At 45.5% G+C, this 115343-nt stretch carries 119 protein-coding genes, 1 other RNA gene and 4 pseudogenes (2 of these 124 running past the window's edge); 95 read left to right on the top strand and 29 right to left on the bottom strand.

From position 1 onward, the window contains the following. Both AC4E8B_RS15120 and AC4E8B_RS15115 read left to right on the top strand, forming a co-directional pair. Positions 1-344 carry the 3' portion of an aliphatic sulfonate ABC transporter substrate-binding protein gene (locus AC4E8B_RS15120; protein WP_490214191.1) on the top strand. Its footprint begins 652 nt before the window's first position, so the window shows 344 of its 996 coding nt (coding positions 653-996); its start codon lies off the left edge, out of view; its stop codon occupies positions 342-344. Between the two features lie 481 nt (positions 345-825). Next, positions 826-1833, top strand: coding sequence for a YeiH family protein (locus tag AC4E8B_RS15115; RefSeq protein ID WP_490214190.1), 1008 nt, complete (start codon positions 826-828; stop codon positions 1831-1833). A gap of 123 nt (positions 1834-1956) precedes the next feature. Here AC4E8B_RS15115 and AC4E8B_RS15110 read toward each other — a convergent pair whose 3' ends face one another. Continuing rightward, positions 1957-2565: a methyltransferase domain-containing protein gene (locus AC4E8B_RS15110; RefSeq protein ID WP_490214189.1), complete on the bottom strand. Its 609-nt coding sequence runs from the start codon at positions 2563-2565 to the stop codon at positions 1957-1959. 124 nt (positions 2566-2689) lie between these two features. Between AC4E8B_RS15110 and AC4E8B_RS15105 the strand changes: the two genes are divergently transcribed. The 11 genes from AC4E8B_RS15105 to AC4E8B_RS15055 all read left to right on the top strand — a co-directional run bounded on the left by AC4E8B_RS15105 (position 2690) and on the right by AC4E8B_RS15055 (position 13141). After that, positions 2690-3499, top strand: coding sequence for an MBL fold metallo-hydrolase (locus AC4E8B_RS15105; RefSeq protein ID WP_490214188.1), 810 nt, complete (start codon positions 2690-2692; stop codon positions 3497-3499). A gap of 27 nt (positions 3500-3526) precedes the next feature. Further along, positions 3527-4126, top strand: coding sequence for a sporulation-specific diadenylate cyclase CdaS (gene cdaS / locus AC4E8B_RS15100; RefSeq protein ID WP_490214187.1), 600 nt, complete (start codon positions 3527-3529; stop codon positions 4124-4126). A gap of 155 nt (positions 4127-4281) precedes the next feature. After that, positions 4282-5145, top strand: coding sequence for a manganese catalase (locus tag AC4E8B_RS15095; RefSeq protein WP_490214186.1), 864 nt, complete (start codon positions 4282-4284; stop codon positions 5143-5145). 481 nt (positions 5146-5626) lie between these two features. Next, positions 5627-6295 carry an SOS response-associated peptidase gene (locus AC4E8B_RS15090; protein ID WP_490214185.1) on the top strand — a complete coding sequence of 223 codons (669 nt, stop codon included), beginning with the start codon at positions 5627-5629 and terminating at the stop codon, positions 6293-6295. A gap of 40 nt (positions 6296-6335) precedes the next feature. After that, a complete protein-coding gene (locus AC4E8B_RS15085; RefSeq protein ID WP_490214184.1) occupies positions 6336-6800 on the top strand; it encodes an STAS domain-containing protein in 465 nt (154 codons plus the stop codon). Beyond that, the gene (locus AC4E8B_RS15080) at positions 6787-7158 is read left to right on the top strand and encodes a nuclear transport factor 2 family protein (protein ID WP_490214183.1); all 372 of its coding nucleotides are present in this window, start codon (positions 6787-6789) and stop codon (positions 7156-7158) included. The genes AC4E8B_RS15085 and AC4E8B_RS15080 overlap by 14 nt, the downstream gene beginning before the upstream one ends. A 173-nt stretch (positions 7159-7331) precedes the next feature. Beyond that, positions 7332-8843, top strand: coding sequence for a gluzincin family metallopeptidase (locus AC4E8B_RS15075; protein ID WP_490219707.1), 1512 nt, complete (start codon positions 7332-7334; stop codon positions 8841-8843). An 83-nt stretch (positions 8844-8926) separates the two neighbouring features. Then, the gene (locus AC4E8B_RS15070; RefSeq protein WP_490214182.1) at positions 8927-10642 is read left to right on the top strand and encodes an ABC transporter ATP-binding protein; all 1716 of its coding nucleotides are present in this window, start codon (positions 8927-8929) and stop codon (positions 10640-10642) included. Positions 10643-10887: 245 nt separating this feature from the next. Then, a complete protein-coding gene (locus tag AC4E8B_RS15065) occupies positions 10888-11763 on the top strand; it encodes a carbon-nitrogen hydrolase family protein (protein ID WP_490214181.1) in 876 nt (291 codons plus the stop codon). A gap of 4 nt (positions 11764-11767) precedes the next feature. Beyond that, complete coding sequence (locus AC4E8B_RS15060) at positions 11768-12448, top strand: GNAT family N-acetyltransferase (RefSeq protein WP_490214180.1); 681 nt, start codon at positions 11768-11770, stop codon at positions 12446-12448. Between the two features lie 21 nt (positions 12449-12469). Further along, positions 12470-13141 (top strand): GNAT family N-acetyltransferase, encoded by a 672-nt coding sequence (locus AC4E8B_RS15055; RefSeq protein WP_490214179.1) that lies wholly within the window; start codon positions 12470-12472, stop codon positions 13139-13141. 159 nt (positions 13142-13300) lie between these two features. Here AC4E8B_RS15055 and AC4E8B_RS15050 read toward each other — a convergent pair whose 3' ends face one another. Both AC4E8B_RS15050 and AC4E8B_RS15045 read right to left on the bottom strand, forming a co-directional pair. Beyond that, positions 13301-13435, bottom strand: a complete 135-nt coding sequence (locus AC4E8B_RS15050) for a hypothetical protein (RefSeq protein WP_257991470.1) — start codon at positions 13433-13435, stop codon at positions 13301-13303. Between the two features lie 16 nt (positions 13436-13451). After that, complete coding sequence (locus AC4E8B_RS15045; RefSeq protein WP_490214178.1) at positions 13452-13613, bottom strand: hypothetical protein; 162 nt, start codon at positions 13611-13613, stop codon at positions 13452-13454. A 189-nt stretch (positions 13614-13802) separates the two neighbouring features. Between AC4E8B_RS15045 and AC4E8B_RS15040 the strand changes: the two genes are divergently transcribed. Continuing rightward, a complete protein-coding gene (locus AC4E8B_RS15040) occupies positions 13803-14126 on the top strand; it encodes a MerR family transcriptional regulator (protein ID WP_490214177.1) in 324 nt (107 codons plus the stop codon). Between the two features lie 197 nt (positions 14127-14323). On the opposite strand, the gene AC4E8B_RS15035 is transcribed toward AC4E8B_RS15040, so the two are convergent. Then, a complete protein-coding gene (locus AC4E8B_RS15035) occupies positions 14324-14629 on the bottom strand; it encodes an antibiotic biosynthesis monooxygenase family protein (protein ID WP_490219704.1) in 306 nt (101 codons plus the stop codon). 157 nt (positions 14630-14786) lie between these two features. Between AC4E8B_RS15035 and AC4E8B_RS15030 the strand changes: the two genes are divergently transcribed. The 3 genes from AC4E8B_RS15030 (at position 14787) to AC4E8B_RS15020 (ending at position 17635) form a co-directional block, all read left to right on the top strand. Beyond that, positions 14787-15665 (top strand): MurR/RpiR family transcriptional regulator, encoded by an 879-nt coding sequence (locus AC4E8B_RS15030; RefSeq protein WP_490214176.1) that lies wholly within the window; start codon positions 14787-14789, stop codon positions 15663-15665. Between the two features lie 125 nt (positions 15666-15790). Further along, positions 15791-16723, top strand: coding sequence for an MBL fold metallo-hydrolase (locus AC4E8B_RS15025; protein ID WP_490214175.1), 933 nt, complete (start codon positions 15791-15793; stop codon positions 16721-16723). A 180-nt stretch (positions 16724-16903) separates the two neighbouring features. After that, a complete protein-coding gene (locus AC4E8B_RS15020; RefSeq protein WP_490214174.1) occupies positions 16904-17635 on the top strand; it encodes a Cof-type HAD-IIB family hydrolase in 732 nt (243 codons plus the stop codon). 102 nt (positions 17636-17737) lie between these two features. Here the strand turns inward: AC4E8B_RS15020 and AC4E8B_RS15015 are convergent, their stop codons facing one another. The 3 genes from AC4E8B_RS15015 to fdhD are packed head-to-tail and all read right to left on the bottom strand — an operon-like array spanning position 17738 to position 20029. Next, positions 17738-18187, bottom strand: coding sequence for an OsmC family protein (locus AC4E8B_RS15015; protein ID WP_490214173.1), 450 nt, complete (start codon positions 18185-18187; stop codon positions 17738-17740). A gap of 32 nt (positions 18188-18219) precedes the next feature. Continuing rightward, the gene (gene moaA / locus AC4E8B_RS15010) at positions 18220-19233 is read right to left on the bottom strand and encodes a GTP 3',8-cyclase MoaA (protein WP_490214172.1); all 1014 of its coding nucleotides are present in this window, start codon (positions 19231-19233) and stop codon (positions 18220-18222) included. A gap of 13 nt (positions 19234-19246) precedes the next feature. Next, entirely contained in the window at positions 19247-20029 is a 783-nt protein-coding gene (fdhD, locus tag AC4E8B_RS15005) for a formate dehydrogenase accessory sulfurtransferase FdhD (protein ID WP_490214171.1), read from the bottom strand. 208 nt (positions 20030-20237) lie between these two features. Between fdhD and AC4E8B_RS15000 the strand changes: the two genes are divergently transcribed. Beyond that, positions 20238-21497 carry an L-lactate MFS transporter gene (locus AC4E8B_RS15000; protein WP_490214170.1) on the top strand — a complete coding sequence of 420 codons (1260 nt, stop codon included), beginning with the start codon at positions 20238-20240 and terminating at the stop codon, positions 21495-21497. Between the two features lie 346 nt (positions 21498-21843). On the opposite strand, the gene AC4E8B_RS14995 is transcribed toward AC4E8B_RS15000, so the two are convergent. Continuing rightward, positions 21844-22974 carry an amidohydrolase gene (locus AC4E8B_RS14995; RefSeq protein ID WP_490214169.1) on the bottom strand — a complete coding sequence of 377 codons (1131 nt, stop codon included), beginning with the start codon at positions 22972-22974 and terminating at the stop codon, positions 21844-21846. 183 nt (positions 22975-23157) lie between these two features. On the opposite strand from AC4E8B_RS14995, the gene AC4E8B_RS14990 reads away from it, so the two are divergent. From AC4E8B_RS14990 to AC4E8B_RS14875, 24 genes are all read left to right on the top strand, one after another. After that, on the top strand, positions 23158-23604 hold the full coding sequence (locus AC4E8B_RS14990; protein WP_490214168.1) for an Lrp/AsnC family transcriptional regulator: 447 nt from the start codon (positions 23158-23160) through the stop codon (positions 23602-23604). A 27-nt stretch (positions 23605-23631) separates the two neighbouring features. Continuing rightward, on the top strand, positions 23632-24693 hold the full coding sequence (locus AC4E8B_RS14985) for a M42 family metallopeptidase (protein ID WP_490214167.1): 1062 nt from the start codon (positions 23632-23634) through the stop codon (positions 24691-24693). Between the two features lie 86 nt (positions 24694-24779). Continuing rightward, a complete protein-coding gene (locus tag AC4E8B_RS14980; RefSeq protein WP_490214166.1) occupies positions 24780-25628 on the top strand; it encodes a M55 family metallopeptidase in 849 nt (282 codons plus the stop codon). Between the two features lie 49 nt (positions 25629-25677). Continuing rightward, the gene (locus AC4E8B_RS14975) at positions 25678-26604 is read left to right on the top strand and encodes an ABC transporter permease (protein WP_490214165.1); all 927 of its coding nucleotides are present in this window, start codon (positions 25678-25680) and stop codon (positions 26602-26604) included. Between the two features lie 2 nt (positions 26605-26606). Next, positions 26607-27551, top strand: coding sequence for an ABC transporter permease (locus AC4E8B_RS14970; protein WP_490214164.1), 945 nt, complete (start codon positions 26607-26609; stop codon positions 27549-27551). Between the two features lie 12 nt (positions 27552-27563). Continuing rightward, positions 27564-28577, top strand: a complete 1014-nt coding sequence (locus tag AC4E8B_RS14965) for an ABC transporter ATP-binding protein (RefSeq protein WP_490214163.1) — start codon at positions 27564-27566, stop codon at positions 28575-28577. A gap of 1 nt (position 28578) precedes the next feature. Beyond that, positions 28579-29535, top strand: coding sequence for an ABC transporter ATP-binding protein (locus tag AC4E8B_RS14960; RefSeq protein WP_490214162.1), 957 nt, complete (start codon positions 28579-28581; stop codon positions 29533-29535). A gap of 66 nt (positions 29536-29601) precedes the next feature. Then, positions 29602-31221, top strand: a complete 1620-nt coding sequence (locus AC4E8B_RS14955) for a peptide ABC transporter substrate-binding protein (protein WP_490214161.1) — start codon at positions 29602-29604, stop codon at positions 31219-31221. A gap of 72 nt (positions 31222-31293) precedes the next feature. Then, a complete protein-coding gene (locus AC4E8B_RS14950; protein ID WP_490214160.1) occupies positions 31294-31662 on the top strand; it encodes a DUF3899 domain-containing protein in 369 nt (122 codons plus the stop codon). A gap of 140 nt (positions 31663-31802) precedes the next feature. Next, the gene (locus AC4E8B_RS14945) at positions 31803-32558 is read left to right on the top strand and encodes a sulfite exporter TauE/SafE family protein (RefSeq protein WP_490214159.1); all 756 of its coding nucleotides are present in this window, start codon (positions 31803-31805) and stop codon (positions 32556-32558) included. A gap of 348 nt (positions 32559-32906) precedes the next feature. Beyond that, entirely contained in the window at positions 32907-33815 is a 909-nt protein-coding gene (gene murQ, locus AC4E8B_RS14940; protein WP_490214158.1) for an N-acetylmuramic acid 6-phosphate etherase, read from the top strand. A gap of 217 nt (positions 33816-34032) precedes the next feature. Then, positions 34033-35394 carry a PTS transporter subunit EIIC gene (locus AC4E8B_RS14935; RefSeq protein ID WP_490214157.1) on the top strand — a complete coding sequence of 454 codons (1362 nt, stop codon included), beginning with the start codon at positions 34033-34035 and terminating at the stop codon, positions 35392-35394. Continuing rightward, positions 35391-36404: a MupG family TIM beta-alpha barrel fold protein gene (locus tag AC4E8B_RS14930; protein WP_490214156.1), complete on the top strand. Its 1014-nt coding sequence runs from the start codon at positions 35391-35393 to the stop codon at positions 36402-36404. The genes AC4E8B_RS14935 and AC4E8B_RS14930 overlap by 4 nt, the downstream gene beginning before the upstream one ends. Positions 36405-36631: 227 nt before the next feature. After that, the gene (locus tag AC4E8B_RS14925) at positions 36632-36922 is read left to right on the top strand and encodes a putative quinol monooxygenase (RefSeq protein WP_490214155.1); all 291 of its coding nucleotides are present in this window, start codon (positions 36632-36634) and stop codon (positions 36920-36922) included. 27 nt (positions 36923-36949) lie between these two features. Then, positions 36950-38071, top strand: coding sequence for an NADH-dependent flavin oxidoreductase (locus AC4E8B_RS14920; RefSeq protein WP_490214154.1), 1122 nt, complete (start codon positions 36950-36952; stop codon positions 38069-38071). A gap of 23 nt (positions 38072-38094) precedes the next feature. Then, positions 38095-38391 carry an iron-sulfur cluster assembly accessory protein gene (locus AC4E8B_RS14915; protein WP_490219702.1) on the top strand — a complete coding sequence of 99 codons (297 nt, stop codon included), beginning with the start codon at positions 38095-38097 and terminating at the stop codon, positions 38389-38391. Between the two features lie 207 nt (positions 38392-38598). Beyond that, on the top strand, positions 38599-39510 hold the full coding sequence (locus AC4E8B_RS14910) for an AEC family transporter (protein ID WP_490214153.1): 912 nt from the start codon (positions 38599-38601) through the stop codon (positions 39508-39510). Positions 39511-39646: 136 nt separating this feature from the next. Next, positions 39647-40672 (top strand): ATP-grasp domain-containing protein, encoded by a 1026-nt coding sequence (locus AC4E8B_RS14905; RefSeq protein ID WP_490214152.1) that lies wholly within the window; start codon positions 39647-39649, stop codon positions 40670-40672. Positions 40673-40777: 105 nt separating this feature from the next. Next, positions 40778-41122 (top strand): metal-sensitive transcriptional regulator, encoded by a 345-nt coding sequence (locus AC4E8B_RS14900; RefSeq protein ID WP_490214151.1) that lies wholly within the window; start codon positions 40778-40780, stop codon positions 41120-41122. A gap of 14 nt (positions 41123-41136) precedes the next feature. Next, complete coding sequence (gene copZ, locus AC4E8B_RS14895) at positions 41137-41343, top strand: copper chaperone CopZ (RefSeq protein WP_490214150.1); 207 nt, start codon at positions 41137-41139, stop codon at positions 41341-41343. Positions 41344-41428: 85 nt separating this feature from the next. Next, entirely contained in the window at positions 41429-43843 is a 2415-nt protein-coding gene (locus AC4E8B_RS14890; protein ID WP_490214149.1) for a heavy metal translocating P-type ATPase, read from the top strand. Positions 43844-43854: 11 nt separating this feature from the next. Continuing rightward, positions 43855-43977 carry a hypothetical protein gene (locus AC4E8B_RS14885; protein ID WP_490214148.1) on the top strand — a complete coding sequence of 41 codons (123 nt, stop codon included), beginning with the start codon at positions 43855-43857 and terminating at the stop codon, positions 43975-43977. Between the two features lie 159 nt (positions 43978-44136). Beyond that, positions 44137-45393: a M20/M25/M40 family metallo-hydrolase gene (locus AC4E8B_RS14880; protein ID WP_490214147.1), complete on the top strand. Its 1257-nt coding sequence runs from the start codon at positions 44137-44139 to the stop codon at positions 45391-45393. Further along, positions 45390-47189 (top strand): S9 family peptidase, encoded by a 1800-nt coding sequence (locus AC4E8B_RS14875; protein ID WP_490214146.1) that lies wholly within the window; start codon positions 45390-45392, stop codon positions 47187-47189. Before AC4E8B_RS14880 ends, AC4E8B_RS14875 begins: the two co-directional genes overlap by 4 nt. Here AC4E8B_RS14875 and AC4E8B_RS14870 read toward each other — a convergent pair. After that, positions 47186-47463: pseudogene (locus AC4E8B_RS14870) on the bottom strand (hypothetical protein). The gene AC4E8B_RS14875 and the pseudogene AC4E8B_RS14870 overlap by 4 nt on opposite strands. An 86-nt stretch (positions 47464-47549) precedes the next feature. Between AC4E8B_RS14870 and AC4E8B_RS14865 the strand changes: the two are divergent. The 3 genes from AC4E8B_RS14865 (at position 47550) to arfA (ending at position 50162) form a co-directional block, all read left to right on the top strand. Continuing rightward, positions 47550-48110 (top strand): glycerol-3-phosphate acyltransferase, encoded by a 561-nt coding sequence (locus tag AC4E8B_RS14865; RefSeq protein ID WP_490214145.1) that lies wholly within the window; start codon positions 47550-47552, stop codon positions 48108-48110. A gap of 85 nt (positions 48111-48195) precedes the next feature. Continuing rightward, a non-coding RNA gene (gene ssrS, locus AC4E8B_RS14860) (6S RNA) lies at positions 48196-48392 on the top strand. A gap of 249 nt (positions 48393-48641) precedes the next feature. Further along, entirely contained in the window at positions 48642-50162 is a 1521-nt protein-coding gene (gene arfA / locus AC4E8B_RS14855) for an arabinosylfuranosidase ArfA (RefSeq protein ID WP_490214144.1), read from the top strand. A gap of 216 nt (positions 50163-50378) precedes the next feature. Here arfA and AC4E8B_RS14850 read toward each other — a convergent pair whose 3' ends face one another. Continuing rightward, positions 50379-50660, bottom strand: coding sequence for a hypothetical protein (locus AC4E8B_RS14850; RefSeq protein WP_490214143.1), 282 nt, complete (start codon positions 50658-50660; stop codon positions 50379-50381). A gap of 98 nt (positions 50661-50758) precedes the next feature. Continuing rightward, positions 50759-51715 carry a D-2-hydroxyacid dehydrogenase gene (locus AC4E8B_RS14845; RefSeq protein ID WP_490214142.1) on the bottom strand — a complete coding sequence of 319 codons (957 nt, stop codon included), beginning with the start codon at positions 51713-51715 and terminating at the stop codon, positions 50759-50761. A 348-nt stretch (positions 51716-52063) separates the two neighbouring features. Here AC4E8B_RS14845 and AC4E8B_RS14840 point away from each other — a divergent pair, with 348 nt between their 5' ends. From AC4E8B_RS14840 to AC4E8B_RS14810, 7 genes and pseudogenes are all read left to right on the top strand, one after another. Continuing rightward, entirely contained in the window at positions 52064-53593 is a 1530-nt protein-coding gene (locus AC4E8B_RS14840; protein ID WP_490214141.1) for a carboxypeptidase M32, read from the top strand. A 64-nt stretch (positions 53594-53657) separates the two neighbouring features. Next, on the top strand, positions 53658-54026 hold the full coding sequence (locus AC4E8B_RS14835) for a DMT family transporter (protein ID WP_490214140.1): 369 nt from the start codon (positions 53658-53660) through the stop codon (positions 54024-54026). Between the two features lie 284 nt (positions 54027-54310). Next, positions 54311-54838: a competence protein ComK gene (locus AC4E8B_RS14830; protein WP_490214139.1), complete on the top strand. Its 528-nt coding sequence runs from the start codon at positions 54311-54313 to the stop codon at positions 54836-54838. Between the two features lie 87 nt (positions 54839-54925). Beyond that, positions 54926-55816: an SAM hydrolase/SAM-dependent halogenase family protein gene (locus AC4E8B_RS14825; protein ID WP_490214138.1), complete on the top strand. Its 891-nt coding sequence runs from the start codon at positions 54926-54928 to the stop codon at positions 55814-55816. A 1054-nt stretch (positions 55817-56870) separates the two neighbouring features. Further along, positions 56871-58172 carry a coiled-coil domain-containing protein gene (locus AC4E8B_RS14820; protein ID WP_490214137.1) on the top strand — a complete coding sequence of 434 codons (1302 nt, stop codon included), beginning with the start codon at positions 56871-56873 and terminating at the stop codon, positions 58170-58172. Between the two features lie 240 nt (positions 58173-58412). Beyond that, a pseudogene (locus tag AC4E8B_RS14815) lies at positions 58413-59168 on the top strand (HAMP domain-containing protein); the annotation flags it as partial. Continuing rightward, on the top strand, positions 59154-60110 hold the full coding sequence (locus AC4E8B_RS14810; RefSeq protein ID WP_490219700.1) for a methyl-accepting chemotaxis protein: 957 nt from the start codon (positions 59154-59156) through the stop codon (positions 60108-60110). The pseudogene AC4E8B_RS14815 and the gene AC4E8B_RS14810, both read left to right, overlap by 15 nt. 131 nt (positions 60111-60241) lie before the next feature. On the opposite strand, the gene AC4E8B_RS14805 is transcribed toward AC4E8B_RS14810, so the two are convergent. Further along, entirely contained in the window at positions 60242-60562 is a 321-nt protein-coding gene (locus AC4E8B_RS14805) for a hypothetical protein (protein WP_490214136.1), read from the bottom strand. Positions 60563-60723: 161 nt separating this feature from the next. Between AC4E8B_RS14805 and AC4E8B_RS14800 the strand changes: the two genes are divergently transcribed. The 7 genes from AC4E8B_RS14800 (at position 60724) to AC4E8B_RS14770 (ending at position 68142) form a co-directional block, all read left to right on the top strand. After that, positions 60724-61959 carry a hemolysin family protein gene (locus AC4E8B_RS14800; RefSeq protein ID WP_490214135.1) on the top strand — a complete coding sequence of 412 codons (1236 nt, stop codon included), beginning with the start codon at positions 60724-60726 and terminating at the stop codon, positions 61957-61959. A 168-nt stretch (positions 61960-62127) separates the two neighbouring features. After that, positions 62128-62910, top strand: coding sequence for a helix-turn-helix domain-containing protein (locus AC4E8B_RS14795; protein ID WP_490214134.1), 783 nt, complete (start codon positions 62128-62130; stop codon positions 62908-62910). A 136-nt stretch (positions 62911-63046) separates the two neighbouring features. Then, positions 63047-63406 (top strand): VOC family protein, encoded by a 360-nt coding sequence (locus AC4E8B_RS14790; RefSeq protein WP_490214133.1) that lies wholly within the window; start codon positions 63047-63049, stop codon positions 63404-63406. An 84-nt stretch (positions 63407-63490) separates the two neighbouring features. Continuing rightward, positions 63491-64963: an esterase/lipase family protein gene (locus AC4E8B_RS14785; protein ID WP_490214132.1), complete on the top strand. Its 1473-nt coding sequence runs from the start codon at positions 63491-63493 to the stop codon at positions 64961-64963. Between the two features lie 168 nt (positions 64964-65131). Beyond that, entirely contained in the window at positions 65132-66178 is a 1047-nt protein-coding gene (locus AC4E8B_RS14780) for an ArsR/SmtB family transcription factor (RefSeq protein WP_490214131.1), read from the top strand. Next, a complete protein-coding gene (locus tag AC4E8B_RS14775; RefSeq protein ID WP_490214130.1) occupies positions 66178-67419 on the top strand; it encodes an MFS transporter in 1242 nt (413 codons plus the stop codon). The genes AC4E8B_RS14780 and AC4E8B_RS14775 overlap by 1 nt, the downstream gene beginning before the upstream one ends. 228 nt (positions 67420-67647) lie before the next feature. Further along, a complete protein-coding gene (locus tag AC4E8B_RS14770; protein ID WP_490214129.1) occupies positions 67648-68142 on the top strand; it encodes a GNAT family N-acetyltransferase in 495 nt (164 codons plus the stop codon). Between the two features lie 80 nt (positions 68143-68222). Here the strand turns inward: AC4E8B_RS14770 and AC4E8B_RS14765 are convergent, their stop codons facing one another. Continuing rightward, the gene (locus AC4E8B_RS14765; RefSeq protein ID WP_490214128.1) at positions 68223-68894 is read right to left on the bottom strand and encodes a hypothetical protein; all 672 of its coding nucleotides are present in this window, start codon (positions 68892-68894) and stop codon (positions 68223-68225) included. A gap of 29 nt (positions 68895-68923) precedes the next feature. Next, positions 68924-69388: an Hsp20/alpha crystallin family protein gene (locus AC4E8B_RS14760; RefSeq protein WP_490214127.1), complete on the bottom strand. Its 465-nt coding sequence runs from the start codon at positions 69386-69388 to the stop codon at positions 68924-68926. A gap of 185 nt (positions 69389-69573) precedes the next feature. Here AC4E8B_RS14760 and AC4E8B_RS14755 point away from each other — a divergent pair, with 185 nt between their 5' ends. The 5 genes and pseudogenes from AC4E8B_RS14755 to AC4E8B_RS14735 all read left to right on the top strand — a co-directional run bounded on the left by AC4E8B_RS14755 (position 69574) and on the right by AC4E8B_RS14735 (position 75089). After that, positions 69574-71049 (top strand): spore germination protein, encoded by a 1476-nt coding sequence (locus AC4E8B_RS14755; protein ID WP_490214126.1) that lies wholly within the window; start codon positions 69574-69576, stop codon positions 71047-71049. Positions 71050-71055: 6 nt separating this feature from the next. Next, positions 71056-72245: pseudogene (locus AC4E8B_RS14750) on the top strand (Ger(x)C family spore germination protein). Between the two features lie 15 nt (positions 72246-72260). Next, entirely contained in the window at positions 72261-73355 is a 1095-nt protein-coding gene (locus AC4E8B_RS14745) for a GerAB/ArcD/ProY family transporter (RefSeq protein WP_490214125.1), read from the top strand. A 52-nt stretch (positions 73356-73407) separates the two neighbouring features. Next, the gene (locus AC4E8B_RS14740; RefSeq protein WP_490214124.1) at positions 73408-73908 is read left to right on the top strand and encodes a GNAT family N-acetyltransferase; all 501 of its coding nucleotides are present in this window, start codon (positions 73408-73410) and stop codon (positions 73906-73908) included. A 113-nt stretch (positions 73909-74021) separates the two neighbouring features. Further along, entirely contained in the window at positions 74022-75089 is a 1068-nt protein-coding gene (locus AC4E8B_RS14735; RefSeq protein WP_490214123.1) for a hypothetical protein, read from the top strand. Between the two features lie 27 nt (positions 75090-75116). Here the strand turns inward: AC4E8B_RS14735 and AC4E8B_RS14730 are convergent, their stop codons facing one another. Both AC4E8B_RS14730 and AC4E8B_RS14725 read right to left on the bottom strand, forming a co-directional pair. Beyond that, entirely contained in the window at positions 75117-75350 is a 234-nt protein-coding gene (locus AC4E8B_RS14730) for a hypothetical protein (protein ID WP_022544026.1), read from the bottom strand. Positions 75351-75362: 12 nt separating this feature from the next. After that, a complete protein-coding gene (locus AC4E8B_RS14725; protein WP_490214122.1) occupies positions 75363-75614 on the bottom strand; it encodes a hypothetical protein in 252 nt (83 codons plus the stop codon). A gap of 88 nt (positions 75615-75702) precedes the next feature. On the opposite strand from AC4E8B_RS14725, the gene AC4E8B_RS14720 reads away from it, so the two are divergent. The 6 genes from AC4E8B_RS14720 (at position 75703) to sigH (ending at position 80981) form a co-directional block, all read left to right on the top strand. Further along, positions 75703-75930: a hypothetical protein gene (locus AC4E8B_RS14720; protein ID WP_490214121.1), complete on the top strand. Its 228-nt coding sequence runs from the start codon at positions 75703-75705 to the stop codon at positions 75928-75930. A 163-nt stretch (positions 75931-76093) separates the two neighbouring features. Then, a complete protein-coding gene (locus AC4E8B_RS14715) occupies positions 76094-76612 on the top strand; it encodes a nitroreductase family protein (protein WP_490214120.1) in 519 nt (172 codons plus the stop codon). A gap of 183 nt (positions 76613-76795) precedes the next feature. Beyond that, complete coding sequence (modB, locus tag AC4E8B_RS14710; RefSeq protein ID WP_490214119.1) at positions 76796-77452, top strand: molybdate ABC transporter permease subunit; 657 nt, start codon at positions 76796-76798, stop codon at positions 77450-77452. Positions 77453-77556: 104 nt separating this feature from the next. Then, entirely contained in the window at positions 77557-79146 is a 1590-nt protein-coding gene (locus AC4E8B_RS14705) for a M2 family metallopeptidase (RefSeq protein WP_490214118.1), read from the top strand. Next, positions 79061-80074 carry a PhzF family phenazine biosynthesis protein gene (locus AC4E8B_RS14700; RefSeq protein ID WP_490214117.1) on the top strand — a complete coding sequence of 338 codons (1014 nt, stop codon included), beginning with the start codon at positions 79061-79063 and terminating at the stop codon, positions 80072-80074. The genes AC4E8B_RS14705 and AC4E8B_RS14700 overlap by 86 nt, the downstream gene beginning before the upstream one ends. Positions 80075-80357: 283 nt before the next feature. Continuing rightward, positions 80358-80981 (top strand): RNA polymerase sporulation sigma factor SigH, encoded by a 624-nt coding sequence (gene sigH / locus AC4E8B_RS14695; protein WP_490219697.1) that lies wholly within the window; start codon positions 80358-80360, stop codon positions 80979-80981. Positions 80982-81119: 138 nt separating this feature from the next. Here the strand turns inward: sigH and AC4E8B_RS14690 are convergent, their stop codons facing one another. Then, on the bottom strand, positions 81120-81575 hold the full coding sequence (locus AC4E8B_RS14690; RefSeq protein ID WP_490214116.1) for a YflT domain-containing protein: 456 nt from the start codon (positions 81573-81575) through the stop codon (positions 81120-81122). A 231-nt stretch (positions 81576-81806) separates the two neighbouring features. On the opposite strand from AC4E8B_RS14690, the gene AC4E8B_RS14685 reads away from it, so the two are divergent. Next, entirely contained in the window at positions 81807-82628 is an 822-nt protein-coding gene (locus AC4E8B_RS14685) for an STAS domain-containing protein (RefSeq protein ID WP_490214115.1), read from the top strand. Between the two features lie 36 nt (positions 82629-82664). On the opposite strand, the gene AC4E8B_RS14680 is transcribed toward AC4E8B_RS14685, so the two are convergent. After that, complete coding sequence (locus AC4E8B_RS14680; protein ID WP_490214114.1) at positions 82665-83255, bottom strand: helix-turn-helix domain-containing protein; 591 nt, start codon at positions 83253-83255, stop codon at positions 82665-82667. 215 nt (positions 83256-83470) lie between these two features. On the opposite strand from AC4E8B_RS14680, the gene AC4E8B_RS14675 reads away from it, so the two are divergent. Both AC4E8B_RS14675 and AC4E8B_RS14670 read left to right on the top strand, forming a co-directional pair. Beyond that, positions 83471-84580, top strand: coding sequence for an AI-2E family transporter (locus AC4E8B_RS14675; RefSeq protein WP_490214113.1), 1110 nt, complete (start codon positions 83471-83473; stop codon positions 84578-84580). A gap of 64 nt (positions 84581-84644) precedes the next feature. Continuing rightward, positions 84645-84806 (top strand): hypothetical protein, encoded by a 162-nt coding sequence (locus tag AC4E8B_RS14670; protein WP_257991409.1) that lies wholly within the window; start codon positions 84645-84647, stop codon positions 84804-84806. A gap of 151 nt (positions 84807-84957) precedes the next feature. On the opposite strand, the gene AC4E8B_RS14665 is transcribed toward AC4E8B_RS14670, so the two are convergent. Then, entirely contained in the window at positions 84958-86118 is a 1161-nt protein-coding gene (locus tag AC4E8B_RS14665; protein ID WP_490214112.1) for an ATP-binding protein, read from the bottom strand. Positions 86119-86530: 412 nt separating this feature from the next. Between AC4E8B_RS14665 and AC4E8B_RS14660 the strand changes: the two genes are divergently transcribed. From AC4E8B_RS14660 to AC4E8B_RS14630, 7 genes are all read left to right on the top strand, one after another. Next, positions 86531-87439 carry an ABC transporter ATP-binding protein gene (locus tag AC4E8B_RS14660; protein ID WP_490214111.1) on the top strand — a complete coding sequence of 303 codons (909 nt, stop codon included), beginning with the start codon at positions 86531-86533 and terminating at the stop codon, positions 87437-87439. Continuing rightward, positions 87432-88385, top strand: a complete 954-nt coding sequence (locus tag AC4E8B_RS14655) for an ABC transporter permease (RefSeq protein ID WP_490214110.1) — start codon at positions 87432-87434, stop codon at positions 88383-88385. Before AC4E8B_RS14660 ends, AC4E8B_RS14655 begins: the two co-directional genes overlap by 8 nt. Positions 88386-88627: 242 nt before the next feature. Next, on the top strand, positions 88628-89080 hold the full coding sequence (locus AC4E8B_RS14650; protein WP_490214109.1) for an HIT family protein: 453 nt from the start codon (positions 88628-88630) through the stop codon (positions 89078-89080). Continuing rightward, the gene (locus tag AC4E8B_RS14645) at positions 89073-89882 is read left to right on the top strand and encodes a PP2C family serine/threonine-protein phosphatase (RefSeq protein ID WP_490214108.1); all 810 of its coding nucleotides are present in this window, start codon (positions 89073-89075) and stop codon (positions 89880-89882) included. The genes AC4E8B_RS14650 and AC4E8B_RS14645 overlap by 8 nt, the downstream gene beginning before the upstream one ends. Positions 89883-89922: 40 nt before the next feature. Next, a complete protein-coding gene (locus AC4E8B_RS14640) occupies positions 89923-90330 on the top strand; it encodes a hypothetical protein (protein ID WP_490214107.1) in 408 nt (135 codons plus the stop codon). 149 nt (positions 90331-90479) lie between these two features. After that, a complete protein-coding gene (locus tag AC4E8B_RS14635; protein ID WP_490214106.1) occupies positions 90480-92657 on the top strand; it encodes a malate synthase G in 2178 nt (725 codons plus the stop codon). A 245-nt stretch (positions 92658-92902) separates the two neighbouring features. Beyond that, on the top strand, positions 92903-93493 hold the full coding sequence (locus AC4E8B_RS14630) for a hypothetical protein (protein WP_490214105.1): 591 nt from the start codon (positions 92903-92905) through the stop codon (positions 93491-93493). Between the two features lie 40 nt (positions 93494-93533). Here AC4E8B_RS14630 and AC4E8B_RS14625 read toward each other — a convergent pair whose 3' ends face one another. Beyond that, complete coding sequence (locus tag AC4E8B_RS14625) at positions 93534-93908, bottom strand: nucleotide excision repair endonuclease (RefSeq protein WP_009793222.1); 375 nt, start codon at positions 93906-93908, stop codon at positions 93534-93536. Between the two features lie 509 nt (positions 93909-94417). Between AC4E8B_RS14625 and AC4E8B_RS14620 the strand changes: the two genes are divergently transcribed. Then, positions 94418-94561, top strand: a complete 144-nt coding sequence (locus AC4E8B_RS14620) for a hypothetical protein (RefSeq protein WP_490214104.1) — start codon at positions 94418-94420, stop codon at positions 94559-94561. A gap of 68 nt (positions 94562-94629) precedes the next feature. On the opposite strand, the gene AC4E8B_RS14615 is transcribed toward AC4E8B_RS14620, so the two are convergent. Together AC4E8B_RS14615 and AC4E8B_RS14610 are read right to left on the bottom strand one after the other, a co-directional pair. After that, complete coding sequence (locus AC4E8B_RS14615; RefSeq protein ID WP_490214103.1) at positions 94630-95121, bottom strand: GNAT family N-acetyltransferase; 492 nt, start codon at positions 95119-95121, stop codon at positions 94630-94632. 158 nt (positions 95122-95279) lie between these two features. After that, positions 95280-95438, bottom strand: a pseudogene (locus AC4E8B_RS14610) (YozQ family protein); the annotation flags it as partial. Between the two features lie 125 nt (positions 95439-95563). Between AC4E8B_RS14610 and AC4E8B_RS14605 the strand changes: the two are divergent. Next, entirely contained in the window at positions 95564-95704 is a 141-nt protein-coding gene (locus AC4E8B_RS14605) for a hypothetical protein (protein WP_490214102.1), read from the top strand. Positions 95705-96410: 706 nt separating this feature from the next. Here the strand turns inward: AC4E8B_RS14605 and AC4E8B_RS14600 are convergent. Both AC4E8B_RS14600 and AC4E8B_RS14595 read right to left on the bottom strand, forming a co-directional pair. Next, the gene (locus AC4E8B_RS14600; protein WP_490214101.1) at positions 96411-97289 is read right to left on the bottom strand and encodes a PIG-L deacetylase family protein; all 879 of its coding nucleotides are present in this window, start codon (positions 97287-97289) and stop codon (positions 96411-96413) included. A gap of 159 nt (positions 97290-97448) precedes the next feature. Beyond that, positions 97449-97628, bottom strand: coding sequence for a DUF8096 family protein (locus tag AC4E8B_RS14595; RefSeq protein ID WP_490214100.1), 180 nt, complete (start codon positions 97626-97628; stop codon positions 97449-97451). A 342-nt stretch (positions 97629-97970) separates the two neighbouring features. On the opposite strand from AC4E8B_RS14595, the gene AC4E8B_RS14590 reads away from it, so the two are divergent. From AC4E8B_RS14590 to AC4E8B_RS14580, 3 genes are read left to right on the top strand one after another with little or no spacing between them, the layout of a single operon-like run. After that, positions 97971-98756, top strand: coding sequence for an ABC transporter ATP-binding protein (locus tag AC4E8B_RS14590; RefSeq protein ID WP_490214099.1), 786 nt, complete (start codon positions 97971-97973; stop codon positions 98754-98756). Between the two features lie 30 nt (positions 98757-98786). After that, positions 98787-99746 carry an ABC transporter substrate-binding protein gene (locus AC4E8B_RS14585; RefSeq protein ID WP_490214098.1) on the top strand — a complete coding sequence of 320 codons (960 nt, stop codon included), beginning with the start codon at positions 98787-98789 and terminating at the stop codon, positions 99744-99746. 2 nt (positions 99747-99748) lie between these two features. Then, positions 99749-100513 (top strand): ABC transporter permease, encoded by a 765-nt coding sequence (locus tag AC4E8B_RS14580; protein ID WP_490214097.1) that lies wholly within the window; start codon positions 99749-99751, stop codon positions 100511-100513. A gap of 46 nt (positions 100514-100559) precedes the next feature. On the opposite strand, the gene AC4E8B_RS14575 is transcribed toward AC4E8B_RS14580, so the two are convergent. After that, positions 100560-101000 (bottom strand): winged helix-turn-helix transcriptional regulator, encoded by a 441-nt coding sequence (locus AC4E8B_RS14575; protein ID WP_490214096.1) that lies wholly within the window; start codon positions 100998-101000, stop codon positions 100560-100562. Between the two features lie 131 nt (positions 101001-101131). Between AC4E8B_RS14575 and AC4E8B_RS14570 the strand changes: the two genes are divergently transcribed. Together AC4E8B_RS14570 and AC4E8B_RS14565 are read left to right on the top strand one after the other, a co-directional pair. After that, on the top strand, positions 101132-101656 hold the full coding sequence (locus AC4E8B_RS14570; RefSeq protein WP_490214095.1) for a DUF4242 domain-containing protein: 525 nt from the start codon (positions 101132-101134) through the stop codon (positions 101654-101656). Positions 101657-101737: 81 nt separating this feature from the next. Then, complete coding sequence (locus AC4E8B_RS14565; protein WP_490214094.1) at positions 101738-102787, top strand: acyl-CoA dehydrogenase family protein; 1050 nt, start codon at positions 101738-101740, stop codon at positions 102785-102787. A 127-nt stretch (positions 102788-102914) separates the two neighbouring features. Here the strand turns inward: AC4E8B_RS14565 and AC4E8B_RS14560 are convergent, their stop codons facing one another. Then, on the bottom strand, positions 102915-103289 hold the full coding sequence (locus AC4E8B_RS14560) for a hypothetical protein (RefSeq protein WP_490214093.1): 375 nt from the start codon (positions 103287-103289) through the stop codon (positions 102915-102917). Positions 103290-103423: 134 nt separating this feature from the next. Between AC4E8B_RS14560 and AC4E8B_RS14555 the strand changes: the two genes are divergently transcribed. Continuing rightward, entirely contained in the window at positions 103424-104239 is an 816-nt protein-coding gene (locus AC4E8B_RS14555) for a metallophosphoesterase (RefSeq protein WP_490214092.1), read from the top strand. 400 nt (positions 104240-104639) lie between these two features. On the opposite strand, the gene AC4E8B_RS14550 is transcribed toward AC4E8B_RS14555, so the two are convergent. Then, a complete protein-coding gene (locus AC4E8B_RS14550) occupies positions 104640-105455 on the bottom strand; it encodes a helix-turn-helix domain-containing protein (RefSeq protein WP_490214091.1) in 816 nt (271 codons plus the stop codon). Positions 105456-105590: 135 nt separating this feature from the next. On the opposite strand from AC4E8B_RS14550, the gene AC4E8B_RS14545 reads away from it, so the two are divergent. The 5 genes from AC4E8B_RS14545 (at position 105591) to AC4E8B_RS14525 (ending at position 110803) form a co-directional block, all read left to right on the top strand. After that, on the top strand, positions 105591-106358 hold the full coding sequence (locus AC4E8B_RS14545) for a sugar phosphate isomerase/epimerase family protein (protein WP_490214090.1): 768 nt from the start codon (positions 105591-105593) through the stop codon (positions 106356-106358). A gap of 5 nt (positions 106359-106363) precedes the next feature. Next, positions 106364-107407 (top strand): Gfo/Idh/MocA family protein, encoded by a 1044-nt coding sequence (locus AC4E8B_RS14540; protein WP_490214089.1) that lies wholly within the window; start codon positions 106364-106366, stop codon positions 107405-107407. After that, positions 107404-108372: a sugar phosphate isomerase/epimerase family protein gene (locus tag AC4E8B_RS14535; RefSeq protein ID WP_490214088.1), complete on the top strand. Its 969-nt coding sequence runs from the start codon at positions 107404-107406 to the stop codon at positions 108370-108372. The genes AC4E8B_RS14540 and AC4E8B_RS14535 overlap by 4 nt, the downstream gene beginning before the upstream one ends. Before the next feature lie 456 nt (positions 108373-108828). Next, positions 108829-109491, top strand: coding sequence for a DNA-binding response regulator (locus AC4E8B_RS14530; RefSeq protein WP_490214087.1), 663 nt, complete (start codon positions 108829-108831; stop codon positions 109489-109491). A gap of 406 nt (positions 109492-109897) precedes the next feature. Further along, positions 109898-110803: an ROK family protein gene (locus tag AC4E8B_RS14525; RefSeq protein ID WP_490214086.1), complete on the top strand. Its 906-nt coding sequence runs from the start codon at positions 109898-109900 to the stop codon at positions 110801-110803. A gap of 431 nt (positions 110804-111234) precedes the next feature. Here AC4E8B_RS14525 and AC4E8B_RS14520 read toward each other — a convergent pair whose 3' ends face one another. Next, positions 111235-111450, bottom strand: a complete 216-nt coding sequence (locus AC4E8B_RS14520; RefSeq protein WP_490214085.1) for a hypothetical protein — start codon at positions 111448-111450, stop codon at positions 111235-111237. A gap of 141 nt (positions 111451-111591) precedes the next feature. Further along, positions 111592-113292 carry a transglutaminase domain-containing protein gene (locus AC4E8B_RS14515; RefSeq protein WP_490214084.1) on the bottom strand — a complete coding sequence of 567 codons (1701 nt, stop codon included), beginning with the start codon at positions 113290-113292 and terminating at the stop codon, positions 111592-111594. Positions 113293-113525: 233 nt separating this feature from the next. Between AC4E8B_RS14515 and AC4E8B_RS14510 the strand changes: the two genes are divergently transcribed. Both AC4E8B_RS14510 and AC4E8B_RS14505 read left to right on the top strand, forming a co-directional pair. Continuing rightward, positions 113526-114992: an aldehyde dehydrogenase family protein gene (locus AC4E8B_RS14510; RefSeq protein WP_490214083.1), complete on the top strand. Its 1467-nt coding sequence runs from the start codon at positions 113526-113528 to the stop codon at positions 114990-114992. 108 nt (positions 114993-115100) lie between these two features. Further along, positions 115101-115343: the start of an MFS transporter gene (locus tag AC4E8B_RS14505; protein WP_490219695.1), read on the top strand. It continues 942 nt past the right edge of the window; only the first 243 of its 1185 coding nucleotides appear in the window; its start codon is at positions 115101-115103; its stop codon lies off the right edge, out of view.

The raw sequence follows: 115343 nt of genomic DNA, 5'->3' as shown, positions 1-115343 counted from the left end.
CTTTCGGCGAAACCCTGCCTGCGTCTGTCATGGTAACATCAGGAAAAGCTGTTAAAGACAATCCTGAAGTTATCCAAAAGATTGTCGAAGCCCACAAGGATGCTGTGAAATTTATTACAGAAAATCCTGACCAGGCAAAAGAAATCACCATCAAGGATATCAAAGAAGTGACAGGCCAGGAGCTGGAAAAGTCAGTTGTAGACAGAGCCTGGGAACGCATCGGCTTTACTTATGAAGTGGATGAAGAGACAGTCCAGGCATTTGCCGACTCTTCTTATGCCTTGAAATTCCTGAAAGAAAAACCTGACTTCTCTGACTTTATTGACAAGGAATTTATTAACTAGAAAAGCGGAAAAGCCTTGTTCAGCCCCGACAAGCATAAGACGAGCAGGCCGGAAGGTTGTTTTTTAACCTTCTGGACTGATTGGCTTATGACTCGAGGGGCTAGGCTTTGGAGCTGGACAGATAGAAAAGCGGAAGCGGCTTGCCCAGAGCCGACAAGCATAAGACGCGCCGGAAATAAAGGCGTTCTTTGCCTTTAATTCCGGAGTGGCTTATGACTCGAGGACTAGCCGCTGGAGCTGGACAGATAGAAAAGCGGAAAAGCCTTCCTTAGTTCAAGGAACAATAACTGTACTTTTTGGTTAAAGAAGCATCAGGTTTACGGCCTGATGCTTTTTGTGTGTGAATATTCCTGCTATTCCTGCAGATGTTACTAAAAGGTCTTTTATGTTAAGATTATTTGTGGATTTTAACAAAATAAGAGAAGAGCAGTTTTATAGAAGCTATAAATTTGCCTTATCATCAGGGAGTAGTGAGAGAAAGATGGAACGGCTACAGCAAGCGGCCGCCAGGATTCCTAAATGGCTGCCGGGAGTCATTTTGGCTATTGTGATTGCATTGGCGGCAAAATTTCTGGGCGGCGTTTTCCCATTGGTCGGCGGAATATTATTTGCCATCCTGATAGGGGCTGCAATCCGCAACACAGCGGGCATACCCCCGGTTTTTGAACCAGGGCTTACACTGACGGTTAAAAGGCTTCTCAAAGCCGCAGTCGTATTGCTTGGAGCCGGGCTTAATATTTTTGATATCTTCGAAATAGGGAGACAGTCCCTGCTCATTATTTTTGTATCTGTATGCTCAGGCATACTTCTTACACTTTGGTTCGGGCATTTCCTGAAGCTTGGAAAAACCTTATCTCTTTTGATCGGGGTGGGGACGAGCATTTGCGGGGCAACAGCAATATCAGCTGTTAAAGGTCTTCTTGGGGCAAAAGATGATGAAACGGCCTACGCCATCTCGACCATTGTTTTTTTTAACCTGATTGCCTTTTTTCTATATCCAATCATCGGCCATATATTCCATATGAACGACCAGGCTTTCGGCATATGGGCAGGTACGGCAGTGCACGATACCTCCTCTGCGATTGCTGTCGGCTATGTTTATGGAAATGAAGCAGGAGAAGTTGCGACTACGGTCAAGCTGGGAAGGACAATATTCCTTCTGCCGCTGATACTCATCCTTCCTATGCTGATGGGGTCTGCAGATAAAAGCAATCGGGCCGGTTCTTTCAAAAAAGCCTTTCCCTGGTTCATCGTCTGGTTTCTGGCTGTCAGCATTCTCAATTCATTCGGATTTTTTCCAGCAGCAGTCCAAGATTTGCTGAGCAGCATTTCAAAGTTTGTCATCATTATGGTCATGGGTGCTGTCGGCCTGCAGACAGACCTCAAACAGTTTGCCAAACTCGGCGTATCGCCGCTGCTTACAGGACTATTTGCATCGGCTGCGGTATCGCTCATCAGCTTTGGGCTGGTCTATTGGCTGATTCTGTGATACTAAATATTAGCATACTGAAAAAATGGAGCCCTTCACTGAAGGAGCTCCATTTTTTCAGTATGCTTATTCTTGCCATCGAAGTTCTATAAGCGCAGCCATGGCTATTGATCTCAGCCGTTTTTATTGCCTGCCTTTTTTTGCAGTCACACAGACAGCCAGTACAGGCTGTACATCCTTAAAGGATGCCTGTATTTCTTCATAGCCTGCAGAGGCAAGATCTGCTTCAATGATTTTTGCCAGATTCTTTGTAATAAGGCTGTCAGCATCTTTCTCGCGCGGCTGCACAGTTATGGCAATTTCTCCGCCAGCCTCAGTAATTTCATAAAGCATGCCCAGGGTTTCTCTTGGTTTTGTCCAGAGAGGATAATTGTTTATTGAGATAATTTTATGATACGTGCCCAGGTTTGATGCAAGGGTGTGTATATCTCCTGTAAACAGCCTGACCCTTCCTGCTTCTATCCCTTCTTTATTCCTTTTTTCGGCAGATGCTGCCATGTCCGGCGAGAGATCAGCTCCATCAATATACACACAGCGGCATCGGTTCATTATATATTTTATGCAGTAGCCGGGGCCGTATCCGACTTCCAGGATGCGGTCCTTATTTTTAATATCAAGCTTCTTGACCGTCCAGCTGTTGATGGTCCGGTTTTCGCTGTACATAATTTTGCCTGCCAGCTTGCCAAGCATCCCCTTTGGGTTTTCAAATTGTCTTGCGAGTATTTTGAACATGGGGGTTCACCTCTAGAAAGAATATTTATATATAAACCACATCCAGCTTGCTGTTAAACCTTTCTATCGAAAAAAATAAAAAAAACGGGGATAGTAAGAATAACTCTTCAGTAGGAGGCACGAAATGGAACAGCATAAAACATATGTCGAGAGACATCGCATTGCAGAAAATGTATACGTGTATAGAACGGCGATTGCGAATATCGCTTTTATAACCGGGCTGGGTCCCAAAGGGAAAGATTGGATTCTTGTAGATGCAGGCATACCTTTATCCGGCAGATTTATCATCAGGTTTGCTGAGAAGATGTTCGGAAAAGAATCCAAGCCTCTTGCCGTCATGATGACACATGCACATTTTGACCATATTGGCGGGCTGAAGGCGGTACTTTCTAAATGGGATGTTCCCGTCTACGCACATAGAGCTGAGCTTCCTTATCTGACAGGAAAAGAAACATATCCGCCTGCAGATCCTGCTGTCGGGAGAGGGCTGATGGCCCTGATATCACCGTTGTATCCCAGGAGGCCGATCGATATCGGGGAGAACGCAAAGGAGCTCCCTGAGGATGCTTCCCTGCCCGGTCTCCCGGGATGGAGGTGGATACATACCCCGGGCCATACTCCGGGGCATGTATCTTTTTATAGAGATGACGACGGTGTTCTGCTTGCAGGCGATGCTTTTATTACCGTAAAGCAGGAGTCACTGGTGGCTGTAATGAGCCAGGCTAAGGAAATACATGGGCCGCCGGCTTATTTTACGCCTGATTGGGACACTGCGGGGCAATCGATACGCAAGCTTGCTGCCCTTAATCCAAAAGCGGCATTAACGGGGCATGGGCAGGCATTTTATGGACAAGAGCTCGCGGAAGGCCTGGAAAAGCTGATAAAAGGGCATGAAACGTTTGTGGTGCCCAAGCAGGGGAAATATGTTCATTAACAAATAACCGTTAAAAGGGTGGATGGCGTGAAATATAGCGAAAAGCATTATAGGAGTGACCTGGCCCGCTATTTCCGCGATATAGAAGGGCAGCTGGATACGGCCGAGACTGCGATGAGAGAGCTGGACTGCTGTGTACTGACAGAGTTTGAAAAGCTGCAAAAGCTCGTATCAGATGCCCAGAATCTGGCTTCAACCTATTATCTCCAAACCTTCCTCTCTCCGTTCAGCAAAGAATATGCCAGCATTTCGCTTGCTGCCCAAAGACTATCAGAAAAAAGGCACGGAGCCCTTATCGTCATACAGCGGGAAGAATCTCTGGCAGCCTTCCTTCATAATGGCATCCCGGTTACGGCAAACGTTAGCCCGATATTAATTGAAACTATATTTTATCCGGGCAACCCGCTTCATGACGGAGGAATGCTGATCGAAAAAGATAAAATTATTTCAGCAGGCAACATCCTCCCGGTGGCAGATACGGAGCTTCAGGGCAGAAAAATCGGAACGAGGCACCGTGCTGCAATGGGGCTGTCGGCCCAGACAGACGCACTGGTCATTGTCGTCTCTGAAGAAACCGGCCGGATCTCCTTCTCGGTGAAAGGGAAATTATACAGCGTAAAGAACTGATTCCAATAGGGGTCAGTTTTTTTGTCCGCCCATTTTAATGGGTAATGACCATTGTACGTGCAATATTAGCTGATTATTCCATAAATATATAAGGGCTGATATCACGGAATAGAAAAATTCCTGATATAGACAGAGGGAAAATGAGGAGGGAATGTATGTTTTATCACATAAAAGAGCTTCAGTATGAGGCAAAGCCGGATCGTCCGGATCCTATTTTCGCCAAAAAGCTTCAGGAAATCCTGGGCGGCCAGTTCGGCGAAATTTCGGTTGCGCTCCAATATTTGTTCCAGGGATGGAATACCAGAGGGAATGGGAAATATAAGGATTTGCTTATGGACACAGGAACGGAAGAACTGGCACATATTGAAATGCTTGCGACAATGATTGCCCGCCTGCTTGACAATGCCCCTGTGGGGGATCTGGAAGATGCTGCCAAGGATCCGATTATCGGGGCGATCCTCGGCGGGATGAATCCTCAGCATGCCATTGTATCAGGGCTTGGGGCTATGCCGGCTGACAGTGTAGGCAACCGCTGGACAGCAAAATATATTGCAGCAAGCGGAAATCTTCTGGCCGATTTCAGGGCGAACCTGAACGCGGAATCACAGGGCAGGCTCCAGGCTGTAAGGCTGTATGAGACGACAAATGACAGAGGCGTGAAGGATATGCTGTCATTCCTCATAGCAAGGGATACCATGCATCAGAACCAATGGATAGCGGCTATCAAGGAATTGGAAGCAGCAGAAGGCGGGATCGTAGTCCCGGTTTCTTTTCCAAAAGAATTGGAAAAACGCCAGGTCAGCTATACGCTGTTTAATTTCTCCCAAGGAAACCAGAGCGCTGAAGGGCGCTGGGCACAGGGCGTCAGCATGGACTGCCAGGGAACTTTTAATTATGTGGAACATCCGCAGCCGTTCGGGAAAGCGCCTAAGCTAAAGCCTGCGCCTCCATATATATATGACACACCGCCGGCTGCCATTAAAGCCAATCCAGCCAACATCCCTCCTAGTATGTGCTGAAAAGCGCTGGAGATTATATAAGAAGAAGGTATGGACTGATAAAAGCCCCAAAGGCTCATAAATAGATGATTCCCTTCTTTGGAAGCAGCCTGCTGGCTTCCAAAGGAGGTGCTGCATATCACCAGCGGCTATGGAAGAGCTGGCTATCCATCAAGTCTGCCGGAATGGCTGCTCGCCATAGAATTTGGATAAACGAAATTATTCTTGCAGATAAACAAAATATTAGGAATTTCATCCTTATTTCTGGTTAAATAGAAGTAAGGATATCATTGTTTTTGCGCAGCAGTAAAAATGTGCATATAAACCAGACAACCTGTCTATACGGACAAAGCATACGAGCATATGATACAGTAACCACTAACCACTAGTACCCATTAACACCTTCCTTTTCAGCGGAGGATCTTCCTCCGCTGCTTTTTGCTTATCCTTAAGAAGTTAATCTGATCAGAATGAAATCTAGACAGAAAGCGGGATGGTCTGTTTGTGCGGAAGGTTTACATTAACAGAAGGCATACATGAGCTTCAGTCGCAATTTAATTTTTCCTTTGGAGAAGAAACGCCGCCAAGATACAATATTGCGCCAAGCCAGGAAATTCTTGCAGTTGGTTTTGGGAAAGGCGGAAGGACAGGTGCGAAACTGAGGTGGGGCTTTATTCCATTCTGGGCGAAAGATCCGAAAATCGGCTACAAAATGATCAATGCCCGTTCAGAAGGGATCGAAAGCAAACCAAGCTTCAGGCATGCATTCAGGCAAAGGCGCTGTCTGATCCTGGCTGATGGATTTTATGAATGGAAGAAAACGGCCGGCGGAAAGCAGCCATACCGTTTTATCATGAAAGAGGACAAGCCTTTTGCCTTTGCCGGACTGTGGGAAAAGTGGGAAGGACCGGAAGCTCCGATTTTTTCCTGTACGATCATTACCACTGAACCTAATAGCGTGACAGAAAAAGTTCATGACCGGATGCCCGTTATACTGAAAAGCAGGGACTATGATACATGGCTGAATCCCAGTGAAAAGGATACAGGGAAACTTAAAGAACTGCTGGTTCCTTATCCAGCTGATGAAATGGAGGCCTATCCAGTATCAACGCTTGTAAATTCACCCAAAAATGAGCTGGCTGAGCTGATTTCGCCGCTCAACAGTCTATAAGACCGTAAAAAATAAACAGAGGATTGGTGAAGAGTAAACAATGACGAAAGAATACATACAAATGCTGGAAGAAAAGGTGAGGGAATATGAAGAAGTAATCTCGCTGATGTCAGCTCCAATCATACCATCCATCATTCCCAGTACGATCCTTGTCCCGATAACCGGCCTGCTGGTTGCTGAAAGGTTTGAGAAAATCCGCGGAAAAATCATGCAGTATATACAGAAAAACGAAGTGGAAGCCGCTATTATCGATTTCACGGATATTACCATCGACCGGATCGAGCAGATGGGTCTTTCCGAGCTGGGAATTGAAATAGATCAGCTGACCAAATCAGTGCGCCTAATGGGGGTTGAACCTTATTTTGTCGGACTTTCGCCTATTCTGATCCGCGAAATTGTTCTGACGGGAATCAATCTCCAGGCAGAAACCTTTTCTGATTTCCAGGCAGCTCTGAAATACCTTATGAAAAAAAAGGGGCTTTCTTTCTCGAATGCTGAAAAATGAAAAGAATGGAGCAGTGTGCATGGCTGAAGTGGAGCAATTAGCGGAAAGGCAGCTTGATGCCTATAATCGCCAGAATCTTGAAGAATTCCTGGAAGTGTACAGCGAAGATGTTGAAATTCACAGCTTTCCTTCCCAGGAACTGCTTTATACAGGAAAAGATGAAATGAGGAAAGTGTATAAAAGGTTGTTTGACAGCAATCCCAGCCAGAAAGCAGTCCTTTTGTCCAGAATGGTAAAAGGCAGCATCTGCATCGATCATGAAAAAGTATTGGGCAGGGCGAGCGGAGAAGAATCCGAAGCGATTGCCATGTATGAGGCTGAAGGCGACAGGATCAAAAGGGTATGGTTTGTGCTATGATAATTTTCAAAAGCGCGGCGTGGGCACCTACGCCGCTTTTCCTGTAAAAAAGCCCTGAAAAAGCTAAGGCTGCAAAAATCCTCCTTGCTGGCAGAATATTCTTTTTATATAATAGATTCTATGTATTTCGATTATAGAAATAAAATGAAAATGGGGGAATCATCTTGGGGCATATGGAGAAAGTTGAGAAACTATACAGTGAAGTACATGAAGCGCAGACACAGTATGGTCGCCTGCTTTGGACACAATATACAGCCGGATATGATTTCGGCCTGAAAGACCAGTATAAAAAGATAACCAGTCTGCTGAAGAATGAGAAAAGCTTTGAATTAGTGAGGGAAGCGCTGGAAATAGAGCAGGATTCCCTGAACAAAAGGAAGCTGCAGCTTGTTTTCAATCAGTTCAGGCCCTACCATTTGTCACAGTCGCTGAATGAGCTGGACGAGGAGATCCAAGGAAAAGTAAATGACCTGTCCAGGCTTCTGAACCAGTTTCGCTACACTTTCCAGGGCAAAGAGGTTTCCTCTGTTGAACTTGGCCAGGTGATGAGCAGGGATGAAGATAAGAACAGGAGGAAGGAGGCCTTCTTTGCCAAAAATCAGATTAACCGGCCTATGATAGATGCGGGCTTCCTCGATCTTATCAGGCTGAGGAAATCTTATGCCAAAGAATATGGCTCAGCCAATTACATCGCTCATCAGCTGGAAATGAATGAATTAGATGAAGACCTCTTCAGCCATTGGCTCCCTGAGCTTCATCAGGCCCTGCCTGCCATGGAAAAGGCGAGGAGCGGGTTTGCGGAGCAATTCCTGCATGAAGACCGCATCATGCCATGGGATGAGCAGTATATTGATGCAAAGATTGCCCCCTTGCTGAATCAAGAAGTAGATATGTCGAATTACTTTGGGAACATCAATAAGCTTTTTTCCCTTTTCGGCTTTGATATAAGCGGCTATAATATTACCTATGATATTTTTCCGAGAAAGAACAAATCGGAATGGGGCTATAATTTCCCGATTGAAACAGCAAAGGATTCACGGATACTGGCCAATGTGAAAAATAAATTCCATGAGTACGGGGTGCTTCTGCATGAAACTGGCCATGCCGTCCATTCATTTCTGCTCGATCCTGATGAATTAATATTAAATACAGGCGTGAGCGGTATCATCAGTGAAGGCATCGCGAACCTGTTTCAAGGATTCCTTTACAGCCCGCAGTTTTCCGAAAGCTTCTTCAGCGGCTCTGCAGAAGCATCAGGACAATTCTCAAAGCTGAAGGAATACCGGAAGACAAACTCGCTGCGCGCCATCAGCCGGATCTTTTTTGACCACAGCTTTTACCTTAATGAAGCATCTTCGCTGGAAGACGTGTATCAGCTTTATTGGAAGAACCACAGGGAAGTGCTGCAGGAGGAGCCGTTTGGAGAAGAGCCTCCTTGGGCTTTTACCATCCACTACACGACACATCCGATTTATCTCCATAATTACTTTATGGGTGATGTGACAGGCGAAATGCTTAAGCAGGTTTTTGAGAAAAAACGCGGAGCGGGCCTGCTCGAGGAGCCTGAGGCTTTCGGCAGCTTCCTTTTGGAGGAAGTCATCAGGCTATCAGGCAGCCTGAAATTCGGGGAACTGTTCAAAAAGATAAGCGGGGAAGAATTCTCACTGAAATTCATGCGCCCATAGGAGCAATTATGATGCTGTGCAGCCTGCTATGCCTGCTCTGCAGCTGTGTTTGAAGATGCACCGTGAAAAGGAGAAAGAGAAAGATGCTAAAGCGCTTTTTTGCATATTATATACCTCATAAAAAATTGTTTACACTGGATTTCAGCTCAGCAGTCATAGTAGCCCTGCTGGAACTCGCTTTCCCTCTTGCTGTCCAATGGTTTATTGATAAGCTCCTGCCAAGCGGCAATTGGTCCATGATCGTATCAGTCAGTGCAGGGCTGCTTGCTTTATATATAGCAAGCACTTTTCTGCAGTATATTGTCAACTACTGGGGCCATAAGCTGGGCATCAACATTGAAACAGATATGCGCCATCAGCTGTTCACCCATGTCCAAAGGCAGTCTTTCCGCTTTTTTGATAATACCAAAACAGGGCATATCATGAGCCGGATAACCAATGACCTATTTGATATCGGCGAGCTGGCCCATCATGGGCCGGAAGACCTGTTCATTGCCATCATGACCTTTGTCGGCGCCTTCTGGATCATGCTGACCATCAATGTGAAGCTTGCTTTGGTCACGATTTTGATCGTTCCATTCCTTGTCTGGCTGATCACTTTCTGCAATATCAGGATGAACAGAGCCTGGAAGCAGATGTACAGCGATATAGCAGATGTTAATGCACGGGTAGAGGACAGTGTGTCCGGTGTCCGCGTTGTCCAGTCATTCACTAATGAAGAATTTGAAATCTCCCGTTTCTCCGTTAACAACCGGAAATTCCGGAAAGCAAAGCTAGCGGCATATAAGATCATGTCCTACAGCTCATCCGGCATTTATATGATGACAAGGATGATGGTGCTCATCGTCCTTGTACTCGGGGCATGGCTGAGCTACACCGGCAAGCTTTCCTACGGCGAGCTCGTCGGATTCGTTCTTTATGTGAATGTCCTTTTCAAGCCGATTGATAAAATCAGTGCACTGATGGAGCTCTATCCGAAAGGAATGGCAGGATTCAAGCGGTTCATGGAACTCCTGGATACAGAGCCGGAAATCAAGGATGCAGCTGACGCCATTGAAGTAGCTTCCCTTAAAGGGAATATCGCACTGGAAGATGTATCTTTCAGCTATGACAATTCCAAACAGGTGCTTAAAGATATCGACCTTACCATTAGAGCAGGGGAGACGGTGGCTTTTGTCGGTCCTTCAGGTGCAGGGAAAACCACTATTTGCTCGCTGATTCCGCGATTTTATGATGTGAATGGGGGAAGGATCACCATTGACGGTATGGATATCCGGGATATGACCCAATCTTCATTGCGGAAGCAGATCGGGATCGTCCAGCAGGATGTATTCCTCTTCACCGGGACTTTAAGGGAGAATATCGCTTATGGAATGCTCGATGCATCTGAGGAGCAGATCCGTTCAGCTGCCAAGCAGGCCCACCTGGAAGGTTTCATCCAGTCCCTGCCTGACGGCTACGAAACCCAGATCGGCGAAAGGGGACTCAAATTGTCAGGAGGGCAAAAGCAAAGGATTGCGATTGCCAGGATGTTCCTGAAAAATCCTCCGATCCTGATTTTGGATGAAGCTACATCAGCCCTTGATACGGAAACAGAAATGATCATCCAAAAAGCCCTCACAGAGCTTGCTCAAAATCGGACGACGCTTGTCATCGCCCACCGTCTGGCGACCATCCGCAATGCAGACAGGATCGTGGTTGTGACAGAGGACGGTATTGCAGAGCAGGGAGGGCATGATGAACTGCTTGCGAAAGGCGGTATTTTCGCCGGCCTCCATCAGGTCCAGTACCAGCAGTAAAGGAATTTTCATTGAAAAGAAGCAGCCGGGTTCATAGCCGGCTGCTTCTATTATGTTTTCTATGAAATCTGTGCTTTCCTTCTGCAGCAGTCCAGATTCCCTTGACCGGTGCTGAAGAAGGATAGTTACACGGAAGTAACCAACTTACTTCAAAGTGAGTACTTGTTAAAAAGCAAAAAATATTCCATAATCAGAATGATAGTTCATCAAGAGCTGGCCCATCAATATTTAGGGGGTTTTTTTTTATGAAATTAAGAGTTTCTGCAGTACAATACCATTTGCATACTATTCGTTCATTCCAGGACTTTGCTGACCAGTGTGAACATTATATAAAAACAGCACAGGAATATGGATCAGAGTTCGTCCTGTTTCCAGAGTTTTTCACAACGCAGCTTCTGTCAATCGGAAGTGAGCAGGGAACAAGGCTGACCATTAATGAGCTGCCAGGGTTCACGGACCAATACAGGGAGCTGTTCTCCCGTTTTGCAATCCAGTCAGGCATGCATATTATCGGAGGCACCCATGTTGTCAGCCGCAATGGAAAATTATACAATGTTGCCCATCTGTTCTATCCGGACGGCAGGATAGGGGAGCAGGCCAAGCTTCATATCACACCGACAGAGGTGCATGAATGGAATATGTCCCAGGGAGATGGCCTCAGTGTCTTTGATACAGACAAAGGCCGCATCGCTGTTCTCACCTGCTATGATATTGAATTCCCTGAAATCGTCAGGATGGCGAAAGCAAGAGGGGCTGATGTGATTTTCTGTCCTTCCTGCACAGATGACCGTCATGGCTTCCACCGTGTCCGTTATACCAGCCATGCAAGAGCAATTGAAAACCAGGTATATGTGGTTGTGACAGGCACAGTCGGTTCTTTGCCTACAGTTGACTTCATGCGTGCCAACTTCGGGCAGGCCGCAGTCCTGACGCCTAATGATATTCCGTTTCCGCCAAAGGGCATCATGACTGAAGGAGAGCTTAATAATGATATGATCGTTACTGCCGACCTTGACCTGAGCCTGCTGTATGAAGTGAGGGAAAGAGGTTCAGTGACGACCTGGCGCGACAGGCGGAATGATCTGTATACAGACTGGGAAAATACCGGAATAGAAGGCTGAGTAAATGGGATATGAAAGCTTTTTCTATGTATATGATGGAATAAAAACGCTCCCGGCGGCAGTCAGGAATTATGGGAGAGAAGATTTTTCAGAACTGATCAGCATCCAGTCAGAATGCTTTCCGCCGCCTTTTCCTGAAGAGCTTTGGTGGAACAGGGAACAGCTGGAAAACCATGTTTCCCTCTTTCCGGAAGGTGCGCTGTGCATAGAGGTTGATGGTGAGCTTGCCGGCTCATTGACAGGACTGCTTGTTCAGTTCGACCCCGCTTCACCCGCTCACACATGGGAGGAAGTGACAGATGGAGGCTATATCCGGAAGCATGATCCCGCCGGCAATACTTTATATATTGTCGATATCAGCATCCGGCCGAAATACCGTAAGCTGGGCCTGGGAAAGCTTCTAATGCAGGCTATGTACCAGACCGTCATCAGTCTCGGGCTGGACCGGCTGCTTGGGGGAGGGCGCATGCCTGGCTACCATAAGCATGCAGCCCGAATGACCCCTGAAGAATATGTCCGGAAGGTAACAGAAGGAGAATTGAAGGACCCGGTCCTCTCCTTTCTGCTGGGATGCGGCCGGGTCCCGCTCACCATCGCAGCAGGTTATCTGGAGGACGAAGAGTCATTGAATTATGCCTGCCTGATGGAATGGAAAAACCCCTTCAGACAGGCAGAAGGCAAGTAGATCATTTCGGGAGTGTGTCAGATGGAGTATATTCGCATTACAAGCATTGAGGATCCATTATTCGTAAAACTGCATGATTTAATGAAGGACGTTTTCCCTCCTGAAGAGGTGCTGGAATTTGAACTGTGGAAAGAACCGCTTGAGGATCCCGGCATCAGGGTATTTATTGCCCTTGAGGACGGCGAAGCGGCAGGAGCAACAGAATACCGCTATTATCCTGACTGGAATATCGCGATGACGGATTTCACCATCATCGGGAAACCAGGCCAGAGCATCGGCCGTTTTCTTGCTGTTAACAGGCAGAAGGATCTCGAAAAGCTTGCAAAGGAAAATGGCAAGGAGCTTTATGGGATGTTTGCAGAAATTTATGATCCTTACCAGGCCGGAAGCCATGAGTTTGGCGGGGTGAAGGCAATGAATCCGTTCGTGCGCAGGGAAGTGCTTTCTCATCTTGGCTACAGGTGCCTCAATTTTGAATATGTTCATCCATCATGGAAGAATGACGGTGAAGCTGTAAAAGGACTTGATCTGTGCTTCATGCCTTCAAACGATGAAACACAAGAGATACCTGCAGCCCTCACTGCCGGGTTTCTTGAAACCTATTACAGTGTCCTCTCCAACAAGCCTGCAGAATGGCTGGCAATGGTCGAAGGACTGAAGAAAAAAGAAGCCATCGAACTGCTTCCATTGTAAATAATAACAAAAGCCCGCTGCTGCGGGCTTTTATTTGGTGTAAGACTGGTACAGGTGACAGGCACCTATACCAGTCCTATACCACTCCGGTAAGTTTCAGCTTGAATCATGCAGGATAAACTATTTCAGTAATAATCTTTAATCTAACCCCAAGGCTTCTCAGCTGTTCTGAGCCATTCTGAGCAATTCGTGGGCGCGGTCTCCCGCAAGTTCTGCGAGCACTTCCCAAATTTCATCCCGGAGCAGGTCAAGTTCAATGATTTTCTTTGCAAGTTCTGCTGCTTCTCTCTCCACCAGTTTCCCCTCCGAGTCAGTTTTTGTTAGAATCCTTTTCTCTCTGCAGCTTTTTATACTCTCCTTCGAGTTCTGTCAGTGTCAGTGATTTTACATAAGAATCGAGCAAACCGCCTTTAACGAGCAACTGAATGAAGTAATTCTTCTTTTTCTCAACTGCTTCGCGAAGAAATGGCACCGGCCCTCATCCTTTCCTTTGTTTTTATGTAGTATAGAAAAAAACAGGGAAAATTTCTTCTGCCTTGTAAGAAAATCTACCTGGTTTTTAACAAATGGGTTTATTTGTGTTAGATTTTCTTACATAACTCTGTATAAATTTGTTTCTGCTTATATAATGGAAGAAAGATAAAGGCATCGGGGTGAGTGTATGAAAGAAGAGCCTTCGTACAAAAACAGAAAAGTCATTTCAATTGGGGTGGTCAGCGAGTTGACGGGACTGAGTGAAAGGCAGATCAGATATTATGAAGAAAGAAGACTCATTTTTCCTGAAAGAACTGAAAAGGGGAGCCGGAAATACTCATTCACGGATGTTGAACAGCTCATCGATATTGCCAACAAAAGGGAGGAAGGGGTCAGAACGGATGAAATCAGGAGCGATTACCTAAAAAAGAAAAACGGCACAGATGAGAAACTCCGGGAGCAGATGCTGAAAGGGCAGATCAATGCCCGCTTTGGAATCCGCAAAAAATAACAGGAGAGTGCACTGCTGTATATATATTTCTCCGTCTTTGAAAGTTATACTGGCTTAATACATTGTAAAAGATAATAAAGAAGTTCTCCTTTTTGGGGGAACTCTTTCATTCTTTAATGAATTAAAAGATCATGGAAATGCCTGTGCCCCGCTCAAAGCTGGAGCGGGGGCACAGGGCATTTAAAGGCCTATTAATGCTAGTCTCCAACAACCTCGAATTGCGTTACCTTCGGGATAACCGCTGCAAGTTCCTGGTCGGGGTATTTCTTTTCAAGTTCATGAATTTCCTTGAATTGTGCGCTTTTGACCCAGCTTAAGTAGCTTTCCTTCGTATCCCATTCCATATGGACGGTAATGTCCCCTGGGCGTTTGCTGTTCTGGAGCAGAAGGAATTTTTTGAAGCCTTCCGACTGATCGACTTTCCGGGATCTCTTATGGTAGATTTCTATTACCTCTGCGGCCTTTTCAGCCGGAACGGAAAAGGTTGAATGGACAATATACATATCAAGCACTCCAAATTTTTTTTCTATCATAACATGGCCGTTTTCTGATTACAATGAAGCAATTCAGCATTTTTTCCTTTTATAATACTCAAAAATGATAGATCAGGGAAAAGGCGTTATAATATAGATAATAAATTTAACGCAAGTGAGGTATTCCATGTCTTTTATTAATGGCGGTCTGGTCATGCTTTCCGAAATGCTCGGAAATCTGCCTCCTTCAGAGAGAAAAATTGCGTCCTTCATCCTGGAAAATCCCAAGGAAGCGATAGCATTGACAGCCAGTGAGCTGGGCAAGCGGAGCTCTACAAGCAGTGCGGCCGTCATCAGGCTCTGCAAGTCCCTTGGACTGAAAGGCTACCAGGAATTGAAGCTGAGGATTGCCGGAGATCTGCAGAAAACCGACCATCCCGGCTTCCGTGATATTGAGCCGAATGAATCACAGCATTCAATCATTGAGAAAATGTCCAGCAACAGCATCCAGACAATCAGGGAAACTGCCGACCTGCTCAGCACAGAAGAGCTTTCAAAAGCTGTCGAGGCCATCCGGAAGGCGGAGACTGTCCATTTCTTTGGCGTAGGTGCCTCCAGCATCATTGCCCAGGATGCCCAGCAGAAATTCCTCCGCATCAACAAGCATGCTACAGCCTTCTCTGATATCCATATGACTGCCACAATGGTCGCGAATGTTAAGCCGGATGATGTGGTGTTCGGGATATCTTTCTCAGGCAAGACGTTTGAGGTCGCAAAAATCCTTGAGCTTGCCAACAAGCGGGGCGCAGTTACAATTTCACTTACAAAGTACGGAAGCTCTCTTGTCTCAGATCAAGCTGGCATCAGGCTGTTTACATCTTCAACAAAAGAGCCTACCTTCAGGAGCGGTGCGACTTCCTCGCGGATCGCACAGCTGCATGTCATTGATATTCTCTTTATGTGCGCTGCTTCCCGCCAATATGATGAAAGCGTTGCTTACCTGGACGAAACCAGGAGTGCCATTGATTTTCTGCGGGAGAATGTGAAGTCCAAACCTTCGAAATAGATGGGACCGGGTAAACTGCCCGGTCTTTTGGTTTTGCAGTAAAGTGCAATTCTTTGCCGCTTTCCTCCCGCGCTAGTAAAATAAAATCATAAATGCCATTAAAGGCGGTTAAGGAAGGTAATGGGATGAAAGGCTCCAGATACGAAAATTATGATGGTGTGAAAAATGAGCATGGATTCAGGGATATGCTGCGCTGGTCGCGGGAAAGGCGGCGGAACAAGAAAGATTTGACGGTGCAGATTCCCCAGGCTGAAGAGAAGGAAGCAGAGAGGCTTAAGGCAAACCGCGGGTCCTTGTCTGTGACATGGATCGGCCATTCGACCTTTCTCATACAGATGGGTGGAGTGAATATGATTACCGATCCTGTCTGGGCCATGAGGATGGGGGCCCAAAGAAGGCAGACGGAGCCGGGTCTGCCCATTTCTTCGCTGCCTGCCATTGATCTGGTCCTGATATCGCATGGCCACTATGATCACCTTGATTTCCCTACTATTAAAAAGCTTCCAGGAAATCCGGCTTTCTATGTGCCTGCAGGCCTGAAGGGGGCTTTCACCAGGCGGGGCTATACGAATGTCCATGAGGCAGACTGGTGGGACAGCTTTGAAGCGGGCACTCTCAAGCTTACCTTTGTCCCGGCACAGCATTGGACAAGGCGGGGCCTGAATGACACCAACACTTCCCATTGGGGAGGCTGGATCATAGAGCATCCTGAAGGAGAACAATCGGTATATTTTGCAGGTGATACCGGCTATTTCAGGGGATTTAAGGATATAGCGGAAAAGCATAAGCTTGATATTGTCCTGATGCCAATAGGTGCCTATGAACCGGAATGGTTTATGTCTGTATCACATATTAACCCGGAGGATGCTGTAAAAGCTTTCCTTGAGCTGAAGGGACAGCGGTTCATCCCTATGCATTATGGTGCATACCGCCTTGCAGATGATACAGGGCCCGAAGCATTGGGGAGGCTTGTAAAAGAATGGGAAAGGCTCCGCCTGCCTCAGGAACAGCTTAAGGTGCTGAAGATCGGCGGAACATTCTGGCCGGGGCAAATGTAAAGTTTATGCTAAGATTGGCCGGGGAAACTTCTTCACGGTGCAGATATTATATAGGATTAAGAAGGGCAGTGAAGTCTATCATTGGATAGATATGCCGTTCTTTTATTATAATAATATAGATATAATTAGAGAGAGGACTGAGCCGCGTTGCCAAACAGAGTAGAAAGTCCAGAGATTAAAATGATTGCTTTGGATATGGACGGAACATTACTGAATCAAAAAGGTGAAGTGTCAGATGAAAACCGAAAAGCTGTAAAGGAAGCCATCGAGGCAGGGATTAATGTTGTTCTGAGTACGGGAAGGACAAGGCTTACCTGCGGGGATCACGCTGATTCACTTGAGCTTGACTCTTATCTGGTTACCATTAACGGCGGGGAGATCTGGGGGCCTGACGGCAGCCTGGTGGAAAGGAATCCGGTATCCACCGAACTGATCAGCTGGATGTGGGATTTGTCTAAAGAGCATAATGCCGGCTTCTGGGCTGTTAACAGCGAGAAGGTATACCGGGACGAGATGCCGGAGGATCTGCTTTCAAGTGAGTGGCTGAAATTCGGTTTTAACATCGAGGATGATATGGCCAGGGAGACGGTTCTGAAGACATTGGCAGAAAGGGGAGAGCTGGAAATAACGAACAGTGCCCTCACCAATATTGAAGTCAATGCGCTTGGAGTCAATAAGGCAAATGGAATCAGGAGGGTCTGCGAACTTCTTGGCATCTCTATGGATCAGGTGATGGCTGTCGGGGACAGCCTGAATGATATTTCAATGATCAGAGAGTGCGGCTGGGGTGTGGCAATGGGGAATGCCCAGGAAACAGTCAAGGAAGCTGCAGATGCAGTGACCACAGCGAATACGGAAGATGGAGTGGCGGAAGCCATCAGGAAATTTGCCCTGAAAAAGCAGCTGAGTTAAGGTCTGTTGAAGATTGGGGCAGCATGTAAAAATGCCCGGGAATTTGAGGTGTCCCCATTATGTTCAGGGGGCAAGCTCATCTTCCCGGGCATTTTTTTATCTTTAATATGCTCTTCTTATATCCGCATCAAGCGCTATTTCAACATTTCCTTTTACAGCCCTTGAAATCATGCAGGAATCTTCCGCTTTTTGGGCAAGCCGTCCGGCAAGCTGAAGGTCACGGTCTGACGCGTCTGATTTCAAAATAATATGGGGGCGGTGGATGATTTTTTTATAAGTTATGACCCCGTTAGCAACATCGACAATCCCTGTCGATTCTATCGTTAAATCCTCTTTTTCAAGCCTGCTTCTCTCCATCATGGCAGCCAGAGTTATAATATAGCATGTTGCAGCGGCAGCGAGGAGCATTTCATCTGGATTAGTGCCGACGCCAGGCCCGTCCATTTCCGGCGGAATGGATATTATAGTTGAGAGCCCCTTTGTTTCGAGTGTTCCTGAATCATTGCGCAATCCTGGCCAGTGGGCTTTTAGTTCAAAACGGTGTTCTGCCATTGGGCATCCTCCTGACAATAAAAGAGACCAGATCAGCCTCCGATATGGGACATTTCAACTTTTTTCCGGGGAGTTTGGCTGCTTTTCAGCTCATCCCTCGTCTCAGAATACCGGTCATCCCTGGCACTCCATATGCCGGTGATGATGCTTTCAAGTTCATCATCGGTTTTTCCGGCGCGGAGCGGCTCTTTGAGGTTATGCCCGGCAGAAGAAAACAGGCATGTATACAGTTTGCCTTCAGCAGAAAGACGGGCTCTGTTGCATGATGAGCAAAAGGCGTCAGTGACGGAAGAGATGATCCCGAATTCAGCTTCCGAGCCTTCATATACATATCTTTTTGCAACTTCCCCTGGATAGTTCGGCGGGGCAGGCTGGAAGGGAAGGACTTCGGCTATATCGCGGAGGATGTCCTTTTTTGTATAAACTGTATCCATATTCCATTGGTTTGTGTTCCCGACATCCATAAATTCAATGAATCTAAGGGCATGCCCTTTTTCCTTAAAGAATTTGGCCATCGGGATGACATCCTTGTCATTGACGCCTTTCTGGACAACCATGTTGATTTTTACTTTCAAGCCGGCATCAGCTGCTGCGTCAATTCCTTTCAGCACTTGCTCTGTCCTGATTCCGCGCCCGTTTATCTTTCCGAACAGATCATCATCGAGAGAATCGAGGCTTATGGAAACCCTGCGCAGTCCTGCAGACTTCAGTTCTTTTGCATAGCGGGGGAGCAGGATTCCGTTGGTGGTCATGGCAATATCATCAATCCCTGGGATGCTGGACAATTTTTCGACAAGCAGGGGGAGATCTTTCCGCATCAAAGGCTCACCCCCGGTGAGCCTGAATTTCTTTATTCCGAAGGCTTTTGCAAAAACGGATGCCAGCTTCTCGATTTCCTCAAACGAAAGGAGCTGGTCCTTTGGCATGAAAGCATAGCCGGGTCCGAAAATTTCTGCCGGCATGCAGTAGGTGCAGCGCAGATTGCACTTGTCGGTAACGGAGATGCGCAGATCCCGCAGATTTCTGTCTAGTTTATCTTTGAGCATGGGACGGCCTCCTTTATTCTGTAATCCGTTCCGGGCAGGAGTATATATTAAAGGAATTTCCCCTGATAAATCCGGCGGCAGTTATATTCAGATCTTCCGCAAGATCGATCGCAAGGCCGGTAGGGGCGGACTTGGACAATAAGATGCCGACCCCGATCTTGGCGGCCTTCAGCAGCACTTCCGAGGAAATCCTGCCGCTGAACGCAATCGCTTTATCCCGGACAGGTATTTTATTCATTATACAGTATCCCAGAATTTTATCTAAAGCATTATGCCTGCCAATATCTGTACGGCTGATGATCATCCTGCCGCCCTGAAATAAAGCGGCATTATGGACACCGCCGGTCTGCCGGAAGTCAACACTGGCTTCCTGCAGCTGCTTCATTGCTGACAGGCATTCTTTGGCTGTCAAAGATGCAGTTGAGGTGGAGGTCTTGGCCGTCTTCACATCACTGAGGAGATAAAACTGGCGGCTTTTGCCGCAGCAGGAGCCGATGAATCTTTTGGAATGGGCCGGCTTTAAGGCAGGAGTGTACCTGCTTACCTCGGCATAAGCGAAGCCCTTGCTGCTGTCTACCTGGAGATTTGTCAGCTCTGAGCTGCTGCGGATGACTCCTTCGGAAGCAAGGAATCCGACCGCCAGCTCTTCCAGTCCGTCCGGGGAACAAACCAATGTGGCGAATTCTTCGCCATTTACAAAGATGGTAAGGGGAAATTCTTCTGCTATCAGGTCTTCTGCTTCTTTAAAACTTCCTTCCTGGAATTGAATAATTTTTCTTTCTTTGCTGATATTCATTCTTTTTCACCCGTTCTCTTGAATTACCACAAATATAAGCATATATAAGAAAGAAAGCAAGAATTTAAGCTGAGTTATTCAATGCCTTGCCCATTACATAAAATCCATCTGAATATTTTGATTATTATGTTTAACGGGAAGCTTTTAAGGGAATATAGCAGTGCTTGTTCTTGAAAGGGTTTTCTAATTAGAGGAGGGAGATGAAGTGATGGGAAAAACCAAAAACAGGTGGCTGATCGCGGCCTCGGCAGTGGGAATCCATATATCGATCGGATCGGTATATGCGTGGAGTGTGTTCACAAAGCCGATTGTCAGCAAATTTGGCTGGGATTTGACAGAGGTCAGCTTTACATTCAGTCTGGCAATTTTATTCCTGGGCCTTTCAGCTGCATTCCTGGGGCATTTTGTTGAAAAATATGGTCCGCGCAAAGCGGGGGTATTGGCTGCGGTTTTTTTTGGAGCAGGAATAACAGGTTCAGGACTTGCCATTCAAATGGAATCTTTAATGCTATTATACATCTTTTATGGAGTACTTGGAGGCATCGGGCTTGGGGTAGGCTATATCGCTCCTGTGTCAACTCTCGTAAAGTGGTTCCCTGACCGCCGCGGACTTGCGACCGGGCTTGCCATCATGGGATTTGGATTTGCCGCCCTTATCAGCAGCCCGATCATGCAGAGCCTCATCAATTCCGTGGGGATTGCAAGCACCTTCTATATCCTTGGGACCGCCTACTTTATCATTATGATTGCTGCCTCTCTCTATTTGGCTCCTCCCAAAGAAGGCTGGGTGCCGAAAGGGTTTGAAGGAAAAGGGGATGGCAAGGGTGAGGGCAGGGCAGATTTATCGCAGCTCACTGCCAATGAAGCGGTGAAAACGAAAAGATTCTACTTTCTCTGGATCATGCTTTTCATCAATGTCACCTGCGGCATAGCCATCATCTCGGCTGCTTCTCCTCTCGCGCAGGAAAGCATCGGCATTACTGCCGCGGCGGCGGCAGCTCTTGTCGGTGTGCTTGGCGCGTTTAATGGATTCGGGAGGATCGGGTGGGCATCAATCTCTGACTATATCGGCAGGCCGAATACCTATACACTCTTTTTTCTGATCCAGATCATTGCTTTTCCACTTGTCACCATGGTGGATAATCCGCTGCTGTTTCAGATCATCCTTGCCATCATCTACACCTGCTACGGCGGAGGCTTTGCGTCCATACCGGCTTACATCGGGGATCTGTTTGGGACAAAACAGCTTGGCGCCATCCACGGATATATTTTAACAGCGTGGGCTGCTGCCGGCCTGGCCGGACCGATGTTCGCTTCATGGGTAAGGGAAACGACAGGGAGCTATTCTCAAAGCCTCTATGTTTTCACAGGACTCTTCGCCGTTGCGCTAACCGTTTCATTATTGATCCGCCTTGATATTAAAAGAATCAGAGAAGAGAAAGCAAATAAAAAGTCAGTAGCCGTCTAGTTATTAAAGCGCCGTTTAACGGATGCCGGACTGGCCGCCATAACAGTGAATCGCTGTGTATGGCGGCTATTTGACGTTTGCCGGAGATAGAAATAGTGAGATCTTCCACGAGGGGATATAACCCTTTTTGCCAGCAGATTCATCTGGAGTTAAACGATTTTAAATCAGCAAAAAAGCCGATGAATTTTACTCATCGGCTTAAAAAATGCAGGAAAGCGGGAGAACTGGCTCTAGATCGCTCCGAACCAATTCACCGGAGAGATTTCTGAACTGGAAGTTATCTTTTGTCAAAGCCGGCCAAACTTTTTACAGCACAACTGCCGGCAAAGAAGACTAACCGCCTGGTTCAGACTTTTTCCCCATTGATATAAGTTTCCTCCACGGCGGAACGCAAATCAAACGGATCACCGCTCCAGATGACAAAGTCAGCGTCCTTGCCAGGCTCGAGCGATCCGACGCGGTCCTCGACCCCGAGATGCCTTGCTGCATTGATCGTGATCGCTTCTAGTGCCTGTTCTTCACTCAGGCCGTTTTTGACAGCCAAAATCGCGCTGGTCATCAGGTGCTCGATCCCGACGACAGGATGGTCAGTGGTAAGGGAAAAAGCTATTCCCTCTTTTGCAAGGGCAGGAAGTGTATGCCATCCTTTATCCGAAAGCTCTACTTTCGAACGGGAAGACATGGTTGGCCCAACAGAAACCCTGACTTCATGCTTGGCAATGAATGGAGCAATCAGATGGCCTTCTGTGCAATGCTCGATCGTCAGGTCAAATCCGAACTCTCTTTTCAGCCTTAAGATGGTGATGATGTCATCGGCACGGTGCGCATGTACCCGGAGGGGAATTTCTTTATTCAGCACCTTTGCGATGTTTTCAAGTTCGAGCTTCCGGTCTGCTTTTCCGGCTTTGCGGTTTTCAATGTAGCTTTGCGCCTCAATGAATTTCTCGCGGAGAATCGCAGCTACACCCATCCTGGTAGTCGGCATGATGCCTTTCCCGCCATGAAATCTCTTCGGATTTTCTCCGGTTGCCGCTTTCAGGCCGGAAGGGTTTCTAATGACCATTTCATCGATGATTTGTCCGGCCGTTTTAAGGACAATCATCTCGCCGCCGATCACATTGGCGCTGCCAGGCATAACCTGGACGGTTGTAATCCCAAAGCGCCTCGCATCTTCAAATCCTTTCTCCATTGGATTGATCCCGTCAATGGCCCTTACCTGGGCAGTGGCGGCTGCGCTGGTTTCATTGAAATCCTGCCCTTCTTTCCCTACTCCTTCTTCATGCACACCAAGGTGGGTATGTACGTCGATCAAACCAGGCGTGACGATTTTGCCGGCTGCGTCGATGACAGTATATTCTTCCCCGGCTTCGATATTTTCTCCTAATCTATGGATTTTTCCATCCTGAATAAGAAGACTGGCATTCTCATATTTCTTCCCTGTTCCATCGAAAATTTTTGCGTTTGTAATCGCTAACATGATTTTTTCGCTCCTTTTTTAATAAAAATTGTTGATTTCTGAAAATTCTTTTTCTATAATTACCCTTAATTCCTTTTTTCGATAATAAAATATTTTTTAAATATTGTAAACAGTACTTGTTTTGAATTTATGGTTCCTTTTTTGTTACTTAAATCAAAAACTCATACCGAAAGGAGGTAATTTATGAAATACGAAATTGATGAGCTGGACAGAGGGATCATCAAGCTGCTCTCCAAAGACGGAAGGATGTCATTTACGGAGATTGCAGGCAAAATGAATGTTACTGAAAAAACAGTCAGGCTCCGCTACAAGAATTTGATAGACAATCACATCCTAGAAGTGGTCGGGGTTGTGAATCCCATTGCCCTTGGCTTAAAGGCAGGCGCCATCATCCAGCTGAAGGTAAGGCCGCAAAGTATACATAAAGTGATTGATGAATTGAAAACATTCCGGGAAATCAGGTATGTCACCTTAACATCCGGACAATATTCGCTTCTTGTCCAAATTGCGGTGCCCAGCCAGGATGAAATCACTGACCTGCTCCTCCGGCTGAACAGCCTTGAGGATATTACCGAAGTGAACAGCATCGTCCAGCTTGAAGTGTTCAAGAACACCTTTGAGTTCATTTAAAAACCAATTAGTTAAAGGAGAGATCATATGCTGGAGATTTTGGAGAAATTGACGTCCTTATCCGGTCCATGCGGGTACGAGCATTCTGTGTCCTATTTTTTAAAAGAATACCTTGAGGATAAAACGGATTCTGTCATCATTGACCCGATCGGCAATGTGATTGCCAGGAAAAAAGGGAATAAACCAGGCCCGGCGGTTCTGCTGACAGCACATATCGATGAAGTCGGCTTCATCGTCAAAAAAATTGAACAAAACGGCCTGCTCCGGTTCGAAAAGCTTGGCGGCAATGACGACCGCATCCTGCTGGCCCAGCCTGTCAGGGTGATGGGCAGCAAAGGGGAAGTGAGCGGTGTGATCGGCACGATTTCTGCCCACTATGCGAAATTTGATGACCCTGGGAAGGTAAGGAAGCATACGCAGATGTACATTGACATCGGTGCTTCATCCCCGGAGGAAGCAGACGGAATGGGAGTCGGAATCGGCACGCCGGTAACCTGGGGAACAGAATTCCAGGTATTCGGGCCGGAAAAGAAGCAGCGGGTCCGCTCCAAGGCGCTGGATGACAGGGCAGGCTGCGCTGTATTGCTGGAATCGCTGGAGGAAGTCAAGGATGGTTCCTTCGCCGGAGAACTGATTTTCCTTTTTGCAGTACAAGAGGAAGTCGGGCTCAGAGGGGCAAAGACAGCCTCTGAACATCTCCATGCTGATGCTGCGATTGCCGTCGACACGACTGCCGTCAGCGATACACCGGAAGAAACAATGGACGGAAGCCTCGGACTTGGCAGGGGAACTGGCATTAAAGTGATGGATTTCAGCCTTATTGTACATAAAACGGTGAAAGACCTGCTTGTCAAGCTTGCCGAAGATAGCGGGATCCCGTACCAGCTTGAAGTGTTCCCGGGGATCGGGACTGATGGGGGAGCGGTCAATTATGCCAATAAGGGAATTCCGACTGGCGTCCTTTCCATTCCATCCCGCTATGCACATTCACCTGTTGAAGTTGCCGACATCGGCGATTTGATTGCAACAAAAGATCTTGTCACAGCATTTATCAGGAATCTGGCAGAAGATCAGACCTTCCCTTTTTAAGAGGGAAGGCTGACTTACACAAAATCCAGCTTAAAAAGACTGAAAAATTAAAATAATGAATGATTATTCATTTAGGAGGATATATAATGAAAATCTTTATTTCGGCAGACATGGAAGGCATCTCAGGAGTAGCGACAAACCAGCAGCTAAAAACAAACTCAGAATACCAGCGGTTTAGGAAGCTGATGACAGCCGATGTAAATGCTGCAATTGAAGGAGCCTTCAACGGAGGGGCAGACGAAGTGGTCGTTGCAGACGGCCATGGCAATATGTCTAATATCATCATTGAAGAAATGGATCCCCGTGCCCGCCTTGTGTCCGGGAACAACCGGGTCATGTGCCAGCTGGAAGGGCTGGATGAATCATTCAGCGGGATCATGTTCGTCGGCCACCATGGCAGAGAAGGCGGTTCAGATCTGACTGTCATTTCCCACACGCTTGCCGGCATTTGCGTGAACGAAATGAAAATCAATGGAAAGATTGTCGGCGAGACAGAAATGAACGCCATGGTGGCAGGTGCATTCGGCGTTCCTGCAATCTTAGTTTCCGGTGATGATGCTTATGTAAAAGAAGTGCAGGAAACACTCCCGCATGTAGAAGGGGCCGTGACGAAGAGGGCCGTTGACAGGTTCGCGGCCGAACTGATCCACCCTGAAAAAGCAAGAGAAGAAATCAGGGCCAAGGCTGAGGCAGCCGTCAAAAAGGCGAAGGATCAGCAGGCTGTCAAAACGGAAGGGCCGGTTACATTTGAAATCGAAATGAAGGGGCCGCAGCAGGCAAAAATGACAACGACCCTCCCGACAGTTGAATTGATAGGGCCAAAGAGAATCAAGTTTACTTGCGATGATATGGTCACTGCCTATAAGCATATGTGGGGCTGCGTCATCATTGCGATGACTGCTACCAATGGAGTTCTGGGCCAGGTGAACGCATAAAAAAGAAAAAGGAGCTCTACTGCTCCTTCAATGCTGTGGAGGTGAGCAAATGTACATAGTCAAACGATTTCTCATCATGATCTTAACCATTTGGGTAATCGCTACATTAACATTCGTCATAATGAAATTTATACCGGGAGATCCATTTGCTTCAGACGGCGATGTGCTGCCTGAGGAAGTTCTCCAGAATATCAGGGCCAAATACAATTTGGATGAACCGCTGCCTGTACAATATGCGCTGTTCATGAAAAATCTTGCGGTAGGTGACCTTGGGCCGTCCATCCAGTCGGAAACGAGGAGCGTCAATTCAATCATCGCAGAAGGAGCGCCGGCTTCTGCACTCCTGGGTATCCAGTCCATCACGATCGCTTTGATATTCGGGCTTTCGCTGGGGATCATAGCGGCACTGAATCATAACAGGTTCATTGATTATGCGAGCATGATGGTTGCCATCATCGGCATCTCTGTCCCAAGCTTCATCCTGGCGCCGCTTTTGATTAAATATTTTGCGGTGGACTGGAGGCTGCTGCCTGTTGCTTCATGGGGAACATGGCAGCATACGATCCTCCCGTCACTCGCCCTGGCTGCGACTCCGCTTGCAGTCATAGCGAGGTTTATGCGCTCAAGCATGCTGGAGGTCATGAACCAGAACTATATAAAGACCGCCAATGCAAAAGGGCTTTCCACGTTCCAGCTTGTCCTCAAGCACGGGATCCGGAATGCCATCATGCCGGTCGTATCCTTTATCGGCCCATTATTTGTTGCGCTGATCACTGGAACCTTTGTTATTGAAAAAATCTTTGCCATACCTGGGATCGGCCGCTATTTCGTTGACAGCATCTTTAACAGGGATTATCCCGTTATTTTGGGCACAACGATTTTCTTCAGCGCCATTCTTGTTATCACCCTGTTTTTAATTGATATTTCCTACAGGCTGATCGATCCACGAATAAAACTATCGAGCGGAGGGGAATAAACATGCAGCCGAAACAATCAGAAGAGCTTCTGTTCAGGCCTGTATCGCCCGATAAAAAGAGCCTGGATGAAATCCAGAGGCCGTCCTTGAGCGTCTGGAAGGAAACGGCACTCAATATTGTAAGAAATAAATTGGCGCTGCTCGGTTTCAGCCTCCTTTTGGTTATCATCCTTCTTGCGGCTTTCGGCCCGTCATTTGTGCCGTACAGCCCATCTGACCAGGATTTGACAAAAGGCAATCTTGCACCGTCTGCAGATCACTGGTTCGGGACCGATGACCTGGGCAGGGATATGTGGACGCGTACATGGTACGGAGCAAGGGTTTCCTTGACCATCGGTTTTGCTGCAGCCATCATCGATTTGATTCTTGGTGTAGCCGTAGGAGGCATTTCCGGCTATATGGCCGGGAGGGGGAAATTCGGCGACCGGGTGGACAGCCTGCTGATGCGCCTTGTTGAGATTCTATACGGTATTCCTTATCTGCTCGTCGTCATTCTGCTTATGGTCATCATGGAACCGGGAGTCACTACCATTATCATTGCCCTGTCTGTAACAGGATGGGTAGGGATGGCCAGGATCATCAGGGGGCAGATTCTTCAGCTGAAGTCACAGGAATACGTCATGGCAGCGGAGAAACTGGGGACATCCCATGGAAAAATCATCACACGCCATCTGCTGCCGAATACGATGGGCATCATTATCGTCAATCTGACATTTACAATTCCGCAGGCTATCTTTGCCGAATCTTTTCTCAGCTTTCTTGGTTTGGGTGTACAAGCACCATTTGCAAGCTGGGGGACGATGGCCAATGATGCATTGGGCGTAATCTTAAGCGGGCAGTGGTGGAGACTGTTTTTCCCTGGGCTGATGATCTCCCTTACGATGTTTGCATTTAATGCATTCGGAGACGGTCTTCAGGACGCATTGGATCCAAGAGTACGGAAATAGGAGGCAAGACAGATGGGCCATTTACTGGAAGTAAAAAACCTCGAAGTGAATTTCAAAACATACGGAGGAGAGGTAAAGGCAGTCAGGGACGTTTCCTTTCATATTGATAAAGGCGAGGTACTGGCGATCGTCGGGGAAAGCGGAAGCGGAAAAAGCGTGACTGTCCAGACGATCATGGGACTGATTCCCACTCCTCCCGGTAAAGTGAAAAATGGGGAAGTCCATTTTCAGGGTAAGGATTTGCTGAAGATCTCCAAAAGGGAAATGCAAAAAATCAAAGGCTCGAAGATCAGCATGGTCTTCCAGGATCCGATGACTTCTTTGAACCCGACAATGAAAATAGGCAAGCAGATCGAAGAAGGGCTTCTTATCCATCAGAAACTGGGCAAAACAGAAGCGAAGAAAAAAGCGGTCGAAATGATCAAGCTTGTCGGCATCCCAAACCCTGAAGAGAGGTACAGCCAGTATCCGCATGAATTCAGCGGGGGGATGAGGCAGCGCGCGATGATTGCTATTGCACTTGCCTGCAATCCGGAGCTTTTGATTGCCGATGAGCCGACCACTGCACTTGATGTAACGATTCAGGCGCAGGTGCTTGATCTGATGAAGGATCTGCAGAAAAAAACAAATACTTCTATTATATTAATCACCCATGATTTAGGTGTAGTCGCCGAGACCGCCCAGCGTGTCATCGTCATGTATGCCGGGATGATGATCGAGAGCGGGACTGTCGCCGAAATATTCGAAAATCCGAAGCATCCTTACACCTGGGGACTGCTTGAATCGATTCCGGACACAGACTCTCCTGATAAGAAAAGGCTTGTGCCGATCGAAGGCTCCCCGCCGGATTTATTTTCACCTCCAAAGGGATGTCCTTTTGCACCCAGATGCAAATATGCAATGGAAATCTGCCTGCAGGAAATGCCGCCGGCATTTGGTGAGGAAAATGGGCATCAGGCAAAATGCTGGCTGAATGACCCAAGGGCCCCTAAGGCCGAAGACTTCGTTGCAGCAGGGAGGGAATAGAATGGCTGAAACACTTTTAGAAATAGAAGCTATGAAAAAATACTTTAAGATTAAAAAAGATCAGACCGTCAAGTCAGTCGATGACATCACCATCACTATAAAAAAAGGCGAAACCTTCGGACTTGTCGGCGAAAGCGGAAGCGGGAAATCGACGCTCGGCAAAACGATTGTCGGTCTCCAGAAGCCGACAGAGGGGAAAATCATTTATAACGGCAAAGATGTTGAATCACTTGATAAGAAGACCATGCAGGCTGTCAACCGGGAGATGCAGATCATTTTCCAGGATCCCCATGCTTCTCTTAATCCCAGGATGAGGGTCGGCGATATTATCGCAGAAGGCATGGATGCCCATAAACTGGCCAGGGGAAAAGAACGCGAGAAAAGGATATATGACCTTCTTGAAAGAGTGGGGCTGAGGCCTGAGCATGCTAAGCGCTATCCGCATGAATTCAGCGGAGGACAGCGTCAGCGCATCGGCATCGCCAGAGCGCTTGCTGTCAACCCGAAATTCATTGTTGCCGATGAGCCGATTTCAGCGCTCGATGTCAGCATTCAGGCACAGGTGATCAATCTTTTGGAGGATTTGAAAGAAGAGCAGGGACTGACATATTTATTCATCGCCCATGACCTTGGGATGGTCAAGCATATAAGCGACAGGATCGGTGTCATGTACCTTGGGAAGATGATGGAGCTGGCCGAGAGCAGCGAGCTTTTTGCCGAACCGCTCCATCCCTACACACAGGCGCTTCTATCGGCAATCCCGGTGGCGAACCCAGCCGCCGCCAAGCGGGAGCGCATCACACTTCAAGGAGATCCTCCGAGTCCGGTGAACCCGCCGAGCGGATGCAGATTCAGGACGCGCTGCCCGCATGCGATGAGCATCTGTGCCGAGAAAGTGCCGGAATGGAAAGAAGCACGGCCTGGCCACTGGACAGCATGCCATTTGTACAACGATTGATCTTCACCACTCTGCAAGTTTGAGAGAGGATAAGATAAATATATTAGATGAGAGGGGATTTGGAAGATGAAAAAATGGCTATCAGGAGTTGCCGCAGCCCTTTTTGTCTCTTCAGCTCTAGCGGGCTGCAGCGGAGATGAAGGAGCTTCCGGCAGCGGAAACGGGGAAGATGTAAAGCAGGAAATCGTGCTGAATGCAATGAGCGAGCCGCCTGATCTGGATCCGGCACTTGCCACAGATACAACATCCGGCTGGATCCTGGATCATATTTTTGAAGGGCTTTATACAAAAGATAAGGACGGAAAGCCGGTTTTAGGCACTGCGAAGGACGTACAGGTATCTGATGATGGAAAAACTTATACTTTCACACTCCGTGATGATGCAAAATGGTCAGACGGGTCACCAGTGACAGCCGGGGATTTCGAGTACGCCTGGAAACGCGTCCTGAATCCTGAAACAGGAAGTTCCTTTGCATTCTATCTTTACTATCTTAAAGGTGCAGAAGAATACAACAAAGGAAATGGAAGCGCTGAAGAAGTCGGCGTCACAGCAAAGGACGACAAAACGCTTGTCGTTGAGCTGAATGCGCCGCTGGGATATTTTAATGAATTGCTGACAATGTGGACATTCTATCCGGTCAAGCAGGACCTGGCCGAAGGAAATAAAAATTGGGCTGCCGATGCAGACGGCTATGTGAGCAACGGACCGTTCAAATTTACTTCCTGGAAGCATGACAGCGAAGCAGTCGCAGAAAAGAACGAAAACTATTGGGATAACAAGACGGTAAATCTTGAGAAAATCACTTGGAAAATGGTCAATGATGCAACCACCTACTACCAGATGTACAAAACGGGTGAACTTGATCTGATCCAGACATTGCCGACAGATGCCCTTGCCCAGGAAAAAGAAAACGAGGACTATCAGGAAGTCCCTTATTTCGGAACATATATGTATATGTTCAACGTAGAAAAAGAGCCATTCAACAATGCTAAAGTACGCCGTGCATTTGCCATGGCCATCAACCGTGAAGCCATTTCTGAGAATATTACAAAAGCAGGCGAAACACCTGCCTATGCTTTCGTGCCGCCTGGAGTTGAAACACCTGACGGAGATTTCCGTGAAGCCGGCGGGGAATATTTCGAGGAAAACGCAGAAGAAGCGAAAAAGCTTCTTGAAGAAGGAATGAAAGAAGAAGGCTGGACAACCCTTCCTGAAGTAACCCTTCTTTACAATACAGCCGAGAACCACAAGAAAATCGGTGAAGCTGTACAGGAAATGGTCAAAAAGAATCTTGGCGTTAACATCAAGCTGGCCAACCAGGAATGGAAAACTTATCTTGATACGACGAAGCAGCATAACTTCCAAATGGCACGCATGGGCTGGATCGGCGTCCTTCTCGATCCTGTTGTCATTCTTGACTACTATCTTGGAGACAGCCCAAACAACCGTACACAATGGGTAAACGAAGAATACGATTCACTGATTGCCCAGGCGAAAGTAGAGCAGGATGAAGCAAAGCGCTATCAGCTTCTGCATGATGCTGAAAAAATCCTGATGGAAGAAATGCCATTCATGCCTGTGTACCATTATACAAACACGTATCTGACTTCACCTGATTTCGAAGGAGTCGTATATCCATTCAACCGCTATCCGGCTCTCAAGTGGACAAAGAAAGTTTCAGAATAAGAGGGAAGGCGGAGGCTGCCAGCTTCCGCCTTTTCCTGCTATAATGATAGAAACAGCCTGGGGGGATATCTTATGAAATGGAAGATAACAGGTTTTCTGCTGATAGCCTGCATTTGGGTCAGTATACGGGTGACGGGGATCCTGCCTCTGCTGGACTGGATCAATTTATCGTTCATTGCCGGCATCGCTGGTCTGTCCGCAGCCGTCATCATCACTATTCTCAAAACAGGTTTCCTGTCATTGTTTTTCCAAGGTTTCCGCACGATCGGGACCAGCATGTTTCCCCGTTCCAATGCTATGGAACGGACTGAAAGCATGGTCAGCAGCGATTATAAGTGGCAGGAATTCAAGGCCGGCGCCACTTCTGCACTGCTTTATGCCTTTCTGGTTGCTGGACTGAGCTCGATGACCGTATCGCTTGTCGGATTGTGCTTTTATTAGGAAGCTCTGATGATGGGCTAATACAGCCATGATAAGAAGGAGGCTCTCCTTGAAGGAGGCCTCTTTTTCTATCCTATTCGATTTTGATCCTAAAAAGCTGTACTATAGTAAAGGATGGAAAAAAGGAAGGAAGAAATGCTATGGCCATAACATTTACAATGCTGCTGATGGGCATGCTGCTGGGGTTTATCGGGGCAGGAGGCGCAGGCTTTATCATTGCCATCCTCACGCTGGTCTTTGATGTGCCGATCCATATCGCTTTAGGGACTTCCCTGACGGCCATGATCTTCACAAGCTTGTCTGGAGCATACAGCCATTACAGAGAAGGAAATATGGCGGTTAAGGCAGGGCTCATGACAGGGATTGCCGGCGCATTTGGTGCATATGGGGGATCGCAGCTTGCTGCCGGAATCCCGACAGAATCGCTCCACTGGCTGACCGCAGGCATGCTGTTTCTGTCCTCCATCCTGCTCATGGTCAGATTGTACATAACCAGGAATCTCACTGACCAGGAAGCAGGAAGGGACAAGCTGTCCTTTCAGCTGGCAGCAAAAGCTATCATTCTTGGTCTTATAACCGGCGTATTATCGGGAACATTCGGGATTGGATCGACGCCGTTCATCCAGCTCGGTTTACTGATCATGCTCGGCCTAACAATCAGGCAGTCGATAGGCACGACTATGCTCGTCATCCTGCCGATTGCAGCGGGAGGGGGCCTTGGGTATCAATCCGAAGGCTATCTTGACTATCTGCTGCTTCTGCAAGTGCTTCTCGGCACCATGACAGGCGCTTATATCGGTGCCAAATTCACAGGCTATGCTCCTAAAAACGTATTGAAGGCCTCAATGATTCTGACGCCGGCCGCCGCCGGGCTGCTGCTGCTCTTTCCGCAGTAGCGGCCTGGTGTTTTTTTATGACATTCTTTCGCAGTTCTGCTGTAATAAAATGGATTTCTTCAAAGGATGGAGATACTCCGACATTTAAGGGATCCATCAGAAACTGTTCTGCTCTAATTCCGTATCACTGCATAATTCCAGCTAAAACAATTTTTCACTCATCACCTCCGTCCACCTAAAAAAAGAATACAAACTCCGCAGCCTCATATATATAATAGTAAAAACAAGCCCCAGCTCCACGATTGTTAAAATTATATTTCATAAAAGTAAATATGTTATTGAACTAATATTTCAAACCCTCTATAATGAAATTAGAACCAGTACATCAGTGACAGGAGGGCCATAGGAATGAAAGAGAACTTAACCTCGTTAACAACGGAAACCCGTAATGAGCAGACGATGACGATTGATACAGCTTCACCTTTGGAAATCATTACGATGATGAATGAGGAAGACAAGAAGGTGGCATTAGCGGTCGAACAGGTTCTCCCGGATGTAGAGAAAGTAGTCGGGTTTGTGTTCGAATCCCTGAAAAAGGGCGGCAGGCTCATTTATATCGGGGCTGGGACCAGCGGACGGCTCGGTGTTTTGGATGCGGTAGAATGCCCTCCTACTTTCAGTACAGATCCTGATACTGTCCAGGGAATTATGGCCGGCGGCAAAGATGCTTTTGTCAAGGCTGTTGAAGGGGCAGAGGATAAGCCTGAGTGGGGCGAGCGGGACCTTAAAGACATCGGGCTCACGGAAGATGATACAGTTATCGGCATTGCAGCGAGCGGGCGCACACCTTATGTGGCAGGAGCGCTTAAATATGCCAGGAGCATCGGAGCAAGGACGGTAGCACTTTCCTGCAACACCGGCGCCATCATCAGCAAAGAAGCTGACCACAGCATTGAAGTGATTGTCGGCCCAGAGGCGCTGACAGGCTCAACAAGGCTGAAGGCGGCAACTGCCCATAAAATGATTCTGAACATGATTTCAACTGCCAGCATGATTCTGTTCGGCAAGGTTTATGAAAACTTAATGGTGGATGTCCATGTCAGCAATCATAAGCTCAAGGAGCGCGCGATCGGCATCATCAGCAAGATAACCGGGGCTGATTATGAACTGGCCAAAAAGGCTCTTGAAGACAGCGGGCTTCAGGCTAAATCAGCAATTGTCATGATCTTGACAGGAAAAAGCAAAGAGGAAGCTGAGGAGCTTCTTGTCCAGGCAGGCGGATATGTGCGCAAGGCTGTGGAGCAGGCCGGAAGATAAACATATTAAGGGAAGGCGCCGCTTGTGGGCCTGCCCTTTATATCCTTTTGTGGGGGTGGTCATCAAAAAACAGCTGACAGGGTTTTTCATAATATAGGCTTGGACTGATACTTTATCCTATTATTCTCTTAAGCTCTTTTTTATGCCTTTGATGTAAACGATTCCAATTGTTTGAAAATTATGCATTGACATCAATGTTAGAAATGGGGGAATTCAAATGGCTGGCGAAAATACTATTCTTGCTGAAAAGATACTCGAAAAGCTGGGCGGGGCTTCCAATATCGGATCCTATACGCATTGCATGACACGCTTGAGAGTAACGCCGCTTGATGATTCATTAGTAGACAAAGCAGGACTGAAAAAAATAGATGGAGTCCTGGGACTGGTTGAAGAAGAAACACTGCAGATTATTCTGGGGCCAGGCAAGGTCAATAAGGTTACAGAAGAGTTTGGCAAATTGCTTGAAGCATCGGGTGAACTCAATCTGAACGATCGGGCAGCAAGCAAAAAGTCCGAAATCAATAAGAAAAACGCAACTCCTTTCAAACTGTTCCTTCGTAAGATTGCGAGCATCTTTATCCCGCTCATTCCGGCACTTGTTGCTTCCGGTCTGATCACGGGTATTTCGAAAGCTGTAATCCAGGCAGGATGGCTTGACGGTGAATCACAGCTTGCCATGATTCTGACTGTGATCGGCTCAGGGCTGTTTGCTTACCTGGGCATTCTGGTTGGTATCAATGCCGCCAAGGAGTTTGGCGGGTCACCTGCACTCGGCGGACTAGCGGGAATATTAATTATCAATCCAGCTGTCGCCGGCATCACTTTGTTCGGTGAAGCACTTGTACCGGGCCGCGGCGGCTTGATCGGCGTACTCCTTGCTGCCATCTTCATTGCACTGGTAGAAAAACGGGTCAGAAAATTTGTTCCTCAGTCATTGGATATCATCATTACGCCAACGGTTTCTCTGCTGATTACCGGAATTGTAACTTATGTAGTCTTCATGCCTGTTGGCGGCTTTATTTCTGAAGGAATTACGAAAGGGTTGCTTTCTGTTCTCGATATCGGCGGTGTCGTTGCCGGATTTGTCCTTGGAGCAACCTTCCTCCCGCTTGTAGTCACCGGGCTTCACCAGGGTCTTACTCCTGTCCACCTGGAACTGATCAATTCAATCGGCGATGATCCATTATTGCCAATCCTTGCGATGGGCGGCGCCGGCCAGGTTGGTGCAGCATTTGCCATCTATTTCAAAACCAAGAAGAAGCGCCTCAAAAGGGCAATTGGCGGTGCTCTGCCTTCCGGTATGCTTGGTATCGGCGAACCGCTGATCTTTGGTGTAACGCTGCCTCTTGGCAGGCCATTCATTACGGCATGCCTTGGCGCAGGTGTAGGGGGCGCTTTCCAGGCGCATTTTGACATTGCCACAGTGGCAATCGGTGTATCCGGCCTGCCTCTTGCCTTCATTGTTAACGCGGGCGAAATCCTTCTTTACCTTGTAGGACTTGTCATTGCCTATGCAGCAGGATTTGCCTTTACGTATCTGTTCGGCTTTAAAGATGAAATGGCTGGTGAGTTTGATTGATCGGTATTTCCTTCTATCTGAACGATCCTTCTGCTGAAGAGCGGATCAGGGATGCAGGAAGCAAGGGGGTGAAGCGGGGCTTCACCTCGCTTCATATCCCTGAAGAAAAAGGGGAGCTGGCCGCAGCAGCCAAGAGGCTGCTTTCTGCTGCAAAGGAAAGCGGCATTGATGTCTATGCCGATGTTTCCATGCACACACCCGCCCATCTGGGAGTGGCAGACCTTTTTGCCTTAAAAGACCTTGGGGTAGCCGGCCTTAGGCTGGATGACTTTTTCGACCATCATCTGATTATCTCCCTTGCAAAGGAATTCAAAATAGCTGTCAACTCCAGCATTCTTTTCGAAAAAGATCTTCAAAACCTCCTCAGCCTCGGGCTAATGCCGGACCAGCTGATCGGGTGGCATAATTTTTACCCGAGACGGGAAACCGGGCTGGCTGAATCTTTTTTCCATGATCAGAACAGGCTATTTACAAGCCTGGGAATTCCGCTTGCTGCGTATATTCCATCCCGGGGTGAAAAAAGGGGGCCGCTTTTTGAAGGCCTGCCGACGCTTGAGAAGCACCGACATGCTGAACCCTTGGCTGCTTATGTGGAGTTGAAGGCTGCGGGAATTGATGATATTTATATCGGTGATCCGGATATTGGTGCAGGGCTGCTTGAGGATCTCTTAGCTTACGAAAATGACTTTGTCATGCCGGTGAGAGCGGAGAACTGTACAATACCTGAAGGAACTTACGCAACACGTCCTGATCAGGCAAGGGATGCTGTCAGATTCATGAATACCCGGACAGCTGATCCGGTGCCTCCAGGGAACTGCGGGAAGCGGAATGCAGGAACGATTACAGTGGATAATGAGCATTACGGCCGTTATAAAGGTGAAGTGCAAATAACACTGTCCGACCTCCCTGCAGATGAAAGAGTGAACATAGCGGGCAGGATAAAGGAAGATGACCTGCCGCTTCTTTCATTCATAAAGCCCGGCCAAAAAATCCGCATCATCCATATTTAAAGCAAAGCACACCCTTTTAAAACGGGTGTGCTTTTTTGCTGAAAAAGTTTTTCAGCTATCCGTGCAAGCATTTCAATTGTAATATACTTTCTGGTAGACTATGATATCTTTAATCCTCCCTTGCACCCCTAATGTAATTTTTTTTGTTACAGTTTAGAGGCCGGGGAGATATTTCATTGTTTTTTTACCAATACTATTATCTGTGCTAAAAGAAGGAGGAACGGTCCATGATTATTATCCATGCCCATATAACGGTGGATCCGGCAAAGCGTGAAGTTTTCCTGGAGAAAACGAAAGAGGTAATCAAAGGGTCACAGGCTGAGGAAGGAAATATCAGCTATGATCTTTTTGAGAGTGCCGGTAATGAAAATTCATTTGTGATGCTTGAGAAATGGAAAGACAAGGAAGCTGTAAGGCTGCACGGGGAAACTGCCCACTTCCAGAACTATATGCAGGAAATGAAAGAAGTATTGGCAGCTCCGCTTAAGGCAGAACGCTTTGAAGCGGAAGAACTTTAAAACACACCAAGGGAGGACAACTGGTTTATGAAAGAACAATACAAACATTTTTTTGAGTCATTTACTTTTAAAAGTGGAATTGAAGTTAAAAACAGACTGGTAATGGCACCCATGACAAATTTCTCTTCAAATGAAGATGATACTGTTTCTGATGCTGAGGCTGCATACTATGCCCGCCGTTCAAAAGGGCCCGGGATGGTGATTACGGCCTGTACATATGTGACTGAGAATGGAAAAGGCTTCCCTGGGGAGTTTGCAGGCCATAGGGATGAGTACATCCCAAGCTTGAAGCGCCTTGCCGGAGAAATTCAGGCAGGCGGCGCCAAAGCGATCCTGCAGATTTTCCACGGCGGAAGGGAATGCCCTCCTGAGCTCGTCCCGGATGGAGACATTGTCAGTGCCAGTGCAGTTGCAGGCTCCGGTGAAGGAAAAAAGGAGCCGCGGGCGCTCAGCGGCGAGGAAGTTGAAAACATTATTAAAGATTTTGGTGAAGCGACAAGACGTGCAATTGAAGCAGGGTATGACGGTGTGGAAATCCATGGAGCTAATGGATACCTTCTGCAGCAATTCTTTTCTCCTCACTCAAACCGCAGGGAAGATCAATGGGGAGGCAGCCTTGAAAAAAGGCTCACATTCCCGCTCGCTGTTGTTGATGAAGTCAAGAAGACGGCTGCGGCACATGCTAAAAAGCCGTTTGCTGTAGGCTACAGATTTTCTCCTGAAGAACCGGAAACACCGGGTATCACAATGGGGGATACTCTTGTCCTGATCGATGAGCTGGCAAAAAAAGATCTCGATTATCTCCACGTTTCACTCCAGGACTTCTGGTCTGAGCCGCGCCGCGGAGTCGAGGACACAAGGTCCCGGATCGAAATCATCCAGGAAAGAGTCGGCAGCCTGGTGCCTGTCATCGGCGTTGGTTCTCTTTACACTCCGGAGCAGGTGGAAAAAGCGTTTAAAACCGGCGTCCCTCTCATTGCCCTTGGACGCGAACTGATCATTGATCCTGAGTGGGTGCAAAAAGTCGAAGAAGGCAGGGAAGACGAAATCAAAACCAAAATTGATAAAGATGCCCAGCAGGAACTGACGGTCCCAGATCCGCTCTGGAAGGCCATAGTCAACACCCCTGGCTGGTTCCCTGGCGTTTAACACTGTAAAAAGGAGCAGATATGATGAAAGTCAAAATCAACCGCAATGCGGCCAAAGTATTGAATAAGATGCTGCAGACAGCTGAAGAAGGCCAGCATATCCGCGTGTTCGTGACAGAGCATCACGGAAACCACGCCCATTATGACATCAGGCTAGACACCCCTTCAGAGCATGATGAAGTTGTGTCTACCGACAAGGATATTGACATCCTGCTAGACTCACGGGAAGATTTCCTGGATGGCGTATGGATTCAATACTTCTTTGTTCCAAAAGAGGAATTTGTTATCTACAATCCTTTAAAAGAAAACCATCATCATTAAAGAAAAAGCATGGTCGCTGCTGCTGCAGGATCATGCTTTTTCTCATGCTATATCCTTGTATTACCGGAGAAATCAGCAGCTTTCTTACCAGTGTTCACTGTTATCATTTAAACTTTAGTGCTTTTCCTGAGCAGAGAAGAGAAGATTCTTGTATAATAGAAACTGGTTTTTACGAAACCCGAAATATCTTGAACGGAAGCTGATGATATGTCCTTTATAACAATCTTAATCCCAATTTTTCTAATCTTCGGCCTAGGCTATGCCGGGCAGAAAATCTTCAGGCTGGAAACAAAGTCGCTGTCTATTGTTGCTATATATTTGATGACTCCCTTTCTTGCCTTCAGGACTTTTTATGAAACAGAATTCAATCTCGATTATGCGGTCATGGCCATTTATACATTAGGGCTCGCTTTAGCAATTATTGCGATCGTTTATGCTGTATCTTATTTTGCGGGGTACAGCAGGAAGAGAACCTGCGGCATCATTCTATCTACTGCCTTTATGAATAATGGCAATTACGGGACTCCGCTCGTCCTGTTTGCATTTGGACAGGAAGGAATTAAATATGCTGTAGTCCTTATGGTCATCCAGCAGCTGCTGATGTGCACCCTGGGGGTATACTATGCAGCTAAAGGGTCCATTGAAAATGCCAGCTTCAAAACGGCCCTGAAAGAGGTCGTGAGAGTGCCGATTGTTTACGGCGCATTGCTCGGAGCAGCATTGCAGTTTATGAACATTCCTGTCAGCGGAACTCTGATGGAAGCAGTCCGGATGGTAGGAGATGCGGCCATACCAACAGTCATGATCATCCTTGGGATCACGCTCGCCAATATTTCAGTGAAAAACCTGGAAATAGGCCCGCTCTCTGTTTCCCTTATCTTGAGAATGGTTGTATCGCCTTTGATCGCGCTGGCTCTTACATTTATCCTGCCTGCGGATACTCTGCTGAAGCAGATTATGATTGTCATGGCGGCCATGCCTTCTGCAGCAAATACGACCATGTATGCCGTTCAATATGGCACAGATCCTGAGCTGGTTTCAAGTGCGACGCTTGCCAGCACTTGCCTGAGCCTCATCACCCTGCCGATCATTCTGTACAGTGTGACTTTCATGCAGTAGAAGATTAGCAGAATCTGTTTACCTCTGTCGAAAATATGAGATAATAGATCTATCAGAGTATTCCTTTTTTTCAGCCTGTTATGGCAAAGGGGTTCTCAGGAGTTCATATCTTACTGACAGGGGATTGAGAGCTAGTATGAAGATTTGGTTTAACCGCTGGTTTACGACAGTGAGCCATTATATCACAATGATTAAGAATAATCCTGATAATAGGAGCTTCACCATATATGGGACGCATCCGGATAAGGACGCACTCTATTTGCAGGTCTGCGACTTTAAAGCGACAGAGCCGGATATAGCAGGTGAAGAATACATTTTGTTTTGCCTGGACTTTTGTGCCCGGAACGAGATTGAAATTTTTATTCCTCGCAAGGAAAATGTCCTGATTTCACGGAATCTTGCCCGCTTTGAAGCAATAGGGACCAAGGTGCTTGTCTGCCCGGATCCGATGCTGATGTCGTTCATGGACAACAAGGCGGCGATCTACCGGTCAATTGAGGAAAAGAATTCTGCTGGAAAGCAGCTGGTAAGCATACCTGATTACGAAGTGGTCAATACAGCGGCAGGCTTCAAGGAAGCTTATCACAAGCTTCGTGCTGCAGGCCATAAAGTCTGCTTCAAGCCTGTTATTGGAGAAGGGGCATATGGGTTCAGGGTTGTAAAGGATCGCGAAGATTCAATAGAGGAGCTGTTCGGGCAAGGGATCGGCCACCGTATTTCCTATGACAATGCCTGTAAAATTTTTTCGCAGCAGGAAAGATTTCCTGACCTGATGGTCCTGGAATATCTGGACGGCCCTGAGTACAGCATCGATTGCCTGGCTGACGGGGAAAAGCTTTACACCAGCATCCCGAGGAAAAAGGGCCAAGGACGGGTGAGGGAGCTTGAGGAAAACCTCCTGCTCAGCGGAATAGCCGAAAACCTCCACCGTGAATATCCGGTCCCTTATGTATTCAATGTACAAGTCAAATATGGGCAGGGTGTGCCAAAGCTTCTGGAAATCAATCCAAGAATGAGCGGGGGGCTTCATATCAGCTGCCTGTCCGGCATCAATTTCCCTTATCTTGCCATCAAAATCCTCTTGAATGAAAAGATTGATCCTGCTCCCCCGAATTTTGGGATAAGGGCAAGTTATCTTGAAAAAGAGGTTATTTTAAGCTGAAAAAGGAGCCTAAAGTCTCCTTTTTTATTTTTTAAAAAACTGAGCAGTTTCACTTTACATACCATACCAGGGTATACTACAATACAATTAAGGGGAGGGAATTTAATGGAAAAGGAAATAAATGAATTGCCGTTAGTCCCTGAGGGTGAAAGCTGCGATCATGTGAGCGGGCGGAAGAGCCATCACTCAGAAGCGACAAAGAAAAACCTTGTCACCAGGCTCAACCGGATTGAAGGCCAGATCCGGGGAATCAAAGGCCTGATTGAAAAGGATACGTATTGTGATGATGTTATTACCCAGATTTCAGCCACTCAGTCTGCTTTGAACAGTGTCGCCAAAATCCTGCTCGAGGGGCATCTGAAGAGCTGTGTAGTAGAGAGGATCCAGGAGAACGACCTTGAAGTGGTTGACGAGCTGCTGGTAACAGTGCAAAGACTAATGAAGAAATAAAGGAGGAATTCAGAATGGAAACAATCACATTAGAAGTAAAAGGCATGAGCTGCGGCCATTGCGTAAAAGCCGTGGAAGGCAGTGTAGGGAAGCTTGAAGGCGTATCTGCTGTAAAGGTAGACCTCGAAAATGGCAAAGTCAATGTCGAATATGATTCATCCAAAGTAAATTCAGGCGAAATTAAAGAAACAATCGATGAACAGGGCTATGATGTTGTCTAACAGCAGATAGCCGGCGGGACCGTGCTCAGGCACGTTCTCTTTTTCATCAAAATATACCCCGTATAGGTATAAGGAGATGTGGACGATGAGTGAGCAAGCAAAAGAAACTCAGTTTGAAATCAGCGGGATGACCTGTTCAGCCTGTGCCGTAAGAATAGAAAAAGGACTCAAAAGAGTTGAAGGCGTGGAAAATGCTTCAGTCAACCTGGCTCTTGAAAAAGCGGCTGTTCAATTTGATCCTGAAAAAGTGAAGCAGGAAGATATTTTTCAAAAGGTAGAAAACCTGGGCTATCATGTTGTGACCGAAAAGGCAGAGCTCACCATTACCGGGATGACCTGTGCAGCCTGCTCCGCACGTATTGAAAAAGGCCTTAACAAAATGGACGGAATTAGCGGAGCGAACGTCAACCTGGCGCTGGAAAGGGCAGATGTGGTCTATAATCCTGCTGCGGTGTCGCCAGCCGACCTTATTAAAAGAGTTGAAAAGCTTGGCTACGGAGCAGCCCTGAAAGCGGAGGAAGGAACAGGGGCAGAGCAGGACCACCGTGAAAGGGAGATTGAGAGGCAGAAAGGCAAATTCATTTTTGCCCTCATTTTATCATTGCCATTATTATGGGCGATGGCCGGACATTTCAGCTTTACAAGCTTTCTGTATGTGCCCGAGATGTTCATGAATCCGTGGGTGCAGCTGGCCCTTGCTGCGCCGGTCCAGTTTATCATCGGCCGGCAGTTTTATACGGGCGCTTATAAAGCACTAAGAAACGGCAGCGCCAATATGGATGTACTGGTTGCCCTGGGCACCTCTGCTGCCTTTTTCTACAGCTTATATCTATCAATAAGATCGATAGGTTCATTAGGCCACTCAGTAAATCTTTATTTTGAGACCAGCGCAGTCCTGATAACGCTGATTATCTTAGGTAAACTGTTTGAAGCTAAAGCAAAAGGGCGGTCTTCTGAGGCCATCAAAAAGCTGATGAATCTGCAGGCTAAAACGGCACGCGTCATCAAGAATGGCGAGGAAACAGAAATCCCCCTGGAAAGCGTCCTGCCAGGTGATATCCTTGCCGTGAAGCCAGGAGAAAAAATCCCTGCTGACGGTGTGATCCTTGAAGGCAGGACCGCCGTTGATGAAAGCATGATAACAGGAGAAAGCGTGCCCGCAGATAAGGAGTCAGGCGATTCTGTCATCGGGGCGACGATCAACAAAAACGGTTTTATAAAAGTCGAAGCAGCCAAAGTAGGGAAAGACACGGCCCTAGCCCAAATCATCAAGGTTGTTGAGGATGCCCAAGGTTCAAAGGCGCCGATCCAGCGCCTGGCTGACAAGATTTCCGGCATTTTTGTCCCGGTTGTTGTTGGAATAGCGGTGATTGTATTCCTCATATGGTATCTGTGGGCAGAACCGGGCAATTTTGCAGAAGCTCTTGAAAAATTGATTGCTGTCCTTGTGATAGCATGTCCCTGTGCATTGGGTCTGGCGACACCGACCTCCATCATGGCCGGCTCCGGGCGGGCTGCAGAATATGGCATCCTTTTTAAGGGCGGGGAGCATCTTGAACGAACACACCGCATTAAGACGGTTGTCCTTGATAAGACAGGCACAATCACCAACGGGAAGCCGGTATTGACAGATGTACTGACCGAAATGGATGAGACGGAGTTCCTGGCAATGGCAGGTGCGGCAGAAAAGCAGTCTGAGCATCCTCTTGCCGAGGCTATAACCGCTGGAATCAAAGCGCGCAATATAATAATGAAAGAAGCGGAAGAATTTGAGGCAATTCCGGGATATGGCATTAAGGCTGTTGTGGATGGAAAGAAGCTCCTGATAGGAACCAGAAGGCTGCTCAGCGGGAATTCTGTTGATTTCAGCTCTGCTGACGGAGATCTTGAAACGCTTGAGAGCCAGGGCAAAACTGCCATGCTGGCAGCCATTGACGGAAGGTTTGCCGGTATTATCGCGGTTGCAGACACGATTAAAGATACATCTGCCGAGGCGGTGGCACGCCTTAAGGAAATGGGTCTCGAAGTAATAATGATGACCGGCGACAATAAAGCTACAGCTGAGGCGATCGGCAGGGAAGCCGGAGTTGATGCTGTCATTTCCGAAGTGCTCCCTGAAGGAAAGGCAGAAGAAGTGAAGAAGCTTCAGGAGCAAGGGAAAATCGTCGCCATGGTAGGAGACGGAATCAATGATGCGCCTGCACTGGCTGTTGCTGACATCGGAATGGCTATCGGAACAGGCACTGATGTGGCGATGGAGGCAGCAGATATCACCCTGATCCGCGGCGACTTAAGAAGCATTTCCGATGCCATTTACATGAGCAGGAAAACAATCTCAAACATCCGGCAAAACCTCTTCTGGGCTTTTGGGTATAATACGCTCGGCATCCCTTTTGCGGCGCTCGGTCTGCTTGCACCATGGCTGGCGGGGGCTGCAATGGCATTCAGTTCGGTTTCAGTAGTCCTGAATGCACTGAGACTGCAGCGGGTTAAATTATAGGGGGGATTCAGTTGAAAAAGTGGGCGGTATCAGCCATACTATATTTGCTTCTCGTCATCGGAGGCTATTTTGTGTACGATGGATTTTTCGCTGATGTCCCTGCCGAACCAGAGCATGGGCATCAAGGCGAATAGGCCGGTGAATAAAAAATAAAACAGCGGGAAAAAGCTCCATATTACTGGGGCTTTTTCCTTTTTATATTGCGGCAAGTTCTTCTGAAGCCTTCCAGCAACAATTCATTAAATTTTTGGAATATAATAATAATAGACTGATTCATTAAAGGAGGAAAAAACTTGGCAGATAATCTTGAGCTGAAGAAAAAGATAACTGAAGCATTTGAGACAATAACGGGCATTCCGGCTGTCCAAATGGGGCTGATTTTCTTAAAAGAGGATAATGGCCGGACGGCGGCCGACCAAAAGGAATTGACAAGCATCCCGGCACCAACCTTTGAAGAGAGAGAGCGGGGGGAATATTACAGGAGAAGATTGGAGGAGCTGGGTCTTGAAAACATCAAGAAGGATGCAGCAGGGAATATTTTCGGCCTGAGGAAGGGAACCGGAAATGGACCAAGGCTGGCAGTTTGTGCCCATCTTGATACTGTTTTTCCGGCAGGAACTGACACAGAAGCTAAGGAAAAGGATGGAATCATTTATGCACCCGGCATCGCTGATGACGGAAGGGGGCTGGCAGCCGTACTGACTCTTCTCCGTGCTTTCAATGAATCAGGGATTGAGACGGAAGCGGACATCATGTTCGGAGCAACGGTCGGTGAGGAAGGGCTTGGGGATCTGAATGGAGTTAAGGCGCTGTTTGCACAGGACCATGGGATAGACGGATTTATTTCCATAGAACCGGGCAGCCCTGAGCGCATTACGTATTTGGCCGCAGGCAGTAAAAGATATGAGGTCATCTACCGCGGTCCGGGCGGCCACAGCTTTGGGGATTTCGGGACAGCGAGCGCCATACATGCTGCAGGAAAAGCTATTGCCGGCATAGCTGACCTGAAGGTGCCGGAAGATCCCAAAACAACCTTTAATGTTGGGACAGTATCTGGAGGGACTTCCGTCAATACGATTGCGGCGGAAGCAAGAATGATTATTGATCTCCGTTCTGTTTCGGCAGAAGAGCTTGCAAGAATCGAAGATGAGGCACTCTCTATCATTAAGGAGGCAGCAGGAGGATCTTCAGGAATTACAGTGGAAATCAAGCAGGTAGGCGACCGTCCTGCCGGCGGCCAGGATAGGGAATCAGCCATCGTCCAAACAGCCGCAGAAGCTTCAAGGCATCTTGGCTTTACAGCAACCTTTGAAAAAGCCAGCAGCACCGACTCTAATGTCCCGATAGCTCTCGGGATCCCGGCTGTTACACTTGGCGGTGGCGGAAGCTTTGGCGGCATACATACATTGCAGGAATATTTTGATCCTCAGGATGCGTACTATGGGCCTCAGGCTATTTTCCTTTCCATTCTGGGTTTGGCCGGAATAAATGGCATCTCCAGTCCGCTCCTTGGTGTTCACAGTAAAAATGCTTCAGAAAGGAGCTTATGATGGAAAATTTGACGATTGAACATTTTATGAATATCAGAAATGTGAAAAACCCTGTATACGGGCAGCAGGGAAAGATGCTGAATTTCATTTCGGACGCTTCCGGTCTTCCGCAGCTTTGGGAAACAAACCGCGCTGAAGGAGGCAATCCTGTACAGGTGCTGGAAACCGCTGAAAGGATTATGTTTGTTTCTTATATCCAGGGAACGAGAAAGAGGATTTTTGGCATGGACGAGGGTGTAAATGAAAAGCAGCAGCTTTTCCTTCTCACAGAAACAGGGGAGGTCATTCGGCTGACCGACTCGCCTGAACATATCCACAAGTATGGCGGGGTGTCCCCGGATGGAAAGTGGATTGCCTGGGCCAGCAATCGCCGGCACAGCACTTATTTTGATCTTTATATCCAGAGTCTTGAAAGCTTTGAAGTGAAAATGGTGTTCCAGGGAGATGGGAATTATTCACCAGTTCAATGGCATCCGGAAGGAAGCTCCCTGCTCATTGAGAAGATAAATACTAATCTTGATAATGACCTTGGACTGCTTGACCTTTCAGGGGGAACGGTGCAATGGCTTACAGATCATGAAGGGGAAGCTTCCTTTGCCAGCCCTGCGTTCAGCGAAGAAGGAAAATATCTGTATATGCTGTCGAACCAGGACCGGGAGTTCATGAATATCGCGATGCTTGACCTTGATACCCTGGAAACAAGATGGCTGGTTGAGAAGTACTGGGATCTGGAAGAGCTGAAGCTTAGCCCTGACAAAAAGAAGCTTGCTTTTTCCATTAACGAAGCAGGAATCTCGAAAGGTGCTTTATTTGAGATTGACTCCAATGAAGTGAGAGTGTGGGAATCTCCTGCCGGCGTCATTACGGACTTTACTTTTTCGCCTGACAATAGCAAACTTGCTTTTGTCCTTAATGGCCCCCAGCATCCTACTGACATCTGGGAGCTTGATCTTGATTCAAATAGAGCCAAAAGGGCAACCTTCATTTCCCATGATCCTGTGGTGGAGGAAAAGCTGTGCGCTCCTGAACTGATTTCTTTTGCTTCCTTTGATGGCCTTGAAATTCCTGCGTTCTACTATAAACCTAAAAATGCCGCTGGAAAGCTCCCGGTTGTTGTCTTTGTACATGGAGGCCCGGAAAGCCAGATCAGGGCAGTGTTCAATCCTTTCCTGCAATTTTTCCTTGATAAAGGATTCGCGGTTTGTACGCCGAATGTCAGGGGCAGCACAGGGTATGGAAAGACCTATACCCATCTGGATGATGTCAGGAAGCGGATGGACTCTGTCCGTGACCTGGTCCATCTTGCCGGCTGGCTTAAAACTGACGGAGGGGCGGACGAGAATCAGATCAGCATAATGGGAAGGAGCTACGGCGGCTTCATGGTTCTTGCGGCCATCACCCACTACCCGGAGATCTGGTCTTCCGCGATAGATATCGTCGGGATTTCAAGCTTCCGGACATTCCTGCAGAACACCAGCCCCTGGAGGAGAAAGATGAGAGAAGCTGAATATGGAAGCATAGAAAAAGACGGGGCATTCTTCGATGAAATTGATCCGCTGCATAAAACAGATAAGATTCAATGTCCGCTTCTCGTTCTTCACGGTGCCAACGATCCGCGGGTGCCGATTGAGGAAACAGAGCAGATTGTGGAGGACCTGAAGAACCGCAAGCATCCTGTAGAGTATATCCGTTTTGAGGATGAAGGCCATTTCTTTGTAAAAAGAGAAAATAATATAAAAGCTTATTCCGCTTCCTGGAATTTCCTCAATCAATATTCAGGAAAAGTTAATAATTAGCGGCTGCTGTTTCGATAGGCTGCAATAGACACTTTCAGGCTGCTGTATGACCCTATGCTGCGTACCCGTAAAACCATCCCATGAACAGGCCTGCCACGAAGTCATGCTTATGGCTGATCAGGACAGAAATGGCCAGTCCGCAAAGCAAGGCAACTGACGGGACTATTTTTCCCGGGATATTGAAATACAGCTCCAGCAGCTGTGTTACAATGAGAACCGCAGGTACGGCAAAGACGGCATCCCAAAAGTTGGTATGGATAACGGGGAACATGATGCTATCACCTTTCTTTCAAGTAAGGACAGTGCTGATGCACTCTATTTTTGCCGCTAACCGCAGAATTATTCCGGGGGGAAGAGTTTATGTATACAGCCGCAGCTATCATTTTGTGCTATCTGGCAGGCTGCATTAACGGGGCTTATTTGCTGGCCAGAAATTGGCAGGGAAAAGATATCAGGCAGATGGGCAGCGGGAACGCAGGGGCAAGGAATGCAGGCAGGGAGCTAGGGAAAAAAGGGTTTTTCTTTACGATCTTAATCGATGCCGGTAAGACAGTGCTTGCTTTGGCCGCAGCTGATGCTTTTCTGGGTCACATTGCGCTTCTGTTCTGTGCTTTTGCTGTATTATGCGGCCACATCTGGCCGGCGCCTCTTGGTTTCAGGGGCGGCAAGGGTGTCGTTGTGTATCTGGCATCTGCTCTTTATGTAGCTCCCGCCAGCCTGCTGGCTGCCTTTGTTGTGCTGCTTGCAGGATGGGGAATCACCCGCCGCTTTACGGTTCCAGGGCTTCTTGCAATGGCGGCAATGCCTGTTTCCATCTACCTGATAGGAGGCGGCGTTCCCGCATCAGGTGCATTTGTGATGATGCTCCTGATTGTGATAGCAGCCCATAACGACTATTTTTCGAAAAAAGCAGCAGCTTAGCTATGGAAGCCCTTTACAGCCAAAAGGCTCCTCTGCTTCCAGACAAAACAGTTGAGATGGAAGTTCAAATAAGGTAATATATAAATACAAGCTGCTTTGCCCGTAACCATAATAAAGTTTTAACCTTTAAGCTGTAATAGGGAGTTTTATATCGAAGCTGGAATGACAAGCCTCTGTCACATGTGACAAGGAGGACATGCAGGAAGGTTTCTGCAAACACCCACTTTGAGGAGTGGTGGTTTAAAACTTTCTTATATTTATTACGGCAAAAGTGGCTTACATAAGCATTAGAAAACCAGTTCCTTCTAGGAGCTGGTTTTTTGGTTTTTAAGGACTTTTTTTGAGAAGAAAAATATTGATGATTTTCCGCATTTTTTTTACGATGCCAAATTTCAAGCGGAAAAAAGGAATTTAGGGGTTGAACAGCCAATACTTTGTATATCCACTGAACAATATAGATGGGCTAGTTCCATATGGGGTACAAATTAAAAGTCAGCAGATTAATAATTTATGTATAGAAAGGTGAGAATAATGACTTTAAAGGCACACAAAGCCAAAATGATGATAGACAAGTCGTTTAAAATATCCGAAATTAACCCGAGGATATATGGATCTTTCATTGAGCAGCTGGGCCGGGCCGTATATGGCGGAATATACGAACTTTCTCACCCGAGTGCTGATGAGGATGGTTTCCGGCAGGATGTTATAAAACTGGTAAAAGAGCTTAGAGTGCCGATTATCCGCTATCCTGGGGGGAATATGGTATCAGCCTACAACTGGGAAGATGGAATCGGCCCAAAAGAATTGAGGCCTAAACGCCTGGATTTAGCCTGGAATTCACTGGAGACAAACGAAGTTGGAACAAACGAATTTGCAGCATGGGCTAAGAAAGTCAATGCAGAAGTGATGATGGCTGTGAATTTAGGTACCCGGGGCATTGATGCTGCACGGAATTTAGTGGAGTACTGCAATCATCCAGGAGGTACTTATTGGAGTGATTTAAGAAAAGAACATGGCTATACTGACCCTCACAATATCAAGGTCTGGTGTTTAGGAAATGAAATGGATGGACCCTGGCAAATCGGCATGAAAACGGCATATGAATACGGAAGGCTTGCTGCAGAAACTGCCAAAGCGATGAAATTGGTTGATCCTTCAATTGAATTAGTCAGCTGCGGAAGCTCAGGCTCCGGCATGGCAACATTCCCTGAATGGGAAGCTGAAACACTGGAGCATACATATGAAGCTGCTGATTATATATCTCTTCATCAATATTATGGCAATAGAGATAATGACACGGCAAATTATTTAGCCAGTACATTGGATATGGACAAATTTATAAAAACCGTCACTGCTGCATGTGATTATATGAAGGCAAAGAAACGCAGTAAAAAAACAATGTATTTGAGTTTTGATGAATGGAATGTATGGTTTCATTCTAATGCTCAAGACAAAACTATAGAGCCCTGGTCTGTGTCGCCTCCGTTATTAGAGGATATTTACACATTTGAAGATGCGTTGCTTGTGGGCAGCATGCTGAATACACTGCTGAAGCATTCAGATCGTGTAAAAATCGCTTGTATGGCACAACTGGTAAATGTCATTGCACCTATAATGACAGAAACAGGGGGCGGTATCTGGAAGCAATCCATCTTCTATCCATATTACTATACTTCTGTTTATGGACGCGGTGCAGCACTTCATTCCATTGTTGATTCACCTAAGTACGATAGTAAAGACTTTACTGATGTGCCATATCTGGACCAGTCAGTGGTTTATAATGAAGAAAATGAAGAACTGGTTATTTTTGCAGTAAATCGCAATCTGGAAGATCACTTGCTAGTAGATATTGATATCCGGTCGTTTGAGGGATATAAATTAGTCGAACAAGTTGTTCTTGAAAATGAAAATCCAAAAGCAAAGAATACAGTCGATAATGAGCAAGTAAAACCACAGACTAAGAGTGACTCTTATATAGAAAACGGCACTTTGGCTGCAGTACTGCCAAAAATGTCCTGGAACATGATCCGCCTTAAGAAGCAGGAGGCTTAATCCCGGCGTGAAAAGGCGAAAATAATTCGGATATTCAAAAGGTTTTATTTGTTATTAAATAACAACATCCAATAACTGTATCTGAATTTGAAGAGGAAGCCGCACACACCAGCTGGGTGGTGAACATTATGTTAATAAGCGCAAAAAGCCAAGGGAGAAAAAACATATGTTTTTCTCCCTTGGCTTTTTATAGGGCCTGCTTTAACAGGCCCAGCTTTATACAGGCTCTCTGCGGTTATCGATTTTCTTTGCCATGGAAAGGGCGGCCGACAGCTTTTCCTCTATATAATAGAGGGCATCAACATCACTCCGGGTCCCATCCAGATGTTCTTCTATAACATTGCAGAGCATTCCGGCCGCCCTTGTAACATGGTCCAGGGCCGAAGCAAGCTCCCAGTCTATGCATCTGTTTGTGGTAGCGATCATTTGTATTTCTTTCAGCTGCCGATGGACATTCCGGATAGAAATGGCATCGAACTGATCATGGATCATGCTCATTTTCATTCCCCCTATTTATTCTCCCCTTTACAAACTATGCATATCTCCCGGTTTATAGAATACGGCAATTACCGCAGGACGGCTGTTGATGGGAAATATTAATACCCTTTCTGGTAATCAACAAGATTAATGGAAGGCTTTTCTGCCTTTAAATATTTCTTTAAATTGGGAACGAGAATATCGTTAATGACCCTTTCGTCGTAATATTCTGTTGATCCGGAAGTATGGGGTGTGATGATGACATTTTCCATTTCCCAGAGAGGGCTGCTATCTTGGAGAGGCTCTTTTTCAAAAACATCGAGGCCTGCTCCGGCAATTTCGCCCTCTTGAAGGGCACTGATTAGATCCTGTTCGACCAGGATTTCACCTCTTCCGATATTGATTAAGAATGCTGTGCTCTTCATCCTTTTAAACTGTGATGCGGAAAACATAGAGCGCGTTTCATCTGTAAGAGGGAGTGTAATGACCACATAATCGCAGTCAGGCAGAATCTCATCCAGCTTTTCCGCTGTGTACATTTCGTCAAAGTACTGCTCCTCTTTACCTGAATGGCGCACACCGATCACTTTCATGCCAAATGCCTTTGCAATTTTGGCTGTTTCACCGCCAATGGCACCCGCACCGATGATCCCGATGGTCTTTTTGTGCATTTCCTGGTTCATATGGCTGTGATGCCACTTTTTCTCTCCCTGGTTTTTTACATAAGTATGTATTTTTCGGGTGAGTGCTAGCATCAGGCCAAAAATCGTTTCAGAGATCGGATAAGCGTGGACTCCATTAGCGCTTGTCAGAAACACACTGTTTTTTTCCAGCCTTTCAAGCGGAAGGTTATTGACGCCGGCGCTCCAAGCCTGAATCCAGCGGAGATTTTTGCTTTCCGCCGCCTGGGCCGCATCTTTTTTCCATCCTGCTATGATTTCAGCTTCCATCAGGTGGCTTTTCCAGATTTCAGGATCTTTCCCGGCGATGATGTTCCAGTTAGGCATAGCGTCTTTAACATTCTTTAACAAGTCTTCACGTAGATTTTGTGTAATGATCATTGTTTTTGTAGACAAATAAGTTACCTTCTTTCTATAGATGACAGAAATTTCGAATAATACTATTCTAACATCTTCGGAAAATAATAAAAAAAGAAATGCTCTTTAAGGCAAAACCGACTAAACGAATAGGGGTTTTGGAAAATGAAAGGAAAGTTGTGAATAGGAAGGATTTGGAGGATGACCATTACAACATAGAGAATTACTTCCTTATGAATGGCTTGTGATACAGAGTTTTACACGAATGATCCCAAAATTAACACGGAACACAAATACAGCCATTGAAAAAGAAAGACATTCTTTTTATAATTAAATAGACCGAATATTCTATATTGATAATAAACCAAATATCTAGGGGGAAAATGAATGCAAACTGCTGCTGGGCATACATATGAAGCTGCTTTAAAGAAATTTGAGGAAATCGATGAGAAAATAACCCATCTAACAAGCATCTCAAGCCTTTTGGGCTGGGATCAGAAAGTGATGGCCCCGAAAAAAGGAAGAGGATTATTTTCTAAGTCAATCGGGACGCTTGAAACGGAAATTTTTAAGCTTCAGGTGAGCGGGGAACTTGGGGAAGTGCTTGCTATTCTGGATGATGAAGAAAAAGCTTCACAGCTGGATGAAAAAATGAAGGCAAGAATCAGGGAAAGAAAAACTTACTATGATAAATCAAAAAGCATTCCTGCAGACTTGTACAAAGAATACAGCATTCTTACTGCCGATGCCAATCATGCTTGGGAAGAAGCCCGGGAGAAGAATGATTTTCTGCATTACCTGCCTTACCTGGAAAAAATCATTGATTACAAAAAACAATTCATAAAGCTTTATGGAGAATACGACCATCCTTATGACGCCCTGCTGGAAGATTTCGAACCAGGGCTGACAGTAAAAAAACTTGACCCTCTTTTTTCTTCTCTGCGCAAAAGCAGTGTGGAGCTGCTGAAGAAGATTCAGAACTCTGGTGCAGCATTGCCGGTTGAAGTTGTAAAACAGTCTTTCCAGGTTGAGAGGCAAAAGGATTTTAATAGAAAAATCCTTCCTGAGATCGGCTTTGATCTCGATGCCGGCCGGCTGGATGAAACAGTCCATCCATTTGCACAGCCTATCAATACGAGAGATGTCAGAATTACAACCAGATATGCTGAATACAATGTATTGACCGCCCTGTTCGGCACCATCCATGAAGCAGGGCACGGCATTTACGAGCAGCAGATAGATCCGGCGCTTGAAGGTACCTGTCTCAGGGAAGGGGCATCCTTCGGCATCCATGAGTCGCAATCCAGGTTCCTTGAGAATATGGTTGGCAGAAGCAGACAGTTCTGGAGCCGATATTATCCCGAATTCCAGAAAACCTTCCCGGAACAGCTGTCCAATGTGGCCGAAGATCAGTTTTACCAGGCGATAAATGCTGTTAATCCTTCCTTTATCAGGGTGGAAGCTGATGAACTGACATACAATCTTCATATCATGCTCCGCTATGAGATTGAAAAAAGCTTATTCGAAGGGTCGCTTATGGCAAAAGATCTTCCAGAAGCATGGAATAGAAAAATGGAGGATTACCTGGGGATTACACCTGAGACAGATTCAGCAGGGGTGCTTCAGGATGTACACTGGTCATTCGGCGGGTTCGGCTATTTCCCTTCGTATTCTTTGGGGAATCTGTATGCAGCGCAAATCCTGGAAACTATTAAAAAACAAATTCCGGATTTCGGGGAAAGGGTAGCGGAAGGCGATTTCAGCACGATCATGCAATGGCTGAAAGAAAATATTCATCAATATGGAAAAACCTTCACTCCGGATGTTTTAATCCAAAAAGTAACAGGTGAAGAGCTGAATGCTGAGTATCTGATCCGATACCTTGAAGATAAATATGGGAAATTATATAATTGCTGATGAAAGGCTCTCCCTCAAGGAGAGCTTTTTTCTTGAAAGACATGTATAGATAGAGGGTGATGTATTGAAAGCTTATATATTTCTGTTTGTCGCCATCGCTGCTGAATTATTCGGAACTTCCATGCTGAAGGCTTCTGAGGGTTTTACGAAGCTTTGGCCCGCCCTTGGGGTGCTGCTTGGCTTTGGAGTTGCATTTTTTGCTTTATCCCTTTCTTTAAAAACAATCCCACTGAGCATCGCGTATGCGATCTGGTCCGGAATCGGCACTGCTGCAACCGCAGTAATCGGCATATTGATTTGGAAGGAAAAACTCAGTATGCTGAGCGCTGCAGGAATCATCCTGATAATCCTTGGCGTTGTTCTCCTTAATATTGCTTCTCCTGCAAGCCATGCCGGAGAGGAAGAATCTGCCGTAATAGAAACAGAAAAGTAATTTACAAAATATTCTATTAATTGTATAATTATCCTAATGAATAAGCTTCATAGGCTTCTGGCAGCGAACCGGAAGCCATTTCCTTCTGTTTGAGCTCCGCATTTTTCATTTCTCTTCTTCGAATCCATCATATTCACCCTGTTCAGTCACAAATTCCTAGAACATGTACCATTCTGGAGGTGTCTTTTATGTGAATGCACTGCTGTGATCAATGAAAGATTCTATATAGGGAATGAATTTGTACAAGGTTTTTTATATTGAAACAAACCACGGGAGGGGAAAGTTTGGAACAGCTATATATAGAAAAATTTTTAATAAAGAGAGAGACGCTCTGTATTTTGCCTTTCAGGAATCTGATTGGGGAATGGCATGCTGAAATCATGGGTCTGGAAGATGAGTCCGTTTTGGTTAAAGGGCCGCCGCATGAGGTGATGAATGATTCTCTTCAGCAGCTGGGAAGCAACTTAAAGGGCGCTATGAAGGGGACTAAGAAAGTATTGGGCAAAGTCAGCATGCCGCCCGTACGGATCTGCGGCCTGCAGGACATGTTTTGGTTTCCTCACAAAGCTCCCTTTCATGAAGACTGCATCTGGTTTTCGCTTCACGGGATTGAAGATGTGGCTCCGATTGGCGGCCATAAGTGTGCTGTCCTGCTCATTAACGGAAAAACAGTGCAGCTGGACATTTCAGAAAAACTTTTCAAAAACAGGATGGCCAGGGCTGAGAGCTATAAATACCGGATTGAAAAGGCGACTGGCAGAACGCTGACATATCTTTATAACCCGCCCGCAGGCTTTAAGATAAGTGAGTAAAACTTCTTCATACAGAGAAAAAATAAGAATCTTTCCGACCTTCCCGGCATAACTCTTTTTATACATAACTATTGAAAGGGTGGAATAATGGGGAAGGCATTAGTATTTCAATCAGATTTCGGGTTGGCAGACGGAGCTGTCAGTGCAATGCATGGCGTTGCTTTTTCCGTCAGCTCTGCCATTCCAATTTTTAATTTGACGCATGACATTCCTGCTTTCGCTGTATGGGAGGCATCCTGCAGGCTTTATCAGACTCTTCCATATTGGCCGGCCGGGACAGTCTTTGTATCTGTCGTCGATCCTGGTGTTGGTTCTGAGAGGAGGAGCCTGGCTGTCAAAACAGCGTCCGGACAGGTAGTCATCACGCCGGATAACGGCACATTGACACATGTCAGCAAGAATGCAGGGATTATTGAAGCAAGAGTTATTAATGAGACGATGAACAGGCTTCCAGGATCTTTGGAATCTCATACATTCCATGGCAGGGATATTTATGCGTATACAGGGGCTAGGCTGGCCAGCGGAGAAATCACCTTTGAAGAACTGGGGGATACTGCCGATCCCGACAGCATTTGTGCTCTGCAGGCTTCATGCTCTTCGCTCAATAACGGCAAAGCTGCAGGGTGTATTGAGATAATGGATGTCCGCTTCGGCAATTTATGGACGAATATTGGCAGCTCCCTGTTAATAGAGATGAGTGTGGCATACGGAGACAGAATGATAGCAGAAATTTGGGCTGGCCAATCACTTGCCTTTAGAGGGCTGGTCACTTTTGGAAAGTCATTTGCAGATGTCCCTGGGGGAGAACCTGTTGCCTATATAAACTCACTCGGCAATCTCGGGCTGGCTGTAAACCAGGGATCTTTTGCTGAAATATTTTCGATAGGGGCGGGGCAAGATTGGGCCGTTGCAGTTGAAAAGGCGGAACCAGGACAGATGCTGCAGAAAAACCTTGAACGTGGGATTGCTGCTACTTGAGAGGGCTTTAAGGAACGCCTGATGGCTTGTTCATTTTGCTGGCCTAAGGCACATGAAGATGGCAGATAATAGCCAATTCCATAACCAATGAAAAAGACCTGGAAAGGTCTTTTTTCTTTGGGAAGGTTTATTTGAAATCCGAATTAATTGGAGAGACCGTTTGAGGAGGAGAAGCGGCTCGAACCAGCGGCAGCACACTTGTCAAAGTGCTGAAGCGCATTGCATGAGATACACAAGAGGGTGGATTCGTTGATCAGAGTGCCTCAAACGGGGCATATGAGGTACTCTAAAGAGTGAAGCCGCCGATCTGATTACCCAAGCGGCAAGCGGGACATATGAGGTAGTGAAGAAAAAATACAATGGTCTGGATGCCCTTAACCGGTTACAATCTGCACGCCAAATTGCTCATGTTAACTTATTAATTTTGAACCAGAATAAATTTCATCGACGTTACATCTTCGCTCAATCCCACAAACGAGAAATCAGCCTTCCTAACCATAAAAACGGGTTTAATAATTGGCTGAGACCCTCTGATAGAATTTCCATGAAAATCGAGTCTTTTTCTTTCCCGGCCATCTGTCTGCCTTTTTTCCTTCTTTTTTTATTCGCCATATTTTCACCAGCCTTAGAGTGGTTGTCGCAAATTGGTATAATAAGTTTCCATAGCCAATATTATACAAAAGAAAACTTCCTGCTTACTATATGCTAATTTACCCGGATGAATGTGTGGAGAAAAAAATGTCTAAATGGCACGTTTAGATAGATTTTCGCTGTTTTCCTGTAAAATAAAGGTATTTAGGGCTGGGAAACTAGTATAAAAGTGGTTTAATGTTACGATTGAAATATAACTGTAATATAATTATTACCTGTTTGAAAGATTTGGGTGTTATACTTCTAATTGTGAAAAAAAGGTTTATATTGGTTTATTTAATAGAAATTTGTCACAGAACAATTGAAATTAAATTTAAAATACATAATAGTTTGCCGTTGGCTTTTGCAATTTAGATAAAGAGAGTCTTATAGCTTGGCAAAGGGAAGCAGGGGGAAGAGAGCGATGAAAAAGAAATTAGTAGTGCTAAACACGACAATTATGCTTGGACTGGGAAGTGCATTTTCCATCCCGGCAGTAAATGCGGATACATTACACAGCAAAAAAGCTCAAATCCAGGAACAGCGTTCTGGAATCCAGGCCAATATATCCAAGGCAGCTCAAGAGATTGCAAAAGCCCAGAATGAACTGGAAAAATTGAACGCACAAATTGCACGCGTCAATCAGGCCATCAAGGATAATAACAGTAAGATAACGGCCACAAAAGAACAAATTGCTGCTACAAATGCAGAGATTGAAGAACTGAAGAAAGAAGTCGCTGTCATTCAGGAACGCATTGAGAAGAGGAACGAAGTGCTGAAGGAAAGGGCAAAGTCTTTCCAGGAGAGCGGTGCTTCAGTAGGCTATCTTGAAGTGCTGATGGGTTCCACAAGCTTTAGTGATTTCATTGACCGCGTAGGAGCAGTAGCTAAGATCGTCGAAGCTGACAGAGGTTTGATGGAAGAGCATGAAGCGGATAAGAAGGAGCTCGAAGAAAAGAAGGCTTCAGTTGAGCAAAAACTGGCTGGCCTCAATGAAATGAAGACAGAGCTTGAAGGCATGCAGGCTCAGATTCTTGAACAGAAGGCCCAGATCGATGTATTGAAGGCTGAGGTCCAGCAAAAGGAAAAGCAGGCTTCTGCCCTGAAAGCGGACTTGCTTCAAAAAGATGCAACACTTGCATCTGAACTGACTTCAATTGATAATGCGATCGAGCAGGAAAGAAAGCGCCAGGCTGCCGAGGCTGCAAAAGCAGTGCAAAGGAGCTACAGCTCTAATACGACAGCATCTTCAAACAGCGGAGCAAGCAGCAATAGCGGAAGCAGCAACAATGGCGGAAGCAGCAGTACGCAGTCATTCTCACCTGCTCCGAAGGCAAACGGCAATATCAATACTGCCATCACTGCAGGATATAAATATATCGGAAACTCCGTCTATGTATTCGGTGGAGGAAGAACTGCATCTGACGTTGCCAACGGCCGTTTTGACTGCTCCGGCTTTGTTCACTGGGCATTTGCACAGGCTGGCATCAGTGTCGGTTCAAGCACTGATTCTCTTAAAAACTCAGGCACCCGCGTTTCCACAAGCGAAATGCAGCCAGGAGACCTTGTATTCTTCAACACTTATAAAACGGATGGACATGTCGGAATCTATATTGGCGGCGGTAAATTCATCGGATCACAAAGCTCCACAGGCGTTGCGATTGCCAATATGTCAAGCGGCTATTGGGCACAGACATTCAACGGGCGTGTAGTGAGGGTCCGCTAATAGACTCATAAAGAAAAGGAGAGGGCAAATGCCCTCTCCTTTTCTTTGTCGTAAATATTTTCTGGGGGCTTTGAAAGCTGACGGAAAAGTGTTAAGTTAAGTAGTTTCTATCTTCAGTTCCTCACGCACGGGACTATTTACCCAAATTTATTTTAGAAAAATGAATATTTTCTGTTTATTGTATTGAATCTTGCATATTTTCGGCCGATAATAGTAAAAAAGCATGATTCGGGGGATGAAATGATTACTATATTGAGGAATTGGAACTTGGGAAAGAAATACATAGCGGTCTTCTCTGCTACTATATGTTTATTCATTTTATCAGCGGCAGTAGTGTTCAATCAGTTTTCTTTGATTAAAAGTGATGTAGCTTCCATTGATGATAACAGCATGCGCGCTGTCCAGCTGACTGAGATGGGCTCCATATACCGCTCAAAAACGATCATGGTGCTGGATTACGTACAGGTCCGGTCGCAAAGAATCGTCGAAAACTATGATAAGCAATCGGGCGAATTCCTACAGCTGCATGAGGCACTAAAAGGAAGCATGAAAACAAAGGAAGAGCAGGAGCTTTATGCTAAGTTCATTGAAAGCGACGAGAGGCTTAATGCCCAATTCAAAGAACAGCTCATACCAAATATAGAAAGCAATGCCAGGGTCCTGACGGTTCTTAATGATATCCGCACCAAGAGGGATACAGTGATTGCAAGATTGAATGAATTGAGAGAAAGCGTTGAGGCGGGCAAGAACCAGTCAATCGCCAGTACTGAAGACAGGCTTCAGGCAAGCATCTTCATTTTGATTGCCTCAATCCTTGTTTCCTCTGCTTCCGGGTTTGCATTCATCATTCTTATTAACAGGACAGTGAAGAAAAATCTCCGGGCTGTGGTCGATAGTGCAAGGCTAGTGTCGTCAGGAAATCTTTCAGGAAGCCCGCTTGTTTGGAAGGGAAAAGATGAAATCGGCATCTTGTCGCGTGCCATGGATGATATGAAAGAAAACCTCCTAGAGATGGTAAGCTCCATTAAGGAAGCCGCTGGTTCGGTACAGACTCAAAGCAGCATCCTGACAAAGTCTGCCAACGAGGTTGCCTCTGGGGGACGGCAAATATCAGCAACAATGGAGGAGCTAGCTTCCGGCACTGACCAGCAGGCACTGGCAGCATCAGATCTTTCTGAAACAATGGCCAGATTTTCACAAAGCATCAAGGCTGCACATAATTTTGGGAAATCAATGTCTGACACAGCAGGGAATGTGTTAAAGGAAGCATCTATTGGCATGGAGAGGATGGAGCAGGCCGGAAAGGATATGAATCAGATCCATATCACCGTCGAGGGCTCTGTCTCCAAAGTTGGCGGGCTTGAAAAGCAGTCAGGGGAAATTGCCTCCCTGGTTGAAGTGATCCAGGGAATTGCCGACCAGACGAATCTGCTGGCGCTGAACGCTGCGATTGAGGCGGCGAGAGCGGGAGACAGCGGAAAAGGCTTTGCCGTCGTTGCCAAGGAAGTGAAGGTCCTTGCCCAGCAGGTAACATCTTCACTGGTTCATATTACAGACATTGTAGCCAGCATTCAAAAAGAATCCAAGCAGATTGCCGAGGCTTTGAAGCACAGCTACATACAGGTCCAGCGGGGCACCGGGAGCCTGAAGGATACTGAAGAAACATTCAGCAGCCTGAAAGAGTCCATTCTTTCTCTGGGAGAGACGATTTCTAAAATGAGCAGCACTCTTGAGGAGGCGAATGCGAATACATCTGCCATCAGCCAGTCGGTTGAAACGATAGCATCGGTGTCCGAAGAAGCAGCCGCAGGTGTAGAAGAAACGGCAGCAACGATCATCCAATCCAACTCTGTCATGACCGATGTTGAACAAAATGCCAACGGTCTCGCAGGGCTGGCAAAGCAGCTCAGCCAGCTTGTCAGCCGATTTAACATATAAGAAATGGCCCGCAGAATCCGCGGGCCATTTCTTATACGTGCTCCAGTTTAGAGGGACGGAGAAAGCATGTGCTAAGCGCGCTCTGATACAACCCTATTTTTAGCCTGCGCAGCAGATGAACACTGCTTTCTTTAAGATTTATTATTTGCCAATGAACGGAATATCTGAGTTTTAATGCTCCCCTGTACAATGTTTTGAATGAAAAAATCGCCGATCAGCTTAACATAATCTTCATCGTCAAATAGCCTTTTATTCTGAAGCTCCATTTCTGCCAGGCCTTCATAGGTGCAGAGGAATGCATATGTATGGTCCGGTCCGGTAACAGGAGTCAGGATATCGACTTTGTGATCATACATTTCATTCCTGTGCTGCTGGATCGCTTTAATATTTTCAATAGCTTCTTCGAACTTGTCCTGCTTGAGTTCAAAGGTTTGGTAGACAAAGACAGACATTTCCAACACTCCTTATGTATTAAGGATGACAGCATTTATAGCATGCACGAAAAAGGAAGTTTTATGCGTCATAATGGGGGAGAGAAATGTTAAATAGGTTTATGTTTTGTATATTCTTCTATAATTGGGTATGATGGAAGAAAAACTCTTGGAGGAAAACTGTGTTTATCGCTATAATTTTCTTTTTATTTATGTCCTTTTTCTTGTCGGGGAGCGAAACAGCGCTGACTGCTGTTAACAAAATGAAGCTGAAGACAAGAGCTGAAAATGATGATCTAAAAGCCCAAAAGCTTCTTAATACAGTAGCAAAACCTGATGAACTGATCACGGCCATCCTGATTGGCAATAATATCGCCAATATTATGCTTCCTACATTGGTCACCATAGTGGCGATCAATTACGGAATCAATGTAGGAATCGCTACCGGAATACTGACTATCGTGCTGATTATTTTTGCAGAAGTGCTTCCGAAGTCCATCGCTGCCACCTTTGCTGATAAAATCGCATTCATCGTGTTCCCGGTCATCCGTTTTTTAATGGTGATCCTGAAGCCATTGACATTTTTGCTGTCAAGATTCACAAGGGGAGTCATCCGGCTGCTTTCGAAGGACAGCGAAGCGGAAGTCAGCTTTTCAAAGGAAGAACTGATCACCATGGTGGATATTGCTACAACAGAAGGTACCTTCAATAACGAAGAAACAACGAGGATCAAAGGAGTCATTGATTTCTTTGAACTTGATGTGCGTGATGCCCTGAAAACACCGAGGACTGAGATCATCGGCATTCCTGCTGAGTCTTCTTATGAAGAGGCGAGGGATATCGTATTGCACAGCCATTACACACGCTATCCTGTATATAAAGATAATATGGACAATATAGTCGGGGTTTTTCACAGCAAACAGCTGCTATCCTGGTCGCTTGACCTTACCTGCTCACTGGATGGATATACGGATAATGACCCCTTATTCATATACGAATTCCATTCAATTGAAAGGGTCTTTAAACTTATGATGAAAGAGCGCAAGCATATTGCCATCGTACTTGATGAATATGGAGGCACACGCGGTATCATTACGCATGAAGATATCATTGAGGCGATGATCGGACAGGAAATCAATGATGAAACTGATGATGAAGAAGTGCTGATAGAAGAACTTACCGACTCTCATATCGTCTGCAGCGGAAAGTTGTCCCTCCACCGCCTTAATGAGGCTTTTAAAACAAAGATTCCGGAAGAAGAGGATGTTTTGTCAGGATTCCTCCTGAAGGAATTAGGCCATTTTCCTGAAGAAGGAGAAACCTATGACTACCATCATTTGCGTTTTACAGTAAAGGGAATAGAAGATAATAAAGTCAAGCTGATCGAAATAACAAAACAGGCTGGCACAGTTGAATAGATAACAGATAGGATTCTGCCTGGAAATGGCGGAATCTTTTTTTGTTTGAAGGCAGAGCTTGTTTACTGCCGCAATCTGAATAAAAATTTCATTTTTTCTCTATTAAAAAAGGATTTTGCAGGAAGGAGAGCAAATAAGAACTAGAGCTTAAAAAGAAAAGGTGAAAATATGAACTCAGAGCATATTACAGCTGTGGATAAAGCGATTGCTTATATGAAGCAGCATCTTGAGGAAGAGGTCACAACTAAAAAGCTTGCCGATTTAACAGGCTACAGCCATTTTCATTTTACCCGGATTTTCAAAAAGGCCACAGGAATATCTCCGAGGCATTTCCTGAGTGCATTAAGGATTGAACAGGGGAGAGAAGAGCTGGCCCAGAGTTCCTCACTGACCAAGGCTATGATGGCTTCTGGATATTTAAGCCAGGGCACATTTCAAACCCGCTTTAAAAATTATGTAGGAATCAGCCCAAAACGATACGAAGCAAGTATTAAAATGCTGCAGGAAATGATGGATAAGACGAAAACTTTGCTTCCAGAGGGAGGAGAACTGGAAGTGCTGGGAAGCGGGGCAAAAGTAAGCTGCCATATCCAGGTTCCCCGGGGATTCAGGGGGATTATTTTTGTTGGCCTGTTTCCTAAACCGATTCCTGATCAGCGGCCTGTCAAAGGAACTGCTTTCAGCCATAACAGCTCTCATTGCATTTTCACAGACATCCCGGAAGGAACTTATTATCTGCTGGCAGCGGGGCTTGAATGGGGTGTGAATCCCCTCCGGTATTTCCAGCCAGGCACATTCCTTAGGGGGAAATTTGAAAGAACGATAGAAATTACAAAAAACACGGACTGCAAGGCCGCCGTTCAGCTGAGGGAGCCGCTTTCCCATGATCCGCCAATATTGATCAATCTTCCTCTCCTGCTGTTTGAAAAAATAGCCAACAAAGCAACCTAGAAGAATTTTATGGAAAAGCCTTGCTGTATAATCAGGTAAAAGAAGTGATAGCAAGTCAATGAAACAGATTTAGTCATTAGCGCATGAAAAACTAAAAAGAAGATACTTTGCTGTCAATAAGAAAGGGGAAGCTATCATGGCTCAATTATGTGCAATAGGGATTTATGTACCAGACTTAACAAAAGCGCTCCAGTTTTATACAGAAGTGCTCGATTTTGAAGTAAACAAACAGTATGGCCCGAAAATAGTGTCGCTTGCACACGGGGAACTGCCGATTATTTTAGAAGAAACTGAAGGTGCTGATTATATTGAAAGAAAGGAAGCCACAGGTCCGGTGCTGGTGCTTCAGACGGAAAACATCGAAAATACTGCCTTGCAACTGAAATCCAAAGGTGCGGATTTTGTCATCGAAGAACCGGCAGCATGCCCGCCAGGAAGATATATAAGTTTCAGGGACCCGTTCGGCAATATATTAGAATATTTGCAGTTTGATTGAGGAGAATCCAACTTTCTCCTCTTTTTTTATTGGCTGGAAGAATTTACACTAAAGCTGAAAAATCTGAAAAAAGGAGGGGGTTTTATGAAAGCGCTGCCGCTGATGCTGCTGATCTTTTTCTTTGCTGCTCCGCTCGTTTCATCTGCGGGAGGGGGCGGCGGAAGCGGGGGGAGTCCGGGACGATGGTATCCGGGTGAAAATCCAAATACAGTGAATCCTGATCTTCCGCCGCTTGTGTTTATTCACGGCTACAGCAATTCTGCAAATGTCTGGCTTGAGGATAACGATATGCCGGAAATAGCCAGGGAATACGGCTATCAGACGGCCTATGCCGATCTTTATCCAGATCGTGATATGTGGGAAAACGGAACGATGCTGGCCGGCATGCTCGAGGAAATCTACTATCATTTCGGACAGAAAAAACTGGCAGTCGTTGCTTACAGCAAGGGCGGTGTGGATATTCAGACAGCTCTCGTCCATAATGAAGCATACCCTTTTGTCTCCAAAGTAATCACCCTATCTTCTCCCCACAGCGGCACACAGCTTGCCGATCTCGCCAATAGCAGTGCTGCAGGATGGCTCGCCGAACTTCTCGGAAGCCGCAATGACGCTACAGCCTCACTCCAGACAGGTTATATGAGTTATTACCGCAGTTTGACAGACTCTCATCCAAATGCCCGGCGGATTCCCTTTTACACGTTGGGAGGGACAGGGTGGGGCAGCTTTGGATCAGCAACATATTGGGGCGGTTTGTATTTGAGCCAGTATGGCAGGAATGATGGCGTTGTGCCCCTAATCAGTTCGAGGCTCTCAGGTTTCCCTGTTATAGCCGAGCGCTCCTGGAACCATTCGGGCATAAGGCAAGGGTCTGTCATATTTCCGGTGCTGAACCCTTATTTATCTGCTCCTGTTATCCAATCCAATAACGATTCACCCCTTTTCAGTGAAACCGATGCTTCACATTCAGACAGCATGATCATCCATGGCGGAAAGGCGGGTTTGGTGTTTGAAGATTCTTTTCTTATCGAAAATGAGGTAAAGGCTGCTTCAGTGTCTGTATTAAGCAGCAAAAGTCTTCCGGACCTGCTTTTGCAGGATGAACAGGGGAACAGCTATACTGCCGGCAGAACTTATACTGATGAATCAGGACTTTTTTCAGGTGCATATGTCACTGAGTTCAAAATTAAGGACCCTTTGCCAGGGGCCTGGACTCTCAGCAGTAAAGAGGGCAGCTATGGATTTCTGTACACTGTCAGCCTGGACAGAGATAGAGCCATTCCAGGGCTCAGCAAAGAGCTGAACAGCTGGAAAAGCGCGCAGGCAGGCAGAAAGTACCAAACAGAATGGGTTCATTTCAAAGGAATTGGTGCCGGTTCTTCCTCTATTCGCGGTCTGAAAGCGGGTCTTCCTGATGCTTCAGATTTTAAACAGGAAGGCATATACAACCTTACCATCCAAATCACCGGGAAAACCGGCCAGGGTAAAGCATTCGAAAGGAGCATTGTCCAATCACTCTATGTAGATGGAACCGGGAAAATTTATAAGCAGAATAAGTGATTCGGCTTTTTTAATAAAAATGGCTCCTGGCATCGGCTCAAGCTGATGTCTTTATTTTTGCTTATTTTCGACGTTTTTGGAATATCGATTCTAAAAGTATTGAATTTAATATTCAGATAATTTAAAATGGTGTTAATCAATCATATTAGAAATATGAGGGGGAGCTTCATGGAACATATTAATCTATCCGGAAGAAAGAGGGAGAGCTACAAGGTGGAGTTCAGCCATTCTCTTTTATGGGAGTGCGCCCTAGGCATAGCTGCTGTGACAAACGGGGCACTGATTGACACGCTTGAGCATTCAGCAAAGCTTTCAGGCATCAGGTCAGGGGCATCTGCCCGCCTTAAGGATCAGCTTGATCGTATTGAAAAGAATAACACATGGAAATCGCTGCTTCAGCTGCTGCACCATGTGGAAGCCCGGACCCTGCAGGATTTTATTGCAGCTGTGGAGGAATTGGATGGAAAAGAGCTGAAGCGGATCTGCCTGCCTTTTCTGGGCCAGGAAAAAGAAGAAGCAAGAAAGCGTGCAGCCGCAGGGAATGCTGAATCGCTTGAAGAATTAATAGGTCATGTAGAAGGGCATAAGTTTTTCCCGGCATATATCTCCTATATCACTAATGAATCGCCTGGAGAACTGAAGGAGCATCTTATTGCCAGTATGGAAGGCTGGTACCTGGCTGCCATTGAACCGGAAAAAGACAAGCTTTCAGCGATACTGGAAAAAGATGTTCATGACAAAAAACTGCTGGCTGCCAGGACGTCCCCTGAAGGCCTTGCTGAACAGGCAACAGGGGGGATTGCTTATCTTCCGGAGCCCGGGGTTTTTACTGTCAGGCTGATTCCGCAATATGTGTACCGTCCCTGGACCATTGAAGCGGATCTGGAAGGCACAAAGGTATTTTATTATCCAGTGTCAAACAGCAGCCTGCCGGCTGAGGTGCCGGACAGTCCGGATTATTTCCTGGTTCAAAAGCAAAAGGCATTGGGAGATGAATTCAGGCTGCGCATTGTGAAGCTGCTTTTCAAGGAAGACCTCCCTCTGCAGGATATTACCGAGGAGCTCAACATCGGGAAATCGACTGTACACCATCATCTTAAGATCCTCAGGGCAGCAAAGCTTGCAGAAGTGCATAACCATAAATACAGGCTGAAAAAAGAAGCTGTCCTTTCTTTGGGAAGAGAGCTCGAAAGGTATCTGAAGGGTGGAAGGTAATGATCTGGAAACTGAAGCACTTCCGCTATTTATGGGCAGGTGCAGCCGCTTCAGAAGCTGGGGGGGCACTCGGCACCTTCTGTAATTCGATCATGGTATATGAACTGACAGGATCAAAGCTGGCGCTTGGGAGCATGTGGCTGCTGTATTATCTGCCGTCCCTCATCCTGCAGCTCATTTCAGGGCCATTTATTGACAAATGGAGCCGCAAGTGGATCATGGTTGTCTCCCAATGGACAAGAAGTCTTTTTTTCCTTCTTCCTTTTGTGATGGTAAGTACCGGCCAGCTTGAAGTTTGGCATATTTATGCTGCACAGATCGCTGTAGGGCTTGTGTCTCCCTTTTATGTCCCGGCAAGCCAGGCCTTGCTTCCTTCATTGATAAAAGGAGACAGTTTGCAGTCTGCCAACGCTGTACTCGACGGTACAGTCAGGCTGCTTTCCATGATCGTCCCGATGACGGGCGGATTTGTTATCGAGAGAGCAGGAACAGAGGTGAGTCTGCTGCTCGTGACAATTTTCCTGCTGATAAGCGGCAGCTTTCTTTTATTTATTTCAGAACCAGCAGAAGAAAGGACTATCAGAAAAACATGGCTTGCAGAATTTAAGGAGGGAATCTTCTATTATATTAGGAATCCTCTGCTGCTGTGGCTTGGGATTTTCCTTGCTTTTGTCCAGTTCGGTGTAGGTGCCGCCATGGTTCTTAATCTTCCGTACATAACTGACGAACTTTCAGAGAGCTACGGCAGCTACGGCCTCTTTATGGCGGGATTTCCGGTGGGCTATCTTGCCGGCACGGTTCTTATCGGGAAGGTGCGAATAAGCAATCGCCGCACTTCTATGCTTGGCGCGCTAATGGCAGGAGGATCGACTTATATCCTGCTGGCGTTTAATGGTAGTCTTGCAGCCGCAGTTGCGATTGAAGCAGCTGCCGGAGTTTTCATGGCATTTTTCAATATACAAAGTACGGTCATCTATCAGCAGACAGTACCTGACCATTTAAGAGGAAAAGTATTCTCGGCCAGGCTGTTCATCATCAGGGGGGCGATGCCTTTCGGAGTGCTTGCTGGAACACTATTAGGAAGCCTTTGGGGAGTCAGGCCCATGTTTATGCTTATTGGGACAGTGATAATTGCAGCTTCTGCAATGGGACTCCTTCATCCTTATTTTTCATTTTTAAATGAGCAGGGCGGTCATTGGGACATTGAATCTGAAACGGAAAAACAGGCACAAAGAGGATAACCCTGTACAAACCTGGGTGGAAATCTATTAATTAAGGTTTTCATATAAAAAGAGGAATTGATGGGCTGCTGAAAGAATTAAGAGGATGAAGAAAGCTGGGAAGATGATTTCAGAGCATATACGATGCCCATTGAAATATATATCTTGCAAAAAGGCAGACAAGTGAACTGCTGGCTTTAATCAAGTTTGGCAAAAGAGCATACAGCACGGGTGAAAAGAGGGGAAACGATGGAGATAAATATACATCTAATGTCTGAAGATGACATGGAGGACATCTTTATGTTTGAAAAAGAAAACCGCACCTATTTCGAAAAATCGGTTCCTCCGAGGCCTGCAGATTATTATTCATATGACACATTTCAGGAGTTAATGGGGCCGCTTCTCAATGAGCAAGAGAATAAGATATCTTTTTTTTATATTATCCGCTCTGCAAAAAGACAAATGGCAGGAAGGATCAATCTGACAGATATCGATCCTGATGCCGGAACAGCTAATATAGGTTACCGGATTGGAGAAAATTTTGCTGGGAGGCAGATTGCTTCATCCGCTTTGAGCCTCCTGCTTAAGGAAGAAATAGTAACGCAGAAGATAAAGGAGATCAAAGCTAAAACATCTTGGGATAATCCAGCCTCTCAAAAGGTGCTTTTGAGGAACGGATTTAAACAGACTGACAATGATAGCGAATTTATTTATTATTCATACTTGCTTACAAAGACGATCTAAAATCCTGCCGAAAGTATGGGGAGGTTCAGGAGCTTTTTAGCCTGTGAAATCAAATAAAAAGAAGACGGTGAACAAAGCACTCATTCAGGAGGCTCTTCTTCACCGTCTTTTTTTTCGTCTGGAGTATCAGGGTCTTCTTCTTCGCTGCCGGCAAATTCCTGTGGTGTGATGCCTCCTCCATAGGTTGCACCGATATTCATCTGGCCGCTGAGTTCCTTTACTCCCAGCTGATTGATATTATTGGTAAGTTCATATTTGTCGACTATGAATCTGTCAATATGGAATTCCTGAAAAATGACAGGCGGAGAGCACTTGGAATCCGTTTGGGAAGAGGATGCGTCTTTACGGGGGTCTTCTTTTGTGCCAGCATGCAAAGAAGAGATTTCCTGCCTCAGTTCTGAATTTTCTTTCTCCAGACGGAAGATGGCATTTTCAGTGTCCTGAAGGCGGTGCTCCAGGTTTTCAATCAGATGGATATAGCGGCCGAGTGCTTTATCAATCATTCTTTCAACGTCCTTATTTTCCAGAGCAGGGCCCGGACTTTGTCTTGTTTCAGCGGCGGGTGTCCGGGCTGTTAATTTCTTTTTCAGTGCGACCAGGCTTCCCAATTCTTTCTCGATGGTAAGGAAACGCCTGACATGGACATCGCATGTCCTGATTTTTTTAGAATCTTCTTCAAGGGAATCAATCCTTGATTCCAGTCTGGCCAGCCGGTCTCCGCCTTCTTTGCCAAGAAAATATTTAAAAGCCATATCTCACCACACCATTTAGTCCTTGGATTTCATTCAATTGGAATCTGTTCCTCTGGCTGGGAGATCTTCCCGTAGCTGATCTCCAGCAGGCCGTTAATGAATTTTGCTGAAAGTTTATTGTCATTGGGAATGGCCGGAAGCTTTACAGCTCTTTCAAAGTTCCCATGAAATCTTTCTTTTTGAATATTTTTTATACCGCTGTATGGTACGTAAATAGTTCCCCTGATGATCAGCCTGTCACCCTGGAGGAAGAGCTGGACATCCTCTCTTTGGATGCCTGGCAGACCGGCCAGCAGGATGATTTGTGTTTCTGTCTCATATATATCCACAAGCGGAAACTCGGCTGACTTCCGGTAGCCGGCTTCCCCCGGCTCGCCGGCAAAACTGTTGAAAGCCGCAGATTCCCCAAATTGTCCGCCTGGCCCCTGCTCAAAAACCTGGTTCCAGAAATCCCCGCCCTGTACCTTCTGGGCAAGCTCCATCCATTGCTTCATTTTATCAAGGTCCATCTTATCACCTGCTTTATAAGTTTCCAGGGATTATCGTCTATTATTAATCTTATTTTCAGATACGCTATTCATGCCAAAATGATGGAAAAGGGATAATCCAATAATGGATAAACTTGTTCATTTGAGCAAAAGATAGGATGAAATGCCATAAAAGATGAAGAGGAATAGCTATGGAAAAACAAACAGTATTCAGTGGTGATAGTGAAAAAGATGTAAAGTGGCTGGAGAACCAGCTTGGCTGCAGCTCTGACATCAGGATAAGGCGGATCATACCAGTTCACTTACAAATGAAAATGATTCTTGCCTATATCGATGGGATTGTGGATTCAGAAAAGATAGAAGAACAGTTCATAGCACCGCTGCTGGAAGCTGGCCGGGGGGAGTCTGGTGAAAGGCTAAACCAGTCACCCCAGTTTGTGAGCAGTATTCTTCATTCCGGGCAAGTGAAGGAATTGGACGACCCCCTGCAAGCATTAAAAGAAATGCTTGAAGGAAACAGTGTGCTGATTATTGAGGGATGGGATAAAGCTTATTCCCTTGATAGCTCCAAGTGGCCGGAACGGAGTCCTTCCGAACCCCAGGCACAGCGCACGCCAATAGGGCCGAGCATCTCTTTTACTGAATCTCTGACAAATAATCTGGCTTTGATCAGAAAGACCTTAAAGACACCCGAATTAAGGATTGACAAGGGACCTTTCAATCCAAAGATTATGACTCAGCTATCACTGATATATATAGAAGGAAAAGCAGATGAAGAGATTTTGGAGAATGTCAGGCAGTCGCTTTCAAAAGTTGAAATACCATTTATTTTAGATATCAATTATCTGGAAGAGGCGCTGACAGAAGGGACAAAAACCTTCTTTCCTTTGACTCTTTCGACTGACAGGCCAGATGTGGTCTGTGCGGAAGTGATGGAAGGGAGGATTGCCATCGCAGTGGACGGAACACCCTTCGTCACAACCCTGCCCGCAGTTCTTGTTCAGTTCTTTCAATCGCCTGATGATTATTACACCTTAAACAGAGGGTTCCAGATACGCAGGCTGGCCCGCATCTTTTTCTTCACACTGTCAGTGCTTTTGCCTGCATTATATATTTCCTTTACGGTCTACCATCCTGGCCTTGTCCCGACACAGCTGCTTATCGGCATCATTGCCCAGCGCGAATATGTACCGCTTCCGACAATTTTAGAAGTTTTGATTTTTTACTGGCTGATCCTGATCATATCTGAGGGCTCTTTACGGCTTCCCCAAGGGGTTGTCCTGACAGTAACGATATTTGCTTCTATTACTCTGGGCCAGCAGGCTGTTGAAGCGCAGCTGGTGCAGCCGACGTCGCTTGTTATATTGAGTGCTGCCTATGTAATGGCAAGTATATCGCCAATTTACACCCTTGTTACAGCGCAAAGGCGGCTGACGTTCCGGTTCATCCTGTTATCTTCATTTTTGGGGCTGTTCGGTGTGATTATCGGTTTCCTGGCACTGCTGCTGCATTTGTGCTCCTTAAGAAGCTTTATGGTTCCTTATTTATCACCATTGGCACCATTTAATCTGGCTGATCAGAAGGATGCATTATTCAGGGTGCCTATTCCGGAAATTGTAAAAACTGAAAAAGAGTTTACTAAAGAAGAAAAAATGAAACGGAAGTAATGTGATATGAAGATAAGCTGGAAGGAATTTATATTGTGGCCTGCAGTTATCATTGGTTTTTTCATTGTAGGAAAAAATGTGGAAAATTCGTTTTTGAAAAACCTGGCGATTGTATCAGCGATTGGTGTCGAAAAGGAAGAAGATTTATACAAGGTGACTATTCAGGTCATCAGCCCTACAGCCTCCCAAAAGGAAGCAACTGGTGATTTGGGCGCCGTGGTATATGAACAGACAGGAAGAACTTTTTCAGAAGCAGTGCGGCTTGCATCACAAAAAGTTTCACGTTATTTATTTCTTGATGATACGGAAGTTTTCATTATGGATGAAGAGCTGGCCAAGGAAAACGGCATTACGGAAGCTATCGATTTCCTTATAATGGAACCAAATGTCACCTCAAATTTGCAGGTGTTTATTAGCAAAGGCACCAAGCCGGGAGAAATTTTGAAGATTTTTACGCCAATCCAGAAGATTTCAGCCCGAAGGATCAAAGAAATCGCCCGCAATATAGGATCTGACCTTGGAACGGCAGTGCCCGTCTATCCTAATAAAATAAAAAATTATCTGCTGAATCAGACCACTGCCCAAATCAGCATTCCGTATCTGCAAGTCGAGGGAGATGCCAGCACGGGTATGAAGAAAGCCAATGTTGAAGAGTTTGATCCTCCTTCAAAAATCAAAATCGGAGGTATGGCCGTTTTCCGCAATGATAAACTTGAGGGGTTCCTTGATACTGAACAGAGTAAGATACTGCTGCTGCTGGAAAAAAAGCTGGAAAGGACCCTTTTTGAAGCAGGTTGTCCAAACGGAGAAGATGGTTTCACATCTATGTTGTCAGTTACTACAAACCAAAGCTCAAGCCGAATCCAGTCAAAGGGATACCTGAGTTTGATATCAGCCTCAAGCTTGAGGGGGAGGTGATTGAAACCAGCTGCAGCGCGGGTTTCACCCTTCCATCAAACAAGGAATATGAAGAAGTTTTTTCAACGGAGCTTAAAAAACAAGTTGAAGAGCTTATTAAACAAAGTCAAAAAGAAAATCTTGATTACATTGGATTTGGAAGAAGGCTTTATACAAGAAAACCGCAGCTTTGGTCAGAGATTGAAAATAAGTGGGGAACCGTTTATCCGGAAATGCGGACAAATATAGAAGTGGATGTGGTTATTACAGAATTCGGCGATGTTATGAAATTGCGCTGAGAAAGCAGGAAAGACATGGGCACAGTTAAAATTACAGTATTTCAAACTTTTGCGCTTCTGACCCTTTTTCTCCTTGGAAGTACAATAGTAGTGGGGCTGGGACTGGATTCAGAGGAAAATGCATGGCTGATCAATCTCTTTGCAATGATCGTGGGAATCGTATTGTTCTTCTTTTATATATTCATTCTCCATAAAGGCGGATGGGGGGATTTTGGGGGAATACTTGAGAAAGGATTCGGGAAAGCAGGCGGCAAAATCATCAGCGCCTTATATTCGATATATTTCTACTATATCGCTGCAAGAATTGTAAAAGACTTCTCCTATTTTATCAGCCAGACGCTTTTCTATAATATCCGGGACTGGATCATCTCAGCCATGCTCCTTATTTTAGCAGCATATGGGTCCAAGCTTGGACTGGAGGCGCTGGCACGCACTGCTGAAATCCTGCTGTTCATGACCATGCTGCTCGTTTTCTCTCTTATTGCCCTGGCGCTCATGTCCGACTTCTTTTCTATGGAAAATATTATGCCTTTATTTAATCCTGATGAAATTAAATGGGGCACTCTGCCTCAGCTGTTCACCTTCCCTTATGGAGAAATGGTTGTGTTCCTGCTTATTTTCGCTGCAGTCAATCAGCCGGAAAAACTTATTAGAAAAGGCTGGCTGGCTGTTATCGCAGCAGGTATAATCATTCTTATTCTTTCAGAGCTCATCATCGGCATTGTCGGGGCAAAAACAGCTGCCATATATACATATCCGCTCGTAAAATCGATTGAAATGATTGAGTATCTGGAGGTTATCCAGCATCTTGAGATTTTCTCTGTGTTCAGCTTTCTTTTTGTCGGTTTTATAAAAATCGGCATCTTTTTTGAGGCTGGTACAATGGCTTTTGCCAATGTTTTCAGGAAGCTGAAAAAAGAAAACATCATTTACCCCGCTGCATCAGGAGCTATGCTTGCAACACTGTATATGGCTGAAAATCTCCCGCAGCATTTGTTCTTAGGGCTGAAAGTTGTCCCTTATCTGGTCCATCTCCCTTTTCAGTTTCTGTTTCCAGGTATACTGGCCGTGCTCCTTGTTTTGAAAAAAAAGAGGAATCAGGCTTTCTAGCCGCCTCTGTTTAATGCGATAATGTACTCACTATTGCATAGGGGGAGTTCACATGGAAGTTAGAAAGCTGGTGAAAGAAGACGCAGAGGAATACAAAAAGCTGCGGCTTGAAGCGCTGCAAAATAAGCCGGAAGCATTCGCATCCAGCTATGAAGAGGAAGTTGGGAATAGTGCCGAATTTTACGCCAATCGTTTTGCTTTCGGGCACTCTGCAGAGTTCGGAGCCTTTGAAAAGGGCACTTTGTTAGGAACAGCAGCTCTTGTACAGGATACCAAATTAAAGCTTAAGCATCGGGCAATGTTTGCTGCGATGTATGTAAAGCCTGATTACAGGGGCATGGGAGCAGGCAGGAAGCTGCTCGAAGCAGCTCTTGCTGAAGCGCGTTCAGACCCGGGAATAGAACAGGTCACCCTCTCAGTTGAAAGCGGGAATGAGCCTGCCAAAAGGCTTTATGCCTCATTTGGCTTTACAGTATATGGCGTCGAGAAAAGGGCATTGAAAATTGGTGAAAACTATTATGACGAAGACCACATGATACTATATCTTAGTTGAGAAGGCGAAAGCCTTCTTTTTTGTGTGTTTTGAAATTTAAATTACTTCTGAAAGTAATTAATGGTTGCTTTATAACGTAATTTATATTACTTTTAGAACAGGAGGTGGAAAATTTGGAAAATTTAAGCCTGAATGTTGCCTTGCTCCGGAGAAAAGTTCCGAATTTGACTGCAGCTGCAAAGTCAGTCGGACTTCGTCCCGCCACAGTCTCCAATTTATGTACCGGAAAGATACCGGTAGGAAGGGCAGAAGTCAGGACAATTGCTGCGCTTGCTGAACTGGCAGAATGCAGCCTGGATGATTTAATCATTAGAGGGGAGAAGGCAGAGATGATTGAAACGAAGATCAAGGCGCTCGATCTGTTTGCACCACTGGCTAAAGGAGGGACGGCCGGTCTTGTCGCAAGGCCCGGAATGGGGCAGCTGGTCCTCCTGACAGAGATATTTTTCCGGCTGAAAAAGGAAGGCTACAAGACAATCCTGCTCATTCCCGAAGGGGAGTATCCAGAACTTCAGGATGTTCTGATGAACACGGATTTTACTGCTGCAACGATTGAGGAGGCATACCAGCTTCTCACAATCCATTCAAAAGATCAGGAAGTTCTGTTTGCAGCTGATAGAGCACATGTGGTCAATGGAACCATCCATGATTTGCAGGGCAGGCTTGATGCGGGCGGTATTGGCTCAGTAACAACCTTTCTCCTTGATTTGAAAGGGGAAGCAGTAGATGAAGAATTTCCTTACGGGCCGCTGGAAACATTATGGCAGTTTGATGCCGACCTTGCTGCCAGGCATTTATATCCTGCCGTAAATCCTATTTATTCTGCTTCTTCTGTCCTTGAGGGGGCATACCTGGATCAGGCCCATCTGACTATCCAGCAGAAGGCGCAAAAGCTTCTCCGCCGCTACAGGGAATTAAAGGCGCTTGTTCAAGCCGGGGGAATGAAGAGGCTTCCGCCTTCTGAAACACTGGGCTATCAGCGCGGTGCATTGCTTGAAGCCTATTTGACCCAGCCGTTTTATACAGCAGAAGAGTTTACAGGCCAAAAGGGCGAATCTGTACCGCTTCAGGAAAACCTTACTGACGTCCGAAAAATTCTGGATGGTGGAGCAGATGCTTATTCGGCAGATGAGCTCGCCTATATTGGAAGCCTGTCCAGCCACCAGGAGAAAGAATCATAAGAAAAAGCCTGCACCAGCAGGCTTTTTCTATATCACACTGTTTTTCACTGAGTTGGAATCATTCAGGTCAGGATCGGCAATCCAGGATATAGGGATATTCACAGGCGAGACATCGCCGTTTTGTTCGCCGAATCCCTGGTTTCTTTTATACGAGATGAACTGGTCGATAAATTGGTTCGGCCCCATATTCACAATAGAAGCATGGTCAAGCACATTGACCTTTAAGGCGAGAAGATTTACCACCATGGGGGCAAATATCATAAACATCACTCCCTACAGATTTGGTATTCTCGCAGAGTCAAAGGTAGAATTAGAGTCAAGCTGATCTCGGTCATCAACCATTCCCTTCGTGCCGATAAATCCGCTTGAATCCCCGAAGTTCTGTCCGTAGCCCTGATTTTTTTTATCCGAATTATGCCACTCGGCAAGAAGGTTCTGGCCGATATTGACAGCGGAAGCATTCTCGAAAGAATTGATCTTGATTGCGCAGATGTTGATATTGATAAATGGCGCAGGAGCCGGCAATTATATCTCCCCCTTTGTTTGCTTCTAAGTATATTCAGCTCTGCATAATTTATGATAAACCGGCATTGAGAGAAAAAGGGGGAAAAGCATGTTCTATCCTGCGCGTGTAACAATCGGCAAGACATCATTAAGAAGTTCTGATCATGGAAATGGCATAATTTTTGGCCAGAATATCATGGTTAATAAAGCGGTGAATGGAAAGAAAAACCAGGGGTTTGGCCAGCAGTCTGCTGACGGGGTTTTTATGGCCATGCCGGCAGGTGTAGTGTGGGATGGTGACCAGGAAGATAACACGAGCGTGAAAAACAACGTCTAGCTAAACCACAAAGGTCAACTGAATTTCAGAATAACCATCCAAACCGCCGCATACCTTTAATGTAAATACCTCCGAAAGCAAAAGCCCTGCTGCTAAAAGCACGGGGCTTTTGCTTTATGGTTCAAAACCAAGGAATTATTTGCTATAATGATGTTGAACGAAAATGATTATCATTATTGATGAGGTGCTTACTGTAATGAATATTGAACAATTGGTTACCACTAGAAGAACGATTAAAAAGTTTAAAGCAGATCCAGTGGATGAGGCGCTGTTCATGAAGTGGCTTCAAGCGGCCAGCCTTGCTCCCAACCATAAAATGACTGAGCCGTGGGATCTCATTTTTGCCGGCCCGGAAACACGCGGAAAGCTGAAGCATAAAACAGATTTCGGCGGGGCGCCGGAAGTAATGGCCGTCACGGTCAAGCATGGAAGAACAGAACTGGAGACAGTTGAGAATACAGCTGCCGTGGCATGCTTTATCCAGAACTTCATGCTGCAGGCATGGGATGAGGGAGTAGGGACCTTCTGGTGTTCTCTTGGTGCTTCAAAGGCTGCCAGGGAAGTGCTTGGTGTGGAAGAAGGAAACGAAGTGGCCGGCATCATCGCTTTTGGCTACCCGGAAGAAATCCCGGCTATCAAAGAGCGCATCAGCATAGAAGACAAGATTAAAAAGCTTCCATAATAATGGATAGAAGGACAGGGCGTTTGCCTGTCCTTTTTTATTTTACAAAATACCCGTCAAACTCCCTGAGAGAAAGCATAATCGCTCTATTGCCCCCATTTTTCGGCTATAATGAATCTAGCAGAAAATACAGGGGGCATTAAAAATAATGATACTAGTTGAATATAACCGGGGAAGGGAAGGATGATGGAGGACTTCTGGTCGCCCGTCCGGCTGTCGATTTCAGTAGCAGCCATTTCATTGGCCATAGTTTTTGCTGCAGGCATTCTTTTGGCAAGAGTGCTCGCATCAAAAAGATTTAAAGGAAAGCCGCTTATTGAAACCATCCTCCTCCTGCCACTCGTACTGCCGCCGTCGGTGGTCGGATTCCTGCTTATCATTATGTTTGGAAAGCAGTCGTTCTTCGGGAAAGCGATAGAAATCTTTTTTGGGCAGCCGGTCATATTTACATGGCTGGCTGCCGTGATCGCCTCCAGTGTTGTGGCTTTTCCGCTGATGTACCAGTCGGCAAAGACAGGGTTTGAAACAATAGAGAAGGAGATAGAAGATGCTTCAAGAGTCGATGGAGCTTCTGAGATGAAGGTTTTCCTTTTCATAGCACTGCCGCTGTCAGTCAAAGCGCTTGCCGCCGGGGCCATACTCAGCTTTGCTAGAGGCCTCGGGGAGTTTGGGGCTACACTCATGTTTGCCGGCAATATTCCTGGCAAAACGCAAACCATTCCGACGGCCATTTATTTTGCCATCGACTCAGGCAATATGGAGATGGCCTGGCTTTGGACGGCAGTCATGATCGGCATTTCCTTTATCATGCTTGCAGCAGTCAATGCTTTTAGCAAATAATCTTAAAAATTTCGGTTTACGAAACTTTTTTTGTGAGAAAACAGGGTTTTTGCTGTCCTGCCAAGAATATATTAATAAATCCAACAATCAGAGGAGGAAAGAGCATGACAGCAGAACAGTTTTTACAAAAGCAAAACGAAGCTTTGCAAAAGCTCCAGAAAAACCGTGCTGAAGCTTCGTGGAAGGCTTCCACAACAGGAGAAGATGAATGGAACAGGAAGACAGCCGAAGCGCAGACTGAGGTGAGCCTTTATTTATCAGACCCTGAAAGATTCAAAAAGGTAAAAGAATTGCTAGGCACTGAGGGGCTTGATCCTTTGGAACAAAGGCAGCTGCAGCTGCTGAAAAACAGCATGGTAAAAAATCAGCTGGACGCTGATGTTCTTAAGGAGCTGTCTGAAAAAAGTTCTGAATTAATAGGCGTTTTCAATACATACAGAGCAGAGCTGAATGGAAGGGAAGTATCGGAAAATGATATCAGAAAAATCCTTACGGACAGCAAAGACAGCGAACTTCGCGAGCAGGCCTGGCATGCAAGCAAAACAATAGGCAGCAAAGTCGAAAAGAAGCTCCTTGAGCTTGTGAAATTAAGGAACGAAACAGCCGTGAAGCTTGGGTACAGAAATTTTCATGAAATGAGTTTCGAGCTGCAGGAGCTTGACCGGGATGTTATTTTTGGCATCTTCAATGAGCTGAAAGAGATTTCGGATGAACCATTCGGCCAGCTCAAGCGGGAAATGGACGTGGAAATTGCAGAACGCCTCTCGATTTCAATTGATGAAATCAGGCCTTGGCATTATGCGGATCCATTTTTTCAGGAAGCGCCGCCTTCTAAAGCACTGAATTTGGATTCCTACTATGAAGGGAAAGATCTGGAGGAGCTGACGGCTGCTACATTTGCTTCCATGGGAATGGAAATAGGGGATATGCTGGAAAACAGCGACCTCTATCCAAGGGAAAAGAAAAATCAGCATGCATTCTGTACAGACATCGACAGGGAAGGGGACGTCAGGGTCCTGTGCAACAACAGCAGCAGCGACTACTGGTCAACCACCATGCTGCATGAGTTTGGGCATGCGGTATATTTCAAATATATTGACCGTGATCTCCCTTTCCTTCTCAGGGCCCCTGCACATACATTAACCACTGAAGCGATTGCGATGCTTTACGGACGGATGGGCCGTAATGCAGAGTGGCTGGGCAGATTCCTTGCTATAGATGGAAAGCAATTGGAAGAGCTTGCTGGCGAACTGAAATCCTCGCTCAGGAGACAGATGCTCATTTCGGCCCGCTGGTTCATCACTTTTTCGCTGTTTGAAAAAGAACTGTATGAAAACCCTGATCAGGACCTTAACCGCCTGTGGTGGAAAATCGTACAGGAAGTCCAATTCGTAAACCCACCGGAAAATCAGGATCTACCGCATTGGGCAGCTAAAATCCACTTTACTCTTGTGCCTGTATACTATCAAAATTACCTTCTGGGGGAACTTACAACTTCACAGCTGGAACAGCATATGAAGAAAAACCTGGAAAATGGCATAATTTCTAAAGAAGCAGGAAGCTATCTGCTTGAGGAATTCTTCAAGCCTGGTGCATCCTTCCACTGGAATGAAAAGATTGAAAAAGCAACCGGTGAAAAGCTCAACCCGCAGCATTTCATCGACCAGTTCGTCGGGAATCTGCAGCAGGCATAACAGGGAAAAGGCCGCTTTCTACATAGGAAGCGGCCTTTATAATAGAAAGGCAGGAAACTTTTCCATGAAAGTAAACGTCTATATAATACATGCATTTTGCAGGGGCAATAAGGGAGGAAACCCAGCAGGAGTGGTTCTTGACGCAGATGCCCTGAGCACCAGGCAAATGCAGAAAGCTGCCTCAATGGCGGGATTCCCGGAAACGGCGTTTGTCAGCCGTTCATCAGCAGGTAATGTATCCATAAGGTACTTTACGCCCGAGAAAGAAGTCGACCTTTGCGGACATGCTACTGTCGCTTCATTCCATCTGCTTGTGAAAGAAGGCAGGATAGCGCCTGGAAATCACATATTTGAATGCAATGCAGGCCTTCTTAAAGCAAGGACGAGAGATACAGGAGAAATTTTCCTTGAACAGCCTCTTCCGAAAATAGGGGAAACGCTTCCTGCAGAAGAGGCTGCAGCTTCCTTGGGAATCAGCTTGGATGATCTTGCTGAAGGTCTGCCGGTCCAAATTGTTTCAGCCGGGCTGCCGGATATCATGGTTCCCATCAGTTCCAGGGAGGTGCTGGATTCGATTCAGCCGGATTTCAGGCAAGTTGCCGAAATCAGCAGGAAGTACCAGGCAATAGGGTATCATCTGTTTGCTGTCAGCGGAGAAGAAGGGGCAGCGGCAGTATGCCGGAATCTTGCGCCTGCCGCCGGCATACCCGAGGAGAGCGCGACAGGTACGGCCAGCGGGGCTTTATGCGGCTATCTTTATTATCATAAAAGAATCCTTGCAGGCGAACATTTTTTTCACCAGGGAGATTCAATGGGTCTGCCTTCTATTATAAAAGCAAATCTATCAGCTGCAGATTCCGGAAAAATAGATAGGCTGGAAATTGGAGGGGCGGCGGAACTGAAAGAAATGATGGTTATCGATATATAGGTGCCATAATACAGAACATAAACATTTCGACAGCATCCAGTTAAGCCAGCATAAATAGATAACAATAGACGCCCATTCTGCTGCAGGTGCTTGATTGAGTGTCATAGTTTGTAAAGATAGCTCGCTATTTGTTCATATCTTTTATTCGGAAAATGGTTTAAGATAGAAATAAGTTAATAGACGGACTTTTTAGAAAAAACAGTAATGGTGTTGTCAGTCAAACTTCAGACTCAGAATGATAGATGGAGGGATATGAGTGAGTGCAAGCATCGCAGTAAAACTGATGGAAGACTATTCGAACTATGAAGACGAAACACTGGTTGTCCTTTTTCAGCATGGGGACGGGATGGCATCTGAGTACCTTATGAAAAAATACAGGCACTTTGTCAGGGCGAAAGCGAGCAAATTTTTTCTGATTGGCGGAGACAAGGATGATCTTTATCAGGAAGGGATGATCGGTCTATATAAAGCGATCCGCGATTTCAAAGAGGACAAGCTTGCTTCTTTCAAGGTATTCGCTGAGCTTTGCATCACAAGGCAGATCATCACCGCTGTGAAAACGGCGACGCGCCAGAAGCAGATGCCGCTGAACTCTTACATATCACTGGACAAGCCGATTTACGAAGACGAATCAAAGCATACACTTATGGATATCCTTCCGGGCACCATGGTCACAGATCCGGCCATTCTGATCGTAAACCAGGAGAACACGGCAGACATTGAAGAGAAAATCGCCGAGAAGCTGAGCGACCTGGAACGAAAAGTTCTTGATCTGTACGTTGCCGGCCACTCTTATATTGAAATTTCCGAGGAACTGGATACACATGTTAAATCCATCGACAACGCCCTTCAGCGCGTCAAACGAAAGCTTGACCGCTATCTTGAAAGACGTGAGCTGGTCATATGAGGAACGAGGAGCTCCCTTCGGGCAGGGGGGCTTTTTTCTTTGGTATCTGGTGAGGCAGATTCGGAGTCTGCAAGATTCCTGAAAAAAAGTAAGGATCATAAAAAAATGAAAAATCCCGGCAAACAGCCGGGATTTTCATCAATATTCTTCCCTTCGGACGGAAGGTTCATCTCCCGGCGTATCTCCGAGCTGGTTCCCCTCATGGGAGGGGCGAAGAAGTTCATCTTCTTCAATGGTGTTATCAACAAAAAGGACATACTGGCCGTCAAATACCTTTTGCGCAAATTCTTCTGCATCTTCGTCAGCTGCACCATAGCTGGCATATTCATCATTCGAATGGATCCCTGAGCTGGTTCCGGGATCTGCTCCTAAAAATAATGCTTTAGCAGAATCAAGAAAGCGCTGGTTTCCGAGCTCCTGTGAGCCGATGATTTTAGCGATGGCCCCGTATGTCTCTGCAAGTGCCTCGATATTGGATCCGTCCTTCGAAACGATCACCAGCTTTCTGCTGTTATAGCCATTGTCTTTTGCTGAAGCAAGTGCTTCCGTCAGCTCCTCGATGGTGTCATAGCCGCCAATTAGTTGATTATTCATATTTATTCTCCTCCAGTAGATTAATAGAATTACTCTACCATTCCCTTGTTTTCAGGGAAGGAAACGTTGGGCGGCTTTTCTGGCAATCCAGTATTTTTTGGGAAATGCCTGGTGCACCAGCTTAATCGGAAACCATTCTCTTAATGCTGCCCAAACTTATAGCCTCTGGAGGATGTCCCCTGCTTTATAATGCGATATAATAAAGACATCGTAAATAGGAGGAATCGACACATGCAGCCATTTGACAAAATTTCTTCGTATTTTAAAGAGCATGCACAATCACTTGCAGATGAATTGGTGGAAAGCATCATTCTGGAATTTGACTTTGAGGTGCCGAAGGAAGAAATACAGAATGCCAAAAAGACTTATGAATCTTTTATGAAGTTTATTGGGGAGTCCATTGTGTCCGAAACTGAGAAGATGCCTGACGGATTGCTGGATTGGAGCAAGGAAAATGGAGAGAGGCAGGCAAAAAACGGCGGCCGTATCTCTGACATCGTGATGCGCTATCCAGATTCCAGGCAAGTGTTTATCGACAAAGTGTCACGGATAGGGAAAGAATTTGATCTGGGCATGGATGAGGTTGTTCAGCTGATAAAAAAGGTCAATTTGATTCTGGATATAAGCATCAATGAAACGGTATTTGCTTTTGAACGATTTTCAGAATTCCTTCTGGAAAAAGCGCAGGATGAAGTCAATGAACTGACTGCACCTGTAGTTCCAATACAAGATGGCATCGCCGTCCTTCCGCTGATCGGCTCAATCGATTTCGACAGGGCCAAGCTTATTATGGAAAAAGTGGTACCGGAAATTAAGAATCTCCAGATTGACTGCCTGATCATGGACTTTTCCGGTATAGTCAATATAGATGCGCAAATCGCAAAGTATGTTTTTGATATCCGTAATGTGCTCCGTCTTGTGGGGGTTAATACAATAGCTTCCGGGGTCCGGCCGGATCTTGCACAGCAAGCTGTTGCAGAAGGAATCGATTTGACATCCGTTCCTACATTTGCAAATGTGAAACAGGCCATCGAAAGCCTTGTGGAAGAATGATCAAAGAAAAGGGTGAGCCGTCTTGGTTCACCCTTTTTATGTACAGCAATTATCAGGTTGTGCATCAGGGTTTTCTGTCAGAGGGACTTTAGACAGCTCAGTCAGTATGGTAGCCGCACCAATGATTTGATTAGTGCGGTCAAAAAGTGGATGTGCAAAAATCATATATATATAAAGATGCTGATCGGGAAGTGAAAAGGAGACTGTTTTCCGGATTGAAATCTGTTTTTCTATGACGGTTCTTTTCATCTGTGTATACATTTCTCCCCCTATTCCAAGACCAAGCTCATCATCCCGTTTGCCTATGAGAAATTCAGGGGGGAATGCCGGATGGTGATTGAAAATCCATGTGTATTTTAATTCCTTATCACAGTGGGTTACGATTATGGGTGCAGCCTCCAGTGCATAACGGAAGGGGCTTTCATCCTCCGCATTAAAGGCAGAAGAGTGGAAATTAAGGATCTGAGCTATATTTTGCCGTATTTCATCACTGGGATTCCTCACCCCGCTTTCAATTTGTGCATAATAAGCCCTGTCGATGAATGCCTTTTTTGCCACGGTCTCCTGGGTAAGCTTTCTAGCTTTTCTTAATTTTATAAGCCAATCGCGTTTATGTTGTTTATGCATGGCTCTAGGTTATCATGTATCACTGTGGATGGGCGTGGCTTTTGAGACACAAGGAGCTTATACCTGCATATCTGATGGGAAAAAGGGTAAAGAAGTGATTTTACTATACAGCAGGCATATTTTTTAGATGAATTAAGCAGAAGTTAGAGAAGTATGAATGAGGAAAGAAAGAGAGGGTATATATTTCTTATACATAATGAAAGTGATGTGATACTTTGCCAAGTTCAAAATGGTTTAAAATTGGCTACGGAATTATTATTGTGATGGTCATCATCTTCCTCGCAACAAAAATTGATTTTATTTTTACACCGATTGAAATTTTCTTTGAAACTTTATTTATGCCATTCCTTATTTCCGGGGTCCTTTATTATCTGCTGCGCCCGATTGTTTATTTCCTGAACAGGAAAAAAGTCCCTAAGGTTGTGTCCATACTCTTAATCTATCTTATTGTCATCGGCGGGGCCGCCGCCCTGGTCTACTTTGTGGGACCTGAGCTGCAGCGCCAGTTCAAAGATCTGATGGACAATTACCCGCAGTATATAGAAGGGCTTAGAAACAAAGCGGACGAGCTGCAAAACAGCGCTTGGTTCTCCCGTTTCCAGGAAAACGATTATATTACCTTCGACTACATTGCAGAACAGGTGAGCTCGTATTTCAAATCGAATTTCTCAGACCTGAGCTCCCGCCTGACGGGCGTATTCAGTATCGTCACGAGTGTAGTGACAGTGGTTGTGACTGTGCCTTTCATTGTATTTTATCTGCTGAAGGACAGTGAAGGGGCGTCAAAAGGCATGGTAAGATATTTGCCGTATTTTCAGGCTGCCGAGACAAGGAAAATCCTTAAGGATATGGACGAAGCACTCAGCTCCTATATCCAGGGGCAGGCAATCGTCAGCTTCATCGTCGGTGTTATGATGTATATCGGCTATCTGATCATAGGAATCAATTATTCTCTGATTCTGGCGATAGTGGCCATGTTAACAAACGTCATTCCTTTCTTGGGACCATTCCTTGCTCTTGTCCCGGCTGTCATCGTCGGCTTTACTATGTCGCCTTTTATGGCGCTGAAAGTCATTCTCGTTGTGATAGTGGTCCAGCAAATAGACGGAAATGTATCTTCCCCGCTCATCATGGGGAGAAAGCTGGATGTCCATCCGCTAACCATCATCCTGATCCTTTTGGTGGCGGGCAATCTTGCGGGACTGATCGGGATGATCGTCGCTGTTCCTGCCTATGCAATCATCAAGGTCATCATCAGCCATGCCTACAGGCTTTATACACTGAAGAAAGCTGACCGTGACCAGATTATCCAGGTTGAAGATTGATGGTTTCAATCATGCAGAATATCGGGAAAAGAATATTACAATCCATACAACAGGAGGATGCTGCATGAACCGCTATAAAATTGTATACAAAAACCGCGAGGACCAATTCATCAGTACCGAATTTTTTGCAGATTGCATTACAGACCTGATCCCGCAGCTTACCAATCTTGAGCGGAAATTCAAAATCGTAGAAGTGAAGAATATGATGTACGCACAAAGAAAATGAAAAAGCAGCGCTGAATGCCGGCGCTGCTTTTTCATGCATATCAGCAGGAAGGGAGCGCCTTGAAGTGTGCATCCGGAGGCTCCATTTAGACGTCTATGGGGAGAAATTCTAAGAAGGGCATGGAAAAAGAGGGGAAGAACCTGCTTCCCCTCTAAAACCTTTCATTTTTGGCACCATGGCTGAAAACAGGGAAAGAAAAATAAAAGGTGGTGCCCGCCCCGACTTTGCTTTCGACTTTGATTGTGCCCTTCATAGCTTTTACGATGCTGAAAACAACCATCATCCCCAGGCCGGTCCCTTTTGAGCCTTTGGTAGAATAATAAGGCTCGCCCAGCTTCTGAAGCTGTTCAGGGGTCATTCCGATGCCTGTGTCTTTTACAGATATGGATATATGGCTTTTCGTATAATTGGTCTCAACCATGAGATCGCCGCCTTTTGGCATTGCTTCAATGGCGTTTTTCAGGACATTGAGAAGTGACTGATGAAATTTCTGCCGGTCACCTTCTATGGAACCAAGGATGGCAAAATTGGCTGAGATCCTGACAGAATTCTGATTCGCGAGAGGTGTCAGAATGTTGATAACCTGTGTGATTTCTTTTTTTACGTTGATTTCCTCTATATAGTCGAGGGAAGGCTTGGTGAAAGTCAAATAGTCCTTTATGACCCTTTCTGCGGATTCAAGCTCGCCTTTAACGATATGAAGATACTCCCTTCTTTTTTCAAGAGGCTGAGGGTGCTCGATCAATAGCTGTACAAAGCCGGCAGCAGCTGTCAAAGGGTTGCGGATTTCATGTGAAATCGCGGCCCCCATCTGCTCCACTGCCTCCAGCTTTTCAGTTTTTATCAGTTTCTTCTTGAGCTCAAGATCCTTCCTGACATATTCAATGATATAGGAAATCATTGCGACCCCTACAGTCGGAACCGCCAGATGAGCGGCCCAGGCATCAAGCCTGCTTTCAGGGGAAGACCATATTTCCATGGCGATGACTGCCACTACGCTTAAAATAACAGTCAAAAGGACCGAAAAGGCAATCCTTTTTTGCGGGTGCTGTATTTTGAAATTTGGATAAATGCGCCACAGTAAAAATCCGAGCGGCACATACAAAAGAACATTGAGCCAGAAACCGGTGCCGATTCCATAGAACGAGCGGAAGACAATGGCAAGCACGCTGAGCCAAGGGCCAAGGCCGGCGTACAAGCCGCCGATCAAAACCGGTATGAGCCTCAGATCAAACTGGAAGTCGGAAGAGGATTTAAAGGAAAACTGCAGGCTCAGCCAAAGCATCAGTGATAGCCAGATTAAGGACGACAAGGGGGAAAAAGAAATCTTTTGCCTTCTTTCAGACCAAACCAATGAGAAAAATAAAAGAATGATAATCAACGCTAAATTGAAAAACAAGTGCCTGGTTATTTCCATTTATTTCACCGCATTTTTGTATGTATATAAAAATTTTATAATTTTTTGTCAAAAGAAACAATACAAATAGCATAATTTGACGAATATATTAATGTTTTCCAAAAAATAGTAATATAAGCACTGGCGCTATTTTCAATGAGAAAGCTTTTATTCCATGTCAGAAAGAGGATCTTGAAGTAGTCTGGTTAGTCTTAAAAGGGTCCTGATGCTGAAAAAGAAAGAAATCTGGAAAACTACTAAAAAAATGAACCTTTTTCCAGACTCTGCCGTATTATGGTTAGACACAGAATGATAGGAGGCGCAATTTTTGAATTCTATTTTGACTCTGAACAATGTTAAAAAGTCGATCAAAGGAAAAGAAATCATCAAAGGACTCAGTTTTTCTGTAAACGAAGGAGAGGTATTTGGCTTTCTTGGACCCAATGGAGCCGGTAAAACGACGACGATCCGGATGATTGTGGGCCTAATCGGGATTACGGAAGGAGACATTGTCGTCTGCGGGAACAGCATCCGCAAGGACTTTGCCGGTGCGGTAAGCCATATCGGCGCGATTGTCGAGAACCCGGAAATGTACAAGTTTCTGACAGGCTACCAGAACCTGATGCAATTTGCACGGATGCAGAAAAATGTTTCGAAAAAGAAGATTGACGAAGTGATTGGGCTCGTCGGTCTGCAGGACCGGATCCATGATAAGGTGCGCACCTATTCACTCGGGATGAGGCAGCGCCTCGGCCTGGCACAGTGCCTGCTTCATGACCCGAAGCTCCTGATTCTCGATGAGCCGACGAACGGCCTGGATCCTGCAGGGATACGGGAAATCAGGGACCATCTTAAGATGCTGACCCGGGAAAAAGGCATGAGTGTCATCGTATCGAGCCACCTCCTCTCAGAAATGGAAATGATGTGCGACCGGATTGCCATCATTCAGGATGGACAGCTTGTAGAAGTGCAGCAGGTGAATGATTTTGTAAAGACGGGAACGGTTTACGCTTTTGAAACAGGAGATCTCAGCCAGGCATTCAGCAGTCTGGAGGATAGATTTGGCGCAGTCCGGACAGCCGATGGATTTACTGCCGCCTGTACAAAAGACGAAGTGCCCGTGATCGTACAAAGCCTTGTTCAACAGGGAGTATCAGTCTATGGAGTGAAAGCTGCTTCGCAAACACTGGAAGACAGATTCCTCGAAGTGACGGCCGGGGGTGTCAAACATGGGTAATTTAATCAAAAATGAATGGATAAAACTCTTTCGCAGAACAGGTACACTTGTCATGGTGGGGCTTGTTATCCTTTTTACAATAGGATATGCCGGTTTCGAGAAATACGATGAATCAAAAAATGGCGGACAGGAACTGCAGGCTGACTGGAAGCAATCACTGGAACAGAGCATCAAGGATGACAAAACCCAGTTGGATGAGAACTTTAATTCCAATTTGGATATGTTCTATAAAAGGCAAATCGCCATTAAAGAATACCAGATCGAGAATGATTTACCGCCTCAAACGGAATATTCAGTATGGTCATTCGTGAATGATGCCCAGGCATTGATAACCTTTGCTGGTTTGTTCACCATCATTGTGGCAGCTGGGATTGTTGCTTCTGAATTTTCATGGGGAACGATAAAACTTCTCCTGATCCGCCCAATCAGCCGATCCAAGATCCTGCTTTCCAAATACATAACCGTCTTTATGTTCGGGCTGTTCATGCTGGCTTTGATATACGGGCTGGCCACATTGCTCGGTGTGATTCTGTTCGGGCTTCCGTCTGAACAAATACCTCATCTTGCCTACTCGAATGGGGAAGTGGTCGAAAGAGGAATCGCCGGCCATCTGGCAGTTTCCTATCTGCTGGCAAGTGTTGATGTTCTGATGGTCGCTACGATGGCCTTCATGATTTCTGCCGTTTTCCGCAACAGCTCGCTTGCCATCGGCCTTTCGCTGTTTCTTCTGTTTACAGGAGGCACGGCAACAGTTATTTTGGCAGGACTGTTCGATTGGGCAAAATATATTTTGTTTGCCAACACAAATCTTACCGTGTATTTTGACGGCGTCCCGCCAGTTGAAGGGATGACACTGACTTTTTCAGTGATCGTACTAATTGTGTATTTTATCATCTTTCAAGCCCTTGCATTCTGGCTGTTCAAGAAAAGGGATGTATCAGCCTAAGGAAGAAGCCGGACATTTTTGTCCGGCTTATTTAGTTAGCAGCTGGGTTGGTTAAGTTCTTAATGTTCAAAACGGGAGGGTGGTAGTTATGGGAACTAAGGCCGTCTAAATTGGAAAAAGAGAATCAGAGGGTGTTAGTACACCTGAAGCCACTCCTTCATTCAAACAACCTATAATATCAGAAAATATAGACAACATCAGACAAAAGTTATATTATACCAATTACCAAAGGAGGGGAAAAGATGGGAGAGTGTTTTATTTGTGATAAGCACCAGGGAAAAATCAAAACTTCAGGAAGTGTAATCTATGAGGATGAGTTTGTTTTTGTTGGACATATTGACGGAGGCGGAAAGCCCGTATATCTTGGACATTTGATGATTGACTTGAAAAGGCATGCACCGACGCTGGCGGATTTGACGATGGAGGAAGCTTCGGCTTTTGGTAAATCTATGGCGAGGATTAGCCGGGCCTTGAAGGAAAGCGAGGGAGCAGAGCATATTTATTCTCTTGTATCAGGTAACGCTGTTCCTCATTTGCATATGCATTTAGTGCCGCGCTACCCGGGCACCCCGGAAGAACATTGGGGGCCAATGGGTGTTTATGATTGGAAGCAGGCACCGATGGGAGACGAAGAAGAGGTCAGCCAAATCTGCCGCAAAATTAAGGCATACCTGGGGGAGCAGAAACATGATTGATATTTGCTGGAATGGGAAGCTTGCCCCTTATCTGGATAATCCAAGTGTCAAACAGCATGCCCATATCACGCTAGGGCGGTTTGGCGGAAATACAGAGGCAGGCCAATATAAAAATGAGGATGGCTGCCTTGTCTGGGCCGATGAAAACCGGGAATGGGAGTTTGCACTCATCCTCGATGCCCATGAATCGTCAGAAAGTGCAGAGCTTGTCCTGCAGCATATCCAATCTAAAAAGAAAGACATATTAGATATACTGGAACTCCCAGCAGATGCTGCAATACCTGGTGTGGAAAAATTTATATTGTCCTCCCTGGCTTCTGAAGAGTTCCGGTTGGAATGCAGCAAGGTAAAAGGGGAAACTGCCTGCCTGTTTGCTTTTCGGAAAGCTCAGTATCTTTGGTGGCTGTCTATTGGTGATTGTGTGCTTTTCCTCTTTCATCCGGAACTGGCGGCTATGGGGCAGCATCAGCTGAACCAGCGGCAATTTTTTGAATGGACAGGAAGGGCAAATGCTTTTGATCTGTCCGTTCCCTGTTATACAACAGGAAGGAGAGAACTAAGAGAAGGCGTAAATACCATCCTCCTTACGACCGATGGCCTCCTTGAATGCCCTGGAATGCCGTATGAAGACCCGGAAAAAATCATGGCTGCAATGAAGGAGGCTTCAGATGGGCAGGGTGTGAAGGAAATGCTGGATGTCATAAAGGCGCATCAAGTCCGTGACAGTACTACGATCATCTCCTGGGAAGCAAGTTCCTCCAGCAGGCCATTGATGCCGAAAAATATTACAAGCCAAGGATAAATTTCCGCAAGATGGGCAACATACAGGCGGAGGGCTGCCGATGGCCAAGTTAAAGCATATACAGCAGGATACCAATATTGAAAGCTATTATATAACTCTATGCGATGTTTATTTTTATCATATCCCCGGAGAATCCGATAAGGAAGAGCAGCGGCTGGAGGCTGCTGTTGAAACTTTATCGAGCTTGATTTTTCATGCCATCAGCATAGACGGGACAACCATCAGAGAAATGGATAACAGCCGCTATGAGAAAGAATATAAACGGTTTTATACTGATATCATGCGGGCGATCAGAGAATGTTCGCAGAACGAAGTGGACTTTGGCGAATTTCTCGAAATTTTGGATGAAATTATCAGCGCCGCCATTCTTCTTGCCAATGCATTTGAAAAAATCGATCAGGTAAAAGAAGAGGCCGCACAAGAAGAAGATGAAGAGGAAGAGGAATGACCGGTTCCGGATAGGGCCGGTTTAATTTTTGCGGGTAAATGTTTGAATTTTAAGAAAAATAATTGTAAAGACTTCTTTTCCTATGCTATCCTGTACTATAACAGATATAAAAAACAGCGTTGTGTAATAGAAAATAAAGGAGGATAAGGATGGCAAACTATCGAACAATAGGAAACTTGCAGGTGGATGAAGCTCTGCATCAATTTTTACAGAAGGAGGCTCTTCCCGGCAGCGGACTGGAAGAAAATGAATTCTGGAGTGGTTTTGAAAAGCTTATTGAAGACCTTACCCCGGAAAACAAGAAACTGCTGGCCAAAAGGGAGGAGCTGCAAAAGGAGCTTGATCAGTATCATTCAGAAAACCGCGACTTCCACTTTGAGAAGTATAAGCAGTTCCTCCAGGATACCGGCTATCTGCTGCCAGAGCCGGAAGACTTCCAGATTGGAACGGAAAATGTGGATGATGAGATCGCCCTTCAGGCAGGTCCGCAGCTGGTTGTGCCGGTCAATAACAGCAGATACAGCATCAATGCGGCCAATGCGAGGTGGGGAAGTTTGTATGATGCTCTGTACGGGACTGATGCCATCAGTGAAGAGGAAGGGGCAGAAAAGGGCAGCCAGTACAATCCGGTGCGCGGAAATAAAGTGATAGAATTCGCAAAGGAATTTCTTGATCAAGCAGCCGCGCTCGAAGGGGCTTCTCATCTGGAAGCTGTACGCTATTCAGTCAAGGACGGCAGGCTGGTCATCACTTTAAAAAATGGGTCATCCTCAAAACTTAAAGATCAAGAAGCATTTGTCGGTTACAGAGGAGATAATGACCATCCGGAAGCTGTTTTGCTGAAGCATCATGGACTTCATTTTGAGATTCAGATCGACCATGCTTCTGACATTGGAAAAAGTGACCCGGCAGGCATAAAAGACATTATGATGGAGGCCGCTGTTACAGTGATCATGGATTGCGAGGACTCAGTTGCGGCTGTTGATTCAGAAGACAAGGTGCTTGTCTACCGAAATTGGCTTGGGTTGATGAAAGGGGAACTCAGCGCAGATTTTCCAAAGGGCGGCAAGGTCGTATCAAGGAAACTGAACGGTGCCAGATACTACAATGATCCTGAAGGCAAGCCTTTTTCCCTGCCGGGCAGATCGCTTCTGTTTGTCCGCCATGTCGGCCATCTGATGACGACTCCCGCAATACTGGATCAGGAAGGTAATGAAATATACGAAGGAATACTTGATGCCGTCTTTACAAGCCTGGCAGGGAAGCATTCTCTTTTACACACAGAGGTAGCGGCTAACTCCAGGAAAGGCTCTATTTATATTGTGAAGCCTAAAATGCATGGGCCGGAGGAAGCTGCGTTTGCAGGCAGGCTTTTTGATAGGACTGAAGATCTGCTCGGACTTGAAAGAAATACCCTGAAAATCGGACTGATGGATGAAGAGCGGAGAACCTCCCTGAATTTAAAGAGGTGTGTAAAAGAAGTCAAAGACCGCATCGTGTTCATCAATACAGGCTTCCTTGACCGGACGGGGGACGAAATCCATTCCAGCATGGAAGCGGGACCGATGGTGAGGAAAGGGGAGATGAAGAAGTCCTCCTGGCTCCAGGCATATGAGGCTTCCAATGTTTCAACTGGTCTGGGAGCATGTTTTTCAGGCAGAGCGCAAATCGGCAAAGGCATGTGGGCCATGCCGGATAAAATGAAGGATATGCTTGAGCAGAAGGGTGCCCAGCTCATGACAGGGGCCAATACTGCCTGGGTGCCTTCACCATCAGCTGCAGTCCTCCATGCGCTGCATTACCATCAGATTGATGTGAGGGAAATCCAGCAGAAGGAGTTCAAGGACCCGTTAATGTATAGAGATGAAATGCTGTCAATACCGGTGGAAGCCAAAGGCTTTTGGTCACCTGAAGAGATCCGGGAAGAAATCGAAAACAATGCCCAGGGCATTCTTGGCTATGTGGTCCGCTGGGTGGAACAGGGCATCGGCTGCTCGAAAGTGCCGGATATTCATGATGTCGGCCTGATGGAGGACCGTGCTACCTTGAGGATATCAAGCCAGCATCTAGCCAATTGGCTCCACCACAATATAGCATCAAAGGAACAGGTGATGGATGCGCTCCATAAAATGGCGGTGATAGTAGATGCACAAAATGAGAATGAGCCGGACTATAAGAGGATGTCAGATAATTTCAGTTCATCCATCGCATTCCAGGCGGCCTGCGAGCTCATTTTTGAAGGAAAGAATCAGCCCAGCGGCTACACAGAACCTATTCTACATAGGCGGAGACTCGAAGCAAAATCGAAACAGGCTGTCAGGCAGTAAGGTGCTGGAAAAAGCAAATATGGTCAAGTCTGTGGGCAGCGCACGCCGCTGTCAGCATCTCTGGCTCTTCTATCAAGATGACAGAGGAAAGGCTGGAATGATTTAATGTGAATGTGATTGAAAAAGGTATATCGTAAGTGAGCTTGTTTATGAATATTGACGGTTTCGGATTCCCTCAGGTAAAATTTAGCTATTATTACAAAAATGAGGGGATTTTGTTGAAGCATTTGAAATTGTTATTATTATTGACAATCCTGATAATGATGAGCGCTGCCTGCTCCGGAACGGAGGAAACTGAGTCAGATTCAGAAATAAAGGCAGCAGCTCCAGAAAAAAATCCAATAGAGGAGGTGGATGCTGCAGGGGAGGAAACAGATGCTGAAGAGGCTGCAGCAAAGGAAAGCTTTATCGCCAACGGAAAGGAATGGCAGCTCGGGTTTTCAGATTCTCAGAACGGGCTCTTTCAGGAATATGTCCTTGCCGGGGAAACAGTCGACAACTGGTCTGAGCTGATCACGGTCCACCGCTACAGCAATCCGAATGGGGTGCCGGTGCAGGCATATGCTGCTCAATTCAAAAATTCTCTTGAGCAGTCAGTATCCGGCGACCTTCACTTTGAGGTTCTAAGAGAGGATGCTAATAATCTTTATTATGAATTTCAGCTGACCGATGACCCTGCCCATCCAGACCAATATGAAACAGCTAGGATTCAAAGCGAAGGCGGGGAGATTTGGTTCCTGCATTATGCCATTAAGGCTGCCGAGATAGAAAATGGCGAAAAAGACGCCTGGATGAATACCCTATCAACAGATGATTTGAAAAGCTGGGTAAAATAAAAAAACGAAGCAGCAATGCTTCGTTTTTTTTGTATACAGATTATTTATAAAAAACCTTATCTGTATTATATTTGGCCTGGAGAGTATTGATGATATAAGTTTCATAAATTTCCCTCTCCATCGGGTCTTCTACATAAATCAAGGCAATTTTGTATACATCATGGCGAACATCCTTGATCGGTGAAACAGTATCTTCAAAATGCTTCTTTACGCGCTGCCTCAGCTTGCGGGCTTTTCCTACGAACATCAGATCCTCATTAGAATCAAGGAACAGGATCAGGCCGCCCTTATCGCGGGGGATGCGGTGATAATCCGTAAAGCCGTAGAGATTGCTCAGTACGGATGATGTCTGTTCGTCGGCATGCTTGTTTTTAGTCAGAGTCAAATCCGGATTTGGAATTTCAATTTTTATCATCTTCAGTCACTTCCTTTTCTTTAACTTGTAAATGGTATCATACCGGAAGCCTGATATCCACTATATCCTGATTATTTTACCCTTATATGGAGGAGAAACAAGGTTTTTTGGATTTTTCTCTTATTAAAATGTCACAGATTTACCTTACAGGCGACTAAGTTTATAGAACATATAAAGCAGGTGAGCGTGTGGGATATCAAATGCACAGGCTGATCCTTGAATGGTTTAGCCTTAGGATCAAGCGCTTTCCGTTTTAATGGCAGCAGCAATCCGGTTTGATTGTAATACTTACAATACATGATTCAATATAGCAGATAAGAATAAATGCAGGTTATTGCCTAAAATTTATCAATCTCGGAAGCCCCGGCATGACTGGCTTTTGGGGCTTTTTGCATGTGGTCTATAACTGGTATAGGTGCCTGTCACCTAATAAATGACAAATATTGTAGTTTTCATTCGTGTAATAAGGGTAAAGAGTATTAAATAATTCAAATCTTAAGAGGGCGATTATGAACAGCATAGAATACTACATTTTCTTAGACGAAATCCAACGGATGAAAAAAGAATACGAGAGATGTAAAGATAAAGCCTTAAAAGTTGAAATTGTTAAGGATATTGAGCTGTTGCAGACTGCGATCAGCTGCGTAAGATAAAATGAAATCGTCTAAACCATGAGTTAGGCGATTTTTTGTTTTTTAAGCCGGCATAGCGCCGGCCTTTATTATGCATCAAAGAAATACTGATAAAAAAGGACATCCTGCCATTCCCCGAATTTAAAGCCAACTTCTTTAAAGATGCCGATATAGCGGAAACCTAATCTTTCATGAAGCTTGACACTTGCTGCATTACCGGCGGTGAGTCCGCTGATAATGGTATGATAGCCAAGGCTGGCTGCGCGGGAGAGCATATCCTCTGCCAGACTTGTCCCGATTCCTTTTCCCCTGAAGCGTGAAGATATGTAGACAGAAAGCTCTGCTGTTTTTTCGTATGCCTGCTTGTCGCGGAAGGGTCCGATTGAGCAGTAGCCGGCAATCTGGCCTTCTTCCACTGCAACCGTCAGCGGATATTTGCCGCCGTATTTTTCAAACCAGGCTTTCCGCTCTTCCAGACTTTGTTCTTCAAGGTCAAAAGTCGCCGTCAAAGTGCGGATTGCTTCATTATAAATATCGAGAATGTCCGGCAAATCTTCTTTTGCTGCTTCGCGGATTATCATTTCATCATCCCTCCTGGTACTTATTTTAAAAGAGCAGAAGATGGAGGGGAAGTTAATTGTCTTATAACCTGACAATGAAACGTCTGGGGAGTGTATCCGTTTTAGCAATCCTGCATCACGGAAAAGAAGCTGCTTGCAGAGGCAAGCAGCTATTTTTGCTATTCCTTCAGCTGATCCACCGTTCCTTCATTATAATCATCCCCGACTTGTTCATGGGTTTCAGCGAGACCCTGCTCCAGCTGGGAGTTCCCTTCATAATCGGATGGAGTGAAGTATCTGGCAGCAATTTGCGTTGTATCAGGCTGGTTTTGCTTATCTTTTTTCAATCGTTCCGCCTCCTTTCATCCATAGTATAAGTCAATCAAAGCAGATTATTTGGTTAGTGGGAATGTACATAATTGGAATCAGGAACGGGGAAATTACAGGGGAGGAGGTGAACCTCGTGGCTAAAAATCAAAAGGGTGAAGACCGTACGAACGATCTTGGAAGATACGCCGGAATATCCAAGGAATATGACTTTGAAACAGGAGCGCTTAATACAGCGGTACCGCAAAGCCAAAAGAAGAGTGACCAAAAGAAATAACACTTTAACATAAAGGGATTTGTCTTCGAGGTGCGTGGCAGCTGGGACCGCTGTTTTTATTTATGCAGAGATAGTGGCTGCAGCGGAGCAGGGTAGGACCGCTATTTTTGATTTTTGCTGAAATAGTGGTTCCAGCGGAGCAGGGTAGGACCGCTATTTTTGTTTTTGGATGAAATAGTGGTTCCAGCAGAGCAGTGTAGGACCACTATTTTTGTTTTTAGCTGAAATAGTGGTTCCAGCGGAGCAGGGTAGGACCACTATTTTTGTTTTTTTTCGAAATAGTGGTTCCAGCAGAGTTGGGTAGGACCGCTATTTTTGTTTTTGGATGAAATAGTGGTTCCAGCGGAGCAGGGTAGGACCACTATTTTTGTTTTTGGATGAAATAGTGGTCCCAGCAGAGCAGGGTAGGACCGCTATTTTTGTTTTTTGCTGAAATAGTGGTTCCAGCAGAGCAGGGTAGGACCGCTATTTTTGTTTTTGGATGAAATAGTGGTCTCAGCTTCATTTCCTGCTGCTTCTATCCAGCTTATTATTTTACATAAATTTTGACCCTGCTTATATTTAAAGCTGTTCTTCTGGAAAGCCGATTCAGTTTCATGATCTTATGGACTTGCTCAATGACCTTTGATGCCTATTTCCGCCATTGCTATAACCGCCGCCTAGGATTGATCCTTAATAGGCTGGCATTAAGCTAAGAGCTTCATTTTCAATCGGCTGATTCAGCCAGGTGAAAATACTCACGGTCAAAGATCCGGTAATAGATTGACGCTGGTATTTTATCATAGTACGGCTGAACACTGGATATCACTTCCTTCTGTGTCCGATGGGCAAGAAGGACTTTTTTGCGTGCGGATGCTTCGGTCGCCATTGGAAAAGCGATATCAGGCTCAGGAAGCCCCTTGCTTGCATCTTGTGGATACTTCTCCTTGAAAGTTGGAGAGAGTTTAAGGGCTACCTTAATCATAGGCTCGGGCAGGGTGACCATATAATGCCTCTTAACAGGGGAGTTTCCTTTCAAAAGCTCTTCTTTTGCCACTTCCCGCACCAGCTTCCCCATGGCCGCATGATCCGGGTGCCCGTATAAGCCAATCACATCATCATAAGATATTAATACTGTGGGCTTAACATCGGCGATCAAGTCTCTGATCACCTGTTTAATTTCCTCGCCATCCACACCTTCTAATCCTCCATCAGGAAAGCCAAACAGGTCAAGCCGGTCTGACCCAATGATTTCGGCCGATTTCTCCATTTCCTTTGAGCGTTCAGCCCCAAGTTTATCCCTTGGGACAACCCCTCCATCAGGACCTGCTTCACCCCTGGTAAATACAGCCAGGGCGGTATATACATCCTTCTGTTTCCCCAGCTTAGAATAAGTTCCGCTCACCATAATTTCATCATCCGGATGTGCAAACAGGGAAAGCACTCTTTTTGGCTCATTCTTCGGGAAAAGTTCCTGAGAAACAGGTACCTCCCCGTCATTTACATAATAATTGGCGTAAATGATTGCAGAAACAGAACCGAGCAATAGAAAGACGAAAAGAATAACAGTAATAACTGCAAACCATTTAAGTCTTCTTCTTTTCATACCAGACCACCCTCATCATCATGCTAGTCCAGTATATGAGGCCAGAATAAAAGAGATGCGCAGGAATAAAGGAAAATAGTCCTCATTCTCTCAAGTTCTATAAAATGCGGTGAATAAGATGTAAAAAGGAGACGCCAAATGCATCTCCTTTTTACATCTTTATATACTTTTCTTCATTCCGCACTCCCGGCATTCGCGGAGAAAAATAAAGTCTTTTACGGAACTTTTAAACAAAGTATTGTCACAATTATCGCATCTCCCGCTTTTAACATCAGGATAATCTTTGTAGTCATACACAATGCTTGTGTCAAAACCTTTGAATTCATTTGTTTCGGACATTTTCATTCACCTGCAACTAGAGTTTATCTTTTTATCATAGCAAATTTGCTGGGTTTTCGGTAGGTGGATTAATAATGTATTCTGTTATACTGCTCACTAAGAGTCTTCCAGGCGGGAATCTGCTTATTTCTTAACATTCAGTCATATACATTTTATTGGAGCAGTTCACTGGCATACAGTATAGTTTAGAAATTTATTTATACATGAAATATTCTACAAATTTAAGTTGATTAAATGAACAAAGTATAATAAAATAACTTACAGCATTAATCATACTATTTGCATAGGAATTAAAGAGTTTAAAATGATTTTAGACTTTCTTGTCAGAAGGATGTGGAGTTATTGAATCCTGAATCAATAATATTTGCTGAAAATATATCTAAAAGCTTTCAAAGTAAAAAGAAGCGATTAACTGTAATGGAGAATATCTCACTGCAAATTAAACAGGGGGAAATCATTTCTATATTGGGAGAAAGCGGCTGCGGCAAAAGTACACTGCTCAACATTCTTGGCGGATTCGAAAAACCTGACGCTGGTTCTGTTTTATTAGATGGAAAAGAAGTGCAAAAGCCTACAAGAGACTGCATCATGCTTTTTCAATATTATGCTTTGCTGCCATGGCGATCCATTCTTAAAAATGTGGAATTGGGGCTGGAGGGATTAAAAATTAATCCGGCAGAACGGAAAGAACGTGCCATGCATTATCTTGCTTTGGTAGGTCTGGCTGACAAAGCAGAGATGTTCCCTCATGAAATGTCAGGCGGCATGCAGCAAAGGGTAGCAATCGCAAGAGCACTGTCACTGCAGCCGACGGTTATTTTAATGGATGAGCCATTTGCGGCATTGGACACTTTTAACCGATATTATCTGCAGGATGAGCTATTAAGTATCCAAACTAGGGAAGAAACGTCCATCGTACTTGTAACGCATGATATAGATGAAGCCATTTATTTATCAGACAGAGTTTTTATTATGCATCCGTCACCTGGAAGAATCCACAAAGAAATAAAAATTGACCTTTCAAAACCGAGAGATCGCAGCCACAGCGATTTTCAGCATTATAGAAAACTCATTTTCAATGAATTTCACTTTAATAAAAAGGTTTCACCCATAGAGTTTAATATTTAATTAATTACACTAAAGGAGAATGATAGATAAATGAAAAGAAAATCAATTTTGCTGCTGGCACTATCTGTCTTGCTATTATTCAATCTGGCTGCATGCAGTTCATCAGAGAATGCTCAAACAGGTGAAGGCGAAAAGCGTACTGTCAAAATAGGGTATCTGCCCATCACCCATGCAGTGCCGCTGTATATTGAAAAAGAAATGGAAGAATATAAGAATTTTGATTTGGAGCTTGTAAAATTTGGTTCATGGCCTGAACTGATGGATGCCCTGAATACTGGAAGAATAGATGGTGCGTCTGTTCTGGTTACACTCGCTATGAAAGCAAAGGAGCAGGGGATTGATCTAAAAGCTGTGGCACTGGGCCATCGTGACGGCAATGTACTCGTTACAGCAAATGATATTAATAGTGTTGAAGATTTAAAAGGGAAATCCTTTGGTATACCTCACAAATTTTCTACTCATAACATCCTTTTGTACCAGATGCTTAAACAAAACGGACTGCAGTATGAAGACGTAAAGGCAGTAGAATTGCCGCCTTCAGAAATGCCGGCCGCATTATCTGAAGGCCGTATTGCAGGTTATGTTGTGGCAGAGCCGTTTGGTGCTATCTCGGTCTCTATCAATAAAGGCAAAGTACTGTATCAGGACCAGGAGATATGGAAGGACTCCATTGATTGCACACTTGTTCTGCGCAATGACTTTATTACAAAGGATAACGATATTGCACAGGAATTCGTGAATGCTTATGTAAAGGCTGGAGAAGCCGCAGAAAAGAAGGATGAGCATACCTTCGAGATGTCATCGAAGTACATGAAGGCTGATGAGAAGGTTATGGATCTCTCTTTCCAATGGATATCTTATGACAATCTAAAGCTGAATGAAAAGGATTATGAAGAATTGAGCAAGAACCTGAAAGAAATGGGATTGCTGGAAAACCCTCCTGCATATAAGGATTTCGTGGATAATACACTGATTGAAAAGGCGCAGTAAACATGAAAAGCTATCGAAACCTACTAAATGTGGCTGCAGGCTTTATATTGCTTATTGCTGTGTGGCAGGCAGCCATTGTTATTGGAAAATACGATTCAGTCCTCTTCCCAAGCCCTATCCAGGTATGGGAAGGAATACTTTCTTTAATAAAGGAAGGGACCCTGATTGAACATTTCAGGGTGAGTATCGTCCGCTTTGCTGCAGGATATTTGCTTGCTGTAATCTCGGCTATTCTGCTCGGTCTTATTTTAGGCAGGCTTCCTCTATTATGGGGAATCATAGACCCTGTGGTACAGGTTCTGAGACCTGTATCGCCTATAGCATGGTCCCCGTTCATTGTTCTTTGGTTCGGTATTGGAGATATCCCTGCTATTGTCATTATTTTTATTGCGGCATTCTTTCCGGTCTTGCTTTCAACTGTTTCAGCAGTCCGGAAAGTCGACAATGTTTATTTAAAGGTTGCTGAAAACTTAGAGATAAAAGGGTTCGAACTGCTTCGGAAAATTATTTTTCCAGCTGCTTTCCCCTACATTGCGAACGGTCTGCATATTGCTGTAGGTACCGCCTGGATTTTTCTGGTGGCAGGAGAAATGGTAGGTGCTCAATCAGGGCTCGGCTACCTTATCGTCGACTCACGAAATTCAATGAGGCTGGACCTGGTTATGGCAGGAATTCTTTTTATAGGTGTTTCCGGACTTTTGCTTGATAAAGCGATTGGCCTATTTGAAAAATGGATCAACAGGCATTGGGGAAGGACAGATATGTAGGAAAAAAAGACAGGGAGCTTTTTATATGCTCTCTGTCTTATAAAGCTTAGACCTCTGCTGTATCTAGCTCAACTACTTCAAGCTCGCTGACATTCTTATCACAGTGAGGGCAATAGTACGCCAGTTCCACCTCTGTCTTGCATTCTGCATGAATAAGCTTCTTGTAGCACTTTTCCAGGTTGTTCCTCCCCCATAGGATAATGGCGTTAAAGACACCTTCAAGCTCCTTGCCGCTTGGTGTGAGCTTGTACTCATATCTCGGGGGATGGACGGAGTACATTTCTGATTCAATCAATCCTGCCTTCTCCAAAAATTTTAACCGGTCTGAAAGAAGATTAGAGGAAATACCCTTAAGCTCCTTTTTTATCTCGTTAAAAGTTGTCCTGCCAGTAAGGATTTCATGGACAACAAGAAGGGTCCACCTATCCCCGATGATGTTCAGCGTCTGCGCAATATTGCAGGGCAGATTGTATTTATTTTCTCTCATTAGCAGCCTCCATTAGTTCATTAACTAAATCATAACAAATTAGCAAAATTAATGCTACTTAGTTGTTTTTTTGAACTTACTATAATAAACTTACTTTATAAATATTTTATTCCCAAAGAGGAGGAATTTACGTGAATCTTTATTTAGTAGAATCAATTCTTAATAGTGCAGTGAAAGAAAAGGCAGCTTTTGAAGGGAAAATCGAAGAGATTCGATCAGGTCTCAAGGATAGTAGTTCATCCCTTATTGAAGTACAGGTTGCCAAAGATTTTTCCAGAGCTTTCTTTATTATTGAGAGTGACAGCAGGAACAGTGTAAACGAAACATTAAGGAGCATTGAAGTGCCTGTATCGCTGATCAAGCCGGTCCGTCTTGTCGGCCAGGAACTGGATACAATAAAGGTAAAGGCAGAGAATGTAAATTATCTGGTGGAATGGAATTTGCCTGAAAACCTTACAATGGATGCCTACTTAGAAAGAAAATCCAAGAACTCTGTACATTATGCTGAAGTTCCAGATGTTAAGTTCTCAAGAACGTATGTATGTGAAGACATGACTAAATGCTTGTGCTTCTACGATTCACCAGATGAATCAACTGTTAAAAAGGCCCGTGAAGCAGTAAAAGCTCCAATCGACACGATCACTGAATTATCTTAATACATTTGATGCCTCCTGATAAGGGAGGTATTTCTTTCTAAAGGAACTGTTCTTAAAACAAGCCAGGAGGGTACCAATAAATTGGATAGAATAGAAGAATTGCAGGATATGCTTCAAAGTCAGCTTAAGCCCCTGGTCAAAAAGATTGACGCTGAAGCTTATTATCCTGAGGAATATTTAAGAAGCCTAGGGAGAGACGGCTATCTGACCTCCGAATCTATGGAAGAAAGTGAATATCTATTAAGGGAAGTTCAGGTAGTGGAAGAGACATCTAAAGTCTGTATGACGACAGGCTTCAATCTGTGGTGTGAATTGGCCGCCCTGACCTATATCCGAAAAAGTAGCAATGAGTATTTAAAGAAGGAAATCCTTCCCCAGCTTGAAGGCGGTAAACTGCTTGCCGGTACAGGTCTTTCCAATCCAATGAAGTATTATGCAGGACTTGAAAGCCTCCACTTGAAAGCAAAAAGAACGGAAGAGGGGTATGTACTTAACGGTATACTGCCTTCAGTATCAAATCTCGGCCCTGACCACTGGTTTGGCGTGGTTGCAGAAACAGAAGGTAACAGCCGGGTAATGGCCCTTGTTCCATGCAAGGCTGAGGGGCTTACTTTGAAAGCAAAACTTGAATATCTCGGCATAAACGGGAGCGCCACTTACTCTTGTGATTTTAAAGATGTCTTTATTCCCGCTGAATGGGTTATTTCTGAGCAAGCAGACGAATTTATTCCTCAAATCAGGCCGGCTTTTGTTATTTATCAAATTCCGCTGGGCTTTGGGGTCACCGAGGCATCCATTAATTCTATCCGCCAGGTCTGCAATAAGCAGGGAGGCTGCAATTCTTTCCTTCCAGTCCAGCCGGAAGAATTGGAAGAGGAACTTAAGAGCATAAGGGCAGAACTTTATAAAGTTTGCGTTTCCGGCCCGGAAACCCGCTGGAAAGAAATTCTTGAACTTCGGCTGAGAACTGTATACATGACAACCAAAGCAGTTCATGCCTGTATGCTGCATCAAGGTGGAGCGGGATACTTGCAAAACAGCGCCCCTTCAAGAAGATTGCGTGAATCTTATTTCCTGGTGAATCTAACGCCGACTGTTAAGCATCTAGAGAAAATGATTAGAAACCTATAAAAACATATCCCCCTTATATCCAGGGGGATTTTTAATATACTGCTTCTTGTCCCCTGGAAATGAATACGATTAGAATAACATTAATGAAAAGAAACCGACCTGATTATAACTTGGCTGTGGTCTCTTTTTAAGCTTCCCTAACACCCATCCGCTCTCTCCTAAACCCATACCAAACCAAAAAAGAACCGCCAATCACAAACAACGGCTCAAGCCAGTTGGCTTCAGGCCCGTTAGTGATCCGGTGGAGCTGGAAGATCCAGTGAAATACAGCGATGTCAAAGCTAAGAAACAGACCTGTCGCAGCTGTGAATCCATTGAAAAAGGCAGCAGAAAATAAGCGGCGGAAGATAAACATTAATATACCGAGTACCACAACGCCAAAAAATACAGCCGCGATCCGTTCGAAACTGCTTTCTGCCTTCAGGCCATACGCAAATGCGTCAATCAGGTGGAATAAGTTATCAGCCACAATAACTCCAAGAATAATGCCAAGCAATCTCACAAAAACACTCCTTCCTAAGAACCAGAAAATTCTATTGTACTATTTATTTTGATAAAGAGTAAGACTTCCTCCAACTCCCACTAGGACAGAAAGCACAAGCCCCTTATACTGAATAGATAGGAGGAGATGAGCGAATGCTGTTATATTTTATAATGATCATTTCTGTCTACCTTGTTTTTACACTGATTAAAGCAAATAAGAATACAAGTAAAGTAGCTGTCAGAACTATCCCGGTCGAACGGCCTGATATTGTGCTTGGCGGAAATAACATAAAAATCCTTCATTTATCAGATCTTCATCTTGAGAATATCTCTATTAGTCCGAAAGAACTTTATAGCCTGATAGACAGAAAGAATATTGATCTTATTGCCCTGACAGGGGATTTCATGGATCGAAAAAGGAGCTTGCCGAAACTGGCTCCTTATCTCCAAATGCTGAATAAACTGGAGCCCCGTTATGGCATGTACGCCGTTTTTGGCAATCATGATTATGTCCTGAAGGGAAAGAATTTTGCGGCTCTGAAGAAAGTTCTTGAGGAAAATGGGTGCAGGACACTGCAGAATGAGCATGCTGTCATTGATATTAATGGAGAAAAGTTAAATATCATTGGAATTGATAATTACAGCACCAACCATCATGATGTGGCCAGATCTTACCTTGGTGTAGAAAAGGGGTATAATCTGGTCCTCACCCATGATCCGAATATAGTGCTTGAGATGAAGGGATATAAGTATGATTATCTTTTATCCGGCCATTTCCACGGCGGCCAGATCCACTGGCCGAAGCCTTATCACCTGGCTAAGATGGGGAAACTTGTGCGCATGAATATGGTCAAAGGACTGCATTATCACCACGGAATGCCTTTCTATATCAGCGAGGGGCTGGGGCAGACCGGGGTTAATATCCGCATCGGCAGCCGGCCGGAAATCACTTTTCATGAAATTGTATAAGTAGGAGGGCGCATGAGGAATCATGCGTCTTTTTTGCTGTATTATGTAGGGGGTAAATTTGTTCATACTGGTGACGTGAGGTACTCAATCTCCAATAGCTTTAGGTAGAGTACTTAATAACAGAGACATGAGGCATTCTAAGACTAATAGAAATAGAGTAGAGTGATTCAAAACAAAGATATGAGGTACTCTAAAATTGAAAGTTACCATGAAGAGTGCTTCATATCAAAGACGTGAGGCACTCTAAGACTATTAAAACCGTATTAGAATGCTTCATAACAGAGACATGAGGCACTCTAAGACTAATAGAACCAGAGTAGAGTGATTCAAAACAGAGATATGAGGCACTCTAAACTGATTCTCCCCTTGTAGAGTGTCACAAAACTTCCCGCTGTGCACCTCAGCCCCTCACACTCCCCATCCATCCATATTCCATCCGCCGGTAAGCCCCCGGCGCCCTGCCATATTTTTTCCTGAACACGCGGTGAAAATAGGGATAGGTTCCGAAGCCGCAGTCTTCCGCAATCTGCTCCAGTGTCATCGAGGTATATTTCATCCTTTCTTCTGCTGCAGCGAGCCTGATTTCCGTTGCATATTCCATGATGGTTTTCCCGGTGCTCTCCTTGAATAGGTGGACGGCCCGCGAGACGCTGAGTCCGGCATGGACAGCTGCTTCTTCTACTTTAAAAGAGGATAAGGAATGTTCTTCAATGAAACGGAGCAGCCTCGTAACTGCATAAGGTCTGTGCGAGGAAAGAGACGTTTCCTTCAGCGATCTCTCAAGCAAGATGCAAAGCGAGCGCAGAAGATAGTCGGACAGCTCATTATAATCTGCCTTCGAAGGCCGCCTTAATTCAATGATCAGATGCCTCCAGAGGGAAAGCAGCCGCTCATCAGCATCAATCCGTGCTATATCTGGTTTATTAGATCTTTTCCACCACTCTTCGATCCATTCGCCTTCACAAATAAGGTGATAGTCGCCGCTCAGGATAGCTTTATCAGGCAGCAGGCTGTCGACCATCAGTTCATAATGGTCCCCAGGCTTGATCAGCAGCAGGTCGCCTTTTTCCAATTTCCTGCGATTGCCTCTCACAATAGCTTCGCATGCCCCTTCTGTCTGAAGACGGATCAGGTACGAAGGATAGCCCGACTTATAGTGAGAATAAAAAGGCTGTGTATGGTAGGAATAACCGCAAAATAATGTATCCGTTTTCAAAAAAAGACCCCCGTCAATCAAAATAGCAAAATAGTGCATGTTTTAATCATATCATGAATGTTCAAATATTTGATGGTCACTTATGATGGAATCAAATAGTTTATTTTGAAAATATGAGGAAGCGAGGGGATCAAGATGGCGGGAATACCAATTGCAGTCCAGCTTTACACACTCCGTGAAGAAACGGAGAAGGATTTTGCCGGCACCCTTAAGAAAGTGGCCGAGCTCGGTTTTGACGGAGTGGAGTTTGCCGGTTTTGGGGGCCTGAGTGCTGAAAAAGTGAAGGAACTGACCGATGATCTTAATCTTGTGCCGGTATCTGCACATATCCCGCTAGCGGAGCTTAAGGACAACCTGGACAATGTGATTTCCGATCTTAGAACGGTTGGAATTCAATATGCAGTATGTCCTTACCTTATGCCGGATCAGCGGACAGAGGAAAGCTATCAATCACTCATTACCCTGCTGAACGAAGCAGGCCGGAAGCTGAAGGATGCAGGAATCACCTTATGCTACCATAACCATGATTTCGAGCTTGAAAGATTGAGTGACGGGCGGATGGCGCTCGAGGCCATTTTTGATGATACCGAATCCAGCCTGCTGCAGACGGAACTGGACGTCTACTGGCTGGCAAAGGCTAAGGAAGATCCTGCTGCCTGGATCAAAAGATATAAAGGCAGGTCACCGCTTGTGCATCTGAAGGATATGACAAAAGATGAAGAACAGTTCTTTGCAGAGCTTGGAACAGGGAGCATCGATCTGCAGGAAATCCTCAGTCTAGGAAAAGAAGCAGATGTGAAATGGTGGATAGTAGAACAGGATGCAAGCCGCCTGACTCCATTCGAAAGCATTGAGATCAGCATCAACTACTTAAAAAAACAATTTTCCATTAAAGGAGTTTGATACTTATGACCAAATTGAAAGCTGCTGTGATAGGGTGCGGAAGCATCGCCCAATACCGCCACTTGCCGGAATATGCCGCTAATCCATTTGTTGAAATCGCTGCTGTTTGCGACAGCAACCTGGAAAGAGCAGAAGAGACAGCTGCAAAATATGGTGCAAAAGCATTCACCAGTTATAAAGAAGCGATTGAACTGGACGGAATTGACATTGTCAGTGTCTGTCTGCCAAATTACCTGCACGCTGAAGTTACCCTCGCAGCGTTGAATGCAGGGCGCCATGTATTGTGTGAAAAGCCAATGGCTGCCTCAAGGGAAGAAGCAGAAGCAATGAATGAGGCTGCAAAGGCTAACGGAAAGAAACTCATGATTGCCCACAACCAGCGCTTCACGGCTGCACACCAGAAAGCAAAGGAACTTATTGAGAGCGGCAAGCTTGGCAGGATCTTCAGCTTCAGAACAACTTTCGGGCACGCTGGCCCAGAGGGATGGAGTGCGGATGGCGCTGACAGCTGGTTCTTTAATAAAAGAGAAGCTTTTATCGGGGCAATGGGCGATCTTGGCGTACATAAAGCCGATTTATTGCGCTATCTGCTCGGCGAGTTCACAGAAGTCGGTGCGCTTATCGCTACAAATGCGAAGGAAAATACAGAAGTGGACGATAATGCGGTCTGTGTCCTCCGGTCAGAGTCAGGAGCAGTCGGCACATTAGCAGCAAGCTGGTCTTATATGGGCGGAAGCGACAATTCCACTGTTATTTACGGGGAAAAAGGGACTCTCCATCTTGAGGCAGATCCGGAATACTCCCTGATTGAGGTTTACCGTGACGGCAGTTCTGTGCAACATAAGCTGGACAAAATCCAGACAAATGAGGAAGGCGGACAGACAACTTCCCATGTTATCAATTATTTTGTAGAAAGTGTAGTAGAAGACAAGGAGCCGCTGATCAGCGGGGAAGAGGGCTTGAAGAGCCTGGAAATCATCCTTGCAGCAATTGAATCACAGCAGACAAAGCAGATTGTTTCCCTTAAGAAAGGGGTCCTGGCAGAATGAAACTCGGTGTTTTTGCAGTATTATTTTCACAAAAATCTTTCGAAGAAATGCTTGACCATGTAAAAGCAGCAGGTCTTGACGCGGTTGAAATCGGAACAGGCTGCTATCCTGGAAATACCCATTGCCCATTGGACGAATTGCTTGAGGATGAGGCAATAAGAAAAGCTTATCTGGAAGCTGTAACATCCAGAGGCCTGACGATCAGTGCATTCAGCTGCCACGGGAACCCGATTTCCCCTGATAAAGCTTTTGCTGAAGAATCTGATGAAGTACTCAGAAAAACCATCAAGCTTGCTTCACTCCTTAATGTACCGGTCGTCAATGCCTTTTCCGGCACAGCAGGCGACAGTGAGGAAGCAAAACAGCCAAACTGGCCAGTTGTACCATGGCCGGCAGAATATGGCGATGTCCTGAAATGGCAATGGGAAAACAAGCTTATTCCATATTGGAAAGAAATTGGCACTTTAGCAGAAGAACATAATGTGAAAATAGGACTGGAGCTGCATGGCGGCTTCCTTGTCCATACACCTTATACGATGCTGAAGCTTCGCGAAGAAACAAGCCCGGCCATCGGGGCGAACCTGGATCCGAGCCATCTGTGGTGGCAGGGCATCGATCCCGTCGCAGCGATTAAAATTCTCGGGAAAGCCGGTGCCATCCACCATTTCCATGCCAAAGACACATATATCGACCAGGATAATGTCAATATGTATGGCCTGACAGACATGCAGCCATATGGAGAAGTACAAACGCGCGCCTGGACTTTCCGGAGCGTCGGCTGCGGCCACAGCATCCAGGAGTGGAGCGATATGATGAGCGCCCTGAGGCTGTATGGCTATGACTATGTTGTCAGCATCGAGCATGAAGATCCTCTGATGTCCATCGATGAAGGGTTTGCACGGGCAGTGAAGAACTTGAATGAAGTTTTGATCCGGGAAACGCCTGGGGATATGTGGTGGGCGTAAAAACAGCCGGGTACTAATAATAAATATTTGAGCGGTGCATCCATGCAAGGTGATGGATGCACCGCTTTTTTGTGTCAGGGCCTTTTTAGGCTGAATTGTGAACCTTTTCATGAGTAAGTGAGGTTTAATCCAAAGCCTGTGAGAGGCTAGAATAAAATATCTAATGACAAAGTAAGTGGATTGACAATTGTAAGAATTCTATTAAACTAAAATTAGTTCAACCTTCTAGTTTTTACCAAAGTTTTCTTTTATATTTGTCGCTCCGCAACTGTATCTGCCCGTTTACAATCCTCCAATTGATATCCTCTTTTTTTCGCACATCTACCACTCATTTTAAATTCCAAAGTTATTCAAAAGTCTTTGTAATAATACAAATGAATCAAAAATGGAGATGATTCATTGGAAGCTTTAAAAAGGCCTTTGCTGTAATTATTCTTTTAGATAGGAGAGGGATATATGGGTTTTGAAGAAGAATACCAGGTCTATTTGAATGCTCACTTACAAGCAAGAACCGGTGAGCGGCTGCGGCGCCTGGAAGAAGGTCACAAACATGCTGAAATGCTGTTTTTGAAGCAAGTGTGGTGGCCTGTATTTTACCATTTTAAGTATCTTCACCCTGAATATGAAATTGATGATTACAATGATGGCAAAAGGTATTTGGATTTTGCTTATATTCGTCCCGGCATCCAGGTTTGCTTAGAAGTCGACGGGTATGGCCCTCACCTGAAGAACATCAGCAGATGGCAATTTTCCGACAGCCTGGAACGTCAAAACCAGCTAGTTATTGATAGATGGACCGTCATTCGCTTTTCTTTTGACCAAGTGAAAGAGAATCCCCGAAGATGCCAACAGGTTGTTCAGCAAGTGATAGGCAGATGGCTGGGTGATGAGCTGGATGAGACATCACTGTCCTTTCCTGAAAAGGAAGTGCTTCGGCTGGTAATTCGAAAAGGAGAAGACATATCACCAATAGAAGTCGGGAAGTATTTAAAACTAAGTAATAAGACAGTAAAAAAGGTACTATCCCAGCTAGTCGAAAAAAAGATGCTGATCCCAGCATCCGGAACTCAGAGGATCCGCTCCTATCGGGTAGGGGATCAGGTTAAGAATCCGGTCTGAATAATAGACGGAAGAATTCCGCTTAATTAGAAATTTTTACAAAAAACAGCCAAAATAGACGGAGAAATTCCGCTTATTAGCTCGAAAAACGTAAAATTGTGGCTTTTTACTTTGCATAACCGGAAATTTTCCCCTTATTTACCTCAAAATGAACTCCATTCTGTATTTAACTGGAAAATCTCCGCTTATTATTTCCCCTTTGCTGGGTAAGAGAAATGAAAAACCTCAGTTTGATGCGTTACGTAATCCTGTTTTAAAAATTCGGATTCTATCATTCTGCATCCATCAAAGTTGCAGTACTGGTTCGATCCATATTATATTTGCTCCTGGATGCTCCGAATTAGAAGTTTAGTATCTTTCGGCGATCCAATAGAAGCAGAGTTGCTGGGTAAGGAGCTATTTTGAAATGGATGAACATGTAATAGGTGTTGACATAGGCGCTACAAATATTCGTGTGGGACTTATCGGAAAAGAGCTGTCGGTTATCAGTATAGAGGCAGCTGAAACCAAAAGTTTTATCACCGCAGATGAAATGTTTAGTGAAATTTTCCGGATGGCTGAAAGGGTCGATCCTCAAAACAATGCTAAGAAAATGGGGATTGCTCTGCCTGTCCCATGGAATGAACAGACAAAAGTAATAAAAGATGCAGACAATATCCCGGTTCTGGATGGACTGAGTATTGAGTACATACAATCCTATTTTCCTTGGCATGAAGTATTCTTTGACAATGATGTTAATGCAGCGGGGCTGCTGGAAGCTGAAAAGGGAGCAGCGGCAGGAAAAAACTTTTCCCTCTACATGACAGTGAGCACAGGCATCGGGATGGGCGTATATTATAACAACCAAATGATCAGGGGTGAAAATGGATATGCAGGAGAAGCGGGAAGAATGATCATTGGCCAAGCTAGCGAAGAGGAGGGGATCAGGGAAATGACGCTTGAATCCCTTTGCAGCGGCAGGGCTCTTGATGCGAGGAGTAAGCTATTATATGGTGAAAGTGCGGACGCAGAATATCTGTTTGAAAAATTTAAAGATAAGGAAAAGATGGCCGTTAAAGTGATCTATGATTGGATTGAGCATTTTTCCAGTGCTGTCGCCTCCATCGTCCAGCTCATGGATCCAGGGGCATTTGTCCTTGGCGGAGCTGTCATCTGCCGCAATCCCTGGCTGATAGAAGAAATCAACAATAAAATGAAGAGAAAGCTCTACGCAAATCTTAGAGACAAAATAAAGCTTGCCATCTGTGAATTTGGGGGAGAAGCAGGGGTGATCGGCGCCGGGTATATGGCGTTAAATCAAGCAAAAAAATAAAAAAATGCAAATTCCTCATGCCTTTATAAAAAATTGATGCAATCAAACATAGAATCGCTTAAGGGCTTGAAAAAATGAGGCAAGAAACTAACCAAAAAACAGCTAAATGGATAGCTGTCTTTTGGAGGCGGAATTTTTTAGATGGACGAGCAATTCCGCAGAAACAATGCTGGGCTGATCAATCATAGAATAATGGCTGGCGTTCGGTATCAGCTTGAAAACAGAATGCGGGACATGCTGATGCAGAGCAGTCCCCAGTAAGGAACGAGGCGGGGAAGGGGGGATGTTGCCTGTCAGAATAGAGGAAGTTAAGCATTTGTAGGTGCAGAGATTATTTACATTATGGTATAAATTTTTTTTAAAAATTAATAAGAAAAAAAGGTATATAAATAAAAGCTGCTTTTAACATAGCAGCTTTCTCATCTGAAGGCCTATTTAACCCCCAACGGCCCCTCCAATTTCATCTTCTCCAATTCAATCCTCATCTTCTGCGTCTCTATCAAATAATTCTCATGTTTCAGTTTTTCCAGTTCCAGCTCTTTTTCAATGATTTTTACTTTTGTTTTGGCAAGTGATTGAAAATGGCTCGTAACGATGGCGACAAGCGGAATGGAAAAAATCATTACCACAGTGACTAAACCAGTCATATTAAATTCTCCTTTTATGCTTTTTCGGAAGATTCAATTCTCTAATCATATACTACCATATTATGGTCTTTCACCCTATAAGAAAATCATTTTTCTAAGAAGAAGAGACAGAACAAAAGTGTCCTGTCTCCTCCAGCCATATTAGTAGGTAACGCCTTTTCTCGTATGGGTCTTTTCAAATTCGGCCTGGTCTGGCTCAAAGTACTTATCGGTATATTTGGCGACAAATTGGTCGTTTTGGATATATCCTGCTCCCCAGGTCGGGTCCATGACGATCCAGCTGCCATTTGCTTTGGCTTCGACCCATGCATGGTTGGAAGGCCAGAAGCCGCCTCGCGCTGTACCCTCAATAATTCTGGCTTCAATCCCGCTTGCACGGAGAAGAGCGGTAGAGAGGTAGGCGTAATCCTGGCAGACGCCGGTTTTTATTTTCAGAGTTTTCAGGGCGCTGTCGTCCCAGCTGAATGTACTATTTTCATATTTATCTACATCATACGAGACATTTTTGGCGACATATTCATAAATTGCTTTGATTTTGTCTTTCTCTGAGTTTTTCCCGGCAGTCAGTTTGCCCGCGAGTGATGTGATTTCAGGTGCATTTGACTCGACGCCCCTAGATGGAAGAAGATCGCGCTTATCTTCACTGTCTGCTTCCACTTCAAAGGCAGCAAAGCCGTAATAGCGGAAGCTGTCGCTGTTTTCTTCTTTGATCTCTGGTACACTCAGCGTAACCTCATAGGTTCCCGGCCCAAAGCGGAGGAAGAAGGAGCCGTCGAACGCAAAGTCTTCTACTGGAATGACGTCGAGGGCTTCATCTTCACCTTTTTTGGTAGAAACATAGATGTGCGTTGTATCAGGGCCGAAATCAGCTTTAGGATCTATTTTTCCCTTGACTGTGTATTCACCATTGGACTCTTCGCCTCCGAACTGCGGTGACTCCAGTGTGACACCGCGTTCTCTGTAAGTTTCATAATACTCGATCGGCTTCATGGTCCTGTCTGATTGATTGTTGATCAATAGCTTTGTAGCAGTCTGGTAATAGTTCTCCCGTTCTTTGTCAGGCACAAGCACTTCCAGCTCGTGGACACCTTTTCCGTATAGAAGGGGAACATCGTAGGTGAACTTGCCCTGTTCAATCGGCAGGACATGTGTCCAGGTGTCAGCGTCCTTATTCAGCTTGATCATGATTGTGTCGTTGTCACCAAGCCTGCCGGCGTTTCCTTCCAGCTTAAAAATCTCATTCTCCTCAACATAGCTGGAGGTAAGATCCAGACTGATTTCATCTTCCTGTCCGAATGGGGTATATGTGACATCCCGCAGAATTTGCGGATTGACATTATGGACAGTGAACGACGCTGTATCATAATAGTAATTTTCCTGATCCATGCTCGGTACCTGCACCTTTACCTGATACTCGCCCTCACCGTTAAAGAAGTGCAGCTCCTGTTTAAACTTTCCGTCCTCAATCGCTGTGTAATATTCGTGCTCATTGCCGGCAGGACCTTCTTCAGCTGCACGGACTTTGATCCAAACAAAGCCAGATTTGAGGCTTCCTGCTTTTTCAATTGTCCCTTCAACAACCGCTTTTTCATTAACGGTAAATTCCTTGTAGGCCGGTTCCTTCAGTTCCAGCCCGACCTCTTCGCTGTAGGAAGTCAATTCAATCGGCTCTAGCTCTGACTCCTTATTCTGTTCTTTTGCGAGTTTTGCGTATTTATCTTCCTCCTGCTGCGCGGCCTGCGTTTTTTCTTTATCCGCTTCAGTATTGCTGCAGGCAGAGATGACCAGTAAGCTGCTCAATATACTTGATAATAGTAAATACTTTTGTTTGCGTCCTTTCATGCTTTCCTCCTCAGACATTTGTTTCAGTATAGCTTATTTACGGCCGCAGCCCTCCTTAAGTTTCTGGGTATAAACTCCTGTTTAAAAAAGATTGCCCAGCTAAGCATATAAGTTGTTATAGCAACTTTTTCTGTGTTAAGATTCAATTGCTGCTGATGACGTAACCCTAAATGTTGCTATAGCAACTTAAGGATCTTTCTTCTGCAGTAAGTTTCAGGGAGAGGGAGAGATTTATGGTCAATTTTAAGGATTATACCAAACAATATATTAACGGAAAATGGCTGGAGGGAAGCGGCGCCAATACAATTGATGTATTGAACCCCTATGACGATTCCAAGCTGTATGCCGTCAAAACGGTAACAGAAGCCGATATTGATCAGGCTATGCTTACAGCTGAAAAAGCACAAAAAGAATGGGCAAAGACGACTCCTGAAGAACGCAAAGAAGTTCTTAGGAAAGTAATAGCCTACCTTGAAGAACATAAAGAAGAAATCATTGATATCTATACATCAGAAACAGGCGGCACGATACTTGCTGCAAACATCGCTCTGCAGATCACATTCGAGGAGCTGGAGGAAGCAATCAAGTTTGCTGATGAAGTGAATGTTGTGAACTCGGTTCCGGCAACCATCGAAGGTAAGGAAAATCATGTGTACCGTTTGCCGGTGGGTGTCATCACATCCATCTCGCCCTTCAACTTCCCGCTTAACTTGTCTGTAAGGACAATTGCACCAGCCATTGCTCTTGGTAATGCAGTTGTGCATAAGCCGGATGTGGCAACAGGCATCACAGGCGGCGTTATTCTGACAAAAGCATTTAAAGAAGCTGGCCTGCCGGCTGGCGTACTGAATCTTCTGCTGACAGATCCGAAAACAGATGGGACAGGCGACTATCTGCTTGAACATCCTATTCCGCGCTTCATATCATTTACTGGCTCAACAGCAGTCGGAAGGCATGTCGGGGAAATTGCCGGAAGGAACCTGAAAAAAGTGGCATTGGAGCTGGGCGGCAACAACCCATTCATCGTTCTGTCCGATGCAGATGTCGATCGTGCCGTTGATGCAGCCATTTTCGGCAAATTCGTCCACCAGGGCCAGATTTGCATGATCACAAACAGGATCATTGTCCATAAAGATATTGCTGAAGAATTTACAAGCAAATTCGTCGAAAGAGCAAAAGCACTGCCTTTCGGAAATCCAAAGGATCCTGCAACTGTCGTTGGGCCGCTGATTAACGATAGGCAGCTGCAGAAGGCTCAGGCCGTCATTGAAGCAGCCATTGCAAACGGCGAGAAAGTTGCGCTTGAAGGACAAAGGGTTGGCAACATCTTGACTCCTTACGTCTTCAAAGATGTGAAAAATGACTCTGCTCTGGCTCAGACTGAAGTCTTTTCGCCAATCGCAACGATCATTCCGGTTGAAAGCGATGAAGAAGCAATCAAGATTGCCTCTGAAACAGAGTACGGACTGTCATCATCCATCTTTACACAAGATCTTGAGAAGGCGCAGCAATATGCCCTGCAGATTGACAGCGGTGTGACACATATCAACGATCAGACTGTTAATGCGCAGCCTGATATTCCATTCGGCGGAAATAAAGCTTCAGGTGTCGGCCGCTTCGGCAACCCTTGGCTCATTGAAGAATTTACGACCACCAAATGGATATCTGTCCAAAAAACATACCGTGAGTTCCCATTCTAATAAAAGACAGGAAAATATCCTATAATATAGGGAAAAGCTCCTCAGATCACTTGGGGAGCTTTTCCCGCGTTAAAAATATCGATATATCCAGAGAAAGATGTGAAGCAGTTGGAAAAAGGTCAGCTTTGGACAAAGGATTTTATCCTTATTTCCTTTGCCAGTTTTTTTGTATTTGTGATTTTTTATATGCTCACCGTTACACTGCCGGTATATGTAGCAGATGAACTGCAGGGTGGAGGGCAGGATATCGGGCTCGTTATTACGGTATTTGTGCTTTCGGCAATTGTATTCAGGCCGTTTTCTGGAAAATGGCTGGATACCTTTGGCCCAAAGAAAATTTTGATTATCGGA

The sequence above is a fragment of the Bacillus sp. SRL543 genome, from assembly GCF_984799205.1.
The sequence above is the reverse complement of the archived record's forward strand: the minus strand, read 5'-3'. Positions and strand labels throughout refer to the sequence as shown.

Coding starts and splice junctions, on each gene's coding strand:
- AC4E8B_RS15115 (WP_490214190.1), top strand. CDS start 826: ATGGAACGGCTACAGCAAGCGGCCGCCAGGATTCCTAAATGGCTGCCG.
- AC4E8B_RS15110 (WP_490214189.1), bottom strand. CDS start 2,565: ATGTTCAAAATACTCGCAAGACAATTTGAAAACCCAAAGGGGATGCTT.
- AC4E8B_RS15105 (WP_490214188.1), top strand. CDS start 2,690: ATGGAACAGCATAAAACATATGTCGAGAGACATCGCATTGCAGAAAAT.
- AC4E8B_RS15095 (WP_490214186.1), top strand. CDS start 4,282: ATGTTTTATCACATAAAAGAGCTTCAGTATGAGGCAAAGCCGGATCGT.
- AC4E8B_RS15085 (WP_490214184.1), top strand. CDS start 6,336: ATGACGAAAGAATACATACAAATGCTGGAAGAAAAGGTGAGGGAATAT.
- AC4E8B_RS15080 (WP_490214183.1), top strand. CDS start 6,787: ATGCTGAAAAATGAAAAGAATGGAGCAGTGTGCATGGCTGAAGTGGAG.
- AC4E8B_RS15075 (WP_490219707.1), top strand. CDS start 7,332: ATGGAGAAAGTTGAGAAACTATACAGTGAAGTACATGAAGCGCAGACA.
- AC4E8B_RS15070 (WP_490214182.1), top strand. CDS start 8,927: ATGCTAAAGCGCTTTTTTGCATATTATATACCTCATAAAAAATTGTTT.
- AC4E8B_RS15065 (WP_490214181.1), top strand. CDS start 10,888: ATGAAATTAAGAGTTTCTGCAGTACAATACCATTTGCATACTATTCGT.
- AC4E8B_RS15060 (WP_490214180.1), top strand. CDS start 11,768: ATGGGATATGAAAGCTTTTTCTATGTATATGATGGAATAAAAACGCTC.
- AC4E8B_RS15055 (WP_490214179.1), top strand. CDS start 12,470: ATGGAGTATATTCGCATTACAAGCATTGAGGATCCATTATTCGTAAAA.
- AC4E8B_RS15040 (WP_490214177.1), top strand. CDS start 13,803: ATGAAAGAAGAGCCTTCGTACAAAAACAGAAAAGTCATTTCAATTGGG.
- AC4E8B_RS15035 (WP_490219704.1), bottom strand. CDS start 14,629: ATGTATATTGTCCATTCAACCTTTTCCGTTCCGGCTGAAAAGGCCGCA.
- AC4E8B_RS15030 (WP_490214176.1), top strand. CDS start 14,787: ATGTCTTTTATTAATGGCGGTCTGGTCATGCTTTCCGAAATGCTCGGA.
- AC4E8B_RS15025 (WP_490214175.1), top strand. CDS start 15,791: ATGAAAGGCTCCAGATACGAAAATTATGATGGTGTGAAAAATGAGCAT.
- AC4E8B_RS15020 (WP_490214174.1), top strand. CDS start 16,904: ATGATTGCTTTGGATATGGACGGAACATTACTGAATCAAAAAGGTGAA.
- AC4E8B_RS15015 (WP_490214173.1), bottom strand. CDS start 18,187: ATGGCAGAACACCGTTTTGAACTAAAAGCCCACTGGCCAGGATTGCGC.
- moaA (WP_490214172.1), bottom strand. CDS start 19,233: ATGCTCAAAGATAAACTAGACAGAAATCTGCGGGATCTGCGCATCTCC.
- fdhD (WP_490214171.1), bottom strand. CDS start 20,029: ATGAATATCAGCAAAGAAAGAAAAATTATTCAATTCCAGGAAGGAAGT.
- AC4E8B_RS15000 (WP_490214170.1), top strand. CDS start 20,238: ATGGGAAAAACCAAAAACAGGTGGCTGATCGCGGCCTCGGCAGTGGGA.
- AC4E8B_RS14995 (WP_490214169.1), bottom strand. CDS start 22,974: ATGTTAGCGATTACAAACGCAAAAATTTTCGATGGAACAGGGAAGAAA.
- AC4E8B_RS14990 (WP_490214168.1), top strand. CDS start 23,158: ATGAAATACGAAATTGATGAGCTGGACAGAGGGATCATCAAGCTGCTC.
- AC4E8B_RS14985 (WP_490214167.1), top strand. CDS start 23,632: ATGCTGGAGATTTTGGAGAAATTGACGTCCTTATCCGGTCCATGCGGG.
- AC4E8B_RS14980 (WP_490214166.1), top strand. CDS start 24,780: ATGAAAATCTTTATTTCGGCAGACATGGAAGGCATCTCAGGAGTAGCG.
- AC4E8B_RS14975 (WP_490214165.1), top strand. CDS start 25,678: ATGTACATAGTCAAACGATTTCTCATCATGATCTTAACCATTTGGGTA.
- AC4E8B_RS14970 (WP_490214164.1), top strand. CDS start 26,607: ATGCAGCCGAAACAATCAGAAGAGCTTCTGTTCAGGCCTGTATCGCCC.
- AC4E8B_RS14965 (WP_490214163.1), top strand. CDS start 27,564: ATGGGCCATTTACTGGAAGTAAAAAACCTCGAAGTGAATTTCAAAACA.
- AC4E8B_RS14960 (WP_490214162.1), top strand. CDS start 28,579: ATGGCTGAAACACTTTTAGAAATAGAAGCTATGAAAAAATACTTTAAG.
- AC4E8B_RS14955 (WP_490214161.1), top strand. CDS start 29,602: ATGAAAAAATGGCTATCAGGAGTTGCCGCAGCCCTTTTTGTCTCTTCA.
- AC4E8B_RS14950 (WP_490214160.1), top strand. CDS start 31,294: ATGAAATGGAAGATAACAGGTTTTCTGCTGATAGCCTGCATTTGGGTC.
- AC4E8B_RS14945 (WP_490214159.1), top strand. CDS start 31,803: ATGGCCATAACATTTACAATGCTGCTGATGGGCATGCTGCTGGGGTTT.
- murQ (WP_490214158.1), top strand. CDS start 32,907: ATGAAAGAGAACTTAACCTCGTTAACAACGGAAACCCGTAATGAGCAG.
- AC4E8B_RS14935 (WP_490214157.1), top strand. CDS start 34,033: ATGGCTGGCGAAAATACTATTCTTGCTGAAAAGATACTCGAAAAGCTG.
- AC4E8B_RS14925 (WP_490214155.1), top strand. CDS start 36,632: ATGATTATTATCCATGCCCATATAACGGTGGATCCGGCAAAGCGTGAA.
- AC4E8B_RS14920 (WP_490214154.1), top strand. CDS start 36,950: ATGAAAGAACAATACAAACATTTTTTTGAGTCATTTACTTTTAAAAGT.
- AC4E8B_RS14915 (WP_490219702.1), top strand. CDS start 38,095: ATGAAAGTCAAAATCAACCGCAATGCGGCCAAAGTATTGAATAAGATG.
- AC4E8B_RS14910 (WP_490214153.1), top strand. CDS start 38,599: ATGTCCTTTATAACAATCTTAATCCCAATTTTTCTAATCTTCGGCCTA.
- AC4E8B_RS14905 (WP_490214152.1), top strand. CDS start 39,647: ATGAAGATTTGGTTTAACCGCTGGTTTACGACAGTGAGCCATTATATC.
- AC4E8B_RS14900 (WP_490214151.1), top strand. CDS start 40,778: ATGGAAAAGGAAATAAATGAATTGCCGTTAGTCCCTGAGGGTGAAAGC.
- copZ (WP_490214150.1), top strand. CDS start 41,137: ATGGAAACAATCACATTAGAAGTAAAAGGCATGAGCTGCGGCCATTGC.
- AC4E8B_RS14890 (WP_490214149.1), top strand. CDS start 41,429: ATGAGTGAGCAAGCAAAAGAAACTCAGTTTGAAATCAGCGGGATGACC.
- AC4E8B_RS14875 (WP_490214146.1), top strand. CDS start 45,390: ATGATGGAAAATTTGACGATTGAACATTTTATGAATATCAGAAATGTG.
- AC4E8B_RS14865 (WP_490214145.1), top strand. CDS start 47,550: ATGTATACAGCCGCAGCTATCATTTTGTGCTATCTGGCAGGCTGCATT.
- arfA (WP_490214144.1), top strand. CDS start 48,642: ATGACTTTAAAGGCACACAAAGCCAAAATGATGATAGACAAGTCGTTT.
- AC4E8B_RS14850 (WP_490214143.1), bottom strand. CDS start 50,660: ATGAGCATGATCCATGATCAGTTCGATGCCATTTCTATCCGGAATGTC.
- AC4E8B_RS14840 (WP_490214141.1), top strand. CDS start 52,064: ATGCAAACTGCTGCTGGGCATACATATGAAGCTGCTTTAAAGAAATTT.
- AC4E8B_RS14825 (WP_490214138.1), top strand. CDS start 54,926: ATGGGGAAGGCATTAGTATTTCAATCAGATTTCGGGTTGGCAGACGGA.
- AC4E8B_RS14820 (WP_490214137.1), top strand. CDS start 56,871: ATGAAAAAGAAATTAGTAGTGCTAAACACGACAATTATGCTTGGACTG.
- AC4E8B_RS14810 (WP_490219700.1), top strand. CDS start 59,154: ATGGATGATATGAAAGAAAACCTCCTAGAGATGGTAAGCTCCATTAAG.
- AC4E8B_RS14805 (WP_490214136.1), bottom strand. CDS start 60,562: ATGTCTGTCTTTGTCTACCAAACCTTTGAACTCAAGCAGGACAAGTTC.
- AC4E8B_RS14795 (WP_490214134.1), top strand. CDS start 62,128: ATGAACTCAGAGCATATTACAGCTGTGGATAAAGCGATTGCTTATATG.
- AC4E8B_RS14790 (WP_490214133.1), top strand. CDS start 63,047: ATGGCTCAATTATGTGCAATAGGGATTTATGTACCAGACTTAACAAAA.
- AC4E8B_RS14785 (WP_490214132.1), top strand. CDS start 63,491: ATGAAAGCGCTGCCGCTGATGCTGCTGATCTTTTTCTTTGCTGCTCCG.
- AC4E8B_RS14780 (WP_490214131.1), top strand. CDS start 65,132: ATGGAACATATTAATCTATCCGGAAGAAAGAGGGAGAGCTACAAGGTG.
- AC4E8B_RS14775 (WP_490214130.1), top strand. CDS start 66,178: ATGATCTGGAAACTGAAGCACTTCCGCTATTTATGGGCAGGTGCAGCC.
- AC4E8B_RS14770 (WP_490214129.1), top strand. CDS start 67,648: ATGGAGATAAATATACATCTAATGTCTGAAGATGACATGGAGGACATC.
- AC4E8B_RS14765 (WP_490214128.1), bottom strand. CDS start 68,894: ATGGCTTTTAAATATTTTCTTGGCAAAGAAGGCGGAGACCGGCTGGCC.
- AC4E8B_RS14760 (WP_490214127.1), bottom strand. CDS start 69,388: ATGAAGCAATGGATGGAGCTTGCCCAGAAGGTACAGGGCGGGGATTTC.
- AC4E8B_RS14755 (WP_490214126.1), top strand. CDS start 69,574: ATGGAAAAACAAACAGTATTCAGTGGTGATAGTGAAAAAGATGTAAAG.
- AC4E8B_RS14745 (WP_490214125.1), top strand. CDS start 72,261: ATGGGCACAGTTAAAATTACAGTATTTCAAACTTTTGCGCTTCTGACC.
- AC4E8B_RS14740 (WP_490214124.1), top strand. CDS start 73,408: ATGGAAGTTAGAAAGCTGGTGAAAGAAGACGCAGAGGAATACAAAAAG.
- AC4E8B_RS14730 (WP_022544026.1), bottom strand. CDS start 75,350: ATGATATTTGCCCCCATGGTGGTAAATCTTCTCGCCTTAAAGGTCAAT.
- AC4E8B_RS14720 (WP_490214121.1), top strand. CDS start 75,703: ATGTTCTATCCTGCGCGTGTAACAATCGGCAAGACATCATTAAGAAGT.
- AC4E8B_RS14715 (WP_490214120.1), top strand. CDS start 76,094: ATGATTATCATTATTGATGAGGTGCTTACTGTAATGAATATTGAACAA.
- modB (WP_490214119.1), top strand. CDS start 76,796: ATGATGGAGGACTTCTGGTCGCCCGTCCGGCTGTCGATTTCAGTAGCA.
- AC4E8B_RS14705 (WP_490214118.1), top strand. CDS start 77,557: ATGACAGCAGAACAGTTTTTACAAAAGCAAAACGAAGCTTTGCAAAAG.
- AC4E8B_RS14700 (WP_490214117.1), top strand. CDS start 79,061: ATGAAAAGATTGAAAAAGCAACCGGTGAAAAGCTCAACCCGCAGCATT.
- sigH (WP_490219697.1), top strand. CDS start 80,358: ATGGAAGACTATTCGAACTATGAAGACGAAACACTGGTTGTCCTTTTT.
- AC4E8B_RS14690 (WP_490214116.1), bottom strand. CDS start 81,575: ATGAATAATCAACTAATTGGCGGCTATGACACCATCGAGGAGCTGACG.
- AC4E8B_RS14685 (WP_490214115.1), top strand. CDS start 81,807: ATGCAGCCATTTGACAAAATTTCTTCGTATTTTAAAGAGCATGCACAA.
- AC4E8B_RS14680 (WP_490214114.1), bottom strand. CDS start 83,255: ATGCATAAACAACATAAACGCGATTGGCTTATAAAATTAAGAAAAGCT.
- AC4E8B_RS14670 (WP_257991409.1), top strand. CDS start 84,645: ATGAACCGCTATAAAATTGTATACAAAAACCGCGAGGACCAATTCATC.
- AC4E8B_RS14655 (WP_490214110.1), top strand. CDS start 87,432: ATGGGTAATTTAATCAAAAATGAATGGATAAAACTCTTTCGCAGAACA.
- AC4E8B_RS14650 (WP_490214109.1), top strand. CDS start 88,628: ATGGGAGAGTGTTTTATTTGTGATAAGCACCAGGGAAAAATCAAAACT.
- AC4E8B_RS14645 (WP_490214108.1), top strand. CDS start 89,073: ATGATTGATATTTGCTGGAATGGGAAGCTTGCCCCTTATCTGGATAAT.
- AC4E8B_RS14640 (WP_490214107.1), top strand. CDS start 89,923: ATGGCCAAGTTAAAGCATATACAGCAGGATACCAATATTGAAAGCTAT.
- AC4E8B_RS14635 (WP_490214106.1), top strand. CDS start 90,480: ATGGCAAACTATCGAACAATAGGAAACTTGCAGGTGGATGAAGCTCTG.
- AC4E8B_RS14625 (WP_009793222.1), bottom strand. CDS start 93,908: ATGATAAAAATTGAAATTCCAAATCCGGATTTGACTCTGACTAAAAAC.
- AC4E8B_RS14620 (WP_490214104.1), top strand. CDS start 94,418: ATGAACAGCATAGAATACTACATTTTCTTAGACGAAATCCAACGGATG.
- AC4E8B_RS14615 (WP_490214103.1), bottom strand. CDS start 95,121: ATGATAATCCGCGAAGCAGCAAAAGAAGATTTGCCGGACATTCTCGAT.
- AC4E8B_RS14600 (WP_490214101.1), bottom strand. CDS start 97,289: ATGAAAAGAAGAAGACTTAAATGGTTTGCAGTTATTACTGTTATTCTT.
- AC4E8B_RS14595 (WP_490214100.1), bottom strand. CDS start 97,628: ATGTCCGAAACAAATGAATTCAAAGGTTTTGACACAAGCATTGTGTAT.
- AC4E8B_RS14585 (WP_490214098.1), top strand. CDS start 98,787: ATGAAAAGAAAATCAATTTTGCTGCTGGCACTATCTGTCTTGCTATTA.
- AC4E8B_RS14580 (WP_490214097.1), top strand. CDS start 99,749: ATGAAAAGCTATCGAAACCTACTAAATGTGGCTGCAGGCTTTATATTG.
- AC4E8B_RS14575 (WP_490214096.1), bottom strand. CDS start 101,000: ATGAGAGAAAATAAATACAATCTGCCCTGCAATATTGCGCAGACGCTG.
- AC4E8B_RS14555 (WP_490214092.1), top strand. CDS start 103,424: ATGCTGTTATATTTTATAATGATCATTTCTGTCTACCTTGTTTTTACA.
- AC4E8B_RS14545 (WP_490214090.1), top strand. CDS start 105,591: ATGGCGGGAATACCAATTGCAGTCCAGCTTTACACACTCCGTGAAGAA.
- AC4E8B_RS14540 (WP_490214089.1), top strand. CDS start 106,364: ATGACCAAATTGAAAGCTGCTGTGATAGGGTGCGGAAGCATCGCCCAA.
- AC4E8B_RS14535 (WP_490214088.1), top strand. CDS start 107,404: ATGAAACTCGGTGTTTTTGCAGTATTATTTTCACAAAAATCTTTCGAA.
- AC4E8B_RS14530 (WP_490214087.1), top strand. CDS start 108,829: ATGGGTTTTGAAGAAGAATACCAGGTCTATTTGAATGCTCACTTACAA.
- AC4E8B_RS14525 (WP_490214086.1), top strand. CDS start 109,898: ATGGATGAACATGTAATAGGTGTTGACATAGGCGCTACAAATATTCGT.
- AC4E8B_RS14520 (WP_490214085.1), bottom strand. CDS start 111,450: ATGACTGGTTTAGTCACTGTGGTAATGATTTTTTCCATTCCGCTTGTC.
- AC4E8B_RS14515 (WP_490214084.1), bottom strand. CDS start 113,292: ATGAAAGGACGCAAACAAAAGTATTTACTATTATCAAGTATATTGAGC.
- AC4E8B_RS14510 (WP_490214083.1), top strand. CDS start 113,526: ATGGTCAATTTTAAGGATTATACCAAACAATATATTAACGGAAAATGG.